The sequence below is a fragment of the Pseudoalteromonas sp. NZS71 genome (assembly GCF_015864715.1).
Classification (GTDB): Bacteria; Pseudomonadota; Gammaproteobacteria; order Enterobacterales; family Alteromonadaceae; genus Pseudoalteromonas; species Pseudoalteromonas arctica.
The window spans coordinates 57,672-173,014 of sequence record NZ_JADYWS010000001.1; the positions used below are offsets into that span (position 1 = coordinate 57,672).

A 115,343-nucleotide genomic window follows, 5' to 3' on the forward strand; every position below is an offset into this window, starting at 1 on the left:
GGCGAACGTGTTATAAATCAAAGTATTTACAGTGGCGATAATGTTGACATAGAAATGACTAATTCATCGGATGATGGTCGTTCAATTATTATTTCAACGGGTATTGCTAAACAATGGGACAATGGCCTGTTTGTATCGGCAAGCTATGCTCACCAAGATGTTACAGAATCATCAGCAGGTTCAGCTTCTCAGGCAGAAGGTAACTATAAGCACAATATTACAGTAAATCGTAATGAAGATATTGCAGCACGTGGCTTTTACGAAGTTGAGCACAGCTTTAAAATTAACTTAGCGTATAACACTGAATTTTTTGAAGGATATGCAACCAAGTTCAATGTTTATTTTGAACGTCGTTCAGGTCGCCCATTTAGTTACACAATGAATATGTATAAAGATGAAGACTTAGGTGATACTAGCTCTTTATTCACTAATGGTGCTTACTTACCTTATATCCCTACAGGTGCTGATGATCCGAATGTAAATTGGGCTGATTCTAAAATGACTTGGGCTGAGTTAGAACCGTTATTAGAGCGTGCTGGTATATCTCAACGTGGTGGGATCTTAGGTAAAAATACAGCAACGCAACCTTGGGTTACTACAATGGACGTTAGCATTAAGCAAGAAATACCTGGCTTTGCTGAAGGTCACACTGGTGAGGTTTATCTAATGATTGATAATTTCGCAAACCTTCTAAACAGCGATTGGGGTGTAGAAAAACGCTTAGGTTACTCTAACCAAACTATTTATGACTTTGGTGGTCTTGATGATCAAGGTAGATATAAAATAGACAACAGCTTTGGCGGTGCAGATGTGCGTAATTACTCACAAATCAGTTCATCGTCATCAGCTTGGCAGGCTAAAGTTGGTATTAGCTACAAGTTTTAAGTCTTAATAGGTAAGTAATAACACATTAAGTTATTTGTTAACAAAACCCATTGCAAAATTGTAATGGGTTTTTTGTTTTTCACACCCCAATTTCACATGTTTGTCATAAAGCCCACGTAATATATACCCCGATATAGAGTTATTGCTCAAAAAAACACTCAAATAGACAAAAATAGTACTATTTATTAAAAATATATTGCAGTTGTATTTTATTTGTAACGAATAAATAAGGTACACTAGTAACGGATTTTGAATAAATGAACTTTAACTGTTTATTTTGAAAAATTTTAAAATAAAAATATAAAAATTTAATTAATAACTACACGGGAAAATTAAATGAAAACTCAATTACGCAAAACAGCTCTTTCACTTGCTATTGCAGCATGTGTTGGTGTAAGTGGCGCTGCAATGGCTAACGAAACGACCTCTGCAATTAAAGGTCAAGTAATGGGGCCTAACGGCAACCCAGCAGCCGGCACTAAAGTAACAATTTTACACGTACCTTCTGGATCAGTAAAAACAACTGAAGTAAATGACGCTGGTTATTTCACAGCTAAAGGCCTGCGAGTTGGCGGTCCTTATAAAGTAATTGTTGATTCAGATGTATATGCAGACCAAGAATTCAATAACATTATTCTTAATATTGGTAACGATTACCCAGTAAACGTTTCTCTTGAGTCACAATCAAGCATGGAACAAATCGTAGTTTCTGGCGCGCCAATTAGCTCTATGTCTGGCGGTACTGGTCCGGCGTCTACTTTCACACTTACAGATCTAGAGAATCAGCCTGCTATTAACCGTGATTTAAAAGATATCATTCGTGTTGATCCACGAGTAGCAATAGATGATAGCCGCGGCACTATTAACTGTGGTGGCGGTAATCCAAAATTTAATAGTTTAACGCTAGACGGCGTTCGTATGAACGATAACTTCGGCTTAAGCTCAAATGGTTACCCTACTATTCGCGCACCTTTTTCTTTTGATTCAATTGAGCAAGTAGCTGTAGAACTTGCACCATTTGATGTTCAGTACGGTGGATTTACAGCGTGTAACATCAATGCTGTAACTAAATCTGGCGGCAACGAAATTCATGGTGGCGTGTTTTTCGATTACACAAATGATTCAATGAAAGGTGATAAAATTGAAGGCGAAGACGTTGATAACGGTAGTTATAATGAAAAACGCTACGGTTTTAATGTTGGCTTACCTCTAATTAAAGATTCATTATTTTTATATACTTCATATGAAAAGCTAGAAGGGGTAGCACAATTCAATTATGACCCTTTAGGTTCAAGTGTTTCTGAAAGCGACTTAGCTCGTATCCAACAAATTTCACAAAATGTGTATGGTTATGATGCAGGTACCACTCCTTCGAGTGCACCTGTAGAAGATGAAAAAATATTAATTAAATTAGATTGGAACATTAACGATTCTCACCGTGCTAACTTAGTTTATAACTATAATGACGGCTTTACATTATCTCAATCAGATACTGGTTCAACTCGCCTATCGTTAGATAGTCACTTTTATGAGCAAGGTGCAGAATTTACTTCAATCATCGGTTCATTATACTCAGACTGGAATGACGATTTTTCAACTGAAGTTCGTTTAGGTAAATCGGAACTAGATGCACGTGTTGAATCACTTGATGCTGCAAGCAGCTTTGGTGAATTCCAAGTAAACACATCGGATGGAGGTCGAGTATATTTAGGTCCAGATGATTCTCGTCAATCAAACGATTTAAATTACGATACAACTACATTTAAACTTGCTGGTACTTACTACCTTGACCAGCACACGATAACAGCTGGTTACGAGTATGAAGAGCTAGAAGTATTTAACCAATTCGTTCAACACACGCAAGGTGAATGGAGTTTTGCAAGTATTGATGATTACGAAGCAGGAATTGCAAGTGCAATTTTCTACAATAATGCCGCAGGTACGAATAATGCTGCAGATGCCGGCGCTAGCTTCTCATATGCTCAACATACTTTTTATATTCAAGATGAATATAGCTTCTCAGACATTGATGCATCACTAACGTTTGGTCTTCGTTACGACAGTTACACTAGCGATGACAAGCCTACTTTAAATGAAAACTATACTGCACGTTATGGTTTCAGTAACCAATCAACATTTGATGGTGTGGATTTAGTTCAACCACGTATTGGCTTTGAATGGTATGCAACTGATGCACTTGAAGTTCGCGCAGGTTTGGGCTTATTTTCAGGTGGTAATCCGAATGTGTGGTTATCTAACTCATATTCAAACGACGGCATCACAAATATTAGCGCAAATCAGTTTGGATCTATTGATTTATTTGCTACACCAAATGTGAATGGTGGAAAACCAGGTTTTGATGTACCACAATCACAGTTTGATAAAGTAGCTAACACAGTAATCGGTTCTGGAGATAGCTTTACGAACGCCGTAGCTTCTGATTTTGAAATCCCATCGGAATGGAAATATTCAGTAGGGGCTACTTATACAACAGAAGACGAATATGTAATCTCATTAGATTATCTCTACACCAAAAAGCGTGATGCAGCAACGTTAATGGACCAAGCCCTTACTGACAGTGGTACTACTACTTTTGATGGTCGTCCAATTTTAACCTCTATTGAAGGACGTGACGGTGATTTACTTTTAACAAATGTTAATGGTGACAGTGGTGAAACTTCAATTATCTCTGCAGCTGTAAGCAAAGCATTCGATAACGGTATTAAAGTACAACTATCATATGCTTATACAGATGCTGATGATGTTAACCCAATGACAAGTTCAACAGCGAGCTCTAACTACGGTAACTTGGCAACGTCTAACCCGTTAGATCCTGGTGTATCTTCATCAGATTATGAAATACCTCATCGCTTTACATTAAACCTTGCTTACACACATGAATTTATCGATGGATATAGCACTCGCTTTAATTTATTTGGTGAAGCATACAAAGGCTTGCCTTACAGCTTCACATTTAATGGTAACGATGAAGATACATTTGGTGATTTTAATTCAAATGATTCTCGCCAACTACTTTATGTACCGTTAGTAAACGATCCTAACGTTGTTTATAACATGTCAGCAGATGAGATTAATGAATTTAATGAGTTCATTGCATCTGAAGGATTAAAACGTGGTGAAATTTCAGGTCGTAACGCGCAAAACTCTGATTGGTTTGTTAAGTTTAACTTTAAGCTAACTCAAGAAGTACCTGGGTTCATGGATGGCCATAAAGGTGAAGCATTCTTCGTAATCGATAACTTAACTAATATGTTAAACGATGATTGGGGTGTACTGAAAAAAGGTCCTTTCGTTGGTGCTCGTATGATTTCAACAGATATTGATGACCAAGGCCGTTACGTTTATTCAAACTTTAACGGGAATAACGCAAGCACCACAACTCAACGTGATGCATCTCTTTGGGAAATGCGTGTAGGTGTTCGTTACACTTTCTAATTTAGAACTGTAGCCTAAAACATCTTTTAAAAGCCTACTTTGGTGGGCTTTTTTATGCCTTTAATTTGTTATTTAACTTTTCAAAAATACCCACTAACACTTCGTATTCTTCGTTGGTTAAAGTATTCAGTAATTGTTTTTCCCAATTCAGTGCATCGGGTGCTATTTGCTCATATAAGTTTTGCCCTGCTTTGCTCAGTACAAGTAAGGCCGCGCGTTTATCTTGTGCATTTAACTCACTTTTCACTAAACCTTTATCTATTAAAACTTTTACCGCACGCGACACTGTCGACTTGTCCATATTTGCTTGCGTGCATAAATCCTTTGCGTTGCTCTGACCATACTGCGCTAAATTAGCAAGTATTCGCCACTGCGGAATATTTAAACCGTATTTAGTTTGATAAACCTCGGCAAAGTCATTACTTACACGTGTTGCTACATTCGTTAATTGATAAGGTAAAAACGTTGCTAAATCAATTTTCATTTTTAGTTATCCCAGCTTTATAAGGCTTACTTTAGTGTTCATTAATATTTACACGGATGCGTAGTTGCACATTTGATATTAGTCTCACTTGAGAGTATCTTAACTGAAATAAAAATAATATTAAACCAACCCCCTCTCACAGGAGTCAGTAATGGCGACACAATTAAGTTATATGACCGGTTTTGGTAATGAATTTGAAACACAAGCGCTACCCGGTGCACTGCCAATAGGACAATTTAGCCCACAAAAAGTTAAATACGATTTATACACAGAGCAATTTAGTTCGACTGCATTTACGGCTCCTCGCGCTTCAAATCGTCGCACTTGGTTTTACCGCCTTCGTCCGTCTGTAGTGCAAGGTGATTACCAAGCAATTGATAACGGCCTAATAAGAACAGCCCCAATCACTGAAGCCGTAACACCACCAACAATGCTACGTTGGAATCCTATTGATATGCCTTCACAGCCTACTGATTTTATTGATGGGTTAGTAACTATGGCAGCTAATGGCAGTGCTAATGGGCAATCTGGTATTGGCATTCATGTATATGTCGCTAATCAGTCAATGCAAGGGCGTTACTTTTGTAATGCCGATGGCGAAATGTTGTTTGTCCCTCAGCAAGGTGAGTTATTAATTCACACCGAGTGCGGTAAGTTAAGCATTAAACCGGGTGAAATTGCTGTAGTTCCCAGAGGAATTAAGTTCTCTGTTGACTTAATTGATAATACAGCCCGTGGTTATATTTGTGAAAATTATGGCCATGCGTTAGAGCTTGCAGAGCGAGGACCTGTTGGTGCAAACGGTTATGCCAACGACAGAGACTTTCAATACCCTGTAGCGGCCTTTGAAGATAAAGAGGGTGACTTTGAGCTTGTTTCTAAATTTAACGGTAATTTATTTAGCTGTGAAATTAAGCACTCTCCTTTTGATGTGGTTGCATGGACGGGTAATAGTGCGCCCTATAAATACGACTTATCGCGTTTCAATGTAATGAATACAGTGAGCTTTGATCACCCCGACCCATCTATATTCACTGTGCTAACCTCTCCTTCGGCTACTGAGGGTATGGCAAATGTCGATTTTGTGATATTTCCACCGCGTTGGATGGTAGCCGAAAATACATTTCGCCCGCCGTATTATCACCGCAATATTATGAGTGAATTTATGGGCTTGATTGAAGGTGTGTATGATGCAAAAGAGCACGGTTTTGTACCTGGTGGCGCAAGTTTACACAATTGTATGTCGCCACATGGACCTGAAGCCGACGTATTTGAAAAAGCCTCAAACGCTGAGCTTACACCACAAAAATACGAAAACACACTGGCCTTTATGTTTGAGTCGCGCTATATAATTTCACCGACAAAATATGCATTAGAAGGTAAAGAGCGCCAACCAAATTACACCGATTGCTGGCGTACTATTAAAAAACAATTTACAGGTTCACAGGATTAATTATGAAATTATACAGCTACTTTCGCTCATCAGCGGCTTATAGAGTGCGTATAGCGCTTAACTTAAAAGCAATCGATCATGAACTTGCTATTGTTAACCTTTTAAAATCGGAGCAGCTTGGGGAAGAATACTTAGCGACTAATCCGCAAGGGTTACTGCCGGCACTTGAAACCGATGATGGTGTTTTAGCACAATCGCTTGCAATACTGGAATGGCTAGATGAAACTTATCCGCAATCGCCATTAATTACTGGGACTGCGTGGCAAAAGTCGCAAATAAGAAACTTAAGCTTTGCCATTGCTTGCGATATTCATCCTGTTAATAATTTACGCGTGCTGAAGTATTTATCAAACGAATTAGGTGTTGATGACGAGACTAAAAATAAATGGTATCGACATTGGATAGAAGTGGGTTTTGAAAAAATAGAATTGATGCTAAACGAAAATAATGACTACTGTTTTGGTGACCAACCAACACTTGCTGACATTTGTTTAGTGCCGCAAGTATTTAATGCAATTCGTTTTAACGTAGATATGAGCGCTTATCCAAAAATTGCAGCCATTTACGAGCATTGTAATAAATTAGCTGCATTTAATGACGCTGCACCGCAAAATCAACCCGATGCAAATTAAGCTAATTTAGATTAACTTTGTAGCGCGCTATGAATAACCGTAACGTGCTCAATTAAATCTAAGCCCAGATCAGTTAAATATCCGCCATCTGGGCTATCTATGATCCCTTTTTCAAATAAACGTTGCGCTGCGCTAAGTAAGCTTGGCTCTGCGTCTGAATGTAATTTAATACCCTGCATTTTACTGTCGCGAGGAAACTTTGCTAATAGTGTGAATTCTTCGATCATTGTTTGATTAAATTGCATTGTGTGCACCTTTTTATTTGAATCCAAGTTGTTCTGTGAGTAACTAAGTTTATAATTAAAATCACTTTGTGTACTTTACACTAGCACGTTTTTTAGCTTAATGTATTATTTTTAACCCTCCCTATTTAAAGGCCTCTAATGCGTAACTTTTTAATTCTATGCTTTTGTTTTAGCAGCTTATCGTATTCAATACTTAGTGAAGCAACAACTCTTAAAACCCATTCAATTATTGATGCAAACCAGTTTGTAAATGAAGAATCTAACTGTTGGTACGACAACAAACGCTATAGCGAAGGCGCATTAATACAAATTCACTCATTTACACTTTTGTGCGGTGCTAAAACACTCCAGCACAGTAACAGCCAACTCATTTGGCTTAAAATAGATAAACAGGGTAATGCTATTTACCCAACAGCTCCTAAAACAATCACTGTGAATTAGCGCTAAAAGCTGATTTGAGCTACAATGCATGCAGTTTAAATAAGTAGTATGGCTATGAATAATCAACCTAAAAACCCTTTACATGGGGTAACATTAGAACAAATACTTGTTGAGTTAGAGCAACGACTTGGCTGGAGAACACTTGGCGAGCAAGTAAAAATTAAATGTTTTACTGATCAACCCAGCATTAAATCGAGTTTAAAGTTTTTGCGTAAAACGCCTTGGGCTCGCGATAAAGTGGAAGCACTTTATATTCACACTATAAATAACAAACCTATTCGTAGACCAAAAAGTGCACCAAGAGAAACATCTTCTCAAGCGCCGGATACAACAGGGTTTGTTTGGCCATCAATTAAAAAATGATGTAAAAAAGGAGCTAATTTAGCTCCTTTTTTGATTATAACTTGCGCGATTTATTGCTCTTTGCAAATCACATTTAATGAAGCCGGCTCAATAGTAATAACTAGTTTTTGAGCGGTTTTAACTTCACCATCTAGTACGTACTTAAGCTCTCCTTCGCCTGTAACCTCTACTCTTTTGGCATTTGTATGATGAGAGTTTATAGCTAAATGTGTTTGCGTTAAGCTACTAAACATCAGCTCTGCAATACTTAGTACTGTGGTTGAATCTTCATTATTTGGTGTTAACCAATTTATATCGAGTAGACCGTCACTATGATCAGGTTGCCCGCCACCTTGAGCCAATAACGTTGTAAAAGGCGCAGCATTGGCTACAATAAAACTATTAGTACATATTTCTTTTGGCTCATTATCATCGAGTTTTACTTTAAGTAACTGCGATTTTTGCTCGCCAAACGCTTCAAAAAAACCATTTAAATAGGCAAGTTGCCCCGACTTATTTTTCGACTCTCTATCTGCTTTTTCTATCATTGATTGCTCAAAACCAATACCCGCGAGCAGTAGTACTAATTCATTATTACAATAAGCAGTATCTATTATGCTTGTTTGACCATCTATAATTAAGTCACAAGCCTGTTCAACAGGAATAAATTTAGAGGTAATACCCATCAATACATGCGCAAGGGCGTTTGCAGTCCCCATAGGGATGATGCCTAGTTTACATTGTGTATTTACAAGTACGCTTGCAACTTCGGCCACCGTACCATCTCCCCCGCATGCGATAATAATATCCGGATTTTGCGCAATTTCCTGTTTAGCCAGCTCAATACCGTTAACTTCTTTTGTAGTAGTGAGTACTTTCAGATCGTAATAGTCCGATAGCCGCGCAACAATTAAGTGCTCTTTTTCTTCCCATAATCGTGTACCAGATACAGGGTTTGCAATTAAAACTGCTTTGTTTTTAATCAGCAGCTCACCTTTTTTATGACGCTTAGCTAAATGACGAAGCTGATGCTTATTTAAGTTTGCGGTTTCGCGGGTTTCTTTTATTTGTGCAAGTACTTCATGTACATCTGCATTTTTGTTTTGACTCAATAAATAAGCCGCCATTACAAAAACAGACCGCCCACGGCCTAAAGCACAATGTACAACTACGCGACGGTTTTCTTTAATATGATGATGTATCCAATTAATAGCCTGATTTAACTGAGAATGGGTAGGAATACTATGATCGAGCACCGGAATGTTTAAGTAATTTATATTCTCTTGTGTTGAACTCCACTCGAGTCCGTCGAATTCACACGTAACGTCTAAAATTGCAGTAATTCCGTTATCTTTTAATGTGTCTATGTCTGAGGGAAATAATCGGCAAGCTAAAAATAGGTTCTCATTTATTTTTTGAATTGGCGGCACTTTATCGTGCTTACGTGACCAGGCATTATAAATTTGCACACCAAATAAAAATGGCACAAACGCCCACCGTATATAAAATGGGATCACCCCATTTTCACGTTTTCTAAATATTTTTGCTGTATTAAAAATATATGCGGTACTCACTAATAAAAGTGACAGCGCAGTCCAATAAAAAACAATAGCAAAGTAAACAGAGTTTACTTCCCAACCAATAAAAATAAGTAGTAATGCTAAAAGTGAATAACCAATTGCAGCCCACATAGTCTCTCCTTTGTGTAAATAATTCCGATTTTCTAATTTTAATTTAAACGGCTTTATGTACTCTTTTGCAAATATCACGCCATATAAATGGCATTTTAAATTCAAATTAAAATCATAAGCTATTGATATATAATGTTAATAATAAAATAAATTTAAGTGCAATCTGCTCTTTGTGCATTTTTTACAAACATGTGAATAAATTATACTTACACGTCTAAATTTCAAACACTGATCGGTTATTGCTTGTACTAACGTATAAAGCAGCTAATCTAAAAAGCAATTAAATTTTTTGCATCCAAATCACACTCTCAACCGTTTACTCAATGATAATAAGAAAAACAGGACCCCTATGGATAACGATGATTTACTCCCTCTTCTGTGCGCAACAGCACAAGGAGACAAAAATGCTTTCTCAAGTTTATATCAACAAACTAGCGGCAAACTTTTTGCTATTAGTTTAAATATGCTCACTAACAGAGCTTATGCGGAAGAAGCACTACAAGACGCTTTTATAAAAATTTGGCATAACGCATCTGAATATAACGCCTCTAAAGGCACCGTTATTAGTTGGATGATAAGTATAGTTAGGTATAGAAGCCTTGACTCACTGCGCTATCACAAAGTACGAAAAGAGCAGTCGTTAGGCGATGACGAATATGAAAATGAAAATGAAAGTATCGACGTTAATTACGATGAAGAAACGAAACTGGTTAATTGTATCGAACAACTTGAACCTCAACAAAAACAAGCTATTCACTTAGCTTATTACAAGGGGCTGAGTCATAGCGAGTTAGTGGATCATATAGAGACGCCATTAGGTACAGTTAAAAGCTGGATCAGGCGTGGGCTTATGCAGCTACAAAGGTGTTTAACATTATGAATTATAATAAACCCGAACTATTAGACGCGCTTGCTGGGCAGTACGTGCTTGGCACACTTAGAGGGCTTGCCCGTAAGCGTTTTCAGCGTCTGTTACTTAGTTCAAATCAAGCACGTGAAGCAACAAGTCTATGGGAGCAAAACCTAAACAACTTAGCGAGTGCTATTACACCGCAAACGCCACGTGACGAGGTATGGGTAAATATACTACAGCGTATTGAAAACAGGCCACAAACAAGTAAAACAGTCATACATACTAAGCCTTCAATTTGGCGTACATGGTCTTTTGTGGCAACTGCTGCGTGTATTGTTTTAGCCTTTTTGGTTATTCAACCTAGTACCAATGTTATGCACACTCAACAAATTGCTTTGGTTCAAAATCAAGATAAACAATCATTATGGTTTATTAATGTTAACGAGCAAGGACTCTCAATTAAAGCCAGTAGCCAATTGGTTGCCCAAACTAATAAAGATTATGAGTTGTGGATGATTTTAAAAGGGCAAGATGCACCTATTTCACTGGGTTTACTTCCCAAGCAAGGCAGTAAAATATTATTTAAAGATAACCTCTTTAACGCAAGTGATATCGCATTGTTAGCAGTGAGCTTAGAACCTATTGGTGGCTCACCAAATGGTTCTCCTACTGAAGTACTTTACACCACAGAGCTAGTACTTTTATAACCCTACTATTATGACTAAAGTTGGCTGTTTACTTAAAGCAGCCAACCTTCTCTAAAACTTTTTTAACAAAAAATAAAAATAATTTAACTTTTTTGCATCCAATTTAAATCCTGCCCCGTTATTAGCTATGACTTCAATCAAAACTAAAGGACAAAGTCATGAAAGCTTTAACTCCATCAATACTCGCAGTAGTAATATGTAGTACGTTTGTAAGTGCACCAAGTGAAGCATCAAGCCACAGAGAAGCGCCAAATATAAGCCGTTTCCCTACTTTAGATTCAACCGATTTTTATGTATTTAATAGTTACGAGCAAGGTCGTGATGATTTTGTAACATTAATTGCTAACTATATCCCGCTGCAAGACGCCTACGGCGGTCCTAATTACTTTGCAATGGACCCAGATGCCACCTACAGCATTCATATAGATAACGACGGCGATGCTGTTGAAGATATTACATTTGCGTTTAACTTTAAAAGCATGCTTCCTAACGATAACCAAGGTGTGCAATTAACTGTTGGACCTGAAGGTAATCAACGCACCGTGTCTGTACCGCTTAAAAATGTAGGCGGTGTATCTGCCGGTGATGACAGTGCTGCAAATTTTAGCGAATCATACACAATAAGCATGATTAGTGGCGCGCAGCGTACTGGCGAAACAAGGGTATTAAACAACACAGCATCAAACTCAAGTACATTTTCTAAACCACTTGATTATGTGGGCAATAAAACATTTGGTTCAATGAGCGATTACCAAACTTACGCTGACCAATTTGTGTATCAGGTTTCAATTCCTAACTGTGAAAGCATGGCACAAGTTTTTGTAGGACAACGTAAAGACCCATTTGTAGTTAACCTAGGTAAAACATTTGATTTAGTTAACTATGTACCTGTAGAGGGTGATAGCGCCCCTGGTGCTGGTGACGGCGGTGGTTTTCCAGGTGGTATAACACAATCAGCTGATAACGACGACCTTGCAGATAAAAACGTAACGTCAATCGCTATCGAAATTCCTAAAAGCTGTGTTGTAGGTGAAGGAAATGGCGTAATAGGTTCGTGGACAACAGCAAGCCTACCTCAAGCTCGCGTATTAAACCCTAATGCTAAATTTGCTAATAACGCCGTTAATGGTGGTGCTTTAACACAAGTTTCACGCTTGGGTAGCCCGCTTGTAAACGAGCTTGTAATTGGCATTAAAGACAAAGACACATTCTCTACTGCTCACCCTAAAGATGATGCACAATTTTTAGATTATGTATCTCATCCAGCACTACCTGAGTTATTAAACATTTTGTTTAAAGATGCTGTTAATACGACCCTTGGCGCAAACTTAGAAACACTGGCACCCACAAACTTCCCGCGTACTGATTTAATCACTGCATTTTTAACAGGTTTTGCAGGCGTTAATCAACAAGCTACGGTAACACCTTCAGAAATGCTACGTTTAAATACAGGCATTGCAGCAACAGCGCAAGCTGATCAATCTGCATTTGGTGTAGCGGGTAATGATTTAGCCGGCTTCCCAAATGGTCGTCGCCCGGGTGATGATGTGGTTGATATTGCACTTCGTGTTGTGATGGGTCGTTTATGTCATCCTATTCCTGTAAATGGTGAAGGCACTGATTTAGGACTTTGTGCACCAGAGGATGCTAATACAGGCACAGTGCCATTTACAGACGGTGCACCTATTGATGCAACAATGATGGATTCATCATTCCCATACCTTGCAACACCGCTTGCTGGCTCTAAATAAGGAGTAAAATAATGCGTAATTTAAAAACTACCCATATTTGTGTTCTCCTCAGTGCATTAACATTGGGAGCATGTAGTAGCGATGATGATAAAAAACAGCCTACACCGGTTGTAAACACAGCGCCTACAGCAAGTGATGCAATGCTAACTACACAAACTGAAGTAAGCATTACCGATATGCTTAGCGCAACCGACAATGATGGCGATTCACTGACTTACTCATTAACAAGTGAGCCAACTCTTGGAACTGTTACCCTTAATAGCGATGGTAACTTTACCTATACACCGAATAAAGAAGTGACAGGTTCAGATAGTTTTATGTTTGGTGTAAGTGATGGCGTTAATTCGCAAGTAACTGCAACAGTGAACATTACAATTGACGCACTACAAGTCGACTTTGCTCAATTTGCAACCGATGCATTTAATCAAGCCCCAAATGCAGAGCCGTTAACTGTTAACGGTCGGGTGTTTACAAACACCGATACCGATGTTGATGGATTGATTTCAACAAACGGTAAATAAATTAGCAACTAAACAAGTAATTAAGCTGACAGGCCATGGATGGCTTTTTTCAAAGGATATTTATAATGCATTTATCAATTTTTAAGTCCGTCGCATTTATTACTTTATGCCTAACACCCCTTGCGTTAAGCGCTGCGCCTTTTACCCCAAAAGATGATGCAGTTATTGCTAAAAGTAATTCAACGCTTAGTGCTTCCCTCTCTGTTGACGAAATAAATACATTAGTCACTAACAGCCAATATGCCGGCCAAACAGAGCGCTTACAGGGGCTACTTAAAACCCGTTTAGCCCAGCTATATAAACAAACACCCTCATCTCAAATTGGTTACTTATATGCTCGCGTTTTACAAAAAGAGCACCTTTTCAACGAAGCCATTGATATTGCTAACAACGTTTTGATTGGAGAGCCAAAACATAGTAATAGCCATTTATTGCTAGCCAATATATTTATGACTCAAGGTAAGTTCGCACAAGCAAAAAAACACTGCGTAGCCTTAATTGGGCAAGTAAGCACTATTACTGCTAGCACCTGTGTACTCGATGTACAAAGCCAACAAGAAAGCGTTTTAGACAGCTACCAAGCATTAGTAAAAATTATAAATAATAATCAAACTAGCCTAGCTACAAACCATGTTTTAAGTGAAATGAGCTACCGTTTAAATAACTACAAACAAGCTATGTCTCACTTACAAAGTGTAGATTTAGTTCAAGCCCCTGTGAGCCTTATTGTTTTATGGGCCGATATTCAAATTGCTCTAAATCAACCACAACAAGTATTAAACACATTAAGCGTACTGCTTCCTGATAAAAGTAATTTAGAGGATGCTATTTTGCTAAGACTTTCAATCGCAGAAAAAAAACTAAATAAACGCGATAAAAAATGGCAAAATACAATAGCGCAAAGAGTTACACTACGAGAGCTTCGCAAAGATTCTTTTCATGCAAGTGACTTAGCTAAATATTACCTTGATGTACAACCAAATCGCGAAAAAGCACTTTACTGGGCTCATATTAATTGGCAGCAGGCTAAAATGAGCACCGATGAGCAATTACTTATTCAAGCAAAAGCGATGCAACGAGATACACTATGAAAACGCCTTATCTATTTATACTCACTTTAATGCTGTGCATTTTTTCAACTTACAGCTTTGCCCATCAACTAAGTACAAGTTATATAACCTTAAATAGCGAGAACAATAACGACACCAACAAAAACCAATACACGGGTACTTGGCAAATTAATATAGCCGACTTAGAGCACGCAGTGCCTCTGGATTTAGATAAAAACGGGCAAATTTCGTGGGCAGAAATAAAAGCAAAACGCAGCTCAATTAATAACTTCATTGAAGAAAATTTAAATATCACGCAAAACGCGCAATCATGCCTTTTAAAAAGTGAAGGTATCTATCAGCTAGATAACCATTTTAACCAGCCTTATTTGGTGATTCCGTTGCTGTTTAGCTGTGATGACAATGAAGCAATCTCCCTTTCCTATTCTGCTTTTTTTAATACCGATGCCAATCATAAATCCATCGTAAATATAAACGGTGTATCTCGTGTATTTAATATCAACGAGGCACAACAAACGTTCAGCTTTGAGCAAACAAGTTATTTAAGTACGTTTAATCAATACGTGTATCAGGGTGTTTTACATATTTGGATTGGTATTGATCATATTTTATTTTTAATCGCCCTGTTACTTACCTGTGTTTTAAAACGCAGCGATAAAGCATGGCAAGGTATTAGCTCTAAAAAACAAATTATTAAACACACAGCATGGATAGTAACCGCGTTTACGCTTGCGCACTCTATTACGCTTACCGCAACAGCTATGAACCTTGTATCACCAAATAGCCGCTGGGTAGAGCTTGGAATTGCTATATCGGTTTTATTTGCAGCATTAAATAATGTGTGGCCGTTGGTACTTCGTTTAGGTTGGCTTACTTTTGCTTTTGGTTTACTACATGGGATGGGATTTGCGAGCGTACTTGGCGAGCTTGGCTTGTCGAGCGACTATCAGCTGCTTAGTATATTGGCGTTTAATTTAGGCGTCGAAATCGGTCAACTTAGTATCTTACTAGTAGCCTTACCAATACTCATTTATGTACGACACTACACTTGGTATAAAAAGTGGTTAATGCCAATGGGCTCCGTTGCTATCGTAATCATTGCACTTCAGTGGTCAATCGAGCGCTTTTAAATAGACTAAAATAAAAAAGCTAGCCAAAGTATTGGCTAGCTTACTTTTGGTTATTTATTTTGAGCGTTACTGGGCTTCATCAAATGGCATCAGTAATGTTTTCATCGCAGGGCGAAGCGCTATTAGTACCGTTTCTTCGGTTAGCTCAGGGTAGAGTAACTTTCTGAGTAATAACCCCGCCATCATCGAAAAAATAACGTTAATTCGGCTTTCAAGTTCAAGCTCATCAATGTCTTTGAGCGCACTTCGCTCGCTTGTTAAAAGCTGTCTCATGCGCCCGCGTGCTTGAGTATCCATATCACGTAGCAATGAAGCTACTTTAACATTTCGACCTGCTTCAGCCATCATATCTAAGTCAACTACACATGCCCCTGTGTCCATGTGCCTTTGAACACCAATGTTTAAGCCATCTAAAAGAGCTCCTAAAACATCACCAGGGTGATCTTCAAACTGTTGGAAGATAGAAAACATTTCTTCCATGTCTTTTTCAATAATGCTTTCTATAATGGCTTCTTTACTTTCAAAGTAATTATAAATATGGCCTGCACTCATCCCTGCCGTTTTAGATATTTCAGCCATACCTGCACCGTGATAACCTTTTCGGCGAAAACACTCTGCAGCAGCTGTTAATATTTGCTCACGCCTAGCAAGTGCTATCGCGGGATCTGTTTGCCTTTTTGCTTTAGGCTTCATGTTCAACTCCACTACCAAGTCATAAACTCAGTAAAGCAAGAGCTATAAATAGTCTCGCTATATAAATATGTAATGCGGCTTTAAAAGCCGCAAATATTATTTCTCTTCCTGAGCTGTTTCACTGGTTACGTTCCATCCGCCACCAAGCGCTTTGTACAGATTAATTTGGCTTGCAAGATACGCTTGCTGACCCGAAATTAATTGTTGCTGAGCGCCGTACCACGTACGCTGAGCATCAAGTACTTGCAAGTAGCTATCTGCGCCTTTTTCGTAACGCATTTTTGATAAATCAAACGTGATTTGTCGGCTACTTATAAGCATATCAAGGGCACTTAATTGCTCTTGGTAACCTTCTCTGTCAGCAAGTGCATCGGCAACTTCGCGAAACGCATTTTGAATTTTTTGCTGATAAGTAGCCACTGCAATTTCTTGATCAGCTTTTGCTACATCAAGATTTGCTTGGTTACGTCCCATATTAAAAATAGGTAAGCTAATTGACGGCACAAAACTCCATGTACCTGAGCCTGAATCAAACAAGCCACTTAAATCACTTGAAGCAGATCCGGCATTGGCTGTTAAGCTAATACTTGGATAAAACGCCGCACGTGCAATACCAATATTGGCATTTGCAGCAAGCATTAAATGCTCAGCGGCTTTAATATCAGGGCGTTGCGATAACAGGTCAGACGGTAAACCAACCGGCACTTCTGGCATGCTGATCAAGTTAGTCAGGTCTTTACTAGGCAGTAAATCAGCTGAAACAGATTTACCCACTAATAAATCTAGGGCACTTTTATCACGCTTTAACAAACGCTTGTACGTTGCTATGTCTACTTTTGCTGTAGCAACTGTACTTCTAAGCTGCTCAAGGGTAATTGAAGAAGTTGCACCTAAATCAAAGCTTTTTTGCGTAAGCGATAATGACTCTTGCTGAGAGGTAAGCGTTTCTTTTGCAAGCTCTAGCAGTTGCAAATCAGTTGCATAATTTAGCCACGCATTTGCCAACTCTGAAATTAAAGACACCTGCGTGCTGTATTGACTAAGCTCTGTAGAGTATAAGTTTTGCAGTGCTTGCGCTGATTGGTTACTTACCTTGCCCCAAATATCTAACTCGTAAGAGGTAATACCCACTGTTGCACTGTATTGCGAGCTAATAGCTGCATCGCCAGTACCTGATAAGTCAGCCGGTAAACGCTGGCGCGTACCTGAGGCATTTAAATCAAGGGATGGATACAAAGCAGAGTCTTCAATTTGATATAAACCACGCACACGCTGCACATTAAGCACTGCAATTTGCATGTCTTTGTTATGCTCAAGGCTTTGACTAATTAACGTTTGTAGTTTTTCGTCATTAAAAAACTGCTGCCAATTTAATTGCTGCGCAGCGCTTTGCCCAGTATCTGATGCATAAGCATCAGATACTGGTAGAGCAAGGTCTTTTTGCTCTGGCGCTAATTGGCAACCACTTAGCACCAATAAAGCAATTGCACTTAGGCTGAATGTTTTAATGCTCATTCTGCGCTCTCCTTCGTTGTCTCTTTAGCTTTGCCAGGAAATACACGGCGTACTAACACAAAGAATAACGGAACAAAAACAACAACTAATATTGATGATGCAAGTGTGCCGCCAATAATCGAAATACCTAACGCATTTTGCGCACCAGAACCCGCGCTTGAGGCAATAGCAAGCGGTAAAACACCACAAATAAAGGCCATCGAAGTCATAAGTATTGGACGCAAACGAAGGCGAACAGCAGCAATAGCCGCATCAACTAAGCCAAGCCCTTCTTCCATTTTATGAATCGCAAACTCTACAATCAGTATCGCATTTTTAGATGCCAAACCAATGGTGGTCAACAAGCCTACCTGCAAGTAAATATCGTTAGATAAGCCACCGCCAAGCGCTGCCATAATTGCACCAAATATACCCAGTGGCACAATCATCATTACCGCAAACGGTACCGACCAACTTTCATAAAGCGCGGCTAAACATAAAAATACAAACAACAGCGATAAGCCATATAGTAGAGGTGCTTGACCGCTACTAGAGCGCTCTTGGAATGAAATACCGGTCCACTCAGACGAAATACCATTTGGTAATTGTTTAACTAAGCGCTCCATTTCATCCATTGCTTGGCCTGTACTGTAACCTGGCGCTGCACTACCTTGAATTTCCATTGCTGAAAAACCATTGTAACGCTCTAAACGCGGCGAACCATACGTCCAGTAGGCACTAGCAAACGCTGAAAACGGCACCATATCGCCATTATCATTGCGTACATACCACTTATTTAGATCCTCAGGCACCATGCGAGATTGTGCATCACCTTGCATATACACTTTTTTCACTCGACCACGGTCAATAAAGTCATTCACATAACTACTACCCCATGCTGTCGAAAGTGTACTGTTAATATCGTTTTGCGACACACCAAGCGCTTCGGCTTTTGCAAGGTCTGTATCAAGTTGTAGCTCTGGCATATCTTCTTGTCCATTTGGACGTACGCCCGCTAAAATTGGACTTTGGCTTGCTAAGCCTAATAACTGATTTCGTGCAGCTAAAAGTGCGTCATGGCCAAGGCCTACACGGTCTTGTAAGAAAATATTGAAGCCATTAGCGGTTCCCAGTTCAACAATTGCAGGTGGCGGAAAGGCAAAAACAAATGCTTCTTTTATCGTTGAAAAGTAGCCCATCGCTTTACCTGCAACACCTTGAACAGATAACTCGTCACGCTGACGCTCATCCCAATGTTTAAGATTTACAAAGGCAATTGCTGAGTTTTGGCCAGAACCTGCAAAACTAAAACCAGTCACGGTAAAAATACCGTTTACTGCTTCAGATTGATCGTTTAAAAAGTGGTTTTCTACCTTTTTAACAACCTCAAGCGTTTGTTGTGTTGTAGAACCCGCTGGTAATGATACTTGGTTAAACAAAATACCTTGGTCTTCGTCAGGCAAAAATGCCGTTGGCAAGCTTGAGAATACATAAACCATACCGCCCACAATCACGCCATAAATAAGTAAGTAGCGTTTAGAGTGAGTAAGCATGCGCCCTACAAAGCTTTGTGCACCTGAATTTGTTTTATCAAAACCACGGTTAAAGCCTGTAAAAAACCGGCCAAACAACGTGTCATTGTTATGTACATGGCTTGGTTTTAAAAGCGTTGCACATAATGCTGGCGTTAAAATAAGAGCCACTAAAACAGATAACCCCATCGCCGATACGAGTGTTATAGAAAACTGACGATAAATTATACCGGTAGAGCCACTAAAGAATGCCATTGGAATAAATACCGCAGAAAGCACCATGGCAATACCTACCAGCGCGCCTTTAATTTCATCCATAGATTTACGTGTAGCTTCAAGTGCCGAGAGTTTTTCCTCGGTCATTAAACGCTCAACATTTTCTACAACAACAATTGCATCATCTACCAATAAGCCTATGGCAAGTACCATCGCAAACATCGTTAGCGTATTTATTGAATAACCAAAGGTGTATAAAATACCAAATGTACCTAGTAAAACCACAGGTACGGCAATAGTTGGAATAAGCGTTGCCCTAAAGTTTTGTAGGAACAAATACATAACCACAAAAACAAGTACAACAGCTTCAATTAATGTATGAATAACTTTTTCAATAGATAACGATACAAACGGTGTTGTATCGTAAGGTATTACGGCATCTAACCCCTCAGGGAAAAACGGTTTTAGCTCTTCAATTGCTTTTTTAACGCCCTCTGCGGTATCAAGTGCGTTAGCGCCACTGGCTAATTTAATACCTAAACCTGATGCAGGTTGCCCATCGTAACGAGCTACAACGCGATAGCTTTCACCGCCAAGCTCTACTTTAGCAACGTCCTCTAGACGTACAAAAGAGCCATCTGGATTGGTTTTAACTAATATTTGTTTAAATTGCTCTGGCGTTTGTAATCGGCTTTGCGCCGTTACTGTTGCATTAAGTTGCTGACCATCAACGGCAGGCATACCGCCAAGTTGACCGGCAGATACTTGTGCATTTTGCGCACTAATTGATGCACTAATATCAGCAGGTGTAAGCTTATAATTTTGTAACTTTGCAGGGTCTAACCAAATACGCATCGCGTACTGAGAACCAAACAGTTGTACTTCACCTACGCCTTCAACACGCGAGACAATATCTTGCACGTTTGATGAAACATAATCGCCAATATCAATATTGGTCATGCTGCCATCTTTAGACACAAATGCATAAACCATTAAAAAGTTACGCGCTGATTTTGCAACTACAACACCCTGCCTTTGTACGGCTTCTGGTAAAAGTGGAGTCGCTGTCGCTAGTTTATTTTGCACTTGAACTTGTGCAATATCAGGGTCTGTTTCGGCGCTAAACGAAAGTGTAAGTGTAGCAGAACCACTCGACTCAGACGTAGATGACATATAAAGCAAGCCATCAAGGCCTTTCATTTTTTGCTCAATAACTTGCGTTACCGTATCTTCAAGTGTACGTGCAGATGCACCAGGGTACGTTGCTGTAATACTTACTGCAGGCGGTGCAATTGAAGGATACTGCGAAATAGGTAAGCTCCTAATCGCCAAAATACCTGCAAGCATCACTACAATAGCGAGTACCCAAGCAAATATCGGTCTATCGATAAAAAATCGTGACATTAAAACTCTCCGTTATTGCGCTTGATCGGCTTTAGTAGACGATTGAATTTCAGAAGGATTCACTGGTGCACCAGGGCGGATTTTTTGTAAGCCTTCAACTATTAATTTATCGCCATCCATTAAGCCATCAGTAACAAGCCAATCAGAACCTATTGTGCGGTCTACTTTTAAAACACGGCTTTCTACTGTGTTGTCTTTGCTCACAACCATTGCTGTTGGTTCGCCTTTTGAATTACGGCTAACACCACGTTGCGGAGCTAAAATAGCACCCGCCTTAACACCTTCCACAATAGAAGCTCGGGCATACATGCCTGGCAGTAATAATTTTTCTGGGTTTGAAAATTTAGCACGTAGTATTACTGAGCCAGTACTTGGATCAACTGTCACTTCAGAAAACTGCAATGTGCCTTTATGAGGATAAACAGAACCATCTTCCATAATAAGTTCAACGTCAGTTTGGCTAGTCGAATCAACACTTAGAGCACCTGATGATATTGCTTTTTTAAGTTTGGTAAGCTCATTACTTGATTGTGTTAAATCGATATAAATTGGATCTAACTGAGTCACTGTAGCAAGTGCAGTACTTTGGTTAGCACTAACTAGTGCACCTACAGTTACGCTTGATTTACTAATTTGACCACTAATTGGTGACGACACATGGCTGTAATCAAGGTTAATTTGCGCCGATTTTAACTGCGCTTTAGCCGTTAATAATTCTGCTTTTGCTTGTTTGTATGCAGCATCTGCTTCATCAAAGTCTTGCTGACTTACCGCTTTTATTTTTAAAAGCTCGCTAAAACGAGATGCTTTAGCTTTACTACTTGAAATACTCGCCTGAGCACGTGCTACGCTTGCTTCACTTGCTGCTAAGTCTGCTTCAAATGTCGCAGGGTCTATTTGATACAGTCCTTGGCCTTGTTTAACCTCTTTACCTTCAACAAATAAACGAGATTGCACAATACCACTTACTTGTGGGCGAATTTCAGCAATTTGAAATGCACTGATACGACCAGGAAGTTCTTTTTTGAGAGTAAGCGCTTGGCTTTTTAATGTAAGTACACCCACTGGTACAGCTTTAGGAGCTGAAGCTTGTGACTGCTCAGCAGCCTGATCGCAACCAGTTAAAGCAACAGAACCGACGAGGGCTGACAATACAAATAAAGCGATGCGGGAACGCTGCATGTTAAATACCTTTTAGTTTAGAGTGAACGATCATTCTAAATTAAAACGCGCTGATAATGAATCTTAATTAGAAGAAATTTACACAAACTTACACTCCTCAGTACAATATACGTCTTAGGTTGCATTTAATGTTAATTAGATGAAAATAGAATCAAGACTGTATGAAAATAAAACAACTTAACATATTGAAATAATATCCCATTTTAGAAACAAAGTTTTTAACAGACACAAAAAAGCCAAGCAAATACAGCTTGGCTATTTATATAAAAACTAAAGCACACACCTTATTTTAAAGGATATTAGCACTCTGCGGGTTAATAACCCTTGAAACTAACAACTGCTCTACCCTAATTCCTTCTACATCAACAACTTCAAACTTAAAACCTGAAAAAGTTAAATGCTCCGCACGTTTAGGTATTCGCTTCATATTGTAAATTAAAAAGCCAGCGACCGTTTCATAGTGCATCTGGTCAGGAAATTCTTCTATATCAAGTACTTTTGCTAAATCGGTAATTGGGGTTAAGCCATCTACAAGCCATGAATTTTTATCGCGTTCTATGATTAATTCGTCGCCTTGATGAGTAATTAAATCACCCATAAACCCTTTCATTAAATCTTTTACCGTTACAATGCCCACCGAAAGCGCATATTCGTTTACGACAACAGCAAATGGTTTTGCTGCACTTTTAAACGCATTTAAAGCTTCAGATAAGCTTAGTGTTTCCGGTAAGTAAAAAACATCTTTATCAATGAGATCATCGTTTATATTGGCAGCTTCGCCCTTTAGTACTTGTCGTAAAATATCTTTAGATTCAACAGAGCCATGCAACTTATCTAAATTTCCTGACACCACTAAAAAGTGGTTATGAGGATGGTCAATAATTTTAGTCGCAATATCATGGCTAGATTCGTTTAAATCAAAATATACAATTTGGTCGCGTGGCGTCATTACGCTTGATAAAAATCGCGCTTCTAGGTCAAACACATTGCCAATGAGTTCATATTCTTGCTTTTGCAAACTACCGTATGCAGCACCTGCTTCCATCATGGCAACAATGTCCTCTGTTGTCACATTGTCTTCTCGCTCAGCGGGCACTTTAAATAAGCGCAGCACAAAGTTAGTGACACCATTAAAAAACATCACCAGCGGGGTTAATGCAAAGGTAACCCAGCGCATTATTGTAACCACTCTAACAGCGACCGCTTCTGGCATGATCATCGCTAAACGCTTTGGCATTAAATCGGCGAACAATATAAACAAGGATGTAATAGTAAAAAACGAGAATAAAAAGCTAATTTTTTCTAAATGCGCACCTTGATAAAACAATACCAACACACTTTCAACATAAGGCGATAAGGCCTGCTCGCCCACAATACCACCCAAAATCGCTATCGCGTTGAGTGCTATTTGGATCATGGCAAAAAAAGCCCCTGGATTTTCTTGTAGCTTTAGTACCGCTGCTGCCTTTATATTCCCTTCATCTGCCATTACTCGCAGTTTTATTTTACGCGACGCTGCAATTGCTATTTCTGACATAGCAAACAACGCACTGATCAAGATCAATAAGCTAATCCCGATTAAATCACCCATTTAACGCTCCAAAAAGTTAGTGCTTTTTTAAACAAAAAGCAGCTGGATTATAATCGGTTTTTAAAATGCGGCAATTTATATTTATAAAATATATTAAAGTAATTTAATTTCATGAGGTTACATTGATTAAACTGTTTTTTTAAACTGTTTAATTGCCTTTAAAGGCGACTTTTAATTGAACAACTAAGGCCGGATCCATATTTATATTACAAGCAAAAAATAATGGAGATTGAGCTGTATTTAGATTTAGTAATGGCTCGAGTAGCTCAAGCCTAGGCTCAGTTTTTATTCGATAGCTAAATTGCTTTTTGCTAAGAACAACAAAATCAAGAATATCGTGCCGAGTGCTTATGAGTTTATCTATTTTATCTAGGCTATCGATGAGTAATAAATGCTTGTTCTCACTAAAGCCCCTCTCAAGCAAATAGTGATGACTAAAGTTATCACGCAGTACTGCTATTTTATATTTTTTAGCATCATTGAGAGTATTTAACTTTATACCTCTGGACTTTAGACCATAAATAGCAGAATCAAAGCTTTCCAGTTCACCTACCCAGTTAAACTTACTTTCTCTATTAGGTAGTCGAACAATTGAAAATATACAGGTATTTTTATCGCGTAGCGCTGCATTGTAAGATATGGCCCAACTATGCGCCAACATAGTGTATTTTATACCAGTGCCTTCTAGCGCTTTATGAACTTTATCGACAGAACGGCCAACGAGTTTATTATCTTCATTGAGATACTGAAAGTCCGGAAATACTTCCGTTACTATTGTGATTTCAGTTGCATCAACTTTAATACAGCTAATGAACAATAAAAAGATCAATAATTTCATTCAGCAAGGCCTCAACTAACTCATTATAAGTATTTAATAAATATAGCTGAGGCTTTATGAACTGCTAGTTTTTAGTCATGTAATGCACACTTATACGCTGATAGTGCTAGTATTTATAGCGCATACAGCTTACTTGTTCATCGCACTAATTAAAAAGGCTGAAATTTTAGCGCCTTCTCTAAGTGTCGTTTCAGAGCTTGATTGGCCCACTAAAGAGCTGTCGGTAAATGGCGCTATTTCCATCATATCCGCACCCGTAATCGGAAACTCATCCGCAATGGCTGATAAAATATCAAGCGCATGCTGTGGTGTTAAACCATTATGTTCTGGCGTACCTGTGGCAGATGCAAACTCTGCATCAAGCGCATCAATATCAAAGCTTACGTATACTTCATCAACGTTATCAGCTTTTAATTGTGCAATAGCGTCGGCAGCAACCGCTGCTGCGCCGCACTCAATGATTTCATGTGCCCAATGTTGCTTAACGCCAAAGGTACTTTCCCAGTGCGCTTTAGGCTTGCCACTTGAGCGTATACCAAATTGTATTAAATGATGTGGTGCCGGTAAAAACTCTAAAATATGCGTACACCACGAGCCAAAACATAAATCTATGCCTAGGCGCTCAACAAGTAAATCGGTATGCGCGTCAAAGTGAATAATAGCGGTACGCTTACCTTGCTCACGTTTTGCTTTTAAGTAGGCTTTGGTAAGTGGGTAACTAATTGAGTGATCGCCACCAATACCAAATATCCCTTTATCTTTAAATGTTGCGTAAAAACTGTCGCATACATCCTCTGTGATTGATAACGGACTTACGTAGTAGTCGTTATCTTCATTACCGTATAGGGCTTTTTGGCAATTAGAAATGGTTGCATCATTTAGGTATTTATCATGAAGTAAATGTGGGATTACACGTACATCGCCTAAATCAAACGAGTGACACTGCGGTTGCTGATCAATTAAAGCTGAGCGCACAAACAGTGGCCCCCAGTTTGCACCGCGTAAAATACCACCGCCACAGTCTGAGCTAATACCTAACATAACGGCTTTATGTGGAGAATTTGGTAATTCATTTAAAGACTCGCGCCACAAATTATCAACGTTTTCAGTTTGTCCATAAAGTTTATTACGCAGTGCGGCTTTGCGCTCCTTTGCAGTATTTACTGTGTATACGCCATCACCCGGTGCGCACAAACAGTGCTCAACTTTGTTTTTAAATGCTTCAAATTGTGTGCTCATAATAAACTCCTTCGATTTTTATTCTGTACGTAGCTAATTACTTTTGATTAGTTATGCAAAATCACCAAAAGTGCCTAAACTTCAAATAAATTCCACTTTGCTAAATAAGTCTGAACCTAATATAAATAAACACGTTATCTTTTACGTGCTTAATAAAAATTTAAGCCATTGAATTAATTTAATATTAATGAACATTTACCATAAACTATTTAATTGTAGTTACGCGCTTGGTTGATACTTATTATGTCTGCTTGAACATGTCAACAGCACAACAAGGCTACTTGTATAAGCACTTGATTGAATATTCATAGTTGATGAATAAATCAAATTAGTTCTTAAAATTATTAAGACTTAATTGGAGGAGTTAAGATAAAACGGACAATCGTCCTGTACTTGATAAACGTTTCTAGCAATGATGCTAGATTGACACAATTTATTATAAAAAGGCTTAGCTATGGAAAAGGTATTTCACTTAGGACTATGTATTGACGATCTTAAAGGTGCAAAACTTGCGATTGTACCGGGCGATCCAGATCGTGCTGCACGCATTTCACAATTCCTAGACAACCCAACCTGCCTTGCTCAAACTCGTGAGTTTCATGTTTACTTAGGTCAACTAAACGGCCATTCGGTGGTTGTTTGTTCTACGGGTATTGGTGGTCCATCTACGTCGATTGCAGTAGAAGAATTAGCACAACTTGGCGTGCGTAAATTTTTACGTATTGGTACAACAGGTGCGATTCAGCCACATATCAACGAAGGTGAAATTTTAATTAGCCAAGCGTCTGTACGTTTAGACGGTGCAAGCCAGCATTTTGCTCCTCTTAGCTACCCTGCTGTGTCTGACTTTTATGCAACACAAGCTATGGTACAAGCATGTAAAAACTTAAATATCGATTTTCATATTGGTATTACTGCATCAAGCGATACATTTTATCCAGGACAAGAGCGTTACGATACGCATTCTGGTTACGTTCCTAAATCACTACAAGGTAGCTGCGAAGAGTGGCAAAAACTGGGCGTGATGAACTACGAAATGGAATCAGCAACATTATTTACTATGTGTGCAGCCCTTGGCTTACAAGCAGCATGTGTAGCAGGCGTACTTGTTAATCGTACTCGCCAAGAAATACCAAATGTTGACCATGGTGAAATTGAGCGTAAATCTGTAGCGGTAGTATTAGAAGCGGCTAAAGTATTACTTGATTAATACCAAGTAAACTCAATAGATAAAATTATAAAGCACAGCTCTGGCTGTGCTTTATTGTTTTTAAGAGGTTATTTTAGCTGAGCGCTAATTACTTCTATTGCCGGTAGATTTTTAAAACTTGCAAGTACAGCACGTGCTACACCCGCTTGGTTTTCATGGCCTGCGGTTTCTAAAAGTGTAATTGATTTTACTGTACTTTCGTTAAAGCTAAGCCCTGCGATAAATAATTGGCTAAGTGCACTTTGTAGTGGCGACAAGCTTGGGCTGTATGCTGCGTTTTCTGCGTAACTTCCGTAAAAATCACCATTTTCAAATGTACTAATTTTTACTGCACTAAAGTTTTTACTATAGGGTACGTATGCGTTTAATGCTGTACTTGCTAGTTTTTCATCTAGTTGATCATTTGCAAATACTTGCTGGTGAGGCTCTGGATTAAACAAGCTAAACGCGTTATCTAAATCAGTCGGCCCAAACGAGTGCGGCAGTAATTCTGCCAATTTAAAGTGTTGCTCTGGCAATAAAATATCAAACTCTTTCGCATCAGCGAGTTCGTTCATAAACTGACGACAATACCCACACGGTGCATCGCTAATCGCTATTTTAACTATTTTTTTGGCGCCGTTTAACCATGCGTTATTTATAGCCGATTGCTCTGCATGAACCACTAAACTCAATGCTTGATGATCAAACTCTACATTTGCACCAAAGTAAAAGTTTACCTCATCGTTTTCATCAAGTGCTTTAACAATTGCGCCTACATGAAAATCTGATATCGGCGCAACAGCATACTCAGAAGCCAAAAGTACTAAACCTTGTAATAATGCATCATCAGACACATTGAGTTGTGCGCATAACGCTTTAATATTATTAGAATTTAATATGCCATGTTGTGATTTTAATTGACTACGTAATGACGCTGTTTGCGCTACGTTTAATGTGATGTGAGAATTTGTAAGTGCTGTATCTTGCTGTACAGTAAAAGTTGCTGAAGCCATAACATTTTTTAATTATTCAATGGCTAAGTAGTTTAAAAGGTTAGGATGTTAAATACCAGCCTATTTAACGCAAAAAAAGGGAGCACATCGCGTGCTCCCTTTTAATACCAATAGGTATACCTAACAAAATAAAGTGTTAGCCGGTATTACGCATACCTGCTGCAATACCTGTCATCGTGATCATTAATGCATTATCAATGTCACCTTCGTTGCGTTTTTCCTCTGAGCGAGCACGGCGTAAAAGCTCAACCTGTAGTAAGTTAAGTGGATCGGTGTACGGGTTACGTAAACTAATCGACTCCTTAATCCAAGGTTGTTCGGCTAGTAGGCTTTTTTGCGGGCTAAGTGATTGTACCAAGCTAATGGCTTCTTGAAGCTCTTTTCGAAGTGTTACACCCAGTGGTTTGTACATATCTTCCACCAGCGCATTATCATAATGCTCACTCAACCAACAATCGGCTTTACTAAATACCATTTCTAGCATTTCTAGGCGCGATCTAAAGAACGGCCACTGTAAGCTCATTTCGTTTAGGGTTTCAGCGCCGTACTTATTAAGCGCAGCTTTTAAGCCTGTTAACGCACCTAGCCATGCAGGAAGCATTAAACGGTTTTGGCTCCACGCAAAAATCCATGGAATAGCACGCAGGCTTTCAACGCCACCATTAGGATTACGTTTTGCAGGGCGAGAGCCAAGCGGTAGCTTAGACAGTTCCAGTTCAGGTGTTGCCATTCTAAAGTAAGGTACAAAGTTTTCATCATGGCGAACTACATTACGGTAATGCTCACACGACTCCTCACTTATTAGCTTCATTACTTCGCGCCACTGCGGTTTTGGCTCTGGTGGCGGTAATAAGTTACTTTGCAGAACTGCGCCTGCGTAAATATTTAAGCTTTGCAGTGCTACATCGGGTAAACCAAATTTAAAGCGAATCATCTCGCCTTGCTCGGTTACACGCAAGCCACCTTTTAATGAGCCAGGCGGTTGTGAATGCAGCGCTTGTGCAGCGGGTGCACCACCACGCCCTACTGTACCACCACGTCCGTGGAATAAAACAAGCTCAATACCGCGTGCATCAGCAAGCTGTACTAGTTTATCCATTGCTTCGTACTGCGCCCAACCTGCTGCCATCATGCCAGCATCTTTAGCTGAATCAGAATAACCAATCATTACGTTTTGGGTGTTTTTAATGTGCCCGCGATACCAAACATTATCAAGCAATGTGGTAATTACATCACTGCCTGCGTTTAAATCGTCGAGTGTTTCAAACAACGGTGCTACTGGTAAATCAAAGCTACAGCCACTTTCTTTTAGCAATAGTTGTACTGCTAAGATGTCTGACGCTGTTCGCGCCATCGAAATAATATACAAACCAAATGTTGCTTCGTCTTGCTTGGCAATTACATCAAAGGTATCAAGTACTTCTTGTACATCTGGGCTTGGTTGCCAATGTTTTGGAATAAGCGGTCTGCGCGAGTTAAGCTCTGCAAGTAAAAATGCTTGTTTGTCTTGCTCTTGCCATTGGTTGTAGTCGCCTAAACCTAAGTAACGAGTCAGTTCTGAAAACACATCGCCGTGGCGAGACGAATCTTGGCGCACATCAAGTTTAGCTAAACGCAAACCAAAGCTATTTATACGGTGCAGTAAATCAAGTAATAAGCCATCCGCAACTACTTTCATATTACACTTTAATAACGAGCGATAGCACACTTCAACTGGGTGCTTAAGCTGATTAATATTAGTAATTAAATCTTGTGAATCGCTGCGCTTATTTTTAATTTTAGCACCTAAGTGCGCCACTGTTTCTGCAACTTGGTTTTTAAGCTTTTTGATTACCGCTCTATATGGTTCAAACTCTTGCCCTGCAAGCTCAACAAGCTCATCACTGGCATCTGACATAGAGAGTTCAGCGCACAACGTTTTTAAATCTTGAATGTATAAGTTAAGTGCCATCCAACGACCATGATCAAGCACTTCTTTTGTTACCTGCGATGTTACAAATGGATTACCATCACGGTCTCCACCCATCCACGATGTAAACTCAATTGGGCTGTAATCTATTGGTAACTCTAAGCTCAACTGGTCTTTAACATTCGCTGAAAATTCACGTAAAAAGCGCGGAACCGCATGCCACAGGCTATTTTCTATTACTGCATAGCCCCATTTGGCTTCATCAACTGGCGTTGGGCGAGAGCGACGAATATCGTCGGTATGCCAAGCTTGGCTAATCAGCTGTTCAATACGATTTAAAATATTGTCCCGCTCTTGCACTAAGTTATCTTTTCGCTCTAATGACGCTAAGCAATCACTTAGTTCAACGTGTTTGTTAATAATAGTACGGCGCGTAACCTCGGTTGGGTGAGCGGTCAATACTAAGTTTATGTGGAGTTTTGAGAGTGTTTCGGCCAAATGATTACTGTCTAACTGGCCTTGTTCTGCTTTTGTAGCTAACGTTTTTAATGTTTGAGTGAGAGGGTTTTGTTGACCAAGGCCAACGTCATTAAAACGCGAAACGGTATGAAATTGCTCTGCTACATTAGCAAGGTTTAAAAAATGATTAAATGAACGGGCAACCGGTAAAAGCTCTTCATCACTAAGCGCATGTAAAACATCTATTAGCGCTTGTCTGTCGTCTTCGTTACCACTGCGAGATGATTTTGATAAAGCACGAATTTCTTCCACTTTATCTAAAATCGCTTGACCTTGGGCATCTTTGATTGTTTGTCCTAGTAGTTGCCCTAGTAAATTTACATTACCTCGCAAGGCGGCGTATTGTTCACTCATTTATCAGTCTCCATTTTTTCGTAGGACACTATTAATATCATCATGAAGAGATATTTAATAGATCCATTTGCAATGTCTTGTCGTAAAAAAGTATATATAAAATAATCACAAAGCATTCACATGATCATTTTTTACGATGGTAACTGCCCTCTTTGTAGCACCGAAATGCAGCAACTAAAACACGCTGATAACAAAAACTTAATTACGCTTGAAGATCTTAACGCGAGCGACTTCAGTGAGCGCTACCCGTATATTGATAAAGACAAAGCAATGAACTACCTGCAAGCTCAAAAGCGATCAGGTGAAATGATTTATGGGCTTGATGTAACTTACGAAGCATGGAAAATAGTGGGTAAACACAGCTGGTTGAAAATTTTTCGCTTGCCAATAATTCGCTTTTTCGCTGACTGCGGATACCTATTATTTGCTAAGTATCGGCACCCCATCAGTCGCTTTTTAATGCCAAATACTCAGTGCAGTAACGGCCAATGTGGACTAAAAGCAAAAGGTGATAAATGAAAACTATTGTTTTATTCGGCGCAAGCAGTGCCATAGCAAATGCATATATAGAACATCTACAAATAAACACGCCTACTCATCAGATCGTTTGTATTAGTTCAAAAAGTATTGAGTCTGGCTCAAGTGTTGTCCACCTGCATACTGACTACACAAAGCAAAGTTTAGTGCGCGTTACTAATTACCTAAAAGAGCAAAATGCCGATATACAACAAGTTATTATATTCAATGGTACACTGCACAACGAAACCCATATGCCCGAAAAAAAGCTGGAGGATTTAGACGCTGAGTATTTTAGCCAACTTCTAAATTCAAACACTCTAACTCCCCTACTTTGCTTACAGAGCGTATTACCGCTATTAACCCACAAAACGCAGTGTACTATTACTGCATTAAGTGCGCGCGTAGGCAGCATAAACGACAATAAATTAGGTGGTTGGTATACTTACCGCGCATCTAAAGCGGCGCTTAACATGCTATTTAAAACCGCTGCTATAGAGCTTGCTCGTCGTGCTAAAAATACCAAACTCATTCTGTTTCACCCTGGCACTACCGATACAGCACTTTCAAAGCCCTTTCAAAAAAATGTACCCGAAGGCAAATTATTTACGCCTGAATTTGTAGCCAAGCAACTATTTGAATTAACAAACAATAACCCTGACTTAAAACTAAACGGTGAGCCTGCTTATTTAGACTGGCAAGGCTCAACCATACCGTGGTAAGGATTTTTAATGCATTTTACTAAAGCGCGTATAGACGCACTTGAAAAACATACCCGCACACATTTAATTAATTCCCTTTCGGGTTTTAAAAGCGCTAATTTAATTGGCACGCAAGACTTACTCGGCAATACCAACTTGTCGATTGTAAGCTCGGTTATTCACCTTGGGGCTAACCCACCGTTAGTCGCCATGATTATGCGCCCTCATAGTGTGCCGCGTCATACGTTTGAAAATATTTTACAAACGGGCACTTACACTATTAATCAAGTAAATAAGTCGATTTATAAGCAAGCTCATCAAACCTCAGCTCGGTACGATAAAGACGAGTCTGAGTTTGATGCTACAGGCTTAACTCCTGAATACTTAAACGACTTTGCAGCGCCTTTTGTAAAAGAAAGCCGCTTAAAGTACTCGGTTAAACTTGTAGAAAACCAACATTTAGCCATCAATGGGACTGAGCTCGTTATTGGCGAAATTATGGATGTTTTTGTTGATAAAGCCGCGCTGCAAAGCGATGGTTTCCTAGATTTACAAGCAATAGAAACAGTGGCAGTAACCGGGCTTGATAGCTACCACACAAGCAATAAACTCACGCGTTTACCTTACGCTAAAAAATAATATGACCATTTAAGAGGCTATAAACTATTAGCCTCTTATCGCATAACATTGAATTTTACCTTGGTATTAATCACACTAGCTAAAAATCCAAGGAGAAAAATATGACTACCATCGGTATTGGTACACAATCGAGCGAGCAAGCGTTGGCAAGCCTAAGTAATATGACGCAAACGCTAACCCCTATTGCTGCTGACGAACATTTAGAGCGCATAGCCAAAGCGCAAGCGTATATGCTAGCAAACAACATAGATGCAATTTATTTAAACGCTGGCACCAACCTTACCTACTTTACAGGCATGAAATGGTACGCGAGCGAGCGCATGGTTGGCGCGATATTACCCGCCCTTGGTGAAGTACAATACATTGCGCCTTATTTCGAAATTGGTTCACTAAACGGGTTTAAAGTAATAGAGGGGCCTATTCATGGGTGGCAAGAGCACGAAAACCCTTATGCACTTTTTGTTGAAGTACTAAAAAAACTAAACATTAATGAAAACGCAACCATTGGCATTGATGAAAGCGCACAATTTTTTATATTCGACGGCATTAATAAAGCGCAAACGGGTTTAACACTCATAAACGCACAACCTGTAACGGCGCATTGCCGTATGCATAAATCAATTCACGAGCTTAGCTTAATGCAGCGCGCAATGGATATGACCTTAGCCGTGCATCAAGCCACAGCAAGCATGCTTTATGAGGGAATAACCACCACCGAAGTAGAAGCCTTTATTAAGCAAGCACATCAAAAAGTAGGCGCACCAGGTAACTATTTTTGTATTGTTTTATTTGGTGTTGCAACGTCTTTTCCGCACGGTGTTAAAGACGCGCAAGTGCTTAAAAAAGGCGATATGGTATTAATAGATACCGGCTGTAAAGTACACGATTACCTATCAGATATAACCCGTACCTATGTATTTGGCGAACCAACAATGCGCCAACGCATGTTTTGGGATCATGAAAAAGCAGCGCAAATGGCTGCGTTTAATGCCGCTAAAATTGGTGCTACCTGCGAAGACGTAGACGCTGGCGCACGTACTTATTTAGCGGCGCAAGGGCTAGGTCCGCATTACCAAACACCGGGTTGCCCGCATCGAACTGGTCACGGCATTGGGCTAGACATTCATGAATGGCCATACCTAGTTGGCGGTGATAAAACCCCACTTGCCCCAGGCATGTGCTTTAGTAACGAGCCAATGTTAGTTATACCTGATGAATTTGGCGTACGTTTAGAAGATCATTTTTACATGACCGACAACGGCCCTCATTGGTTTACACAACCAAGTTATAGTATTGACGACCCATTTGGGCTTAACGCTTAAAACTGAATACCTTCAAGAGCAGCTGTTTAGTTGCTCTTTTTAGTTTGGTATTGATAAAGCTAAATTAATCCCAATATCCTTTTTTATACTTAGTTATAAGCAATCCTCAAAAGGATAAATATGAAAAACTTTAAAATTGATATCGTTTCAGACGTAATGTGCCCTTGGTGTGTAGTGGGTTATAAAAACCTAGAAACTGCACTAGAGCAACTTAAAGACGAAATGAGCGCAGATATTACGTGGCATCCTTTTGAACTAAATCCAGATATGCCAATTGAAGGTCAAGACTTAAACGAACATTTAATGCAAAAGTACAACCTAAGTGAAGAACAAGGCGACGAAAATCGTAAAAACATGTTCGAAGCCGGTCAGCGTGCTGGGTTTACCTTTAATTTTGATGGCAAACGCATCATGATCAACAGCTTTGATTTGCATCGTTTATTAATGTGGGCACGTGAAGAAGGTAAACAAACGAAGCTAAAACTCGCCTTTTTTGAAGCGCACTTCACAGATTTAAAATACTTAAACCAAGAAGAAGCGTTGCTCGACGTTGTTGAAAAAGTGGGTCTTGATAAAGAAACTGCGCGCGGTATTCTACATTCAGACAAATACGTACAAGACGTACGCCAAGAGCAAGACAACTTTAAACAGATGGGTATTACGTCAGTACCTACATTTATCATAAACGATAAATATGCACTTACTGGCGGACAACCAAGCGACTCATTCATTCAAGCACTTAAACAAATTAGTGAAGAAGAAGCTAAGCAAGACGCTTAATACACAAATAAAGTTTAAAATTAAGAAAGGCTGCACATTGCAGCCTTTCTTGTATATTCATCAGTGCAAAAAAATACAAATTTATTATTTACCTTGAATCTCTTTTGGTGTCATTATAGAAACGACATCTAAAAAATCGATAACAATACCTATAAAGGGATTTATAATGAAATATATAATTACAACATTGACGTCACTGTTTCTTTTAACCGCATGTTCGACAACACCTCTACCTGATAGCCCTAACTCTACGCTAATAATGCCCAGCCCTCCGGAGTATCCAATTAAAAGTGTCCGTGAAAAAATTGAAGGTAGTGTGACAATGTCTTTTGATGTAAATACATCTGGTAAGCCCATTAATATTAAAGTGATTAAAGCTGAGCCTGTGAAAATTTTTGATAAAGCAGCGATTCGCTCTCTTTCTAAATGGCGTTACGCACCTAAAGTAGTTAATGGTATTGCGGTAGTTGATGAAGACTTAGAAATGACTATAGATTTTAATTTAGCAAAATAATAACTAACTCATTTTGACTAAAAGGGAACATTCATTTGTGTCTTCATAATTTCCTTTATTTATTAATACTTATCAATAAAATAACCTAATTTATATGCGACTAAAAATGTAACTATCAGTATAGCCAAGGATATACTCAACCTTTTGAAGGCAATTAATTTCATTTCAATAGGATTCATTAAAGCAGCTAATAAATTGCCGAGCACACTTAAAAATGATATTAAGAATAAAAATAAAAGGACAAAACCAATAATTGTTTCAATCATTTAATTACCATGTATAGATCCTTGGTTGTTTAATAGCTGCTTCAATAATTAAAATAGACTGTCACGTTATTTGGACTAACAAAACTGTGCTACTAAATTTACTTTTTAAACTTAGAGTTCATCTTTTTCCTTTCCATTTTTCCCTAAGAAATAGGGGTAGGTGTAAGTGTTATTTAGCATTGGCATTGGCATTGGCATTGGCATTGGCATTGGCATTGGCATTGGCATTGGCATTGGCAGAAAATAAAAAACTAATAAATACTCTAAATAACATTTTATTTAATATCCTTATTAAAAATAAACCTCATCACCTAAAAACAAAAAGACCTGACTCTATTTATTTACTTTTTCTTGAAGCTGTAAATAAAATAAAAGTTATCACTTTTCTTATGTAAGCATAGGCCCTCTTTAGAAATAGGGTTACAAGTGTTTGTGAAGGTATTTTTATCTATATTATCCTTACTCTTGCTTGCTATAGCATAGGTAAACTTAAAGTCTTTAGTATCTTTTCTAATAACCTCTAAACCATAAATCCCATATGAGTTTCTTTTTCCAGATAAAACCCCAATTTCGCTTGCTATCTTAGTGATCTCATATAGCTCCACATCGATTTTTTTTAAATCACTACTGACTAAAGGAAAGTTGCTTCCTGCTATATATTCATTTGGGTTTTCTTTTAAATATTTCAATATTGCAATTAATTCTTTATGATTATTAGAAACTATTTTAGAAGCTATATTTTCACTTTCTAAAATTAAACTCTCACTTATAGCTTCGTAATTTTCATCCGCTCCACACGACACTAATAGAAAAAAACTGAATAATATGTAAAGTCTAAAAATCAACATGACTTACCCCTCCCATTTTTTCATATTCTGCCCATATTGGAATAAATTAAGATGACACCCACCCTAATTCTTAGTTCGTCAAAGTGTAAATTTAGGATAGGTGATGAGAAGGACGCTTGCTAAGACGCGTCAATTGCTAAACAGTTTAGATAAACTAAGTACGATAAAGCACTTTAATAACATGCCAGCCGAATTTTGTTTTAACTAGGTGAGGCTCTAAAATTGCGCCTTTAAACGCAATTTTATCGAACTGTGGAACCATTTGGCCGCGTCCAAATTCACCTAAGTCTCCGCCTTTTTTGCCCGATGGGCATGACGAATACTTTTTAGCTAAGGTTTGAAACTTTGCACCTTTACCCAATTGCTTAATAATATCTTCTGCAATTTCTTTGTGCTTAACCAAAATGTGAAGTGCATGTGCTGTGTTTGCCATTAAAAAAGCCTTTTATACCGTTAGCTAAAATTAAACGCGGCGATTTTAGCACAGCCACCTAAACCTAGCATCTACTTATAGCTAACCAATCTAATAATTGGCAACACTCAATAGTATACTTTAATTCACGAAACCTGATATTTGATCTAAGCAGCTATATTCAGGGTCTGAGAATGGGCTTAACCTAGTTACTTTCCTTATTCGTGGTGCTTTACTTTTTTCATGGTTGGAAATAACGCCCTCCACTAAAAGCATTCTATTGCTACAACGCTTAACAAACCCCTCCGTTACATCACCGTAAAATGGGAATACTAAGTATTGCTTTGACATATTCTCTAAAGCTGCACGATCTTCATAAAAATCAAGGTGTCCATAATATCCAACTAAGCACACTTTAGTTCCAATCAGCTCACTTTGATTCTTAAACAGTTGACCCCATGATACTTTTTTACATTCAATATTTTCCTGTAAAGGAAATGCTTTTACAGAAAAAACAGCTACTATTAAAAATAACAATTTAGACATAGATATAAATTTTTTCATATTTTCCTCCTATGTTTACAATAAGAAAAATTATACATTTGGCTTCTATTAATTTTCGGGGAGGATAGCCCTATAACGCATCCGTACACTCTAACCTGAGAGGCCTAGCCATTTTATAACCTATCAATTTGTATAAATTAATACCTCAAGATTAGCAGTAATCAACCAAAGGCAAGAAGAAAAAACCCTAACAGCTGACCGATGCATAAGCAGCTTATATTGCATCATTGCGGTTATTCCACTGCTTAAAGTATTTGTCTAATGGAGCACTATGATTCAAAACATTAGTAAATTTCTTTACCTGCGTTCAGGTTAAATAATGTTTAGCATCCTCTGGGTTGGGAATTCTGCAATACTGATATTTTCCAAATAACGAATACCTATTTAAAGCAACCCTATCGTATAACCAATTATTAAACCTATTTGGCAAAATACTAAATACGTTTGCTAGTTTATATGGGTAACCTAGCTGCTTAACAACATTAAAAAAAGCATGGCTTTGCGTATACGCTTTACTGTTTTCTAGGTAAACCATTGAGGCATATTCACTTGTTGAAAAACCAAAATGTGTTAACAACAGTTCTCCTTTTGGAGATTGCACGCTGCATAATTTAAAAATGGTATTAGTGTCGTGAGCAATAATAAAGTTACACCACGCGCTGCAAAGCTTACATTGCGCATCAAATAATATAATTTTTTGATTTTGCATTAGTGTAGCTGCATCATCGCTCATAACACTTTCCTTAAATTAAGTACTAAATTACTGCTGCACCGGCTTTTTTTGTAACTTGCGCTGCAAAGTACGTCTATGCATATTAAGTTGCCGCGCGGTAACCGACACATTGCCATTATTACTGTGCAGTACTTGTTGAATATGCTCCCACTCTAAGCGCTCCGGCGACATAACTGCATCATCAATAACATTCGATGCCGATGCCACAGGCTCGGTGTTAAGCGCTTTTAATAATGTTGCCATATCAACCGGTTTAGTAAGGTAATCGTTTGCGCCTAAACGCATTGCCTCTACTGCGGTTGCTATACTTGCAAACCCAGTTAGTAAAACAATATGAGTTTGGGGGAGCAAACTACGCAGCGGCTTTATGAGTGCAAGTCCGTTATCGTCACCTAGTTTCATGTCTAATAAAAAAAAGTCGGGCAATAGTTTACGCGCGGTAAGTAACGCATCACTTTGATTATGCGCCACCTCACAGGTAAAGCCCTGTTTAGTTAAACGCCTTGCCAGTGTGCTGGCTAAATTTATGTCGTCTTCAATTATAAGTAACTTCATGAGGCGTTATTCTCAGTGTTTATAATAGCGAGTTTAACTTTGGCAACAGCGCCGCCATCGGTATGGTTAAACAAGGTAAGTGAGCCATTTAAACGTTCAAAAGTAACATTTGATAAAAGCACAGCAATCCCCATCCCTTGATCGCTTGGCATAAGTTGCCCGCCCAGCTCTGCTAATTGCGATGATGAAAAGCCAGGGCCAAAATCGCGAATTAACAAGTAAACGTATTCACTATGTAAGTTATCTTGCTGCCAACTCAGCTCTAATTGAGCTTGACCTTGTTTTTGATTAGCGAGCGCGGCGTTTTGCAATAAATTTAAAATAGCAGGCAATAACATCGCATCACTCAATAGCGTTGCCGCAATAGGTGGCGTAATCCATTTAATTTGTTGATAAGGGTATTGCAGTAAAAGTGTATCTGTAATTTGTGTTTGCAGTTGCTTTACCGTCACATGTTCTTGTGAATTTTTAAGGCGTAACTGCTCCGAGAGCTTTCTAAAGTCGTTAAGTTGTGTACTGCACTGAGTAAGCGGCGCTTGCATGTGCTTAATAATAGGATTGTTTGGTTGCTCTTCTAATAGCTCTTCAAACAAGAACTGTAAGTTTGCAATTGGGGTCGCTAGTTGATGGGTGATTTGTGCAGCGGCCCCATCAAGGGTAACAAGCTGTTCATTACGCAATTGTTTTTCACGCACGTTTGCAATAATTCGCTCTCGCTCTTTAAGTGCCCTGCTCATTGCGCCAATCACTAATGCGATTACGCTGGCACTTAAAACAAAATTGACCCACATGCCAATAAAGTGACCACTCATATTCATTTGATGCATACTGTGATCGGGCATCTTAATCAGTAGCAAACTGTATGCGGCAATGGCTAATACCGCAATATAAGCTAATCCTTTTTCTCGCAGCGTAACAGCAGCTATCATTATCGGGAGCAATAACAGTGATACAAATGCATTAGTTGCACCACCGCTTAGCGATAGCAAAACCGTTAAAAATAGTACGTCGGCAGTTAGCTGCATCAACATACCCAAAGGTTTAGCACGGCTTACATTACGATAGGCAAACAGGCTAATAAGCTGAAACACAGCCTCAACGGCAATAACAATAAGTAAAGGCAGTAATGCAATTTGATGTTCTAATAAAAAATAAACGCTAAGCACCGCAATTAATTGCACCGCAATTGCGCCGCTTCGCAGCATTAATAATCGACTAATGGTGGGGTCGGTACGCATTAACAAGAGGTTATTGCCCAATCAAATGTTTAATAAGGTTATTTTAACGGTTATATGATTTTTAATCATCATCCATCGAAATTGAAAACGGCGCACAAGGCGTTCCTTGATGAAACACCATTTGCCATTGCTCGCCTTGTTTACGCCAAAGCGACATACGCAATGAATAATTAAATTCACTGCGAGCAGAGCGCCTATAAGCAGCTTGATAACTAAGTTGCACTACATCATCGCTTAGCATTCGGCCCTTAAAATGCTGATTATAAAACTGTGGCACAACCTCGGTAGGTAAACGAGTTAGTACTTGGTATTTATTAAATGTAGTGCCATTGGCAGCAATTTCGATAAATTCATCATCGAGTAAAGCATCTAATGCGCGCTCAGATTGGCGAACTTCTGGGTCGAGTAACTGGCGCTCAGCGTCAATTAAATGATTAAATAACGACACTTTTATTTTGCTGCTCATAACCTTCCCTATTGTTTATAAACTTGCCCGGCTTTCATAACAAATTGCACGTTTTTAAGTACGTCGATATTTTTAAGCGGTGAGCCATTCACACTGATAATATCTGCTTGTTTACCAACACTCAAGTCGCCAATGAGTGCGCTTTGCCCCAGCAGTTTAGCTGCATGTATGGTTGCTGATTTAATAGCTTGGGCTTCGCTCATACCATTGTTTACCATTAAACTAAATTCGTTAGCATTGAGCCCATGACGCGACACCCCAGAGTCTGTTCCAAAAGCTATATTAACCTTGTTTTTCAGTGCAAGTTTAAACGAAGCCTGCATTTTTGGAGTCACTTCACGCACTTTGTCGGCTATTGCCGGTGGCATATTTGGATTTGTAAGCACCTCTTCACTTACCGTTGCACCCGCTAAAAGCGTCGGTACTAAATAAGCCCCCGTTTTTTTAAATAACTTTATTGCCTCTTTATCTAAATAAGAGCCATGCTCAATAGAATCTACACCGGCTTTTAAGGCCGCTTTTATACCTTGTGTACCGTGTGCATGCGCTGTAACTTTACGACCCAAGTGATGAGCAGTATCAACAATTGCAATCAGCTCTGCATCTGTAAGTTGTTGGTTAACACCAGCAGCGGTATTACTTAGTACTCCACCCGTGGCAGTAATTTTAATTACATCAGCGCCACTTTTAATTACCTCGCGTACCGCACGGCTACAATCATCCGCGCCATTACATATACCAATCCCGCCTGTAACCGCATCTGTAATATCTTTTCGATAACCGTGCATATCTGCGTGTCCACCGGTAGGCGATATTGTATTACCCGCTGCAAAAATGCGAGGGCCGTTAATATCATTTCGCTCAATAGCACGTTTTAGCGGAAATATTACTTTGTGATCGCTACCTAAATCTCGCACTGATGTAAAACCCGCATCGAGCGTACGTTGTAAATATTTAATTGAGCGCAAAGCATAATCGGCATCATATTCAGTTGCCCAGCGGTGAGGGTTTGCTTTAGCATCTCGCTCAAACGTAACGTGAACATGCATATCAATAAGACCAGGCATTACAAATTGATTTTTAAGATTTATAATATCGGCATCAGGTAGGTTAAGTTCTGCTTTTGTGAGGTAGCCGTTTTTAATGGCTGTTATTGAATTATCTGTTATGACTAACGTTTGCTCTGTTTTTACTTTTTGATCCTCGGATGCAAGTAAACTGCCCGCATAAATAATTTTATGCTGTTGAGCAAAAGCCCCATTTGCTATTAATGCCAGCGTTATTGCAGTGAATGTTGTTATTAGTGTTGTTTTCATACTTGCTCCTTTTTTGTACTAGCATTACCTTAAATAACCTGTAATTGCGAATATTTACGACACAAAGCATGCTATAAACTAGTCTTGAAAGCCGTTTTTTGGTATAACTCACCCATTAGTAATACATGTCAGACCACCTTAAGAGAACATACTATGCCTTACGCACATATCACTGGTTGGGGTAAATGCATTCCACCAGCAAGCATTAGCAACGATGAAATTAGTGAAATAGTTGATACCACCGACGAGTGGATAACCTCGCGTACAGGCATTAAATCTCGCCGAGTGAGCCATGTAAGTACCGCCGAGCTGGCAACCGTTGCAGCTAAGCATGCTATTGCGTGCGCAGGCGTTGATCCTAAAGATATTGATTTAGTAATATTAGCAACCTGTACACCTTCTACTGTTGTGGCAAATACCGCCTCACAAGTGCAAAAAAACATTGGTGCAACAGGCGCTGCCGCAATGGATACAAACGCGGCATGTTCGGGCTTTTTATATGCATTGCAAGCTGCTACAGCACAAATTCAAGCGGGTATGATCAAAAAAGCAGTGGTCATTGCCGCTGAGCGTATGACCTGGTACGTAAACTGGGCACGTCGCGATAGCGCTGTTTTATTTGGCGATGGCGCAGGTGCAGTAGTACTTGAAGCGACAGATACGCCAGCTGGTTTACTAGCAACCAAAACTGGTTGTGACAGTGAAGACCGCGATATTTTACACATCACTAACTTTGGTAGTGATTTAAATAAATATGAGCCAATTGGACCATCTGATTTATTATTTGAAGGTCGTGAAATTTTCAAACGTGCTGTTAAAGGCATGAGCGAAGCGTGCGACGATGTACTTAAACAAGCCGATTTGAGCCTTGATGACATTAATGTACTCGTTCCACACCAAGCTAACTTACGTATTATTCAAGCTATTCAGCATCGTTTAAAAGTACCTGACGAAAAAGTAATGGTTAACATTGGTGAGTATGGTAATACCTCTGCTGCTACGATTGCTATTGCGTTATGTGAAGCCGTTGAGCAAGGGTTAATTAAACCGCATTCAAACATTATGTCTGCTGCATTTGGTGCAGGCCTTACCTGGGCTGCAAGTTACATAAAATGGGGCGAACGCGTAACGCCTATTAGTGTAAGCGATGCCGCTTTACCGCCATGTGATAAAACCGGTTTAGAACTTGTAGCACCGGCCGTTAAAGCATGTAAAGAAGCGCAGCCAAGCTAACACAACATGTAGTAAGCAACATATAAAACGCACTTATTTAAGTGCGTTTTTGCTTTTTAAGGAATTAAATTTGAAACTTTTAGGTATTCACCACGCTGCGATTATTTGTAGTGACTATGCACGTTCTAAACACTTTTATAGCAATGTACTTAAACTTAACGTTATTAATGAGCACTTTAGAGCTGATCGTAATTCATATAAATTAGATTTAGCCATGCCAGATGGTAGCCAAATAGAGCTATTTTCGTTTGATGGAGCTCCCGCAAGACCAACCTATCCCGAAGCACAAGGCTTAAGACATTTAGCTTTTAAGGTAGCGGATATACAGATTGCAAAAACGTATTTAGAGTCGTGCGAAGTAAACGTTGAGGATATTAGAGTGGATGAAATAACCGGCAAAAAGTTTACCTTTTTTGCCGATCCAGATAACTTGCCACTTGAGCTTTATGAGGTTTAAAACTCATAAGCTCAAGTTCTTACTATTGAATCAAAAACTTATTTATTAAAACGATTTTGTAAGTAGTTAAATACAGCACGAATACCTAATGCTTCACCACCCGTTGGGCGACCTGGTAATGCACGTAAGTTCCACGCCATTACATCAAAATGTACCCACGGTGTTGTTGGTTCAACAAATTCTTTTAAGTAAAGCGCTGCAGTAATAGCACCACCAAACGGTGTACTTGCGCAGTTTGCCATATCGGCTACATCACTTTTTAGTAAGCTTTTATATTGCTCAAACAACGGAAGTTGCCAAACAGGATCATGGACACTTAAACCTGCATCAATAATACCGTTTGCTACATCGCGCTCTGTTGAGAAAAAGCCCGGAAGCTCCGTGCCTAACGCAACACGACATGCACCCGTAAGGGTAGCAAAATCAATAATTAGCTCAGGATTATCGTTTTGTGCTTCGCTTAATGCATCACACAATACTAAGCGCCCTTCTGCGTCTGTATTATCAATTTCGACCATAATGCCTTTGCGTGTTTTAACAACATCGCCAGGGCGAAATGCATTGCGCGATACTGCATTTTCAACAGCAGGTACAAGCACTCGTAATCTAATTGGTAAGTTAGCTGCCATAATAAGCTGTGCTAGTGCAATTACGTGCGCCGCGCCACCCATGTCTTTTTTCATGTTACGCATGCCAGAGCTTGGTTTTAAATCAAGTCCGCCTGAGTCAAAACATACGCCCTTACCTACTAGTGTAATTAATGGAGCATCTGTCGCACCCCATTTTAAATCAAGTAAACGCGGTTTATTTTCGCTTGCACGACCCACCATGTGAATAGTCGGGTAGTTTTGCTCTAGTAACTCATCGCCAATCCACTGTGAAAATTCGCCATTGTAAGTTGCAGCTAAATCTTCCATTACTTGCGATAAATGTTGCGGCATCATGTCTACCGCTGGCGTATTAACTAAATCACGTGCAAGTGTAATGGCATCAGCTTGTTGGCTAATACGCTCAAACAACGCTTTATCGCTAATGGCTAATTGCGCTTTTGCTGTTGGTTTTTCTTTATATTCACTAAATTCGTAACCACCAAGCACAAACCCTAAAGCAACTTGCTCTACAAAAGCGCTCTCACCTTGAATTTGATAAGTACCAGTAGGAAGTGTATTTGCTAAATTACCCGCAGCCCAAAAATCATCGCTACTTTGCATTAAACAAAATACCTGGCTTAACTCGCCCGTTTTAGCATCAGGGATTAAAGCAACACCTTGCTTTTCGAAACCTGTATTAGTTAACCAATTTTGTATAAATGCAGGCTGCTGTGCTTGCCAGTCAGATAATTCGTTTTTAAGAATAAAAGATAAAGGAATACCAGAAGATGTATGACGTAGTAATGCACTCATTAAAAAGCTCATATAATATAAAAATGGTACTTAAGAGCATATCAATAAGCGCACCTAAAAGGTATCGCTAATTTGAAGGGATTTTAGCTACTTTTTTAAGCTATTTTTGGATTCTTGCTTTTGATTTTCTTGATCTATTTTAGCATCAAGTTCTTTAATAGATTTGTTCATATTAAACGAACTTGGCAGTACATCAACTCCCACTAAACTCCCTAATTTAACAACTAAAGGAATTGTAAGCGGGGCAAAAGGTAATACTGCAAACACACCGAGCCCTAACCCTTTTAAAATATCAACAAACTGTTCATTAGCGCGTTTTAACTCCTCTTTACTTGTTTGGCCTTGAGTGTAGCGCCTATAAATAGAGAGCATTTCTTTGGTTTCTTGTTTTTCTTGCGCAAGTGCAATTTTAAGCGCCACCATAGCACGGCGAAAACGCAGCTGTTGGCGTTTTTTACTAATTTTAACTACCCGCCAAGGTGCACGGTGAATAACTTTATATAATCGCATAACTTTTATTTTTACACAGCAGCACGGGTTCACAAAGAATAATTTACTTACAACATCCTTTAACTTATCCTTTGCACCAAATTAGTATTAAATACATACAACAACACTGAATATGACAAACCAACTACCGCAAAAACCTGAAAAACCAAAATCTGATGAATGTTGTGGTGGTGGCAGTTGCTGCCCCTGTGTGTGGGATGAATATAAAGAAAAATTAGTGGCTTGGCGCTGCATACAAAACATTAAAAAACACAAGGAAGAAACAAATAAATAACATTTTAATATTTCCAACGCATTAAAATTCCTCTTAACAACCCTATTTGCACTTATTTAGTTCATTTCCACTTCACTTTGCACCACTGTTGCATTTTTTATTAAATTGAACCTTTTTGTTATCAAACGGTTAATTAACAATTGCTCTCCTCGTTTTTTACCTATAGTCTGTAGATAGGACTTCACAAAAAGTAAGCTTAATTGATTAGGCTTTTGAGGTAAGACCTCAAACTTATGTGAAACAAAAATTAAGTAAAAAATAAATGATGTGAAATTAGCATCAAAAATAAGAATTATTCTAACTGGGGAAAATTAGAATGAAATTAAAAAATAATGCGCTAAACCAAGCAATCAAATTTGCTTTAGCTACAACCACTGCAGGGTTGTTTTTTTCGGGTTCTGCTATTGCAGCAGACGAGCAACAGCAAACTAAAGTAAATAAAAACGTAGAGAAAATTGCCGTAGTAGGTACGCGCTCAGCTCCACGTTCAATCGGTGACTCACCAGTTCCAATCGATATTATTGGCGGCGAAGAATTAGAAAGATCAGGTAATACCGACATGCTTGAGCTTTTAAAAGGTGCCGTGCCATCTTTTAACGTACATCAAAATCCTATTAGTGATGCGGCCTCTCTTGTTCGCCCAGCTAACTTACGTGGTTTACCATCAGACAGCACATTGGTTCTTTTAAACGGCAAACGTCGTCATCGTGCTTCTGTAATTGCATTTTTAGGCGGTGGTATTAACGATGGCGCGCAAGGCGCAGATATTTCAGTTATTCCAAGCATTGCTATTAAACAAGTAGAAGTACTTCGTGATGGCGCAGCTGCACAATATGGTTCTGATGCAATCGCCGGTGTAATGAACTTCCAACTAAAAGACGCTTCTGAAGGTGGTAAATTAGAAATCCGCCATGGTCAATTTTATGAAGGTGATGGCGATACAACACAAGTGTCGGGTAACGTGGGTTTACCGTTTACCGACAATGGCTTTGCTAATTTAAGCTTTCAATATAAAACAGCTGATGCAACAAGCCGCTCAGTTCAACGTGCCGATGCCGCAGCACTTTCAGCTGCCGGTGTTCCTGATGTATCTTCTCTTGCACAAGTATGGGGCGCACCAGAAGTAAACGACGATATTACAATTTTTGGTAACGTAGGTTTAGAGCTAACAAACGATTCTGAATTTTACATGTTTGGTAATTACTCTGAACGTGATGTACGTGGTGGCTTTTACTACCGTAACCCGCAAACACGTTCTGGCGTTTACTCAAATGATGGTGGCGAAACACTACTTGTTGCAGATTTAACACCTGATATGAGCGCTAACTGTCCTACTATTGCAATAACAGATGGCAACGTATTAGATGATCCTGCTTATATAAATGGTGTAGCGAACAACCCAGATTGTTTTGCCTTTAACGAAACGCTTCCAGGTGGCTTTACACCTAACTTTGGCGGCAACATTACTGATACTTCTTTAACTATTGGTACTAAAGGGCGATTCACTGGTGGTTTCTTAAAAGATACTTACTATGACTTAAGCGGTACTGTGGGTTTAAATGAATCACGTTACTTCATCTATGACACGGTTAATGCTTCTTTAGGTGCAGATACACCACGTGACTTCAGTCCGGGTAAATATGAACAGCTAGAGAAAAACTTTAACTTTGATTTATCAAAGGGTGTCGACTTTGGTTTAGCTTATGATGTAAACATTGCCGGTGGTTTTGAATGGCATGAAGAAACATTCACTATCATTTCTGGTGATGAAGAATCTTACACAGCAGGCCCTTTAACAGCACAAGGTTTTGGTATTGGCTCTAACGGCTTCCCTGGTTTTAAACCATCACAAGCAGGTGAGTTTTCTCGTCGTAACTATGCAGCGTATGTTGATGTTGAAGCACCATTTACTGAAGATTTCTTAATGGGCGTAGCGCTTCGCTTTGAAGACTACGACAGCTTTGGTACTACAACTAACTACAAAGTAATGGCTCAATACCATTTAACTGAAGATTTAAATATTCGTGGTTCTGTAAGTAGCGGTTTCCGTGCACCTACAGTTGGTCAAGCTAACGTAAGTAACGTACAAACAAGCTTAGACAGCGGTGTATTACAAGATTCAGCGCTTCTTCCACCAACAAACCCTATTGCAGTGCAATTAGGTGGTACAGAGCTTGAGCCGGAAGAATCACAAAGCTATACACTTGGTGCTGTATACACAATCGGCGAGTTATTTTTAACGCTTGATTACTACAACATACAAGTAGATGACCGTATTAGCCAATCAGATAAAATCAACTTAAGCCAAGCAGATAAAGATACACTTACAGCAGCTGGAGTTCCTAATGTACAAGGTCTTGCTCAGGTAAGCTTTTTTACAAATGACTTTGATACAACAACTCAAGGTATCGATTTAGTTGCAAACTATACTGCTGAACTAATGGGCGGTAGCTCTACATTTAGCCTTGCTTATAACTGGAATGATACTGAAGTAACTCAATTTAGTGAAATTACAGGTGCGTTTAAAGTTAAACGCTTAGAAGAAGATTTACCTAACCATCGTGCAACGTTCACATTGTCTCAACAATGGGAATCAGTTTCTGCATTTGCTCGTGCAAACTACTACGGCGAATACCAAGGTGTTCACGTTGATTATGATGCAACAGCTAAAACAGCAGATGCTGCAGTCACTATTGATGCTGAAGTAACTTACTTCTTAAATGAATCAGTTAGCTTCTCTGTAGGCGCTCAAAACTTATTCGACCAAGATGCTGAAAAACTTGATTTTGCAGATGCAACGGGTATCCCTAATAACAACTGGGGTGGTCAGTTCTACGAAACATCTCCGTTTGGTATTAACGGTGGCTTTTACTACGCTAAAGCAACATATACTTTTTAAACTATTTTCATGAAGAACCAAAGGCGAAATGTTAAAGACATTTCGCCTTTTTAATTTTATAGTTAATAAAAATAATAATGAACAATACCAATTGCATTGAATAAGTGTTCTATTATAGCGCTCAGAAAATAGCGTAATAACAAGGCGAAAACTATGATATGTAGTTGCTCTATATGAATAATTTTTAACGCAGTGAGTTCGCTATTTAATGCGATAGAATGATTATTTTTTTAATAAAATTGGTATAACTATGTTACTTAATAAAGCCAACCAACTACTGCAACAAAATAAACTCAAAGAAGCTGAGTTTCATTTTAAAACGCTATTAAATAGTAACCCTGAAAATGGTGAAGCTTTATTTGGCTTAGGCAGAATTGCCTTACGACTAGAACGTTATGACGCTGGCGTATACCTACTCCAAAAAGCCTGTGAGCGCTTGCCTCATATGCTTGAACCATTACACGCCCTTGCTGATGCATTTAACGGTGTTAATTCGCCAAACGATGCGTTAACGGTGCTCGAATACGCTAAGAAATTAGCAAGTCATAACCCAGAGCCTCATTACTACTTAGCACAGCACTATTTAACACATGGCGAGTTAGATAAAGCCCATACAACCTTTGCTCATGCACTCAGTATTGGGGTATACCCTGTAACAGCTTATATTTTATTTGAACTTGTGCAGTTAGGCCGCTTTGATAAAGAGCATAATTATGTAAGTAATTTGCATCACTTATTAACTCAAACGAGCAATTTACGCTTAAAAATGGTGTGTTACTACGCATTAGCAAACAGTTACGATGCACTTGAAGATACCGAGCAAGCATTTAATTATTTTATATTGGCGAATAAATTACAAAGAAAATTAAGTGAATTTAACACTAAAGATTTAATCCCTTTTTACGATGAAATAATAAAATACAACACCGAGGAATTTATTGCCTCCGCCGATAAAAAATTTACCCGTAATATTACACCTGTATTTATTATTGGTATGCCTCGTAGTGGCTCTACCCTCCTGGAGCAAATATTGGCAAGCCATAGTCAGTTTTCGAGCCTAGGAGAAAGTACGAGTATTAGTAATAACGCGGTTGCTTTTATCGAACAAAAAACGGGAGTTGCTTACCCGCAATGTTTAGCGCATTTAACACCTGACTTAATCAAAAAAGCCCGCGAGCTTTATATCACAACATTAAAAACAGCATCGCCCATCAGACCTTTTATAATAAATAAACTGCCGAGTAATTATCAGTCGCTCGGACTAATATATATCCTATTTCCAAATGCCAAATTTATAAATTTAAGTCGTAATTTTAATGCTACTGCGTTTTCTATTTTCACTAATTACTTTGCCGAAAACGAGCCTTATTTTTGCTCACTACCTGAGTTTAAGCTTTACCATAGTGTGTATGAAAAACTGATGAGCCATTGGCACTCCTTTAAAGGTATGCCAATTTATGATGTCAGTTACGAAGATTTAGTGAGCAACCCAAAAGAGCAGCTAACGCAGTTACTTGGCTTTTTAAACTGTCATTTTGAAGAGCGCTGCTTAGCGTTTTATAAACAAAAAACACCGGTAACCACGTTGAGTAAACATGCTATTCGCCAACCTATTAATAACGCCGCAATCGCTAAGTGGGAGCGTTACAAAACACCTCTTTTAAAGTTACTTGATGAGAATTAATCGGACGTGCTTTAAACCAATTAAGTAAATCTTTAAATTGATCATCACGCGCACTTGGGTTGGTAAGCATATTAATATGATCGTAATCAAAATTATGCCCGTGTTTACGACCGTAAATTCGCATTTGTTGAATGCCAGGCCCTGATTCGTCCATAAACTTTTGAATATCGATTGGTTGCGCTAATGCTTTATCTTTTACCGCAGCAATATGAAGCGTTGGCGGTAAATGCAGGTTGTTTAGCGCTTTTGCATAATCAAAATTATCATCAGAATCTATCCATGGCTTCTTTTTAGCCCATTGCATACTTTGATAATGCGACTTTTGAGTTTCGTTATCGCTTCCCCACTTATAACCTTTAGCATTTAAATAGCCGTGTTTTTTAGCAAGTAAAGGTGCCATAAAATACCAAATTAAATTGGCTTGTAATAATTTTTGAGGATGATTATTAAATAAAGAACGCTTAGAGCCAAAATACACACACGCTTTTACATCATTAATATATTCTGGAAAACGTGCAAACGCGCTGTTCATCAATACCCCGCCCCAAGAGTGAGCGACCCAGTAGTCAGGCTTCTTGCCTTCAATCAACTCTATTTGCTTAATAAAGGCTGGAATATCTTCTAAAATGGCCTCGGTTTGCCCGTACTTAGCGTCACTTGAAATAATCGGCTTACTATCACCTCGGCCACGTAAATCAGCCACATAGCATCGGTACCCATGCTCAGCCAAAAAAGGGGCAAGCCCTTTATTAGAATGGGTGTAAAAAATTTTACCGTTTTCTACAGCTCCATGCATAAAAAATACGACAGGCCCTTGCTGATTATCATCGCTGATTCGACGTAAATGAAGTGTTTGGTGAGCGTCTAAATTGATAATTATTGATTGCTGAGAAATCGCCACAGTTATTCCTTTTTATTATTTTCAACTCATCCTACCAGCAATATTAAATATACCAAAGGAAATGTCTGCACTTTACTCATCAGCATTTGTTACAATCACCACATCATATCTGTTGTTAAAATGAAGCCATGAAAGAAAATAAAGCACGTTCAAAATTACACCCTCGTAACCTACATAAAAATGGGTACGACTTCGATTTATTAACAACAGAGCACCCTGCTCTACTGCCTTTTGTTATAACCACACCTGCAGGTACTAAAAGTATTGATTTTAGTGATAACAAAGCCGTTAAAACACTTAATCAAGGGCTTTTAAAAGCTCACTACAATATTGATTTTTGGGATATTCCTGAGCATAATTTATGCCCACCTATACCTGGGCGTGTTGACTACATTCATTACTTAGCCGACTTATTAAGTGACGATAACCAACAACAAATACCTTTAGGTAAGCAAATTAAAGTGCTTGATATTGGCACTGGCGCTAACTTAGTTTATCCGCTTACTGGTACAAGTGAATATAAATGGCATTTTACAGGGACTGATATTGATGCAGCCTCAGTAAAAATAGCAAAACAAATTGCTCAGTTTAATGGTTTAAAAATAACCCTAAAACAACAAAAAAACGCATCACATATTTTTAAAGGCGTTGTAAATCAAAAAGATCTATATCATTTAACGCTCTGTAACCCTCCGTTTCATGCAAACGAAGAAGAGGCAAGTAAAGGCAGTGAACGTAAATGGAGAAACTTAGGAAAAACACCCAGTAGCACACTTAACTTTGGTGGCCATAATAATGAATTATGGTGTGAAGGCGGTGAAGTACAGTTTATCTCTAATATGATTAAAGAAAGCGAAGACTTTGCAGAGCAAGTACTGTGGTTTACGTCGTTAGTCTCTAAAAAAGATAATATTGCAGCCCTTGAAGAGGTATTAAAAGCCCACCCAATAGCACAATATAAAATAGTTGATATGGCACAAGGTCAAAAAATTAGCCGCTTTATTGCATGGAGCTACTTTGATAAAGAAACCCGTGAACAAATTTGTAGCGAGCTGGCTTAGTACCAATTTTATTAAAAACAATAAAAAGGATAAGGCAATCATGATAGATTTTCGATCTGATACAGTTACAAAACCAACAAAAACAATGCGCGATATTATGTACAACGCACCGGTTGGTGACGATGTATATGGTGATGATGAAAGCGTTAACCAACTAGAAGCCTATGCGTGTAAGCGTTTTAATTTTGAAGCCGCACTTTATTGCAGCTCAGGTACACAAGCCAACTTACTTGCAATAATGGCGCATTGTGAGCGAGGTGACGAATACATTTGTGGCCAAAATGCTCACAACTATAAGTTTGAGGGCGGCGGAGCAGCTGTTTTAGGGTCTGTGCAACCACAGCCTATTGAAAACGATGCTGATGGCAGTATACCTTTTAGTAAAATAACGACCGCTATAAAACCAGACGATTGTCATTTTGCAAAAACGCGATTACTTAGCTTAGAAAATACCATAGGCGGAAAAGTACTCCCGCTTGAGTACTTAGCCCAAGCTCGTGACTTTGTTAATACACATAATTTAGCACTGCACTTAGACGGCGCACGTGCTTTTAATGCCGCTGTTGAGCTAAATATTGATATCACTGAAATTACAAAACACTTTGATTCAGTTTCTATTTGTTTATCTAAAGGATTGGGGGCGCCCGTAGGCTCTTTATTATTAGGCTCACCAGCACTTATTAATAAAGCAAGACGATGGAGAAAAGTACTTGGTGGCGGTATGCGCCAAGCCGGAATGCTTGCAGCCGCCGGGCAGTTTGCACTTGAGCACAATGTAGAGCGCTTAAAAGACGATCATGCAAATGCACGTTATTTGGCTAAACAATTAAGTGAAATCAGTGGTTTTAATGTAGATCTGAGTAACACCACTAATATGGTTTACGCAACATACACTAGCAGTATAAACATTGAAGAGATTGCTGAGGCACTTAAACAACAAGGTATACTATTTAGCCCAAGCAAGCAGCTTAGGCTAGTAACGCATTTAGATATTACGCGCGAAGATATTGATACATTTTTAAATGCTTTGTCGGCCCATATTTAACGCGGCTTTATAATGTTTGCGGCATACCGAAACATATCGGTCATTGCCGCCAATTTCTACTTGGTTACCATCGGCTATTGCTTCACCATTTTCATCGGTACGCAGTACATGGTTTGCTTTACGTCCACAGTGGCATACAGTTTTAAGCTCAACTAACTTATCAGCCCACGCAAGCAAATATTGCGACCCTATAAATAGCTCGCCTCTAAAGTCGTTGCGCAAGCCATAACACAATACCGGTATACCTAATTCATCAACCACATCGGTTAATTGCATTACTTGTTCTTTTGATAAAAATTGGCACTCGTCAACTAACACACAATGGCGTTTTTTTTCATTATTGAGTGATTGAATAAGATCAAAAACATCTTTCCTAGCATCAAATACATGCGCATCTGCTTGCAAGCCAATACGAGACGATACTTTACCCACGCCTTGTCTATCATCAATGGCAGCAGTAAGGATCACAGGTTCCATGCCACGTTCTTTATAATTAAATGCAGATTGTAATAACGTGGTTGATTTACCTGCATTCATTGCAGAGTAGTAAAAGTATAATTGAGCCATTGTGGTGCCATTTTATAAAAAGTGCGCTTATGCTACCTTAATATTAAATTAATACCAATTTACAAACGCGAATTTAATGAGGTTATTTAGGTGTTTGTAAGTATTTAATATACACAGGTGCACTTTCAAATTTTGATAGCCAATGCCATATTTCCCAACTTAGAGTGTTATTTTCTTCGTAGAATTTTTTTGAAAAAACAAGGTAACCATGGCTGGTTTCGTAAGGGGGATAAATAGGTTTGACATTATTACCCTCATACGGATAACTCGACACTTTTAAGCCATCAACTTGGCATAGATCAACGCTCGCCTGCACCACGCCCTTATCTAGCAACTCAAAAGCTTTGCTTTTAGAAAACGTATTATGAATAAAAAATGGCTCTTCTTTTAACGCGCTATTTAGTCCATAGCCATTAGGAATAGCTATCGTAAATGCTTTATTTTGAAATACTTCGCGAGTCTCCCATTCTTTATGAAATTTATAACGCCCTATAAGGCAGCTACTAAATTCACTTACTGCATAGTCATCTTGTAACTTACCTTGCTGATCAACAGGGTAAACAGCAACGTTTTCTCGTCCTTTGCGGTAACTGGCAATAACAGCATTAACTCGATTAAATTCTAAATCGCTTAAGCATCTACGCCATGGTTTTCTAACAAACTTAATCTCAACACCATCAATCGCTTTATCTAATAAACTTAAAACCTCAACTGAGGCATCAGGTTGATCAATAGGTATAGCCTTATCAACACCTAAAAATAGTGGTGCTGCGTTTTTATCTTCATAACAAAAAAGTAATTCTTTGGCCGTAACGCCATCGCAAAAAACAATACACTTCAAAACAAAAATATAAAGCAACGTTCTAATTTTCATAGTGATTTTTATTTATAAACTAAATCTACAGTGTAGTATGTAGAACTAAACATACAAAATATTCGTTACATTAATTTACATTAATCCTTCGTGTTTCAGCAACCAAAGCTTCCTATCAAGCCCACCAGCATAGCCCGTTAACTTTGCATTTGCGCCAATAATTCGGTGGCAAGGCACTATAATACTAATCGGATTTTTACCATTCGCAGCGCCTACTGCCCTCACTGCTTTTGGATTATTGAGTTGGTTTGCAATATAGCCGTATGTTTGCGACTTTCCAAAAGGTACCGTTAATAGTGCTTGCCATACGCTTTGTTGAAATGCTGTACCGTTTGTATCAAGTGGTACATCAAAAGTAGTGCGTTTTTTTGCAAAGTACTCATTTAACTGCGCAGCACAAATAAGCACCGCCTTGTTAGCGACTTGCTCAAATGGCGTATGAGGGTGCTCAACTGGAGGATAAAACCCAACGTAACTCACTCCTTTATCTGTCGCTTGAATAATTATGTCGTCTATAGGGCTCGAAATTGATGTTTGAATGATCATTATAATTGCTGCCAAAGTTGAAAAGTTAAGTAAGAGCGAAAAGGAGCGCTGTTAGCAGGTACGAAAGGGTTTGCCGCCGCTTGAGCTTTTTTAACACCTAAGTCGCCATCAAGTAATATATCGAGCTGGCTTTGCCCTCGCAACTTTGCATAATTTACCGTCCAAGGACCAATTCCCTTTAAATTAAGCCATTCGTCTAAATCGTCATTTTCAGGATTTAGTGCACAAAACTGGGCTAAGTTGTGTAGCGCATTTTTGCGTGCTTGTGGCATTTTAAAAAATGCAAAATCACTATTAGCAACAATTTTAGCTGTAGGAAAATAAACGGCATCGCCCTCTTTTTCGCCTAATTCGTCAACTAACTTTGTTACTAAATTATGCGCCGCAGTAACACTCACTTGTTGTCCGAGTACCGCCCTTATACCGGCTTCAAAACTTGACCAAATCCCTGGAAGCCTGAGCCCTTCACACACTGTAAACGCATTGTTTATATTGGCGCTTAAATGCGTTTCAATTAAATTAATATCGGCATCTAAATCAAGCACACGGCGTATATTATTTATAACAGGTTGTAAGTACACCGTATTGTCTATATTGATAGATACACTAAAGTGGTTTTTACTCGCTATAAATTCAGCGGTAAAGCTTCCTTTATATTCCTCACTTGCAAAAGTACGTCCGTAGCTCGTTTGTGTTATCCACTCCATTGGTTTTATCAAGCGCCTTTGTAAAAAACCCTGCAAAGCAGGCCAATTATAAGGCGGCCTAAATGGCAGGGTTAAAGTGAGTGTTGACGTTGGTTTTTTATCGCCACTGCGCAGCTTCGAGGGAGCTATATTTAACTGCTGTAAAAATGCATCATTAAAGCGCCTAATGCTTTTAAAGCCTGCGGAAAACGCTATTTCGGTAAGGGGTAAATGTGTTTCTTGAATCAGCTTCTTAGCAAAGTGACATTGGTTAAATAATCGATATTGCGTAATCGACACGCCAAAATACTGCTTAAACAACTGTCTTAAATAACGACTACTTACACCTAAACGAGCTGCTAATTTTTCGCAGTCGTGCTCGTCATTTTGATCTATTAACTGTTTTGCTCTAAGTGCAGTCGTTTTTGTACCCTGCCATGCTGCGCTGCCAGGGGCACTATCGGGTCTGCATCGTATACAGGGTCTAAAACCATCTTGCGCCGCGTTATGGGCAAACTGATAATAAGCAACGTTTTTTTCGTGAGCCGTTGGTGCAGGGCAAATAGGTCTGCAATAAATACCGGTACTTTTTACCGCAACATAAAAAAGCCCGTCAAAACGAGGATCGCGACTCTGACGTGCTTTTTGCCAATGTGAAGTGTCCATAAACGGCTCTATAAATTAAACCTTATAGAGCCTAGCTTATACAAAAAAAACTGTATTACTAGCCATATTCGGCACTCAACCAATAGCCAATAAATAACGCCTTTGTACTTCTTGCCAATTAATTACATTGTAAAATGCAGCAATATATTCAGGGCGTTTGTTTTGATACTTCAAATAGTAGGCATGCTCCCATACATCAAGTCCCAAAATAGGGATATTTCCCTGCATTAAAGGGCAATCTTGATTAGCACTATTTTCTACAATCAACTTTTCATCCGGCGTTACACATAACCACGCCCAACCACTACCAAATTGGCTAATTGCCGCGGCTGTAAATTGGTCTTTAAATTTATCAAAACTGCCTAGTTGCTCATTTATAACCTGAGCCACAATACCTTCAGGTTCACCTCCTCCTTGTGGGCTCATTACTTGCCAAAATAAGCTGTGATTAAAATGCCCTCCTACATGCTCTTGTACTGCTTTTTGCAAATTACTAGGCAGGCTGTTTATTCCCTTAAGTAATTTTTCAGCATTTGCGGTTGCATATACAGTATCTGCTAAAGCAGCATTGGCTTTATTGATATACGTTTGATGATGCAATGTGTGGTGAATATGCATAGTTTTGCTGTCTAAATGAGGCTCAAGCGCATTATATTCATAATCAAGTGCTGGCAATGTAAACGCCATAAATTACTCCTTTATTTTAATGTAGCAGGCTGTTTGTTGAGTCTTTAGAGCATAAGCAAAAATTCACTTGCTCTATTAGCTCAGGTAAAAAATGATAACGTCTTGCAAATGATACAAGTTCAGAGGAAGTTTTAATGTAATGATGCTTACTCACTTTTTGTATATCGTAATGAGTATGCTTAATTAATGAAGAGAGTGTTAAGTGTACTTCGCATAGCCATTTGCATGCATTTTCAGGCTGTTGCATAGCTATATAAGTATCAGCTAAATTATGTGACGCAACAACAAGTGCGGGTATACAGTGCTCAATAGCATGAATGACAGTGTTATTAATCTGAGCATATAAAAATTGCTGAAGAAGATGATCTGCAAGTGTTTTAGCTAATAAGTATTTATCGCGGGCTTCGAGAAGTGCACCTTGTTCAAATGCATAATTACCTTGCATTATATTCGACTGCCAAGGGCTTAATGCTTGATCAAGATAAAGTAAATCTGAGTGGGGTTGTTTTTGACTTGAGATCATATAATCATCTGCACGTTTATTTATGAGTGTGTATTTAACTTACACACCCACAAAACTAAATGCAAATGATTTTCATTAACTATTTAGCGAAGTCTAATAATTCCTGCCCTGTTAAGCGATATATAATCCATTCGTTTTGCGGCTTTGCACCAATGTTATTGTAAAAATCGATAGCGGGTTTATTCCAGTCAAGCACTACCCATTCAAAACGCCCACAGTTATTACTGATCGCCTTATTAGCTAAGTGTTTCATAATGGCTTTACCTGCGCCATTGCCACGGCTATCTGGGCTTACGTATAAATCTTCAAGGTATAGGCCATTTTTACCTAACCAGGTAGAGTAATTATAAAAATATACCGCAAAACCAATTGCCTCATCACCTTCTAAACAAATTATGCTGTGCGCAGTTGCACCTTCACTAAACAGAGTATCTAAAATTGCCTGCTCGTCTGTTTTTACTGCATCAGGTTCTTTTTCATATATGGCAAGTTCGGTAATAAAGTGCAAAATTGTTTTTGCGTCACTTGGTTTTGCATCACGTATTATAACGGGTTGGCTCATTGTATTTTTACCTTAAATATACTGCTCTAATTTATCTTTTAAAATATCTAATTGAATAGGTTTACTCAAGTAGTCATCCATTCCAGCTGTTATACAACGCTCTTTATCTGAGTTCATTGCATTTGCGGTGATAGCGATTATTTTAATGTTTTTATGCTGTATGCCCGCCACGCCTTTACGAATAGCAGCGGTTGCAGCAAAACCATCCATAACAGGCATTTGGCAATCCATAAGTACAAGCTTAAAATATCCTGAATCATGCGCTTCTAATATATCAATCGCTAATTGGCCATTCCCAGCAATAGTAACGTCACAATTAAGCTTTTTGAGCATTAATTTAGCCACCTGTTGGTTAATTGGATTATCTTCCACCAGTAGTATTTGGGAAGACTCCTGCATTTTTTCTTTTTTAAGTGACGAAATATAGCCTGACGTAACAAGTGGGAGCGCCTCGCCTGCATCATTACTCGTTATAACCGACAGTGCAGAAATTAAATCGGCAGTGGTTACTGGTTTAGGAAAATATGCCTGAAAGCCAGCATCAGAATAACGCTGCGCGCCTTCCATACCTGCAATACTAGTCATCATTACAAGTGGCATTGATTTATAATGTTCATGTGCTTTTAGTGCTTTACACAGCTCTATGCCATCCATTCCTGGCATTTGCATATCAAGCACTGCAATATCATACATGCAATTTTTATCTTTATATTGCTGCGCGCACATATCAAGTGCTTCGCGTGCATCACATGCGAGTGCAACCTTAGCGCCCCAATGTTCAAGCTGTTGTGAAATTACAATTCGATTTGTCTCATTATCGTCAACAACTAAAACTGTTAGCTCTTCCATATTAATATTAGGAATATAACGCTCTTTTTGATCTCCCGGAGTTAGCATTATAGTGGCGGTAAAGGTACTCCCTTTACCTGCTTCACTTGTAAGAGAAATTGCTCCTCCCATTAACTCACAAAGCTGCTTACAAATAGCCAGCCCTAAGCCACTGCCCCCGTATTCACGCGTTGTTGATGCATCTACCTGAGAAAAAGGGGTAAATAACTGCTGTTGCTTTTCTTCACTTATTCCTATGCCTGAATCTTTTATACTTGCAACAAATTCTAAACCTTGAGCCACTTTATTAATTTTGGCGCTTACCACAACCTCGCCCTTACTCGTAAACTTAACGGCGTTACTCAGCAAATTAGTAAGTACTTGTCGAATCCGCCCAGGATCTCCGCATAACTGCGAAGGCTCTAGCGCTACCAAATCTAAAATTATTTCTATACCTTTTTCTTGAGCAGTCAATGCTTGTGCGGCAGCAACTTCGCCAATTAAATCACGTCCATTAAAGTTAATCTCTTCAAGTTCAATTTTACCCGCTTCGGCTTTAGAGAAATCTAAAATATCGTTAATTACACCCAATAAAGAGTGCGCACTTGTTTTGGCTATACCTACTTTTGTTTCTATTGGTTTAGGGAGTGACTCTAATTGAACAAGTTCTAGCATACCGAGTACACCATTCATTGGCGTTCTTATTTCATGGCTCATGGTTGCTAAAAATTGGCTCTTCGCAATGGCTGCATCTTCTGCTTTTACAAGGGCTACTTTTAACTCCTCACTGATTACTTTTCGTTGCTGAGAAATTAAAGTACTTCCCACTAAAGTAGCCAATGATCGAAGATACGTTTCTTCACTTTGCGTCCAATTGTGATGTTCGCCTACCGTTTCAGCGCACAAAATACCTAAATTACCATCACCAGTTGCTATTACTGCATCAAGCATCGATTTAATATTTAATGGCTTTGTATACGCTTCTATAAAATCAACAGTTGCTGGGTGCGTATAAACATCATCAATGGCTACTAAGTTTTGCTTATAAATGGCGCTATAATATGCAGGGTAGTCTTTAGCAGTTAAAACAGCATCTGTATCTACAAACCCTTGTCCATCTATGTATAAACTATGACATGTCATTACATCTCGTTGATCGTTAAAAATCCATACCGACGCACGTGCAACATTTAGCACTTCGCACATAGATTTAACGGCTAGCTTTTTAACTTGCTCTACATCACTATTTTGCACTTCAGGTGCGACTGTAAGCGCGGCTAAATTTTTGTTATAGCGGTTTGCTTTTTCGCTTTCGAGTTCAAGGCGCTTATGTGCATCAATACTTTGAAATGAGCCAAAAACACGTACGCATTTACCATCTTTAAGCTCTGCTTGGCCCATTGATTTAACCCAACGCTCTTGCCCCGAATAGGTCAAAATAATAAGCTCTACACTCCAGCTTTCACCTAAAGTCACAGCGCATTCAAATAAGGTACTTATAGTGTCTCGGTGTATTCCTGGTTTATAAAAATCAATAGCAGTATCTATCCTCGGCTCAAATCCCTCTGGTACTTCGTGGATAACCTTAACTTCATCAGACCAATAAAGAGTATGCGCATCTAGGTCCATCTCCCATGCACCAATCTGGCCTTGCTTACTCATTGATTCAAGCAGGCTTTGCTGACGGCTTATTTTTAATTGTGTATTGTAACGTTCTGTAATATCTAAAATAAATCCATCTAAATACAATATATTGCCATCATCTGCGTAAATCGCTTGGCCTTTTTCGTTTACCCAATGCAAAGAGCCATCGCGGGCTTTAATTCTATACTCAACAGACCATGACTGCTTAGCGCTAACACAACGGACAATTTCATCTTTTATTTTTTGAGAATCGTCTTCACATATTAAATCAAAGAAGCAAAGGTCTTCATTGTGTATCAACTCATCGGGTGAATAACCGGTTATTTCACTCGCTTGCTCGCTCATGTAAAGCATGCTTAATTTGTCATCAAACTTACACCTATAAATAATGCCAGGGATATTTGATACCAAAGATGCAAATCTGTCTCGGCTTCCTTGTAGCTCAAGCTCTGTAGATTTTCGATCTGATATATCTAAATGCGTACCGATCATGCGTTTTGGAGAACCATCGGTATTCCACTCAACTATTTTTGCAGTATCGAGAACCCAGATCCAATGCCCATTTTTATGTTTCATGCGGGCTTCACTAACATAATAGTCAGTCTCGCCGGAAAAATACGCTTGAAGTTTTTTCTCCGACATAGCTAAATCATCAGGGTGAGCGTAGGTATACCAAGTATCTATAGTACAAGGTTCAATATCACTGAGCTTGTAACCTATAATCTCGGCCCAGCGGTTATTAAATGTCACATTTTTAGTATCAATGTACCAATCCCAAATACCCACTGCTGTTGAGTCAATCACTAGTTGTAGCTGTGTTTTGTGCTGTTCAAGCTCTAGCTCTTGTAACTTAAGCGCTGTAATGTCGGTACGAATAGCAATATAGTTTTGTGGTATACCGTTTTCATCTAAAAATGGTGCAATGGTGGTATCTACCCAATAAAAACCACCATTTTTAGCTTTATTACAGATTTGCCCGTTCCATACATCACCGCGTTTAAGCGTTTTGTACATATTTTTAAAGAATTTTTTTTCGTGTTTACCTGAATTTAATAAGCGATGATTTTCGCCTATTAATTCATGTTCGTCGAAACCACTGATCTCACAAAACTTCTTATTTACAAAAGTAATAGTGCCATGTAAGTCAGTTACCGCAACAATGGCATGTTCATCTAATGCACTTTTTTGTTCTGCTAATTGTTTTAATGCAATTTGAAGTGCCGAACGTTGTTTTTGTAATATACTTTGTTGTTCTTCTTTTACGGCTACTAACTTACGTAAGCCCAATGAAAGCTGATTAAATTCAATGCTATCGTTTATTATTGGAACTTTAACTAAATCGCCTTTTGTAATATTTTCGACAATTTTAGCTAAGTTAATTAAAGGCTGAGACAGCCGGCGACCAAACCACCACGACAACGTTAATATCAGCAGTAAGGCACCTGAATTAGTTAATACAGCGAGCTGCTTATAATAATTAGCACCTTGTAGTGCAACTTCTTTTGGTTTTGATACAAGTAGCTGCCAGCCAGACTCATTTAAAAACTCTAATGAATTAATATACCCATATAAAGTGACTTCATTTTTATCAATATAAGAAAAAACACGTTGTGTTGGTGAGCCATTTGGAGAGAAAAATGATGGTTGGGTATCGTCTGAAATATTACTTTTTTGAATTTTATTATTGTGCATAACATAAAATGTTATGTCTTTATTAGCAGCGTGTATTTTACTTAGATTATTTAATAAGCCATTTAAATTTATAGCTGCAAGCAATATTGCTTGTAGCTTATTTTCATCATTTAATATCGGTAAGCCAATAATATGATATTCACGCCCTGAGGCAGTCATTGACTGGAATTGGATTTTACCTGTATTTATAATCCCAGAACGTATGTTATTAAAGCGCGGCTCTTTAATAACATTTAAAAAAGGTGATGAAGGTAGTGAATTAACGAGGTTTACATCAATAAGCTCTACATGATTAACAAAATCATACTGCTCAATAAATTGATTAATTAATTTTTGCTTTTTATTGGGGCTGATATCAAATTGTGATCTAAGCAAATATAAATCTTTAACATGGTCTGTAAACCAAATATCAGCAAATTGCTTACCTATATTATTAAGCTCGTTAAGTTCAGTGTCTGCATTTTGTTTAAGCGTGCTATTTACATGTTCAAGACTAAACCACGTAAGTATACAAAGTGGCCCTAAGGCTATAATTATAAAGGTTATAATTAACTTACTTCGAACAGACTGTCCTTTACCTGTTAATTCACCAAAGTTTAAACCTTTGTCCATGCTTAATATCCAGCAACTTATAATCATTTAATATTACTTACATTAATGCACTAAATATATAAAGACGCAAGTTTTGAGCGGTAAACTCCTTAAAAACTGGGTATTTAGCGTTACAATCTTAAATTCACATTTTTTAAAAAATACGCCTTTATTACTAACTTATAATTACACTTGCTTACGCTACAACTTCTGTAGCTGTTTTAAACTCCTCGTGATATAAGCAGTATTTAATCAATGCGTTTGAGGGCATTATGGCGCACGATCACTCACATAGTCATGTAGACGAAAACCAAAGCAATAAACAGCTCACCGTCGCTGTGGTTATTAATGTATTGCTAACCGTAGCCCAAGTTATTGGCGGGATATTTTCGGGCAGCTTGTCACTTATAGCCGATGCCCTTCATAATTTAAGTGATGCTGCCGCTATATTTATAGCCTTGGTTGCACGTAAAGTTGGTAATAAGCCTGCTGACGGCACTCATCATTTTGGCTATAAACGCGCTGAAATACTTGCCACACTTTTTAATAGCAGTACATTAATATTAATTGGCGTGTATTTAATTTTTGAAGCCATTTCGAGCTATTTAAACCCTCAACCAATTAATGGCTGGATAGTTGTGTGGGTGGCAGCAATAGCGTTGGTAATTGATTTAGCAACAGCGTATTTAACCTACCGAGCTGGAGCAAATCACAGTATAAATATAAAAGCGGCCTTTATTCATAACGTATCAGATGCAATGGCATCTATTGTTGTTATTATTGCAGGCACCTTAATTATTTTATACCAATGGTATATTGTTGATTTAATTGCCACTGTGCTTATTTCTGTGTATGTAATTTATCATGGCATTTTACTATTAAAGCAAAGCTGCAAAATTTTAATGCAAGCAGCGCCTAGCAACATTGATACACACGCAATATCACATGCTATTAGCAATGAATTTAATATCGAATCGGTAGTTAGCATTAAGCTTTGGCAACTAGATGATAAAGAAAATTATTGTGAGCTTGTTATTAGCACTCAGCACTTAATTAATTTGCCAACAATAAAAAGCTTTTTACACGACAATTTTAATATCGAAAATTGCATAATAGAAATCCGACCAATCGCAAATTAAAGCCCAATTTAATGTTCTTAATAACAAGCTAAACCAAATACATAACTATTTAATTGAAAACAGCTCGTATTATCATTTACAATATTGCCATTAACTCATAATGAGATACCGTTTTTGAAACTTTGGTTACGTAGAATTCATTTAGGCCTTGCCCTTATTAGCGGACTATTTTTATTAATAGTGAGCTTAACCGGTGCTGTTATGATTTATGCAAAAGATATACAGCACTTAATAGAGCCTGCAAAATGGCAAGTAACACCACAAGAAAATTTAATGCCTTACGATGAACTTATACAAAATGTACGAGCTCAAACTAAGCAAAAAATCACTTTTTTTATGCCCGAACAAGCGCCAAACGCCGCATGGCAATTTAGGTTAGCCAATAAATATTACGCCAGTGTTAATCCCTACTCTGGGAGTGTACTAAACGTCTATGAATCAACAGATACTATTTATGGGTTTGCGATGGGATTGCATCGCTGGCTGTTGTTTGAAAACAGTAAGGGTGAAAAAACCTTTCGAAATTGGATGTCGGTGTGTGCATTGCCACTTTTAATAAATGTATTACTCGGCTTTTATTTATGGGTAAAGCCCAAAAACAGAGTTAAACGTTTAGCTATAAAACCAAAAGCCAAATTTAGAGTGCTCATGTATCAATTACATACAGTGCTTGGTGTTTACTTTTTTATACCCCTTATGCTTATTGCCTTTACTGGTATGGCATTTAACTGGAAAACACAAACTCAATCTGTATTAGAATTTGTAACGTTTAATAAAGTAGAACAAAGACCTGAAGCGCCAAAAATAATAGCCGCTTCTCAAGCTGCGTTAAACTACAATGAAGCAATTAAAAATGCAGAGAACGTATTTCCGGATGGTAAAGTATATAGAATTTACTTACCTAAAAATGATGACGAAGTAATTGCACTGAGAATGCAAAACCCTGGCGAAAGCCACGCTTACAGCTGGGTTTGGACTAACCCATTTACTGGTAAAGTATTAAACTCATTTGACGCCAGTAAAACCAACTTCACAACACAAGCATGGAACTTTAAGTATAAGTTTCACATTGGTGATTTTGCAGGTCCTATTGTGCAGTTTTTATGGTTATTAATAGCCCTTTCACTCGCATTTTTTATTGTAAGCGGTGTATATTTTTGGTTAAAACGCCATAAATGGAAATAAATCTCATTAACACTTGCGTCATTAGTTGATAATAATTACCATTACGTAAATTGTTATCAACTAAGACACCCCATGTTAAAAACTTCGCTTTGCCTTATTGCTGTTGCAATAAGTACTAACACGTTAGCAAATGAAAATAATAAAAATGAATACACTTCTGATCAGTTAGAGCATGTCATTGTATCTGGCAGCCGCATATCAGAGAACATTGACGAAGTACCTGCCTCGATTACCGTTATAAATCAGCAACAAATACAACAGCATTTAAAAGTAAGCTCAGAATTGGGGAGCTTACTCGCGCAAATGGTTCCAGGGCTTGCCCCAGATACAGGCAGTTCAAGTAATTCAGGACAAACACTACGCGGTCGTGCGCCATTAATAATGATTGATGGTGTACCGCAATCAACCCCTCTTCGTAATGGTTCTTTAGGCGTAAAAACGTTAGACGCCAGCGCAATAGCGCGCATTGAAGTCATAAAAGGCGCAACGTCTATTTATGGTAATGGTGCCTCAGGTGGCATTATTAACTACATAACAAAACAGGCTCGCAGTGATGGTAAACCTGAAGGTGAAATAAGTATTTCAAGCCGCTTTAGCGCTGTTAAATTAGCAGAAAGTGGCGGCGGTAGAATAGCGGCTGCAGTAAACGGAAAGCTCGATAAACTAAGCTACCTGTTAACGGCAAGCTATGAAGAAAACGGCGTACAACGCGATGCAGAGGGCGATATTTTAGGCTTGCAATATGGTTTATCAGACTCTGAAACTCAAAACTATTTTACCAAACTAACTTATGATTTTGACGACGAAAAGCAACTGCAGTTTAGCTATAACTTTTACAGCTCACAGCAAAAAACTGATTTAGGCGATGTTACTGGCGATGGCAATATAGGGGAAAAAACATACGCTATACACGTCCCCTTAGAGCTTCAAAAACAAGGTAAACCGCAAGGCCCAGAAGGCAACGAAAATATAACCCTAAAATATGTTGATTACGCGTTGTTTGAAAACACACAAATGACCCTCGATCTGTATAAACAAAATATAGAAAACGTATTCTTTTTCTCAACCGCTTTAGCCAATCTTGATGAAGGTTATAGCGGTGGTCAATCGGTTATTAAATCAGACAAGCAAGGTGCCAGAGCTACATTTAATAGTCAGTTTGATTTTGAAAACGTAACAGCCACCCTAATCTACGGTATTGATGCCTTAAACGATAAAACATCGCAACCTTTAGTAGATGGCCGTGTGTGGGTGCCAGAAATGGACATGGAAAGTGTGGCAGGCTTTTTACAAACAAAATGGGTAATAAACGACGACATTATTGTAAAAGCGGGTGTAAGAAACGAAAGCATTGATTTGAGCGTAAGTGACTACCAAACGCTAAAACTTTGCAAAACCGCATCGCAATGTTCAGTACCATTAAATGTGCGTGGCGACACCATTAATTACGATGCAACAACCTATAATGCCGGTATTAAATATAACTTAACCGATGTCTTTAGCCCGTTTTTTAGTTACTCACAGGGCTCTGATATTTCTGATATAGGTCGCTTACTTCGCGCTGCAACCGTTGACGACATTGCACTTATTCAAACACAAGCCTCAATAATCGACAATTACGAAGTTGGTTTTACCTCACAGTTTGAAAACGTACGTTTTGAATTTGCTCTTTACAGAAGTACCTCAGAGCTTGGTACAAGTAATGAGTATAATGAAGTAACAGGAGTTTACGAACCTGTGCGTGCGCCACAAGAAATATGGGGTTACGAAGGGTTAGTTAATTACACTATTACCCAAGACCTTAAGTTAAGCGCCACATACAGTTACGTAGAAGGTAAAAACACCGAAGCTGATGACTATCTAGGCGCAAGTCAAATTAGCCCACCTAAAGCAACAGCGAATGTAACGTGGCAAACAAATGACGAACTATCTCTTGCAATGAGCTTTTTATATGTAGGCGACAGAAAGCGTTTTGATAAAAATGCGCAAGGCCAATACTCTGGCGATCAGGGCCCTGTTAGTAGCTACAACACATTTAACTTAAGTGGCCAATACAATGTTAACGCTCAATGGAGTGGGTATTTTGGAATAGAAAACCTATTCAATAGTGATTACTACCCTGCCCGCGCACAGGCATACACCTACGGTGGATATAACATTAAAGGATTAGGCACAACCGCAACGCTGGGTGCTAAATATCAATTTTAACAAATAAACGCACGTAATAGGCATGCCCTGCATGCCTATATGCTCAACAAATCCCACATAAATAAACATCTCACTTTTTATCTAGGGCGTGTATTAGATGCTAATGCAAATAAAAAACTGTCCATAAACCAAGCAGTAACGCAAACTTAAATAAGAATCAAAACCAATAGTAACGCAATGATTTTTATAGAGAAAACTTGCAATATAGGTTATTTGTACTACACTGCATACAATTGAAATAGTTAAGGCGATTTATCATGAAAGGTAATCAAAAAGTAATCGATGCGTTTAATACATTGTTAGCTAACGAATTAGCAGCAATCGATCAGTATTTTATACACTCGCGCATGTATGACGACTGGGGTTTAAACAAACTATACGAGCGCCTTAACCACGAAATGGAAGAAGAAAAAGATCACGCAGACTGGCTTATTAAGCGCATCTTGTTTTTAGAAGGTGTACCAAATATGACTAAGCGCCGTGATTTACTTATCGGTAACGATGTAAAAAGCATGATGCAAAACGATTTAACACTAGAGCTTGAAGTAGTTGCGTGTGTTAAAGACGTCATCGCAATATGTGAAGAACAACAAGATTATCAATCTCGTAGCATTTTAGAAAAACTGTTATTTGATACCGAAGAAGACCATGTTTACTGGTTAGAGCAACAACTTGGCTTAATTGATAAGATTGGTTCTGAAAATTATCATCAAGCACAAATGGCTTAGTAGGAGCATATTATGAAAGGCGATAAAGACGTTATTGCAGCGCTTAATAAAGTACTCGCTAATGAGCTTGTTGGTATTAACCAATACTTTTTACATGCACGCATGTTTAAAGATTTTGGTTTCACTCAACTAGACAAAGCAGATTACAAAGTATCAATTCAAAAAATGAAAAACGCCGATCGTTTAATCGAACGTATTTTGTTTTTAGAAGGCTTACCAAATCTTCAAGACTTAGGCCGATTACGTATTGGTGAAAACAGCGAAGAAATGATTGCAGCTAATATGGGTTTTGAACTCGATACTATTGATGAGTTACGTAGCGCAGTTAAACTGGCTGAAAACAAAAAAGATTATATTACCCGTGAAGCTCTTGATCACATTTTAAATGAACAAGAAGAGCAAATTGATTGGTTAGAAACCCAACAATTACTTATTAAAAATACGGGTATTAAAAACTACTTGCAGTCTCAACTGTAAATAGTAACAAGCATAAAAAAAGCAGCTAAAAAGCTGCTTTTTTTATATCTAAGTTTTTATATGTAATTAAGCAACTTGATCCGTTACATCAGCAATCTGAATAAGTCTGCGATTAAGGATCTTTTTAGTACAACCACAACACTTACCGCATTGGCTGCCTACTTTAAGCTCTTTAGTTAATTCACGCATGGTCGTTGCACCATCGTCAATTGTTTGCTCAATTTTTTTATCAGTCACACCGTGACATAGACAAATATACATGAATACAAACCACTCTCAATTTCATTTAGTGCGTACATACTAATCTAAACGAAAATGGTTATCAATTGTTATTTAGCTAATATGTATTATTTAAAATTTTTTTTGGCCAGTGCCACTTAAATTGAGAATTCGCGGCAGCTTGAGAATAGTTTGAATTTTAAGCAAGGTGTGGCACTCAGATTGAGATTTATTAATTAAAGTTCACCTTAAATCTAAGTAAGGTTAGGTTTAGGCAAATATTTGAATGGTTGAAAATTAATTACATTAAGGCTTTAAAAACCTTAATGTATAAATACGGAATTTATGGGTAGGTGATTTCCGGTTTGTGCCAGTGTAGGTCGGATAAGCGAAGCGCCATCCGACACAGTAAGATACCTTGCCAATTATTATCAACATTTTATGTTGTCGAGTGGCTGGAGATGGATGGTCGCAACCTTAGACACTTATTAGCAGTATATTAGTCAGTGTTAGTAAATTTTGCATAATTAGTAGTGATTTTCGTTCCTTTTTCAGTTCTTGTTATTATTGCTTTTTCAATAAAAACAACTGAGTTACCCAAATAGATCTTTACACTACCACTGGCTATTTCCGGTGTAGCTGTTTCCCACTTTGAATCAACTAACACTTCATAAGTAAGAGTTTTTGGCAAGAAAATCTCTACATTGTTACTGTAAACTCGATAATCATTATTTTTAGATGTTGTAACTTTATCTGAGTTTATCTTAATATCTGATGCCATTGTAGATGGCACTAGAAATAAAACACTACTGAAAATGGCTGCAATCATTGAAGATAACACTGCTATTTTGGATTTAGAGTGATTTTTCTTTAATGGGATTTCAGGCTGGAATAACTTAGTAACATCTAGCTCAAAACAGGAAGCTAATGCTTTAACAGTTTCCAATGAACCTGAACCATTATTTTCTACTCTTTGAATGGTTCTTAAACTTACAGCACTAACATCAGCTAAATGTTGCTGACTCCAAGCTCTGACTTTACGTTCTTCTATAATTTTTTTAGCGTTTAGTTTCATTTCCATTTGTATTTCTCACATGAATATATTGAAGCTATATCCTGTTCAAAAACTCCTTTTTTGTATACGACACATTTGCGTCACCTTAACGACAGGTCAATGCCATACTGCTAACAGCTTTATCAAAGGACACTTTCCCTATCTTAGAGCGAAAACGTCCTTATTTCATGAGCTTCTATTATTATCAAATAGTGTAAATTATTACCAGCTATAAATATTATGCTTACTGTAGTTTATTTACACATATGAAAAAGGAGATAGTTTCCTTTTATTCTTACTAAGTTAATGACAACTCACCTGAGTGACGGCTTATCGCTCTTTCCTGACTATCAACTAATTGCCAAAAGCTAACTTTATTACTCCCGAATAAATTAACTATATTCGATTCTTAATATTTACCACGCAAAAGTTTTGTGGAATAATGCCCGCCTCTTAGGGGAGTAGCCCGCTCAGTAATGAGTAAACTTATCAACATAATTGCACCTCATGTGCATGGTAAGTTTGTAATGTTGTAGCAAGCGTTATCGGCGAGACCTAGGTAGACACTATCCTCATGGCGGGAGATAGTTGTTTGCCTTGGTTTAGTATTCCCGCCTGTAAGAATCAATAATGGAAGTTTTTTTAACCTCAACCGTCACTGTCACACTTGCCGAAATAGGCGATAAAACCCAGCTTTTATCGCTCCTGTTAGCCGCCCGTTTTCGTAATAAAGGCGCGCTTATTCTTGGTATTTTAGCCGCAACTTTACTCAATCATGGTTTATCAGCATGGTTTGGGCAGTGGTTAACTAATAGTTTTTCTTCTGAATACTTACCTTGGCTTGTAAACATCAGTTTTATTGTCGTTGGCCTTTGGCTATTAATTCCAGACAAAGACGAAACTGTAAGTAGTAAATATGATAGCTACGGGGCTTTTTTAGTCGCTTTTGTATTATTTTTTATTGCAGAAATTGGTGATAAAACACAAATAGCCACCGTACTATTAGGCGCACAATATCAGTCTGTGTTTTGGGTAACAGTAGGAACCACGTTAGGTATGCTAATTGCTAACGTGCCTGTTATATACGCCGGAAATGCATTGCTAAAAAGAATATCACTAAACACTGTACGTGCTATTGCTGCTTGTGTGTTTGTCTCATTAGGTATTTATGGCTTAGTTACAATTTAATCAATATTAAAGCTCGCAACTATTGATTAAAGTGCGAGCTTTAGTTTATCGATACGTTATTTATGCATTATTTACACAGTAACATCCCTTGGTTTGTGTAATTAAGAGATTTGAGTTAAAACCAGCAGCTAAATTAGTGACCACAGTTTCAACAAAACCACTTCCTTGGGCGCAAGCTAGACCTTCGGAGAGCGGCCCTGCATAAACAAATTCACCCGCTTTGTTAATAATAACAGCAGCAGGAGTAGCTGGAATAACGTGTTTAAGAATTGGTGTTAATTCAACTTGCACAATCTTCATGCCTTTATTTGTAGCAAAAGAATTTAACGATGAAATATGTGGTTTAGCTTGTATAGTACACCCACAGTTTTTTTCTGTTATAATCACTAAAGACGGCTCACCAGTATCAACCCAATCTAATTGCTTTTTAAAATTACTAAACCAATGTTTTTGCAATAAAATTTTTGAGCTATCAAACGGTTTAAGCTGCTCTAATTGAAAATAAACTAACCCTGCAACAACACAAATAAGCCATGTAGCTATAAGCGAAAATACGAAAGTGTTAGATTTATTTAAACTTGGCAATGCTTTGCTCTAACAAATCAATACTTACGTCTATTAACTGCACCTTAGCAGTTAACTGCTGCACTATTTGCGTATCTTGGTACTGATTTTGGCGCATAGTATCAGTACTGCTTGCTATTAATTCAGTATTACCTGCCTGCTCAGCTACAACTTGTGCAACTGAATCAGAGCTTGAAGATACTGCAGCTATTTGCTCGCTCATTGCTGAAATATTCTCTTTCATCGCAGCACTAATACTTGTTAAATCCACTACAAAACTTACACACTGACTCATTGATTGCGTTGACGTTTTACTATTATTAACGAGATCTTTTAATGTTAAACTAATTTTATCTGTTGTTGCTTTACTATGATTAGCCAAAGATCTCACCTCATCAGCAACAACAGCAAAACCTCGACCATGCTCGCCTGCACGGGCAGCTTCAATAGCAGCATTTAAAGCAAGTAAGTTAGTTTGCTCGGCAATACCTGATATCTCATTAAGAAGACCTGAAATAACATCACCCGCAGCCACTAAGTGGTTAATTTTTTCTTCGGTATGGTTAAGTAGTGTTAGCAGCTCTCTACTTTTAGCGTCTGTTTGAAGTACTTCTTTTAATGCATCGCTCGCAGCTTGTGTAATATGGTCTACTTGACGCTTAAGCACCTCACTTTCTTCTTCTACAAGTTTAAAACCATTAGCAACTTGAGCGCCAGAATTAGCAATATCATCAGTTTGTTGTGTACGCTGTACTGCGCCACCCGCCAACTGATCATGAACATGAATAAGCTCTTGTGAGTTTTTTTGCAGTGATTCTGATTGAGTTTGTACCTGTTTAATAACATCAGATAAGTAATCTAGTAACGTGTTAAACCCTGCTACAGCCTCACTTTTAGTGTCATCAGCGCGTAGAGAGAGTTTAATGTTTTCGGGGTCTTTCATTATTTGCTCTGTCGCATAACTTAAAGATAAACCCGCACGACGTTCGCGTTGCAACGTTATAGCGATGTAGCCTGCAACTAGCACCTCAACTATTGCGTATCCAGCATGAATAAGCACCGTAGTAAAAGCAAGCCTATCAGGGTCAAATACGTAAAACCCTGTATTTTGAGTTTGTAAATAATAAAAAGATAAATGATGAACAGCTACAAATACAATTGTAGTAATAAACACTCGCCACTGTACAAAAACAATTAACATGGGCATTAAAATAAATATTTCAAAATGGACTTCAATCAACCCAAAAGTTTGTTGAATGTGCAAAAAAGAAAACATCATTATGGCGGCAGCTACCACATGCGGGGTAACAGGACTGTCCCCTTGTGTGTTTAAAAGCCATATAGGTAATAAACACAATGGCAAACCTATCATAAAGGCCTGCGCTAATGTGTCGAAATACAAGCCAATAGCGATAGATTCGACAAACAAAAGACTAAAAATAATTGTAAATAACCGGCCAATACTAGACATAAGAACCTTAAAATTGTTGTTTGCATTGTTGTTTTATAAAGCAGTTTGCAATATACGTATCAAAACGAGTTTCAGTTTACTGAACACAATAATAAACTACCGACACATTAAAAAATAATACATTTAATTTACATTACATACATGCGGTCTACTTAATTATAGGCAGTATTTTTTTAAACGTAGGTGTTGCTGCTTTTTTTGTCCATTGAAAAATAACTATTTCAGCGCATGAAATTACCGAACCAGCTTGGCGTAGCTGTTCAATCGCCAAATTTTTATGTTGCGGATTTCTCGAGCCAACTCCGTCGTGTACGATAATAACTTCAAAACCATTTTCTATTAAATCTAAGCATGTTTGTAAAACACACACATGTGCTTCAGTGCCAACAACAACAACTTGCTTTTTACCATAGCTTTTTAACTTATCAACAAAGCCAGGCTCTGCACACGCACTAAAGTACGTTTTATGAAAATACGTAGCATTAGGTAACGTATTTTTAATTTGCTGATTAGTCTCGCCCAACCCTTTGACATATTGCTCGGTTATTAAGGCCGGGACGCCGTGAATAATACCGGCCTGCACTAACTGCAATGTACTTTTTAAAATATTCGGAAAGTCTTTAATTGCAGGAGCAAGCAACGCTTGTAAGTCTATTATTAATAACACGCTGTTTTTTGCATCAATATTAGATAAAACCACTATACTCTCCTTATGAACATTAGCTGTTATCTATATAGATTAGCTCACTATTTGAAAATAGAGCTTTTAACTTTACGTATATTATTTGTAATTAAAAAATAAAAACTTATGCTATATTTACTATCTAGCTAAGTATCATCCTATCTTCCACTGAGAGTGTTTATAAGTGCGTTTGAGCAAACTTTTTTTTCATATCACCATTGTTTTTTTACTATGCATCCAAAGCACTTTTGCATCACAAAACTATGCTCAACAATTACAACGAATTTCTACTGACGAAGGTCTCTCGCATGGTTATGTTGTCAACATTCAAGAGGATGATATCGGCTTTATATGGGTAGCGACTCAGCAAGGTTTAAACCGTTTTGATGGGTATCAAGTTACCACGTTTGACGGCGGTTTTGGTTTAGATAAACATTACATATATGCATTATTAAAAACAAATGATGGTAAGTTGATAGTTTCCACCGATATTGCAGGTGCATACATTATTGATCCAATAACGCTAAAAACAGAAAAAATTTACTCTGGACAAATAGATAAAGAAAAGCAGCTTTACTCTCCTATTTCAGCAATAGCTGAACAGCATGGTCTTTATTATTTAGCCATAGATGAACAAGTATTCAGATACGATAAAGCAAGTAAGCTTTTTGTATCAATATTAAGCTTACCTAGCAAAGATGATTATATCCGAGCATTAAAAATCGACAAAAATACACTCTATGTGGGCGCTAATAGTGGTTTATTTACTGCAAACTTAGCGACTAACCAATTAGTTGAATTGCCATTTCATTCCCCTGAGAAAACAACCGCAGACAATAAAAATGTAAAGTTTTTAAACGTGGATGACGAGTTAGGTTTACTCGTCGGTACTGTTGAAGGTATGTACCAAATTGCCTTTAATGATAATAAAGAAATAGACAGTTCAAATATAACAACCATAATCCCAGACTATAATATATGGGAATACATCAATAGTATTTACGGCGAATTTGTTGCGACAGAAAAAGGTTTATATAGCTACCATCGAGAAACTGGAGAGTTTGAATTCATATTAAGCTTTGATAAAAGTAAGTTTGATGTAAGTGAAAACTCTATTAATGATATTATGATCGATAAGTCTGGTACACTTTGGCTTACCTCAAGAACCCAAGGCGTATTTACTTGGCCAATTAAATCACGCCGATTTAAACATATACTTTTACCTGGTAACAATACCATCCACAAAATTTATCAAGACAAAGATAATATCATATGGCTTGCTACCGATGATGGCATTGCCCGTTATGATCCACTCACTAAACAAACCGATATTTTTCTCAATACCACCGATCCCAAAGCTGCATTTGGTAATGCTGCTATTTACGATATATTTCCATCATCAATAGGAGACGATTACCTATGGTTATCAACTTTTAATGGTTTTCAATTTTTTGACAAGAGAAGCGGCGAAATTATTGAAAACACAGGTGCTAATAAAGGTTTATTAATACGATATGATATATTTGGTTTCGCTCAAATAAAATCGAATGAATATGCATTTTTAACTGATAAAAACTATTATGTACTCGATGAAAAAACGGGCAAATCTAGAGTTATAAAAGGTCTTAAAGAACTGTTAGACCCCATTAATGCCTACTCGTTTCATACCCCATTAGAAAGCCACCCGAATGAATTTGTTATTGGTACAAATAAAAACCTATATAGGTACAACGAGAAAACACAAAAATTAACACGTATCTTTCAAACTCTAAACCCTAAGAATGGCCTTTTTACAACGATAGAAAACTATTATTTAGATTCAAAAAGAAATATTCTCTGGTTAGCCAGTACCTATGAAGGTTTATTTGGTGTAGACCCAATAACCTACGAAATTAAGCATCACATTGGCTCAAAAAATGCTGTTAATACTGACGAAATATATTCCCTCTTACCTGACGAATATGGTTTTTTATGGATTAGCACTAAAAATGGGTTATATCAGCTAAACCTCGATACGCTTAGTTTGGCAAGTTACTCAACAAAAGACGGCTTAGTTACGAACCAATTTTCAGCTATTGCCGCAATACCACTAAATGATGGTCGGCTTATGTTTGGGACTAACAACACAGGCGCTATTGTATTTGACCCATCGGACTTTTTAAAACAAGAACAGCTTAGCCATCAAAAATTAGCCATTACAGATATTAACCTTTTTACGAGAGAGCTGAATTATATACCTAATAAATATCTCAACATGCCTCTTGAGTTAGATTATGAGGATATGGGCTTAACCGTTAATTTTTCCACCTTTGCATACCCGAATGTCGAAAAAACGTATTATAAAGTAGTTCTTGATGGACCCACTTCGCTTTCCTACGAAGACTTAAGATCTAATCATGTCTTTTTCACTAAACTCCAACCCGGTAATTACTCGCTAACAATATCGGCACATACTAAAGAAGGGCTTAGAACCAGTGATCTGATAAGCATTCGAATAAATGTAGCCTACGCACCATGGAAGTCGCCCTTTGCTATTGCCGCCTATGTAATTTTAATAATTGCCGTGTTGTTTTTCATTTTTTGGCAATACCGCAGCCGCCAAGTTGCAATAGAACAAGCGCATAGAGCCACTATTCATTCGCAAAAGCAAACAGAACTCGCGCTTAAAAATAACAAAAGCGGCGTGTGGGATTATAATTTTAAAGATGCTTCCGTAAGTACGCTCAGAGGAAGTGAATTAGGCTATACAGGCTTACCTGTACGCGTACACATAGAACAATTTTTAGCGCTAATACACAAAGATGATCGACGTCGTTTTGAAAACCAATGGGAAAACTACTTCAAGTACAAAAAACAGCAAAACTGGCAAGCAACTTATCGTTTACAGCATAAAGAAGGGCATTGGTTATGGTATCAAGATACAGGACAAGTTATATACGATCCTCAAACAAATGAGCCGCTATATGTTTCTGGCATATATACCAATATCACTGAGCAACGGGCTAATGAGCAACAAGCAAAAATTTTAGGTGAAGCGTTTAGCCAAATAAACGACTGGTTACTTATACTCGATAAACATTTAATGCCATTTTCTGCGAACAACAGTTTTATTGAAACGTTTTCAAATGAACAAGCAGCCACTAAAATTAGTCCAAAATTATTTATTAGGGCCATTGGTAAAGATAAATGTAGAGAGTTTGCAAATATTCTAAAAAAATTAAAAGCTACAGAAAACTGGCAAAGTGATGCTTATATAAAAACAGCAAAAAGTAACGAACATCCAATACATATAAGCGCCACAGCCGTAACAAAAGATACTGCAAGCTACTACGTAGTTGTTATTACAGATTTAACTGAGCAAAAACGTGCTGAAAACGAATTGCGCTATTTGGCTAATTTTGACCCTCTAACACATCTCCCAAATCGTAGTTTAATGTATCAAAACATTGAAAAAGCGATTAAACATGCCAATGAGAGTAATACACAATGCGCATTATTATTTATTGATTTAGATAAGTTCAAACCTGTTAATGACTCTTTTGGCCACGCAGTTGGCGATAAGCTGCTTTGTAATATTACCCAAAGAGTAAACGGTATGCTTGGCGCAAACGCAAAACTTGGTCGCCAAAGTGGTGATGAATTTTTAGTGCTGATTCAAAATATAAAATCGCTTCAGTCTCTTCGCGATACAGTAAGAAAAATTAGTAATGAGTTAGCTAATAAAGTAATTATTGAAGACTTCTCTATTAATATTTCAGCCAGTATTGGCGTAGCTCTATACCCATTCGATGCTGTAACCACCGATATACTTATCCGTAATGCCGATGTTGCGATGATGCACGCTAAACAAGGCGGGAGAAACGACTTTAAGTTTTTTAGCGATGAAATGAATGAGCTGATAAAACAAAAATTACTGCTCGAAAATGATTTAAAAGATGCAGTGAAAGACAACCGATTTTTTAATCACTATCAACCCATTATCGACATAGAAGAAAAAACAATAAATGGCGTGGAGTTACTCATGCGCTGGAAAAATGAAGGCCAGTTAGTATCCCCAGCACTTTTTATTCCGGTAGCAGAAGAAACCGGTTTAATAGAGCTCCTTACTGAGCAAGCATTGCAACGAGCTCTTATTGAAATTGCACCTATACTAAGCGCAAACCCATTGTTTTATATATCTTTAAACTTATCTCCTAAACACATTTTAAAAACAAACATAACCCAGCGGCTAATGTCCATATTAGCGGACTCTCAAGTTCATCCAAGACAATTAAGACTTGAAATAACAGAGAGTATTTTACTAGAAGATAAACTCAAAGCAGCCAAGCAGCTACAAAACTTAAAAGCTGCTGGGTTTAAATTACTACTTGATGATTTTGGTACTGGTTACTCGTCACTCACCTATTTGAGCCAATTTCCTATTAATGTTATTAAAATAGATCAAAGCTTTGTAAACAGTATTGGTATAGATAAAGGTGATGAGTCGATTATTAAAACCATTCTTTCGTTGGCCGAAAACCTAGATCTTTACTGTATTGCAGAAGGAGTAGAAACGCGCGAACAGATGATCTTTTTAGCCGAGGTTGGGTGTACTGTACTGCAGGGTTATTACTTTGCAAGGCCAATGGATGCTAAAGACTTACGTAAAAGCGATTGTTTTAGCAATATCTTTGATTTGATTTGATTTGAAACATTAAAAGCGTGCTAATCATTATTACACGCTTTTATATTAATTAGATGCTACTAATGGATGTGATGGCATTCGTGGCTTTCTATTTGTAATACACTATTGCGTACATTAAATTTTTCAGCTAACAGTTGTTCTACCTTCATACGACATGCTTCATCGTGTTTTTCAATAGTACAATGCTCTTTAAGTACAACGTGCGCCCCGACTACTACACCCTTATATTTACGCGTTACAGTGACGTTATGGACATTGTGAACATGCTCCATATCTGTAATCTCACTTTCAATATCTGCTACTTTAGGGAGTTTTGCCTTATTTAAGCGTAAACCTTTTATACAACTAATAATAACCTTAATACCGGTAAACAACACGAAAGAGGCGATTAACATGCTCGATAAAATATCGATAACAACCCAGCCCGTAAAATATATAAGAATACCAGCCACAAATGTCGATACGGTAGAAATCAAATCAAAGAATGAATGTAAAAATACCGCGTAAACATTAATACTCGCTTTGCGGCCTTTATATAAAACCCATGCAGCAGCACCATGAAACAAAAAACCAATAGCAGCAATAACCGACATTAAATAACTATTAATAGCCAGCTCATTTCCTTCATGCTGGTGTATATAGCGCTCACCACCTTCATACAAAATAATTAAACTGATTGCTAGGTATAAAAATCCGTTCACCAGACCACCCAAAAGCTCGGCTCTTTGATGACCATCGTTATAGGTTTTAGCAAAATGAATAGCGAGACTTGATGCAATCAGTGCGATGAATAACGAGCTATTGTGAACAAACAAATGCCCCGCATCGGCAAGTACAGCAAGCGAATTAGAATAATAAGCACCTATAACCTGAATTACCATAAACGAACACGTAATTGCTAGCGCAATAAGTAACCGACGACGAGAAGCTTGGTGTGTAGTGATTTCTGTCATGAAATGCTTGAATAACCTATACTTAAAGTGCAAATAAACCAAAGATGGCTTAGAGTAGAAAAGGGTAATGATATACAGTATCAATTATAATACGTACCGCCCTCAAACGCACTAAAAACTTAGTAAATCAAAAAAAATGTGCTAATAATTAGTAGGGCTTGTTGAACTTCGGTGGTTGAATTTGCAGTAGTATTTTTGTTTTTTAGGCAAGGCAGAGTCTATGTAGTGTGGCTATTCCCCATAAATAGGCAATAACGCAGTATAAATACAAAACATGCGCTGCCCTTTGAGCTCGATCTAAGGACGATTAACACGCCCAAGTAAAAACAATAAAAAATACAATAGATAACAATTTAATTGTGGCTTAAACACATGGAGAGTTGAGTGAGTAATAACCTATCAGATGAAATATGGCGAAACTTGGAGTTACTGCCGTTTTGTGTATTACTTTATGATGCCAATGAAAATATATTTAAAGTTAACAGCCAAGCACAGGACTTGTTTGGCTTAAAAGACCAATCACATTTTAATAAAATTGATTTTGCACACATCACTTTGACCAATCATCACAGTAAAAAAGAACTGTTAATCGAAGATCTATTCTTAGACTATTTTACAGCAAATAATCAATGCCTGTTTGCTTTATCAAAACAAACATCTAAATTACTACTCAATGTAAAATTTGCAAAATTACCTAACTCACATTCAATTATTATCATTGATATATTAAATAACAATGTCGAAGAACAATATGATTTTGATAATATCATTTCGAACATATCAACTGACTTAATTGATATTCAAAACGACGACGTTGATAAGCATATCAACTATGCATTAAAAGCTATTGGTACCGTATGCCACGCAGATAGAAGTTATTTATTTAAGTTTGCCGAGGACGGTAAAACAATAAATAACACTCACGAATGGGTAAATAACGATATACAAGCATTTAAAGACGACTTACAGGACCTTCCAAAAAGCGACCTCCCTTATTTTTTTACTTTAATGGCCCGTACTCACTTATTTAGAGTTAACGATGTAACGTTGTTACCTATCCAAGCAACGAGCGAAAAAATAATTTTTCAGCGACAAAAAATAAAATCAGTACTTTGCATCGGGTTACGTTATGACAAAGAGCTCGTTGGCTTTATAGGCTGTGATTGCGTTGTTCAAAAGCGAAACTGGACTGATTTAGACCTTATTCGCCTAAGGTTAGTAGGTGAAATGCTTGCTAATGCTTTCAAAAATTTAAATTATAAGCAAGAGCTACAACAAGCTCAACAGCAACTCATTAATGCCAATCATAAACTTAACAAACAAGTTAATACTGATGGCCTTACAAACATTGCTAACAGACGCTGTTTTGATCAAACTTTAAAATGCGAAATAAAGCGCGGCGCACGTAATAAAGAACCCATTAGTTTAATAATGTGTGATATTGATTTTTTTAAGCGTTATAACGATAACTATGGGCATCAGCTCGGAGACGAAGTGTTAAAACGAGTTGCCAAAGCGCTGCATGATCTTTGTAAACGTGAAGGTGATTTAGCCGCTCGTTTCGGTGGTGAAGAATTTGCGATAATTTTACCTGCAGTCGACACAGATCATTGTCAAAGGTTTGCTGTTCTTATTCAGGAAAAAATCGCAGAACTCGCAATTGAACATAATTTTTCAAGTGCTAGTAATTACCTCTCTTTGAGTATTGGATTTTATAGCCTTATACCCAATCAAAAAACAACACCTAAAGAAGTAATAACTAACGCCGACATAGCCCTTTATAACGCAAAAGAAACAGGCAGAAATAAAATAGCCAGTTTTTAAAAAACCGACTAAGTCGGCGCGCTACAGTGAGTTTTAGTGGTTAAAAGTTCGCTGTAGTGATAATCTATACACGCTGAAATTATAAACAATACAACCACTCAGCGTTTAATTATTATAAGGAATGTTTAAATGGATCCAGTCACACAAATTCTCGATATGGTTTTTACTGTTGAGGCTTTTTTACTTGTTTTTGTTATCGTGCTTTTAAAAAGTAGCGTTAAATTTGTACCACAAAACCGCGCCTGGTTAATCGAACGTTTTGGTAAATACCAATCAACTAAAGAAGCCGGCCTTAACTTTATTATTCCATTTATTGATAGAATCTCGGCTGATCGTAGCTTAAAAGAACAAGCTCAAGATGTACCATCGCAGTCAGCTATCACTAAAGATAACATCTCACTTATAGTTGATGGCGTACTGTACTTTAGAGTACTAGACCCATACAAAGCAACGTATGGCGTTGACGACTATACGTTTGCAGTTGTACAACTTTCACAAACAACAATGCGTTCAGAATTAGGTAAAATGGAGCTTGATAAAACATTTGAAGAGCGTGATTTACTTAATACCAACATTGTTGCAGCTATAAACCAGGCATCTGAGCCTTGGGGTATTCAAGTACTTCGCTACGAAATTAAAGATATTGTGCCGCCTAACTCTATTATGGAAGCGATGGAAGCACAAATGAAAGCTGAGCGTGTTAAACGAGCTCAAATTTTAGAGTCAGAAGGTGATCGCCAAGCAAATATCAACGTTGCTGAAGGTAAAAAACAAGCACAAGTACTTGCTGCTGAAGCCGACAAAGCCGAGCAAATTTTACGCGCTGAAGGTGAAGCAACAGCTATTACTACAGTTGCAGAAGCACAAGCAAATGCACTTATTAAAATAGGTGAAGCTGCAGATACAGAGCAAGGTCAAAAAGCAATTCAGCTAGATTTAGCAACTAAAGCAATCGCGGCTAAAGAAGCTATTGCTCGTGAATCATCAATTGTATTACTACCAGACAACGCGACAGATGCAAGCTCAATGGTTGCCCAAGGTATGGCAATCATTAATAGCTTAAATAAAAAGCATCTGGGTTAATAACTAAATAAAGAGGTTTGTATGGATTTTATTACGCAAAATTTACCGCAAACACTTATGGTACTTGGTATTGTTGCTTTAATAATAGAAGTAGCAGTACTTGGCCTTTCTACATTTATTTTGTTGTTTTTTGGATTATCGTTATTCCTTACAGGATTATTAATGAGTTTTGGTATTTTGCCTGACTCATTAACAACAGCCCTTTGGAGTAATGCAGTTGTAACAGCTGGCTTGGCCGTTGCACTTTGGAAACCATTAAAACAAATGCAAAATCGCGTAGATAAGAAGCAAGTGAATAGTGATTTTGCTGAACTTACTTTTGTACTTACTAGCGATGTAACAGAACAAGGTTTAACTACACATCAATATTCAGGTATTAGCTGGAAACTCAAAAGTGAGCAACCAATTAGCGCCGGTACTGAGGTTTTAGTAACCAAAAAAGAAGTGGGTGTTATGTGGATTAAGCCTAAAAGCTAATCATCACTTTAAAACAAGCACTGTGTATAATAAATTACAGTAAAACGGGCGGCTCAAACTGCCCGTTTTTTATGCCTGAGATTTGAAATACAGCGCCTTGTTCACTAACAGTATTATTAATCGATTCATCAAATGCCGATGTCACAAGTAACAATTCAGCATTTTCACCACCAAATGCGGTGCATGTCGGTTTTATTGCACAAAGCTTTATTGTTTTAATTAGCTCACCGCCTGGGGATAAACATATAACACACCCCATTCCCCAAACAGCTAGCCACAAATTACCTAATTGGTCGGTTACGCAGCCATCGGGGTCAACATCAGTGTTATTAAATTGATAAAAAACACGTGGCTCAGAGCAAGGTTCGCCAGTTTGCTCATCCAAATCTAATACATAAATACAACTCGTTAAAGAGTCGCAGTAATAACCGCGTAAACGTGGCTTATCAAAGCACAATCCATTTGGGATACTCAAACCACTTACAACGGCTTTAAGCTGGTGTTTATAATAACGGTATATTTTACCGTAACCTTTTTTAGCATTTACGTTCATTGTACTTAACCAAAAACCACCCCATGGATCAGCGCGGCCGTCGTTTGAACGCCTATTTAGTTGTGTATTTTCAATATTAAGAATAAGGTGGCGAGTGCTCGAATTAATATGGTATTTATATAAACCAGTGCTTGTACCTAGCAACAAGTGCTGCTCATCAATCCACGCTATTGCACTGAGCGTATCGGGCATATTAACTGTTTTTGGTTGGCTTTCGCTGTGTATTTTTTTGCTTAAAAGTAATTTTTTATTTATGTCGACCCAAAAAAAAGTATTCAGCATAGGGTGCCAAAGAGGACTTTCTGCAAGCTGATTCTGTGTGCTTTCAAAAATGGTTACGCTAGGGTCAAACATAAATACTTATTCTTTATTATTAACAAAGCCTTGTAACCCAAACCTTACCAGAAAACAGTGAATTTCGCGATGTGTACCTGGCTTTAATTTATCAACACGCCCTAGTGACTGCAAAATCAATATCATTGGACCACCGGCTAATTTTAAAGTTGGGCGTACCACTAAAAAGTTTGAAATACTTAATAGTGGTTACAACATGGGAGTTGATACTGCTAAGGCCTTTTTAGCTAAATAACTGCATTATTTAACCTAATAATTGCGGTGCTTTACCCGCAATAACTGCGGTTAGTAAACCAGCTAACATAGCTCCCACAACGGTGCATATTGCACCGCCTAAAATACCGTAAACACTCATAAAACATATCAGCGCTAAACCAAATAGCAGTGCACTTAAAAATGTTTTAGTCGCTAATGTAAGTGTGTTTTTTCGTAGGTTGAGCATCATTAATAATAAACTTACCATCGCAATTGTAATTAGTAGCTCGTTCATGCGGGTTGTACCTCAATTTGTAATTTTTGTGTGTTTTTTATTTTTAAGACAACAAACATACACACGATACCCACCACCATAAAGCTTATATCTACTACCGCGACAAGCGAGCTATTAAGGTTAATAACATTGCTAACGCCAAGTAAAATATTAAGTGGCAGCACCAAAGCAAGCGAAGCGCCGCATAGTAAAAGAGTCAGCTTAAAGTAGTTTTTATAACCTATGGGTAATACACTTAAGAGTAACCATGCCAACCACGTATAAAAGAACACGGGTCCAAAAAAGCTATTTTGCGCCACACCAACAACGCTATAATTAAGTAAAACTTGCACAGGAAATAGCACAAAGCTTGCTAATACCAAACCGCCACAACTGCCAATAATAAAACGATTCCAGCGTGCATATGCCTGCATACTCAGTGAAGGGCTACTGCCACGTGTGCGCTTTGTTAGCCACATCATCATGCCCGAAATAGGTAAAAGCGCAGTACTTAAGCCAAGCAATACCCAAAGTAATTTTACAAACACTCCTGCAAAGTTCCCAAAGTGCAGCGGAAACATCAACTCAATTACTTTTATCGAAACACCTGAAATATCACCAAAACTACTCATCGACTGCACAAACTCACCATTGCCCTGATAATGCAGTAACTGAGAAGCAACAGCCTCGCCACCTAACAAACGCAAATATACCTGCGCATTCGCATCGTTATGCGCCATTATTGTGACATCCCTAATTATTGCTTCAGGGTAACGACTATGAGCATGCTCTAAAATAGTGTCTATTTTTGTAGGTTGCTTAATGTGGCTAACTACAGGCTCAGGAATAGCGGTAAACGTTTCTATTAACTTATCTTGATCGCCACCAAAGCTCACAAACGCAGCTGCTGGTAGTAAAATAATGGTTGCGAGCCCTAAAAATGATCCTGTAAAACCAATCACAATATTAAATACGCTGCCCCAAATACCTATAACCTTATGAGCATCGCTTACTGCAATATCTAACCCTTTATCTCGCCTAAACGTAAAGAGCTCTTTTATCAATTTGCGATGAATAAACAAGCCTGTCACTGCACTTACTAAAAGCGTTAAACCTAAAAACCCAGTGAGTATTAACCCAATTGGTCGCCCTAAATGCAAATCTGCATGAAACTCACCTATATAAGTTGGCGCATCCGTTTTTTTATTGGCGTAAAACTCTTTACTAGGCCCATAGTAAGTATTTTCCAGCGCCAACGTATTGGGATGAAATTGAAATACTCTGGCCACCTCTTGGTCGTAATTTTCATCGCCATGGTGAGATTCAAATACCAACGTTAACAAATGAAAGTTATGCCCACTTGGTAAAAACACATGAATGTTTTCGCCAAATTCACTAGGTACTTTTTTATGGTATTCGTTTACTAGTCGGTTAATTTGCGCGCTGGCAACGTATTGGCTAGATTGTAGTTCTGGATTAGCCCATATTTTTAACTCAGGTCGCGACAGAACTGCTAACGCCCCACTAAATGCAACAATAAATAGCAGTACCGCAGTAATAATTCCTACCCAGCTATGTAATAAAAATAGCTTTTTTAAAGTAATCGACTTCATCCCTGCCCCTGCGTTAACGCCCAAAAACTCAATAAACCATGTAATACACACAATGCAATCATTACTACAAAAGGTTGCCATACTTTTTGCGCCAAATACGCATAAATAAACAACGCAGTCCAAATAATAGGAAAGAGTAAAATAGGCAGTAATATTTGTTCATTCATTTGAAACGGTAAATAGGTTGTCATACCCGGAATCATTATTACCGCTGTAACTAGCGCTAATACACACGCAATTAAGTGCCTTCGCCGTGTAGCTGTAAACGTTTTTTTATTATTCATTATTCGCTCAATAAATTTGCCCAAACATATACAAAACATCACATGCAAATGATAACAATTGTCATTATATTGTGCATTTAATGCTTAATGCAATTTATTAAACAAATTAAGCCTAAAAACACTGTTGGTTTGCCTTAAGAGCTTTTATGCTACGCCTCGCAATTTAGGTACGCAGTAATGCGTCATTTCAGTTAAGCCGAGTTCGGGCTTTTTAATTTTTCAGGAAGCAGTAAACCGTGGATATAATTAACGCAATTATTTTAGGTATTATTGAAGGTATAACAGAATTTTTACCCATATCATCAACTGGGCACTTAATTGTAGCGTCAAAGTGGTTAGGCATTGAATCAACAGACGCTAACCTCGCCTTCGAAGTAATTATCCAGCTTGCCGCCATTTTAGCGGTACTAGCCAACTATAAAGACAAGTTCAGCCCTAAACATTTCAATTTATGGGTGAAAGTTGCCATTGCATTTATTCCTTTGGGTATTATTGGTTTTATATTTAGTGATGTAATAAAAACACTGTTTAGCGTACCGGTAGTAGGTGTTATGTTTATTGTAGGCGGTGTGATTTTTTTACTATTAGAGCGCAGTTATAAAGAGACTCACTGCACAACTACCGATGTAACCAAAGTTACTTATAAACAAGCTCTTTGGATTGGCGTAGCACAAGTATTTGCGTTAATTCCAGGGACTAGTCGTGCTGGAAGCTCTATTGTTGGTGCCATGTTGTGTGGTTTAAACCGAAAAGCCAGCGCTGAATTTTCATTTTTACTTGGTTTACCTGTACTTGCAGCAGCCTCAGGGTACGACTTACTTAAACATTACCAACTGTTTAGCTTAGATGACCTAACTGCCCTTGCTGTGGGTTTTTTAACGTCTTTTATAGTCGCTTACTTTACTATTAAACTATTCATACGCTTTCTAGAAAATTTCACTTTTGTTAGTTTTGGTCTTTACCGAATCGTATTTGGTGTTATTTTATTAACTAACCTGAATTCTGGTTAAGAGATTTAAAAACACTATAAATAATAACGATATTTAAGTCTGTTTCTCTCTAGCTAGAAATTTTTGGTGAAAACAAGGCGAATTTACGCGTCAATAGCTGGTCTATTGCAAGGAAATTCAACGCAGTTAGCGCTAAAAATAGCTGCTTGAGATAGATTTATTATCCAGAACTCAGGTTAGCTATAGCCTACACATAAGAGAATATTATGAGCGAAAAAATAAACGAAGAAGCACTCCACGCCCTAAAAATAGCTTTTACTTACATGCCTAAAGCGATTGAGGTGACAAAGTATGAATATGGCGAGCGCTACCAAAGCGTGCTTGATCACATTGAAGCTGTACGTGAAACACTGCTTATTAACGATGTTGACCCAGAGGAAGTAGGCGGCGATATCAACCCGCAATATACCCCAAATTCAACGTATTAAAAGTATACCGCTGAGTATTATATGCTCGGCGGCATGTTGCGCTATATACAAGGGCCTGTTTATCTTTCGAGGTTAAATTTGCAGCAGACTGTTTGGTATTTAGGCAAGGCAGAGCCTATGTAGTGTGGTTATTCCCCATAAATAGGCGATAACGTAGCATAAATGCCAAACATGCGCTGCCCTTTGGGTTCTGCCTAGGGACAATTTACTCTTTGTTGCTCGGTTTTTACTTAGCCCAACTACTATTAATAAACCACTAACTTAGTTCATAAAAACATAAGGTTATAAAATTTAATACGTATCAATTTTAGTTATTAGTAATTAAAACTGCTAAACTGGATTTTAAACTAATACCAGTGCCCTAATTGGCCTATGTATTATATAAATTGAACAAAAGCTTACGGGGTGTTTTCTTTTGAATTTTTTACGATGTTTTCACGATATAGTTTCTAATCAATCTCTTGATTTTGAAAATAAAATTAATAAGCTCTTAGTGTTTGGGTTAGAAGTATTTGACCTTGAGCTAGGTATTATTAGTAAAGTAGATGAAAACAGCTACACCGTTTTATATGCCAAAACCCCTGACAATTCACTTTTACCCGGTACCGTGTTTGAATTACAAGGCACCTATTGCGTACATACGCTCGCTGCAGGCTCTGCACTTGCCTTTCATAAAGCATCTCAAAGTGCAATTGCAAACCACCCATGTTATATAAACTTTCAGTTAGAGTCTTATATTGGCGCGCCAATAAAAATTGGTGATAAAATATTTGGCACCGTTAACTTTTCATCCGCAAAAGACTCCCTCGCTTTTAACGATGATGCTTACGACTACATCGAATTATTTGCACAATGGCTTGGATCGGAATTTGCTCGCACCCAAGCTAAAGAACAACTAATAAAAAATAGTAATACTTTATTAAAGTTAGAGCACGTTGCAAATATAGGTACGTGGGAGGTTGATCTAGTCTCCGATAAAATTACCTGGAGCGAGCAAACATATCTCATACATGAAGTGGATGAACAATTTCAACCGCAAATGAATTCTGCAATCGAGTTTTATAAAGAAGGCCCAAGTCGTGAAGGCATTACTCGCGCGGTAGAATTAGCCATAGAAAAAGGCAAAAAATGGAATCTAGAACTAGAAATAGTAACCGCTAAAAATAAACACTTATGGGTGGCTACCTTTGGTGAGGCCGAATTTGATGAAGGCCGATGTGTCCGATTATTTGGCACCTGCCAAGATGTAACCGAATCAGTAATGCTACGAGAAGAGCTTAAACAAAAGCAAGCTCAAGCAGAGCGCCTACTTGAAGACAGAAGCATGCTCTTTGCTAAAATCAGCCACGAATTAAGAACCCCACTGAATGGCATTACAGGTATGCTAACCACATTAGTTGATGAACACAGTGAAGAAGTTCGCGCTGAAAAAATTAAAATAGGACTTAGAAGCGCCGATATTTTACTTAGTATTATTAACGAAGTGCTCGATTTTTCTAAAATTAATCATGGTGAGCTAAAGCTTGAACCTACTGACTTTTTACTAAAAACAATTTTTACCGATTTAACTTCTTTATATACACCTCTATTTAAAAACACGCATGTAACGCTACAAGTAAGTAATACAATTGATGACAACTGCTGGGCGTTTAGCGACAACACACGCCTTAGCCAGATTGCTTCTAACTTACTGAGTAATGCACTTAAATTTACTGAAAATGGTTCAGTTACACTAAACACCAGCCTTTCTAAAATAAAAAATAAGCTAAGTTTAAATATTGAAGTGTCTGATACAGGTCGAGGAATGAGTAAAGGCTTTTTAGAATCACTGTTTTCTCCTTTTTCTCAAGAAGTAGATGCTAAAAATTCAAAAGGTGGAACAGGCCTTGGCCTTGCAATAGTAAAAGAGCTTGTTGAATATATGGGCGGAAAAATAAAGGTAAAAAGTACACCTAATAAAGGCACTACGTTTTTAGTAAATATTCCTATTGAGAAAGGGACAGAACAAAAACAAGAAAGCCTTAAATCAACGTTAGATATCAATGGCAGTGAACTATCAGTGCTTGTAGTCGATGATAACGATATTAATAGGTTGGTGCTTCACGCTTCTTTAGGCAAACTTAATATTAAAGCCGACTCTGCAGTTGATGGCCAAGATGCTGTATTAAAATGTCGCCAAAAGCATTATGACCTTATTTTTATGGACTGCATAATGCCCATACTCGATGGATTTGAGGCAACAAAGCAGCTTAGATCAGAAAAAATCTGCTCGCATGAAGAAACCTACATAGTGGCTATAACTGCTAATACTTCATCACAAGATAAACTTGCCTGCAAACAAGCCGGTATGGATATGTTTATATCAAAACCTTTTAAACTACCCATACTTGAAAAAGCAGTTATTAACGCGCTTGAGCATACCGCTAAAGTTAGCTAACGTTTGTAGTCAACTGATTGGTTAAATAAGGATATAAAATTAAAAACATAATTAGAACTATATTACTAACAGTGCTTATTGTTGCGGTATTTAAAGCCGTTTCCACTGGGCAATGGAGCTCATCAATAACAATAGTTATCGTATCTGGCGTATTGCTGTTAGTTACATTTATCAGTGCTAAGTCATCACGTGGATCATCCGCTTATACTGGCGGTGGGTGCGATTAAATCGTGTGCTAATTCTTAAGCATTAAAAAAGCCGCCTTTGGAGAAGGGCGGCTTGGGTTAACAAACAGCTATGGGTGTAGCCTTGCTGTTATATCAAGAGAGTTTTTACTAATTACATTAAGCAGCGCTTTGATCAGCTTCTTCAGAGTGACGAATTAAATAATCAAATGCACCTAAACTTGCTGTTGCACCGCTGCCCATTGCAATAATAATTTGTTTAAACGGAGTATTGGTTGCATCCCCCGCGCCGTAAATTCCTGGTAGTGACGTTGCGCCTTTAGCATCAATCAGTATTTCACCAAATTTACTTAATTCAAGGTCGCTGTCTTTTAACCACTCGGTATTTGGTATTAAGCCTATTTGTACAAATATACCGGCAAGTTCAAGCTCTTTGCTCTCTCCCGACACTCTATCTGTGTACATTAAGCCAGTTACTTTTTTACCATCACCAAGTACTTCGGTTGTTTGTGCACTTTTGATAATAGTAATATTAGCCATGCTTTTAGCTTTACGAATAAGCACTTCATCAGCACGTAGTGTGTCTGCAAATTCAAGTACCGTAACGCTTTGCACAATATTAGCTAAATCGATTGCCGCTTCTATACCTGAATTACCACCGCCAATTACGGCAACAGGTTTACCTTTAAATAAAGGGCCATCACAATGTGGGCAATATGCCACACCATGGCCGCGATATTCTTGCTCCCCTGGTACGTTCATTTCGCGCCAGCGTGCACCAGTGGCAAGTACGAGCGACTTAGCTTTGAGTACTGCGCCATTTTCAAGTGTAATTTCGTAGCCATTGTTATAACCAAGTGCCGCTGCACGCTGATTATGCATTACATCTACATCGTATTCTTTAACGTGCTCTTCAAGCTGGGCAACCAATTTTGGCCCTTCAGTCGCCTTAATCGAAATAAAGTTTTCTATTGCTAATGTATCTGCAACTTGTCCACCAAATCTGTCGGCAACAATACCTGTATTTAACCCTTTTCGTGCTGAGTAAATCGCAGCCGATGCGCCCGCAGGCCCGCCACCAATTACAAGTACATCAAATTTATCTTTTTTACTTAGCGATTCAGCTTGGCGCTGTGCCCCTTTGCTATCTACTTTATTGAGTATGTCGGTAAGGCTTAGTGCACCTTGGCTAAATGGTTCGCCATTTAAATATACAGCCGGTACAGCTAAAATATTTCGCTCTTCTACTTCATCTTGAAATAATGCGCCATCAATCATGGTCGCTTTAATATTGCTGTTTGTCGCTGCCATAGTATTAAGTGCTTGGACTACTTGCGGGCACGTTTGGCAACTTAAACTTATATATACTTCAAAGTTAAGTTCTTGAGTAAACGATTGTATTTGTTCAATGTCTTCGCTTTTAGCTTTACTTGCGTGTCCGCCAGTATGTAAAAGAGCTAACACTAAACTTGTGAATTCGTGGCCCATAGGTACGCCTGCAAACGTAATATGAGTGTTTTTAATAGGTGAATGTACAACCATTGACGGGCGACGCGCGCTTGTATCTGGGTTGTTCATTACCGTAAATTTATCGCTCAGTGAGGCTAAATCGTTCGCTAAGCTTTCTACTTCTGCTGATTTTTTGCTGTCATCCAAGGCAATAAGCAGCTCAACAGGTTGAGTAAGCGATTCAAAATGGCTTTTTAATTGATTTTTTATGTTGTTATCTAACATGGCTTAACCCTTTTAGGAAAATTTAAACAGCAAGCCTCCCATGCCAAATAATGCATGTGCTTAAACAAGTATATTGATATAGGAGGCACCAACAAACGGATGTTCGTTGATTTAAGGGCAGTTACCTGCCCTTATAGTAGGAATAAATCTATACTTAGATTTTACCAACTAGGTCTAGTGAAGGTGCAAGTGTGTCTTCACCTGGCTGCCAAGATGCAGGACAAACTTCACCGTCGTGAGTTGCAATGTATTGTGCAGCTTGTACTTTACGAACAAGTTCTTTAGCGCTTCGACCAATACCTAAATCGTGAGTTTCGATAATTTTAATTTCGCCTTCTGGGTTCATTACAAATGTTCCGCGAAGTGCTAAGCCTTCTTCTTCAATCATTACGCCAAAGCTACGAGTAATACGTCCTGTTGGGTCGCCAATCATTGGGTAAGTAATTTTACCAATTGTGTCTGACGTATCGTGCCATGCTTTATGAGTGAAGTGAGTGTCAGTAGATACTGAGTAAACTTCTACGCCCATTTCTTGAAGTTGTGCGTAATAATCTGCAACATCACCAAGTTCAGTAGGACATACAAATGTAAAGTCTGCTGGGTAAAAGAAGAAGATTGACCATTTACCTAGAACATCTTTTTCAGACAATTCTACAAAGTCACCGTTGTGGTAAGCGGTTGCATTGAATGGTTGTAATTTAGTATTGATTAATGAAGTGCTCATGGTATTTCCTCATCTATATTTAATGTATTTAAAAAGTAATCAACGCTCTCGTTTAAAACGACCTTCTGCGTTGGCTTGGTTAATACAATAAGGCTAATGGATAATTAAATAAAATTGATTGTTTAGATTAAAGCAATCGGTTTTTTGGATTGAACTATATAATCCCTGTTATCGTAAGCATTACTTGGATTGTAAACGCTGGCGAATTATTAAGATCGCTAATCGCAATACTGCTACAATAGCCGCGCTTCAAATAAGTCATTAAATATAAGGCACGCCGTAATGGAAAAATTTTTTAACCACATACAACTAGGTTACTTAGGCTTAATCCCGTTTTTAGGGTGTGTGGGTTGGCCGCTTATGTTTGGCAGTAATAGCCTTAACTTAGAGTTTTTTACTTTTTACAGTATCGCCATTTTAGCATTTATGGCAGGTAGCTTGTGGCGTGCCGGAGAGCAAAGCTATAGCAATGCAATTAAAGCGGTATTACCTGTTATCCCAGTTCCATTTTTATCATTTTTACCTGTAGAGTGGGCACTGGCTTGGCTAGGTGCTAGTTTTTGGTTAGTACTTATATTTGAAAAAGCCACGCCTCAATGGAAAACCTATCATAAAGATTATCAAAAAATGCGTGTAGTACTTACCTCTGTTGTGTTTGTGTGTCATATCCTTACTATTGGTATGAGTATTTACCCTAAATAGTGGCTGCAAACTTAAATATTGCGTGGTAATAAGGTAATATCCGCGCACTGCTATTTGAGGACACACCATGATTGACCAACTACGCCAACAACTCGACGAACTTGGCGAAAACTACGTAGAAAAAAACGCTGCATTTAAAATCAAAGTGATCCCATTTTTTTGTGCTATACGCATTAAAAAAGATCATAAAAGCGAAGGTCGTTTAAGCTTTTATTCAAGTCAATTACTCGAAATATTTTTAGTCGTCTTATTTTTGCTATTTGGTTTAACACTGTACGATACAGATGCAGGATTTACTCACGGCCCTATTCATATTGCCTTTGCCATTTTAATTACCTTTAATCTTATTATTAAACAAATCGCAATTGAAGGGTTAAAAACCAGACTTGCGTTTCATCGTTTACTAGCAAAAGACTCACAAACAAATAGCGATATAAATAATACTTCTACAAACATAAACGCTAAATAAAATATGTATTTAAATCCTCAATGGCGAATACTCACCGTAGGCGATGGCGATTTATCTTTTTCGAACGCTATTTACACTCATCTATCGCCAAAAGCTTTGGTTGCATCCACTTACGATGAACAGGCAACTATTGAGCAAAAGTATCAGCACAATGCACTTAGTAACCTAAAAGCGCATAACGTTGAGATACTTAATAGTTTTGATGTAACAAATCCCGCGTGTTGGCAAACTCTAAGTGAAAACCAGCACAGCTTTGACGTGGTTATTTTTCAGTTTCCGCTTATACCTGCGTTTGTTGGCCGTGAAGCATTTGAAAACAACACGCGCCAAACCAGTATGAACGTATTAAACCGCGCTTTACTGCATCAATTTATTAAATACGCTAACGAATACGCGCTTGATAAAAATGGTCCAATGCTGTGTTATATCACTTCAAAGGATGTAAAACCTTATCGAGAATGGAATATAGAAGGGAGTTTAAATAACGGTTTAAACGCTGATTATTTAGGCCAAATCCCATTTGATATTAGCCATTTTGAAGGTTATAAAATTCGTAATGTTGACCGCGATAAACACGTAAAAGACACCAGCGGCATAACTTACGTTTTCAGCCCAAAAAGTATTGATACACATACTAGCGAATTAAGCTCACGTCTTACCAAGCCTGCATACTTTACATCTAACCATTGCCCCCTTTGCCGCGTTGGACCCTATATGGCAAGCGAGGACGAAACCAAGCATCTAAACGCTAAAAAGCATCAGCAAATGCTGCACCTGGAAAGTGATTGGCAACAATGGCTAAATGAGTTTTATAGCTAATTAATAGCCATACTACAGTTTATTTAATTACACCTTTTCGTGTTTAATTAAATCAGCCGCTTTTTCAGCAATCGCAATTACCGGTGCATTTGTGTTGCCGGTAATAATGGTAGGCATAATCGACGCATCGACTACGCGTAAGTTACTTACCCCGTGTACTCGTAAATTAGTATCCACCACTGCCATTGAGTCTTGCCCCATTTTACATGTCCCTACTGGGTGATATTCGGTATCTGCAGTTTGGCGTATAAACTCAATTAGCTGATCATCATTATTTATATCAAGCGGATAGAGCATTTTACCGCGTATGTTATCAAAAGCTTTGCTTTGCATAATAGCGAGTGTTTTTTTAAGACCAGCAAGCATTACAGTTAAATCATCTGGATGGCTTAAATAATTAGGGTCTATAAGCGGTGCACTACGCGGGTTGTTATCAGCTAATGTAATAGAGCCTCGGCTTTTGGGGCGCATAATACTGCTGTGTATACTGTAACCATGCCCAGTGTGTAATTTACGACTATGATCGTCCACCAGCCCAATTACAAACTCTAGTTGCACATCGGGCGCTGGCGAGCCTTCAAATAATTTAATAAACGCGTGCGACTCTGCAAAGTTACTGGTTAATCGCCCTTCTCGTTTACTAAACCAATTAACGCACCCTTTAAAAATACTGGCAATGCCTAGCGGGCTTATACCAAATGTGCCTTTATTTGTTTTTGATTTATAAAGTGGCACCACCGTTAAGTGATCTTGTAAATTAGCGCCAACACCTTCAAGTACGTGCTGAACCTTAATGTTATGTGCGCTTAACTGCTCTTTAGGGCCAATACCTGAAAGCATTAATATTTGCGGCGAATTAATAGCGCCTGCACTAAGTATTACCTCTTTTTTAGCACGTAAATTAATAGCCTCTTTATTACGCTCTATTTGCACACCTTGCGCTATCTTATTGGTTACATTTATTTTATTAACGTGGCTATGGGTTAATACCGTTAAATTGGGGCGGTTTAAATGCGGGGTTAAATATGCTTTTGCTGCACTACAACGCTCGCCATTGTGCTGAGTTACCTGCGATAGACGTGCGCCGCTTTGCTCTTTGCCATTTATATCGTCGCTTAAATTAACGCCCTGCTCAGCACAGGCATTTAAAAAGTATTGGTTTACATCGCTTGGGTTATTTAGCTCTTGTATATGTAGCGGACCTTTTGTCCCGTGCAGCTCATTATTTGTAAATGCTTTATTGTTCTCAGCTTTAATAAAGTACGGGAGTAAACTCTCAAAATCCCATCCCGTATTGCCATTAGCAGCCCATTGGTTGTAATCGTACTTATTACCTCTTATGTAAACCATTGCATTAGTCGAGCTTGACCCACCCAGTACTTTGCCACGCGGCACAAAACCACATCGGTTATTAAGCTCTTTTTGTGGCACCGTATTGTAATGCCAGCTATTTATGCCATAAGGCACACTCGCTGCTATGCCTGCTGGCATTTGCACAAATACACTGTTATCACTGCCGCCAGCTTCAATTAAGCACACACTTACATTTTTATCCTCAGCCAAGCGCGATGCCATAACGCAGCCGCCACTACCTGCGCCAATCACAATGTAATCAAATGTTGTATTGTTCATGGTGTACCTTCATAAAAGTTTTAAACGGCTTTTGCAGTAATAGTGCATAGAAAAACTCAACAAAACTTGATATTTTTAGACATCGTTTATTTGAGGTTAACCATGAGCAGCCTAATCAGAGCCACGTCATTACAAGGTATAGATACCCTAATTAGCGAATTTGGCGGCGATCCGCATGAAATAATGCAAAACTGTAATATTAATAACGTTGACTTTAAAAATCTCGATAACCAATATTTACCTTATCGAGATTACGCTGAGCTATTAGAGTACTGTGCTTGTAAGTTCAATTGTTCTAGTTTTGGCCTTAGGCTCGCAAGTAGACAAAATTTTGATATTTTAGGGCATATTGCAATAGCAGCTAAAAGTAGTACTAATTTAGGTGATGCACTTAATTGGGTTATTAAATACCTTCACTTGCACAGCCCTGCACTTAGCTTAAACTCGCACCCTTTAGAGAATGATAAAAGCTTGTTTTTATCATTCGAAATTAATTTAAAACCATTACCGAACATCAACCAAGTGATTGAGCTAACTATTGGTTTAGCATTGGCTGTTATTAAAAAGCTGAGTAATAACCGCTGCAAACCAATTAATATATTTTTGCCAAAAAAAATAAGTACTAATACTCGTGCCTATAACACTTACTTTGGTTGTAACGTTATAGAGCATCGCAACAGCGCTGGTATTGTAATCTCAAAAAGTGATTTAACTCTTGAGCTTGATCACCCTGAACTAAATAAAGTACAAGCGGCGCTAAGCTTCTTGGCAAAAAACAAAGAACACACACAACCATTGCCCAACCAAGTTAGTGCACTAATTAGGCCTATGCTTCCTATTTATCAATGTAGTAACCAAACTATTTCAGCTGCGCTGGGTATGCACCCGCGTACTCTGCATCGAGAACTTATCAAACATAATACGAGTTTTGTAAAACTTAAAGATGCCACTCGTCGCGCTTTAGCTGCACACTATTTAGCGCAAAACCAATTTACAATCTCAACCATATCTGAGCTTTTAGGGTATCAGGAGCAAGCAACGCTAAGTGTTAATGTTAAACGCTGGTTTGGATGTTCTCCTCGAGCATATAGGACTAAAAAGATGTTAAACTAAACACTCTTATTATTTTTATTTAAGCTAAGGAGTGAGCATGAACTTTGTTATTGTTGGCACCAATTTTATTAGCGACACACTGTTAGCCGCTGCAAATACATTAAACGATTTTAATTTATATGGGGTGTGCTCGCGCGCAGTATCAAGCGGCGAAGCATTTTTAGCCAAACACCCACAAAATGCACAAGCAAAAATTTTCACCTCAATCGAGCAAGTATGCCAAGATCAAAATGTTGATGCTGTCTACGTAGCCGCCCCTAACAGCTTACATAAGCAATATGCCGTTATGTGCCTAGAAGCAGGTAAACATATCCTTGGCGAAAAACCATCAGCAGCCAATTCTAAAGAGCTTGCAAGCATTATAGCTACAGCAAAAAAACATCAGCGCCTTTACATGGAAGCCATGATGACCACTCACTTGCCTAACTTTGCACGACTGCAACAGGCAATGGTAAAAATTGGCACACCACGTAAATATATTGGCCAGTACAGTCAATATTCATCGCGTTACGATAAATATAAAAATGGCGAACGTCCAAATACGTTTTTGCCCGAGTTTGCTAATGGTGCTTTAGTTGATTTAGGGATTTACCCACTGTATTTATTAATTGCACTTTGGGGAGCACCGCAAAGCGTAAGTGCCAGTGGCGTATTACTTGATACAGGTGTAGATGGTGCGGGTGATGTATTACTAAACTACGCTGATAAACAAGCCGTTATTAGTTACTCTAAAATATCGCAAGGCGACAACATAACCGAAATACAAGGCGAACTTGGACGCATACGTATAGAAGCCGTATCGCAACTTAAAAAGGTGGAGTTTATTGCTAATAATGGTGAGGTAGAGATTATATCCCAGCCATTTGATGAGCACTTTATGAAATACGAAGTTGAACACTTTATGGCATTAGTGAAGCGAAATATCCTTGAGTCACCCGTTAATACGCACATTTTAGCCAGTAACGTAATGAGCGTTCTTGATGAAGCGCGCAAACAGCTTGGGGTTGTGTACCCTAACGACTAATTAAATAAAATATGGGCGTTAACCAACGACAGTTAACGCCCAGAAGAAAGCTTAAATAGCTCTCGTACAACGACACATTTTACAAAACACACTTTAAAAACACATTTAAATAATAGCGATCCCCATCCATGGGCAATCAAATACTTCTACAATAAAAAACTTAACACTGACAACCCAACTCGGTTTATTACCAATATTTATTACTCAATAACCTTAAATCTAACCTAACACATAAAAACATTACCAATCAAGCTGGCCAATTACATTATTTTAAACTAAATTGGTAATACAAGAATACAACCATTAGTGTATAGTAGTTTTTAACCATAACATCGCGTTAGAATTTTGACATAATAGTGAATTTTAAGGTAACCTCTGATATTAACAGTTGGTTTTGACTTTTAGGCCCCAGAGGCCATTATTCCTTAAGGTAATGAAGGTAAAGTATGGGTAATCGTCGCTTATTTTGGCGCATAGTTGATAAAATTGAGTCTTTAATAAATCAAGGCGAATTTTCTGCTGGGAGTCGTTTACCACCTGAACGTGAACTTGCAGAAATGTTTGATGTAAGTCGCCCTACCATTAGAGAAGCTATTATCGCATTAGAAGTACGTGGCCGAGTTGAAGTTAAAACCGGCTCTGGTGTTTACGTAGTAGAACAAAAAAATGCATCTATAAAATCAAAAGAGATCAGTGCATTTGAACTTACTCAAGCTCGCGCATTAATTGAAGGCGAAATTGCCGCTTTAGCTGCTCAAAGCATTACAGAAGAAGAACTAGAGCAACTAAATAAAACATTAATTGCCATGGAAAAAGGCCTTTATGTTGAGCAAGCCGACCGTGAGTTTCATGAAATTATAGCTAGAGCAACGCGCAATAAAGCACTTGAATTCGCAGTGTCTAACTTGTGGGATTTACGTTTAACAAACCCACAAATTGTTGCTGACTATGGCAGTGTGTGTAAAAACAATAACGAGTGCGTTATGGACGAACACACCGCTATTTATACAGCCCTAAAGTCGCATGATGCAAATGCAGCGCGCACCGCAATGCACAAACATTTTAACCGCTTAATTAATGCTTTATTTGACGCTGTAGAATCGCGTGCACTTGAAGAAATTAAACGCAAAAATGATGAAAAACGAGGCCTCTACTCACTTGATGGCTTAGTTAATAAAAGTGCCCACTAAGGCCTTTTAACCAACTGATTAAAGTTAGCAAACGCCTGTTTGCTAACTTTACCTCTTACTTTATTTACCCGCCCTATTTAATATACTTTTAATTGCGCTATTTTTGGTCGCAAACACTTACCTATAAATTTAAAAAAAGATACTATGCCGCCATTAATATCGGGCGGGTTTAGCTTTTATACTCCCTGCATTACAATTTAACTAATTGATAGAGTTACTCAACTCAAGGATAAAAATGCAAGCATCTTCAAAAAGTTATTTACTGGCTATCGTGTGTGTACTGCTTGCAATGATGACCATTCAAACGGGCGCGTCATTTGCAAAACAGCTTTTTCCTATTGTTGGTCCTGAAGGCACGACAGCCCTTAGGCTTGGTTTTTCTGCCTTTATACTTTGCTTAGTGTTTAAACCTTGGAAACACTTACCTACTTCGGGTAATCGTATTCCTATAATTGTGTATGGTTTAAGTTTAGGCGGCATGAACATTTTGTTTTATTACGCCATTGAACGCATTCCACTAGGCATTGGTGTAGCACTTGAATTTACAGGCCCGCTTGCTGTTGCCTTATTTTCATCACGCCGTAAACGTGACTTATTTTGGGTTGCGTGTGCTATTGCCGGTATTTTACTTCTGCTTCCTGATATGAGCGGCCAAGACAGCCTTGATCCATTGGGTGTAGCGCTTGCGCTTGGTGCCGGTGCATGTTGGGCAGGTTATATATTATTTGGTAAAAAAACGGGCACACAAAGCTCTGGTGGAGCCACTGTTGCATTGGGTATGACCGTTGCCGCTATAGTGCTAGTACCTTACGGCGGCATTATGCAAAGCGCCGCGTTTACGTGGGAAATTATCCCACTGGGTATTGGTATTGCTATTTTATCAAGCGCACTGCCTTACACACTTGAAATGGTTGCACTGCGTAACATGCCTTCACAAGGGTTTAGCGTAATGATGAGCTTAGAGCCTGCAATAGCTTCGCTCGCAGGGTTTATTATACTGGGTGAGTTACTTACTTTATGGCAGTGGCTCGCTATTTTACTTGTAATTATTGCATCTGTTGGTAGCTCGTTTTCAAACGCAAAAAAACAGGCTACTTAATTAACTACCAAATAACCTAAATAAAGTCACCAAGTAACATGGTGACTTTATTGTGTTGTATCCGGTAACTTTTTAACTCACAGCCTTACTTTGCTTTTTAGTTGTAACCAAATAGCCAATCAACGAAATAAGCGGCATGCCCGTAGCAACCAGTGCAATACCTGTCCACCCGCCCGCTTCATATAATGGGCTGGCAATAAGCGAGCCTACTGCGCCACCTACAAATATACTCGTCATGTAAATAGCGTTTAAACGCGCACGGCTTTGTGGCTCTAGTGCGTACACAGCACGTTGACCCAATACCATATTGGCCTGCACAGCAAAATCAATAAACACACCGGTTAATGCCAATACTATAATGCCGTAAGGTAGCTCAAATAAGCTTGGTAAAAAGCACACTGCTGCAATTACTTTGGCCAGTAACGATACCTGATGTGTATAGCCTTTATCTGCCAAGCGACCAACAATAGGGGCAGCTACAGCACCTGCCGCACCCACTAATGCAAACAATGCTATTTCTGATTGCGATAAACCATACTCACGGGCAAGCACAACCGGTACGCTCGTCCAAAATAAACTGAACGATGCAAACATTAATGCTTGAAAAAGTGAACGTTGGCGCAGCACTGGTTGGCTAATCATTAACTGTTTAAGCGATTTTAATAACTTAAAATACGTCGTTTTATGGGTAGGTTGCCTGCTTGGAATAGCAAAATAAATTACGCCTGCAATAAACACCATACACCCTGCTGCAAAGTAAAATACAGCGCGCCAACCAAAGTGATCGGCTATTAAGCTCGATATAGGTCTTGCCAGCAAAATACCTAGCAAGAGACCCGCCATAATATTGCCAAGAACCTGTCCGCGCTTCTCGTCAGACGATAAATGCGCAGCAAGCGGAATAAGCACCTGAACAGAAACCGAGCTCATACCTATCATTAAACATAAAATAAGCATTACATTAGGTGAATCAGCAAGTGCCGTCCCCACTAAACTCAAAAACGACACAGCTAAAGTAATAAGCATTAAACGCTTATTTTCAATTAAGTCAGCTAATGGCACTAAAAAAAACAACCCCAAAGCGTAGCCTATTTGTGTAAGCGATACGATAAGGCTAGCACTGTGCGCACTTAATCCAACTTCTGGGGCAAGCAACTCAATAATAGGTTGAGCGTAGTAAATATTGGCAACAATAAGACCGCAACACAAAGCAATAATAGTAACGAGTGTATTGCTAAGTGGTTGCGCTGAAACGCCTGTTTGGGTCATGTGTATCTCTACTTTATAAAAATAATAAAACCCAACCAGCAAACGCGGGTTGGGTTTTTACAAAAAGCTTCGTTTTACTTAATTGGTGATGGCTGCCCATGTGGGCTTGAGCGTAAATACTGTTTAGGTGCAGTTACTGTAGCGCCAAGCTCTGCAGCTGCATGCCACGGCCAATGCGGGTTATATAAAATGCCACGCGCCAGCGCTACACCATCGGCTTGCTGCTCACTAATAATATCCTCGGCTTGTTGCGCCTGTGTAATTAAACCCACCGCTATAACAGGCATATTCACAGCTTCTTTTATGGCTGTTGCAAACGGTACCTGAAAATTAGGTTTTACTGGTATTTGTTGCTCAGGGCTTAAACCCGCAGTACTTACATGAATAAAGTCACAGCCGAGTTCATCAAGCGCTTTACTAAGCACTATCGATTGATCTAAATCCCAGCCGCCTTCAACCCAATCAGTTGCCGAAATACGTACACCTACCGCTTTTTCACTAGGAAATACCGCTCTTACCGCTTTAAACACATCAAGCAATAAACGCATTCTGTTTTCTAGGCTACCACCGTAGTTGTCATCGCGCTTGTTTGAAAGTGGCGACAAAAACTGGTGTAACAGGTAACCGTGCGCACCATGTAGCTCGATTAAATCAAGGCCGAGTTCATCAGCGCGTTTAGCTGCACTTACAAAATCTTTAATTAGTGAGTCAATGTCGTCTTGGCTCATTGCTTTTGGTACTGGGCTGCTATCGTCGTACGCAACTGCCGAAGGTGCCACGGTTTGCCAGCCATTAACGTCATCAGGTGCAATAGCATCGCCACCGTCCCATGGTTTTTCAGTTGATGCTTTGCGCCCAGCATGCGCCAACTGAATACCAATAGGCATAGGGCTATATTGTCTTACTGCTTTTAGGCTTTTGCCCAGGGCTTGCTGGGTTTCGTTATTCCAAAGCCCTAAATCGCCGTAGCTAATACGCCCTTCTGGGTTTACTGCTGTTGCTTCTAAAATTAGCAATCCTGCACCACTTAAACTCAATTGGCCCAAATGAATAGTGTGCCAATCGCTAGCAGCGCCATTGTTTGCTGAGTACTGGCACATGGGTGCAATAATAATACGGTTATCTAACGTTACTTGCCCAAGTGATACAGGCGAAAATAGTTGGCTCATTGTTAATCCTTAAAAACACGCACAAAAAAGTGCGGACAAAACAAAAAAGAGTATACGAAGCGGTAATCAAACACGCTCACTCAATAACTTACACAGTTACTTATAAATACGACTACCACTCTTAATGGGGATAAAAACATACTTTAATAGTGCTGATAAAAGCATAACTAATGACATTATAAACTATCAATTTTAATGTAATAATTTGTTTAACGAGCACGTCATAAAGCCATCTTTAAAAAATGAATGACTATTTACCTTTAAACAAGGGTGTGATTTTTAACCTAACTGTACCTAATAGCACTAAGCTATTGCTTATATTGCCTATTAACTAAATAAAAACCCCATACACAAACCATATTTATTCTGTAAAAGTGAATTAAAATTCAATTTAAATATTCCCAGCTACTTCACTCCCTGATAAACTGCTTAACTTAATTTACTAATGTAAAACATTTGAACTGGGGATCACTTTTTATGTTTAAACCAAGCTTGTTAACCTTGGCTATTTCGAGCGCTGTTTCTAGCGTATTTTTATTGCCTAATGCCGCACTTGCTCAAGAGGAAGTTGCAGCTAAAAACAAATCACTCGAAGTAATCGAAGTTACAGCAACAAGGCGCAGCGGCTCTGTGCAAAATGCACCGCTAAATATTACAGCCCTTGATGCAGATATTATGAAAGATCAAAATATCAATGAGCTTGCGGATGTAGCACGCTGGGTACCTGGTTTAACAATCACCGATCAAGGTGGTCGCTCTGGATCGCCTATTATTGTTCGTGGTTTAAATACTAATTCATCTGGTCCATCATCAGATGGCGGCACAGTATCTACTTACATTAACGAAATTCCAGTTTCGGTAGATATGCGCCTAGTAGATATTGAGCGCGTTGAAGTACTCATTGGGCCACAAGGCACCCTTTATGGTGCAGGCACATTAGGCGGTGCAATTCGCTACATGCTTAAACAGCCTGAGCTTGATTTTACATCGCTTGAAGTATACGGCGACCTATTTCAAACAAAAGAAAGTGACTCTTTAGGTGGCGAAGGCGGCTTTATATTTAACCTTCCTATTATCGAAGATAAATTAGCAGTTCGTGCAAGCTTAAACGTATATGAAGACCCGGGTTTTATCGATTACGGCTACGTAGTACGCGAGCCAGGCGTATCACTGCCAGATCCAGATTGGAGCGATAGCTCAGCAGTTAATAACAACCTTAAAAATGTAAAAGACGCCAACGGCGAAACCACCACAACAGGTCGTATTTCTGTTCGCTTTAAACCAAATGAGTCGTTTGAAGGTACGCTTAACTACTTTTACCAAAACCAAGACAGCGAAGGCCGCTCGATTGTTCATTACAACAGCCTTAATGCAAACAACGGTTTAAGCGACGTAATAGGTAAATACGAATCAGCTTATCGCTTTGAAGAGCCTCGCGAAAAAGAAGATCAATTACTAAGCCTTGAACTAAAAGCCGACCTAGGTTTTGCAGAGCTAGTATCGGCAACCGGTATTTCGAGCTTTGATGCCGACGGTCAACGCGACCAAACAGACTTACTTATTCGTCTTGATTACGGCTATGAAGAATTCCCTTCGTTTTCAACGTTTACCCGTGAAATAGACGAAGAAGATACCTTCACTCAAGAAATTCGCTTAGTGTCGCAAGGCGACAGCGACTTTAACTGGATTGTGGGTGGCTTTTACAACAAAACAGAAACCGAAGCGTCAAGCCGAGAGTTTACGCCTGGGTTTGACCAATTCGCTATCGATAACTTTGGTGGCGAGCAGCTAAGACCTGACTCATTAGAATACTTAGAGCTTACAAAAAGTACCGTCACTGAGTCTGCACTATTTGGTGAAGTTGGCTACCAAGTTACCGACAAATTAGATGTGACCATTGGTGCCCGTTTTTACAAATACGATATAGAGTCGCAAGCGGCTTTTGACTTCCCGCTAGCAAATACATTGTATGGTGGAGTAGATCCTGATGTAACCACCGTTGCATACGAAAAAGACGAAGCAGGCGATAACGGTAACTTATTTAAATTTAATGCTAAATACCAGTTCACTGACTCAGTAATGGGTTACGTAACAGTAAGTGAAGGCTTTAGAATTGGCGGCTCAAACGGTTTAGTGTCTTGTCCTGATCCAATTGTTGAGGATCAACAAACAGGTTGTGGTAAACCTGACGAATTATTATATGAAGCCGACACCACAACAAACTACGAGCTAGGCTTTAAAAGTACATGGTTTAGAAGCCAACTACACTTTAACGCCGCGTTATTTAACGTAGATTGGGATGATGCGCAAATCACTGGCGCTACAGATATAGGTCAATTAACGTACCTTTCAAACGCAGGCAGCGCTAATGCAAAAGGGGTAGAAATTTCGACTCGTGCAATTTTATCTGACTCGTTTTCAGTTTACGCTACGTACGCTTACACAAAAGCAGAACTAACATCAGACGCACCATTTTTGTTTAATGCCGATGGTACCGGTGGCGCAGAAGACGGCGACCGTTTACCTGGTTCACCTGAAAACCAATTTTCGATGGGTGTAAACTATCAAACAGATGTGTTTAACGACAAAACGCTTGATATTAACTACGGTTTAACCGCGCAAAGCGACGTTCTTTCAAGAGTAGGACTTCGTGATAACGGCGAAACACTACCAGGTTACAGCTTAAGTAATATATCAGCTAAATTAACGGCTGATGCATGGTCAACTACGCTATATGTTGATAACCTATTCAACAAATACGCGGTTACATCCGTTCGTCGTTCAGATGCCGATATAACATCCGCTAATGGCGCCGACATACAACGTAACTACGGCCATTACATTAATCGCCCGCTTACGGTAGGTGTTAAATTTAACTACAAATTTGAAATATAATTTATAGTAATTTTTAAACAGTCTCACTTTTTAAACACTGTTTTAAGGCTCAAATTTATTTGAGCCTTTTTATTTTCTTTTACAAAATAATAATTACCAAAACCATGCAGCCAAATTTAAAGCAACTTCATCAAAGCGCAATACACTCCCTAAACCAAGGTAAAATAGAGCAAGCACACAAAGCCCTAGTGGAGTTAGTTACACTCAAACCAGACTTTGCTGATGGGTATTTTTTGTTAGCTATGGTTAATTTAACTGTTGGGCAAATACACAAAGCAATAAAGCTCATCGAAAAAGCCCTTACCCTTGGCCAAAGTATTGAATACACCGCGCAACTTGCTAAATGTTACGCACTTACTGGCGAATTACAAAAAGCAAAAAACACCGCACTATCGGTGCCATTAAAGCAAATAACTAAAGCACTTGATGCCGACACACTCGGCGTTGCACTTACTCAAGCAGGCATTCACGAACACGCACTTAACTACTTTGAGCGCGCTATTAAACTGGCTACAGCAGCTAACAAAGCTCAACCACCGTTTTATTATAACTACGGCGTAAGCGCTAAATTTTTAGGACTATTTGATAAAGCCCAACACGCTTTTGAAAATGCCATAGCGCTTAACCCGCTGCACCATCAAAGTCATTTTGCATTAAGTGATTTAACTAAAGTAAGTAAGCAAAACAACCATATTGAACGCTTAAAAAACGTGTTTGAACAAGTAACGCACCCCGATGCAAAACTGCATATTGGCCATGCTTTAGCAAAAGAGTATCAAGATATTGGTGAATTTTCAGAGGCTTTTAACGCGTTAGAGCAAGGTAAAGTAGCAAAACGTGCTGTGCAGCCGTTTGATCATAAAAGCTCAACTGAGTTATTTGAACATATTAAACGCTTAAGTGAACAACACAAACAAGCGCTAACACAAGGTAACCCAACGGCCGAACCTATTTTTGTATTAGGTATGCCCCGCTCTGGCACCACATTAGTTGAGCGTATTTTATCGAGCCACAGCGACGTGCAATCAGCCGGTGAATTACAAGACTTTGGCCTAAGCGTTAAAAAGCTAAGCCAAACACAAACACCTCACGTGCTCGACACTCAAACGCTCAGTAAAGCCTACGAGCTTGATTTTAATCAGCTTGGGTCAACCTATTTAAACGCAACACGCGTAATAACAGGCAGCCATAAGCACTTTATAGATAAACTCCCGTTTAACTTTTTTTATATCGATTTAATAACCAAAGCACTGCCAAACGCTAAAATTATTTGTATGCTGCGCGACCCAATGGACACCTGCATTGGTAACTACCGCCAATTATTTACCATTAATAACCCCTACTACGCCTACTCGCTGGATTTACTCGACACAGCAAAATTTTACAGTCGTTTTTACAAACTAACGCAGCACTTCAGCATGCAACACAGCAATATAAAATTAGTAAAATACGAAGAGTTAGTCGCACAGCCCGAGCAACAAATTAAAGAGTTAGTCAGCTTTTGTAACCTAGAGTGGCAACCCCAGTGTATAGATTTTCACTTAAACACCGCACCAGTTTCTACTGCAAGTAAAATGCAAGTACGCCAACCACTTAACAATAAAGCAATTGGCCGTTGGAAAGCGTTTAGGCCCCATACTGATGAAATTGAAGATTACTTTTTAAAGCAAAATATCAGTTTTGAGTAAGCGTTTTATAGCTGGGAGTTAAATGGATGGACTTAGGGATAGTCCGCTTTGTGCCAATAAGCGAAGCGCCATCCGACACAGTAAAATACCTTGCCAATTATTTTCAACATTTTATGTTGTCGAGTGGTTGGAGAGTGGCCATAAGCTGACCTTCATTATTCAGTCAATTCAAGAGGAAAAGACCAGGTTATACATACAGGTACTGCCCCAGTATAAAACGTTCACTTTCGGGCAATTAAACCGTGTATTGATGTTTACACAACTCACATTTTTACCCAACGTGCTGGCCACTTTGTCCCGTCTAAGACCGCAGCGGGACAAGAGATACGCGCCAATTTTATTTAACTATTAACACTGGGCAATCAGCTTTATTGGCGATCGTTTCTGCAACGTTAATATTCAAAAAATGAGAAAGTCCGGTTCTCCCATGACTGGCAATTACCACCATGCCTATATCACCGCTATTAGTCTCATCTAAAATCTCATTAATGGCATCACCATGTCGAATAACCGTTTCAATCTTTAAATCAGTATTCAACTGACCTAATAACTCATGCATTTTACTCGCCGCAGCGTCTTCCATATTTTTAGCTAACTCTTGGGGAGTTATCGCAAGGATCATATAATTCTCATTATCTGAAGGCTGATCAACAATGTGTAAAATACGAATGCCTACTTGATATAAATTCGCCATTTCAATGGCATATTGCAAAGCATGTGATGCAGTATCAGAAAAATCTGTAGGCCATAAAATATTACCTGTTCGCATATTATTCTCCTTCACAATCTAAAATCATATTTTTCAATGATATTACCAACTCCATAAGAATAGACTCGGCTCCATCTCAGCAAGTTAAGTGTAGTGAGTATTAAAGGGTTATCTATTGATTACGATCAATAAGGCACTAAACATCAATTTATGCTTATTGATTAGGCTGTGATTGCTGGGTTTATTATTCTGGTTGTCGTTGTTGTTTCTTTTATAAAATAATCAATATTTAGAATAATTGGGGCTGACAGTCAGTTTTTCGCTCACAGTTGAACTTCACAAAAGTGCCATTTCCGGACGTTCGTAACGCCGCACTAAGCGGACTAAAACAGTGGGTTATAATGTGTAGCAAATCGAAACCTAACCCACTGTTTTAGTTGCATTTAAGTGCCTTATTAGCAGGCTTTTGCTTAGCCAACTTTAGACATAACCGATAATACAAAGATAAAGAATTAGAGGCATCAGTAGTAGATGGCGAAAAACAAGATATCGACGCTCTTAATGCCGAGATAAAGCATAGAAAGTCAATTGCACCAATTGCTTTATAAAAATTTATAGCCTCTCCATAGTCACTATCTGTAAATGCACCATGCAAAATCCCATGTCGATTAGTATTGTCACTGAATGGGTATTTTTTGGAATTTATATATAAGTTGCTATCAGTGAAATTGATAAATGCATCAAGCATAGAGATAATCCCATTAACAGCACCAATCTGCTTATCAGTTACTTCCTTTCTGCAGTCTTCCGCTAAATTGACAAAAACACTTCTAATACTGCCTACTTCTACATTTCGGCTTTTCGCAAGTTTTTTACCTGCACCTTCAATGACAGGCATAAGACCGGAAACGGCGATATGATCAAGGCCGAGAAAATGAGCCTCCACTGATTCAGATATAATTTCCTGATACTCATTTACGAAAGGGACAGTATGATAACGCTCCGAAACCATTGCGGCTAAATTTTCGGGTGAATATATCTGCGCCAAGTATGGCTCGAGAGTTTTCTCACAAACAACGTCATCATCTATCTGCTTTGCCACGCGTTCCAAAAAACCGACTTGAACGTATGCAGGCAAAAACCACCCTACTTTATTAAACGCATTTTTTAGATAATCCACTGAGCCTCCTTTGCCTGCTAACATCTACATAAGGGGCAGTAACACGTGGGCTAAAATCCGAGCGAAGCGACAGAGCCCACGTGTTACTGTCCCAGCGAGCGGCTTAATGTTTTTGTTAGCTCATGATGTTTGATATTACAGTCAGACCGGCTAATAAGGCTGTGATAACTCCTAGCAACTTCACGACCTGTTTTTTCTTTGGAATATCTTTTGTTACAAAGATTAGTAAATCAACTGTGATTATGTAAAAGAAAACCGTAAGAACAAATAATACATAAGTCGATAAGTCGCTAAAATTAAACCAAGGAATACTTTCAATCGATACTTTGGCTTTTATTGTAAAGCCCGCCAGGTACACAACCATTAGTCCAAAAGAAAAGTCAAAACTAGAATTCGATGCCCAATGAAAAAACACCTTGAGTGGGTTGAATAGCTTTGATTTTCTGGTTAACCAACTAGATAAAACAAACAAGAAAGCGAAAAACGTAAATGTTAATATTGAGAAGAAAAACAGGCTTTCATCGAAAAGTACTCTAATAATTTTGTCACTATCATATTCTTTGTAGAAAATGGTTTTAAAGTGAGCAAATCCCAACGTAAAATAACTGAGGAAAAAGAACATTTTGAGTAAATGGTATCCCCTCTTTTTTAACTCTAAGGCCATAACGTCATATTTCTTTGACCATTCTTTATATCTTTGAAACATAGCTACTTCCATTGATTATCCATATTAGTGAGCTAACGATCCTGTAGATTAACTCGTTTTTAATTTATTTTTATTGATGGTTTAACCATAGCTGAGTTCCTATTTTGGTTCAATCGATTACAGTGTTTTATGCAGAATATAAAGTGGGAGTTTGGTGTTGTTTTAATTAGTGTTTTGAAAGGGGTTATCGATATTTGAGTAATTAGAGAAGAGGATTACCATTCGAGGTGATAAGGGCTTACCACCATTATTTACTAACAGTTGTCATCGTTCTATTGGTTATGTACAACAATTACTGTTTAAGTATAAATTAATATGGGTGTCATCCTAATTTTGGCACTAGTGGTGTTTTTAGAAGTAAACCAGCACTCCCGAAAATCTCTCGATAAGATGTTTTTTTTCATAAAGTTGAGTATGATGGATTCTATAATATTCTGACATTTAAAGAATATAGGGCACAGGTACACATTTTTGATAAGCGCTTAGGGAAAGGCAATGAGTAAAAAATACGTTGATTTAACTCCTGTAAATACCGCTGATAGTGAGGGGCATTATGCTGAAGCAATAAAAATAGCATTAGATAATAATAATGTGACAAATATTGCATTGACAGGATCGTACGGTTCGGGGAAAAGCAGTATTATTAATTCCTTTGAAAAAAAATTCTCATTTCCTCTACCAAGCTTCAAAGAGAAATTAAAAACATTCCTTAGATTCAGTTCTTCCGATAACAAGGGGGATAAAAAAAGCGTATATAATTTCATGAACATTTCACTGGCGTCATTTTCTGAGAAGAAAGAAGATACTTCAGACATTCTTATTGAAAGAAGTATTTTACAACAAATGACATATGGAATATCAAGCCGAAAAATACCTTTATCTCGTTTTAAAACAATAACAAAAGATAAACTCGAAGACTGTAAAAGTTATTTTTTCATTACTTGGTTATTGACTACGATAATATTCGTGAGCACGCTATCTATTGGTCTCTTTTCAAAATTTATAGCAATCGCTTCTTTGGCTGGCTGGGGTATCACAACTTTTAGTTTATCTGGTCTTATACTTTACTCTATCAATGTTTACCGGCATATTAACCGCAAGTCTTTTAAGAAAGTCAATGTAAAAAGCGGTGAAATTGAGCTTGGAGAACAAAGCAAAAACTCCATTTTAAATCGCTATCTAGATGAAATTTTATACTTTTTCCAATGTAATACTTTTGATGTTGTCGTTTTTGAGGACTTAGATCGATTTGGCTCATCTGAAATATTTGTAAAATTAAGAGAGATAAATACATTAATAAATAAGTCGGAAGATATTAATCGACGTGTTGTATTTTTATATGCGATCAAAGATGAAATGTTTGCTCACAAAGAAAGAGCTAAGTTCTTTGATTTCATTATTCCCGTTATCCCCATAATCAATTGCTCTAACTCCTACGAGAAATTACAAGAAAGACTACCAGATACAAAATATTCAAATATGAATATTGGAAGGTTAGACCAAGACTTCTTGAAAGAAGTTTCTATCTATATTGATGATATGCGTTTGCTTAACAATATAGTCAATGAAATGAACTTGTATTATAGCGTCTTGTTTAGTGACCACATCAAGCCTAGCAAATTACTGGCTCTCATTATATATAAAAATGTTTATCCTGAAGATTTTTCTAAATTACATGAAAATAGAGGTCTGGTTTATGAGTGCTGTAATAACAGAAATAAATTAATTGAGTTTCACACTGCATCTTTGCTCAGCAATATTGAGATTGTTAATGGCAAATTACAGTTTATATACAATCAAATTCAGCAACAGAAATCTATGTCTATATTGGATTTAAATAGCATTTATATACATAAGATTATTGAGCAAGATTATGGTCATGACTACTCCGTTAATATTAACGGTAGCTTTGTCGAGTTGGAAAAATTAAAAGTGGAAGATAACTTTAATGCATTATTAGATATTGACGACATAACAGTTAAGTTTATAAGAAACAACCATTGGGTAAATCGATCCTTAAACATGTCTTTTAATGATATTGAAAATAAAGTTAACTCTGAGTTTAGTTACCTTGAACGGAAAAATTTGATACTAGGTAATAAAACAGCTCAACAGGAAAAATTAGAAGAAGAAAAAGCTAACTTAATCAAGCAAAAGTCAGAACTAGTTAAATTATCGCAATATAAATTATTACAAAAGGGTAGTGATTTCTCATTATTTTCAAAAGATGGGTATGCTGATGATAGCTCTTATAATTTACTCCGATATTTACTGCGTAATGGACATATAGATGAGTATTACCAAGATCATATATCGCACTTTTATGATGGGCGTTTATCTCATAATGATATGAATTTTATTAAAGCCGTAAGGGACTTCAGACCCTCAAGTTTAACTCTCCAACTTACTTATATTGAAGAGATAATTAAGAATAGATTAAGAGAAAATGACTTCAAAGAAAAGTATATTTTCAATATTTCATTACTAGACTATTTGGTAAAATATAAGAAAGCTCATAAGCATAAACTAACCCTCTTACTTGAAAATATTAGTAATAACATTGAAAGCTTGTGGGACTTTTTACTTGTCTTCATTGATGCTACGCGGTCTGTTGAGCGGTTTATACAACTGCTATCGCAGCAATGGCCTAATTATGCATCGACGATTACTGAATCAAATGAAATTAATGCCTCACAAAAAAGCTACCTATTGAAATTAATACTGCTACATGTTGAATCAGAATTCATTTATAAATATATGAATAGCGAGGAAACCTTCACTAACTACTTAGCGGTTAACCCTGAAAGTATTTTAGATCTCCAGCCTGCAGAGCAAATGCAGGTGTATTACAAACTCACTGATTTAAATATTAAATTTAAAGAGCTTGAAGAGTGCGCTGGTGATGACAAATTATTAAGTCATATTTTTGACCAATCTCTTTACGAAATCACTTCTGAAAATATATGTTTGATACTGAAAAAATTAAACAAACAACAAGATGAGATAGAGAAAAGTAATCTGAGCGTTATCTATAATAGCAATATTGAAAACTTCATTTGTTACATTGAAGATAATATTGAAACCTATATTAACAAAGTATTTTTAGCTCTTCCTGTCAATAGAGAGGAAAGTGAAGAAACCATTATTAAATTACTTAACAATCCAGCCATAAGTAGTGAAACTAAAGAAAAAATAATTAAGAAGCAAAACCATGTATTTGAGTCACTTTCAAATATACCAAGTGTTTTTTGGAAACTATTATTGGTTGAATCAAAATTAGAAATAAATTGGGGCAATTTAGCTGAATTTAATAATGAGTTTCCTGATGATAAAAGTCAATTATTTGAAGTGCTTAATCAAAAAGCTCAGTGTCTCTCTATTTTGAAAATAAACAAAGATTCAAAGTTTGAAGAAAGTATTTCTGAAATAATTCAAATGATATTAGTGGATGACTTAATAAATAACGCGGCTTTTGCATTGCTTATTAAAGGGCTTCCTTACAAATATAAAACGTTAAATCGTTACGATATTCCCAAAGAAAAAATGGAAGCTTTACTAACAGAAAACCTATTATCTTTATCTGAGACTAACTATAGCAGCCTTACTGAGCACCATCCTGAATTAGTAGGCCTGTTTATATTTAATAATCTTTCTGACTATTGGAATAAGTCCAATGAATATGAACTTTCACCTGATACATCATTATTTTTATTAAATGCAATTACTTCGTTGGTAGACCAAGTTGCCTTAGTAAAACTATTGAATGAGGGTAATTTGGAAGATAATCATAACTTAGCTAATAATATTTTACATATATTGTCTAAAGTCACTGATCTAAAGCAATTTGAAGAAAGTTTGTTATATATTGCAATTAAACATTCAACTGGAAAAAATCAAGCTATCACTCTATTTCTTAAACTTATTAATACTTTTAATAAAGAAGAGATAACAGATTTACTTAAGTCAATGGGGCAACCATATTCTCAAATAGCTTCTTTTAAAAATAACCCTAACTTGGTAAATAATCGCCTTCATAAAGATTTAGCAATAGCATTAGAGGACTGTGGATATATCTCTAGTCAAAAAATCAAGGACAATAAAATTGCAATATATACTAGACGATCTTAAATGAATGTTGAATTAGCTTTTCCAGTAAACATTATTAGAGGCATAGTAACCAAATGAGGGCTGTTTGCCTTTTGCTTCTAACCCGCAATAGGGGCGAAAGCGGGCTAGCCTTTATAAGTGTAAGTAAGTAGAAATTACAAATTTACGCGCACATCCTAATATTTTTGCTCATAGCTTATATATTTTTAACGTAAATAAAGCCAAGGGTATAAAGAAGGGTGTTTCGAGCTTTAAATTTAAAATACACATTGATATCAACCACTTATTTACCACTGTGCAGCATGATGTATATCGCAATAGTCTGTGGCGTGGTGTAGTGAAATAGTTAATTTTGCCACGAACTAAAAGATTAAAACAACAGTGGGTTACGCATGTGATGCCCAACGGAGTGAGGGCATATGTGAGATTCCTTCACTACCCCAACAAACCTTAATGAGTATCACTATTGACTAGTACAATAACTCTAAGAAGCTTTTGTTCAAAAACGGGTTTATCGACCGTCTGGTTATCGCTCTAATCCGACTAATAGCTACATGCAATTTGCAGATACTCAATACTTTAACAAGCCTTTGCTGTATACCAAGCTGAAGGGTAACTCCAACTGCATACTATTTTGCGATTATAAGAGCTTGTTATTCTGTTTTTAAAACTATACCTTTCGATTGGGCAAATATTACTAGCGCAAATACTATTTCGGTTATCCCGCCAATAAAGGCGCCGATTACAAAATTGGCATTTAATACAATACATGCCAGAAAACATAAGCGAAACACCTAAAATCCAG

The 115,343-nt window shown here is 38.1% G+C and carries 100 protein-coding genes and 1 pseudogene (2 of these 101 cut by a window edge); 50 read left to right on the forward strand and 51 right to left on the reverse strand.

From position 1 onward, the window contains the following. Window positions 1-885, forward strand: the 3' portion of a protein-coding gene (locus I6E85_RS00240; RefSeq protein WP_024607515.1) for a TonB-dependent receptor. The gene continues 2,289 nt to the left of window position 1, outside the view; only the last 885 of its 3,174 coding nucleotides appear in the window; the start codon falls outside the window, past its left edge; its stop codon occupies window positions 883-885. Window positions 886-1,221: 336 nt separating this feature from the next. Beyond that, complete coding sequence (locus I6E85_RS00245) at window positions 1,222-4,341, forward strand: TonB-dependent receptor (protein WP_024591816.1); 3,120 nt, start codon at window positions 1,222-1,224, stop codon at window positions 4,339-4,341. 52 nt (window positions 4,342-4,393) lie between these two features. On the opposite strand, the gene I6E85_RS00250 is transcribed toward I6E85_RS00245, so the two are convergent. Further along, window positions 4,394-4,825 carry a MarR family winged helix-turn-helix transcriptional regulator gene (locus I6E85_RS00250; RefSeq protein WP_024591817.1) on the reverse strand — a complete coding sequence of 144 codons (432 nt, stop codon included), beginning with the start codon at window positions 4,823-4,825 and terminating at the stop codon, window positions 4,394-4,396. A 151-nt stretch (window positions 4,826-4,976) separates the two neighbouring features. Here I6E85_RS00250 and hmgA point away from each other — a divergent pair, with 151 nt between their 5' ends. Continuing rightward, window positions 4,977-6,278: a homogentisate 1,2-dioxygenase gene (gene hmgA / locus I6E85_RS00255; RefSeq protein ID WP_024591818.1), complete on the forward strand. Its 1,302-nt coding sequence runs from the start codon at window positions 4,977-4,979 to the stop codon at window positions 6,276-6,278. A gap of 2 nt (window positions 6,279-6,280) precedes the next feature. After that, entirely contained in the window at window positions 6,281-6,910 is a 630-nt protein-coding gene (maiA, locus tag I6E85_RS00260; RefSeq protein WP_197236443.1) for a maleylacetoacetate isomerase, read from the forward strand. Window positions 6,911-6,921: 11 nt separating this feature from the next. On the opposite strand, the gene I6E85_RS00265 is transcribed toward maiA, so the two are convergent. Further along, complete coding sequence (locus tag I6E85_RS00265; RefSeq protein ID WP_007375551.1) at window positions 6,922-7,155, reverse strand: TIGR02647 family protein; 234 nt, start codon at window positions 7,153-7,155, stop codon at window positions 6,922-6,924. Window positions 7,156-7,293: 138 nt separating this feature from the next. On the opposite strand from I6E85_RS00265, the gene I6E85_RS00270 reads away from it, so the two are divergent. Both I6E85_RS00270 and I6E85_RS00275 read left to right on the forward strand, forming a co-directional pair. After that, complete coding sequence (locus I6E85_RS00270; RefSeq protein WP_101217044.1) at window positions 7,294-7,596, forward strand: DUF1496 domain-containing protein; 303 nt, start codon at window positions 7,294-7,296, stop codon at window positions 7,594-7,596. 54 nt (window positions 7,597-7,650) lie between these two features. Then, window positions 7,651-7,959, forward strand: coding sequence for a VF530 family DNA-binding protein (locus I6E85_RS00275; protein ID WP_024591820.1), 309 nt, complete (start codon window positions 7,651-7,653; stop codon window positions 7,957-7,959). Window positions 7,960-8,009: 50 nt separating this feature from the next. Here I6E85_RS00275 and I6E85_RS00280 read toward each other — a convergent pair whose 3' ends face one another. Further along, window positions 8,010-9,629, reverse strand: coding sequence for a diacylglycerol kinase family protein (locus tag I6E85_RS00280; protein WP_197236444.1), 1,620 nt, complete (start codon window positions 9,627-9,629; stop codon window positions 8,010-8,012). Window positions 9,630-9,978: 349 nt separating this feature from the next. Between I6E85_RS00280 and I6E85_RS00285 the strand changes: the two genes are divergently transcribed. From I6E85_RS00285 to I6E85_RS00310, 6 genes are all read left to right on the forward strand, one after another. Beyond that, window positions 9,979-10,509: a sigma-70 family RNA polymerase sigma factor gene (locus tag I6E85_RS00285; protein ID WP_197173712.1), complete on the forward strand. Its 531-nt coding sequence runs from the start codon at window positions 9,979-9,981 to the stop codon at window positions 10,507-10,509. Beyond that, a complete protein-coding gene (locus I6E85_RS00290; RefSeq protein WP_197236445.1) occupies window positions 10,506-11,189 on the forward strand; it encodes an anti-sigma factor in 684 nt (227 codons plus the stop codon). Before I6E85_RS00285 ends, I6E85_RS00290 begins: the two co-directional genes overlap by 4 nt. 158 nt (window positions 11,190-11,347) lie before the next feature. Next, window positions 11,348-12,940, forward strand: coding sequence for a DUF4331 domain-containing protein (locus I6E85_RS00295; RefSeq protein ID WP_197236446.1), 1,593 nt, complete (start codon window positions 11,348-11,350; stop codon window positions 12,938-12,940). Window positions 12,941-12,951: 11 nt separating this feature from the next. After that, window positions 12,952-13,461: an Ig-like domain-containing protein gene (locus tag I6E85_RS00300; protein ID WP_024591825.1), complete on the forward strand. Its 510-nt coding sequence runs from the start codon at window positions 12,952-12,954 to the stop codon at window positions 13,459-13,461. Between the two features lie 65 nt (window positions 13,462-13,526). Continuing rightward, the gene (locus tag I6E85_RS00305) at window positions 13,527-14,552 is read left to right on the forward strand and encodes a hypothetical protein (RefSeq protein WP_197236447.1); all 1,026 of its coding nucleotides are present in this window, start codon (window positions 13,527-13,529) and stop codon (window positions 14,550-14,552) included. Beyond that, window positions 14,549-15,661: a HupE/UreJ family protein gene (locus tag I6E85_RS00310; protein WP_024591827.1), complete on the forward strand. Its 1,113-nt coding sequence runs from the start codon at window positions 14,549-14,551 to the stop codon at window positions 15,659-15,661. The genes I6E85_RS00305 and I6E85_RS00310 overlap by 4 nt, the downstream gene beginning before the upstream one ends. A gap of 66 nt (window positions 15,662-15,727) precedes the next feature. Here the strand turns inward: I6E85_RS00310 and I6E85_RS00315 are convergent, their stop codons facing one another. The 7 genes from I6E85_RS00315 to I6E85_RS00345 form a co-directional block, all read right to left on the reverse strand. After that, complete coding sequence (locus I6E85_RS00315) at window positions 15,728-16,354, reverse strand: TetR/AcrR family transcriptional regulator (protein WP_197236448.1); 627 nt, start codon at window positions 16,352-16,354, stop codon at window positions 15,728-15,730. Window positions 16,355-16,450: 96 nt separating this feature from the next. Then, entirely contained in the window at window positions 16,451-17,869 is a 1,419-nt protein-coding gene (locus tag I6E85_RS00320; protein WP_024591829.1) for an efflux transporter outer membrane subunit, read from the reverse strand. Continuing rightward, a complete protein-coding gene (locus tag I6E85_RS00325; RefSeq protein WP_024591830.1) occupies window positions 17,866-21,000 on the reverse strand; it encodes an efflux RND transporter permease subunit in 3,135 nt (1,044 codons plus the stop codon). Before I6E85_RS00325 ends, I6E85_RS00320 begins: the two co-directional genes overlap by 4 nt. Before the next feature lie 12 nt (window positions 21,001-21,012). Further along, window positions 21,013-22,182, reverse strand: coding sequence for an efflux RND transporter periplasmic adaptor subunit (locus tag I6E85_RS00330; RefSeq protein ID WP_024591831.1), 1,170 nt, complete (start codon window positions 22,180-22,182; stop codon window positions 21,013-21,015). Between the two features lie 289 nt (window positions 22,183-22,471). Then, window positions 22,472-23,773, reverse strand: coding sequence for a hemolysin family protein (locus I6E85_RS00335; protein WP_007582388.1), 1,302 nt, complete (start codon window positions 23,771-23,773; stop codon window positions 22,472-22,474). Window positions 23,774-23,921: 148 nt separating this feature from the next. After that, complete coding sequence (locus I6E85_RS00340; protein WP_024591832.1) at window positions 23,922-24,611, reverse strand: transporter substrate-binding domain-containing protein; 690 nt, start codon at window positions 24,609-24,611, stop codon at window positions 23,922-23,924. A 129-nt stretch (window positions 24,612-24,740) separates the two neighbouring features. Further along, window positions 24,741-25,850 (reverse strand): arginase family protein, encoded by a 1,110-nt coding sequence (locus I6E85_RS00345; protein WP_024591833.1) that lies wholly within the window; start codon window positions 25,848-25,850, stop codon window positions 24,741-24,743. 454 nt (window positions 25,851-26,304) lie between these two features. Here I6E85_RS00345 and udp point away from each other — a divergent pair, with 454 nt between their 5' ends. Further along, window positions 26,305-27,060, forward strand: coding sequence for a uridine phosphorylase (udp, locus tag I6E85_RS00350; RefSeq protein ID WP_007582384.1), 756 nt, complete (start codon window positions 26,305-26,307; stop codon window positions 27,058-27,060). 68 nt (window positions 27,061-27,128) lie between these two features. Here the strand turns inward: udp and cdd are convergent, their stop codons facing one another. Both cdd and ppc read right to left on the reverse strand, forming a co-directional pair. Continuing rightward, the gene (cdd, locus tag I6E85_RS00355; RefSeq protein ID WP_024591834.1) at window positions 27,129-28,055 is read right to left on the reverse strand and encodes a cytidine deaminase; all 927 of its coding nucleotides are present in this window, start codon (window positions 28,053-28,055) and stop codon (window positions 27,129-27,131) included. 136 nt (window positions 28,056-28,191) lie between these two features. Beyond that, the gene (gene ppc / locus I6E85_RS00360; protein ID WP_007582382.1) at window positions 28,192-30,837 is read right to left on the reverse strand and encodes a phosphoenolpyruvate carboxylase; all 2,646 of its coding nucleotides are present in this window, start codon (window positions 30,835-30,837) and stop codon (window positions 28,192-28,194) included. 120 nt (window positions 30,838-30,957) lie between these two features. On the opposite strand from ppc, the gene I6E85_RS00365 reads away from it, so the two are divergent. The 6 genes from I6E85_RS00365 to I6E85_RS00390 all read left to right on the forward strand — a co-directional run bounded on the left by I6E85_RS00365 (window position 30,958) and on the right by I6E85_RS00390 (window position 35,309). Beyond that, complete coding sequence (locus I6E85_RS00365; protein ID WP_024591835.1) at window positions 30,958-31,356, forward strand: thiol-disulfide oxidoreductase DCC family protein; 399 nt, start codon at window positions 30,958-30,960, stop codon at window positions 31,354-31,356. Continuing rightward, window positions 31,353-32,075, forward strand: coding sequence for an SDR family NAD(P)-dependent oxidoreductase (locus I6E85_RS00370; protein WP_024591836.1), 723 nt, complete (start codon window positions 31,353-31,355; stop codon window positions 32,073-32,075). Before I6E85_RS00365 ends, I6E85_RS00370 begins: the two co-directional genes overlap by 4 nt. A gap of 9 nt (window positions 32,076-32,084) precedes the next feature. Beyond that, on the forward strand, window positions 32,085-32,693 hold the full coding sequence (locus I6E85_RS00375; RefSeq protein ID WP_024591837.1) for a flavin reductase family protein: 609 nt from the start codon (window positions 32,085-32,087) through the stop codon (window positions 32,691-32,693). A 101-nt stretch (window positions 32,694-32,794) separates the two neighbouring features. Continuing rightward, complete coding sequence (locus I6E85_RS00380) at window positions 32,795-34,015, forward strand: Xaa-Pro peptidase family protein (protein WP_024591838.1); 1,221 nt, start codon at window positions 32,795-32,797, stop codon at window positions 34,013-34,015. Window positions 34,016-34,135: 120 nt separating this feature from the next. After that, the gene (locus I6E85_RS00385) at window positions 34,136-34,795 is read left to right on the forward strand and encodes a DsbA family oxidoreductase (protein WP_024591839.1); all 660 of its coding nucleotides are present in this window, start codon (window positions 34,136-34,138) and stop codon (window positions 34,793-34,795) included. Window positions 34,796-34,961: 166 nt separating this feature from the next. Next, the gene (locus I6E85_RS00390; protein WP_024591840.1) at window positions 34,962-35,309 is read left to right on the forward strand and encodes an energy transducer TonB; all 348 of its coding nucleotides are present in this window, start codon (window positions 34,962-34,964) and stop codon (window positions 35,307-35,309) included. Window positions 35,310-35,371: 62 nt separating this feature from the next. Here I6E85_RS00390 and I6E85_RS00395 read toward each other — a convergent pair whose 3' ends face one another. The 9 genes from I6E85_RS00395 to I6E85_RS00435 form a co-directional block, all read right to left on the reverse strand. Then, window positions 35,372-35,575, reverse strand: a complete 204-nt coding sequence (locus I6E85_RS00395) for a hypothetical protein (RefSeq protein ID WP_024591841.1) — start codon at window positions 35,573-35,575, stop codon at window positions 35,372-35,374. Window positions 35,576-35,916: 341 nt separating this feature from the next. Then, a complete protein-coding gene (locus I6E85_RS00400; RefSeq protein ID WP_024591842.1) occupies window positions 35,917-36,423 on the reverse strand; it encodes a hypothetical protein in 507 nt (168 codons plus the stop codon). Window positions 36,424-36,577: 154 nt separating this feature from the next. Then, window positions 36,578-36,856 carry a peptidylprolyl isomerase gene (locus tag I6E85_RS00405; RefSeq protein WP_008171402.1) on the reverse strand — a complete coding sequence of 93 codons (279 nt, stop codon included), beginning with the start codon at window positions 36,854-36,856 and terminating at the stop codon, window positions 36,578-36,580. Window positions 36,857-36,976: 120 nt separating this feature from the next. After that, complete coding sequence (locus I6E85_RS00410; protein ID WP_197236449.1) at window positions 36,977-37,399, reverse strand: hypothetical protein; 423 nt, start codon at window positions 37,397-37,399, stop codon at window positions 36,977-36,979. Between the two features lie 307 nt (window positions 37,400-37,706). Then, on the reverse strand, window positions 37,707-38,132 hold the full coding sequence (locus I6E85_RS00415) for a thiol-disulfide oxidoreductase DCC family protein (protein ID WP_024591844.1): 426 nt from the start codon (window positions 38,130-38,132) through the stop codon (window positions 37,707-37,709). A gap of 27 nt (window positions 38,133-38,159) precedes the next feature. Next, window positions 38,160-38,687 (reverse strand): response regulator transcription factor, encoded by a 528-nt coding sequence (locus tag I6E85_RS00420; RefSeq protein WP_024591845.1) that lies wholly within the window; start codon window positions 38,685-38,687, stop codon window positions 38,160-38,162. Next, window positions 38,684-39,925 (reverse strand): HAMP domain-containing sensor histidine kinase, encoded by a 1,242-nt coding sequence (locus tag I6E85_RS00425; RefSeq protein WP_029769958.1) that lies wholly within the window; start codon window positions 39,923-39,925, stop codon window positions 38,684-38,686. The genes I6E85_RS00420 and I6E85_RS00425 overlap by 4 nt, the downstream gene beginning before the upstream one ends. A gap of 61 nt (window positions 39,926-39,986) precedes the next feature. Next, the gene (locus I6E85_RS00430; protein ID WP_008171412.1) at window positions 39,987-40,391 is read right to left on the reverse strand and encodes a DUF4440 domain-containing protein; all 405 of its coding nucleotides are present in this window, start codon (window positions 40,389-40,391) and stop codon (window positions 39,987-39,989) included. 8 nt (window positions 40,392-40,399) lie between these two features. Further along, window positions 40,400-41,707 carry an amidohydrolase family protein gene (locus I6E85_RS00435; RefSeq protein WP_024591847.1) on the reverse strand — a complete coding sequence of 436 codons (1,308 nt, stop codon included), beginning with the start codon at window positions 41,705-41,707 and terminating at the stop codon, window positions 40,400-40,402. Between the two features lie 153 nt (window positions 41,708-41,860). Here I6E85_RS00435 and I6E85_RS00440 point away from each other — a divergent pair, with 153 nt between their 5' ends. Together I6E85_RS00440 and I6E85_RS00445 are read left to right on the forward strand one after the other, a co-directional pair. Then, entirely contained in the window at window positions 41,861-42,940 is a 1,080-nt protein-coding gene (locus I6E85_RS00440) for a ketoacyl-ACP synthase III (protein WP_024591848.1), read from the forward strand. Window positions 42,941-43,010: 70 nt separating this feature from the next. After that, a complete protein-coding gene (locus I6E85_RS00445; RefSeq protein WP_024591849.1) occupies window positions 43,011-43,397 on the forward strand; it encodes a VOC family protein in 387 nt (128 codons plus the stop codon). A gap of 38 nt (window positions 43,398-43,435) precedes the next feature. Here I6E85_RS00445 and I6E85_RS00450 read toward each other — a convergent pair whose 3' ends face one another. Together I6E85_RS00450 and I6E85_RS00455 are read right to left on the reverse strand one after the other, a co-directional pair. After that, window positions 43,436-44,800, reverse strand: a complete 1,365-nt coding sequence (locus I6E85_RS00450; protein ID WP_010553989.1) for a M17 family metallopeptidase — start codon at window positions 44,798-44,800, stop codon at window positions 43,436-43,438. A gap of 87 nt (window positions 44,801-44,887) precedes the next feature. Beyond that, on the reverse strand, window positions 44,888-45,310 hold the full coding sequence (locus tag I6E85_RS00455) for a hypothetical protein (RefSeq protein WP_007582356.1): 423 nt from the start codon (window positions 45,308-45,310) through the stop codon (window positions 44,888-44,890). A gap of 112 nt (window positions 45,311-45,422) precedes the next feature. Between I6E85_RS00455 and I6E85_RS00460 the strand changes: the two genes are divergently transcribed. The 3 genes from I6E85_RS00460 (at window position 45,423) to I6E85_RS00470 (ending at window position 50,167) form a co-directional block, all read left to right on the forward strand. Beyond that, entirely contained in the window at window positions 45,423-45,584 is a 162-nt protein-coding gene (locus I6E85_RS00460; RefSeq protein ID WP_081709178.1) for an oxidoreductase-like domain-containing protein, read from the forward strand. A 316-nt stretch (window positions 45,585-45,900) separates the two neighbouring features. Then, window positions 45,901-48,483 carry a TonB-dependent siderophore receptor gene (locus tag I6E85_RS00465; RefSeq protein WP_010553992.1) on the forward strand — a complete coding sequence of 861 codons (2,583 nt, stop codon included), beginning with the start codon at window positions 45,901-45,903 and terminating at the stop codon, window positions 48,481-48,483. A gap of 250 nt (window positions 48,484-48,733) precedes the next feature. After that, window positions 48,734-50,167, forward strand: a complete 1,434-nt coding sequence (locus tag I6E85_RS00470) for a sulfotransferase (RefSeq protein WP_024591850.1) — start codon at window positions 48,734-48,736, stop codon at window positions 50,165-50,167. Here the strand turns inward: I6E85_RS00470 and I6E85_RS00475 are convergent. Continuing rightward, window positions 50,115-51,068: an alpha/beta fold hydrolase gene (locus tag I6E85_RS00475; RefSeq protein ID WP_024591851.1), complete on the reverse strand. Its 954-nt coding sequence runs from the start codon at window positions 51,066-51,068 to the stop codon at window positions 50,115-50,117. The two genes, I6E85_RS00470 and I6E85_RS00475, sit on opposite strands and share 53 nt — an antisense overlap. A 128-nt stretch (window positions 51,069-51,196) precedes the next feature. On the opposite strand from I6E85_RS00475, the gene rlmF reads away from it, so the two are divergent. Beyond that, entirely contained in the window at window positions 51,197-52,129 is a 933-nt protein-coding gene (rlmF, locus tag I6E85_RS00480) for a 23S rRNA (adenine(1618)-N(6))-methyltransferase RlmF (protein WP_024591852.1), read from the forward strand. A gap of 40 nt (window positions 52,130-52,169) precedes the next feature. Further along, window positions 52,170-53,174 (forward strand): low-specificity L-threonine aldolase, encoded by a 1,005-nt coding sequence (gene ltaE, locus I6E85_RS00485; RefSeq protein ID WP_024591853.1) that lies wholly within the window; start codon window positions 52,170-52,172, stop codon window positions 53,172-53,174. On the opposite strand, the gene I6E85_RS00490 is transcribed toward ltaE, so the two are convergent. The 8 genes from I6E85_RS00490 to I6E85_RS00525 form a co-directional block, all read right to left on the reverse strand. Next, entirely contained in the window at window positions 53,148-53,741 is a 594-nt protein-coding gene (locus tag I6E85_RS00490) for a thymidine kinase (protein ID WP_024591854.1), read from the reverse strand. The two genes, ltaE and I6E85_RS00490, sit on opposite strands and share 27 nt — an antisense overlap. An 82-nt stretch (window positions 53,742-53,823) precedes the next feature. After that, complete coding sequence (locus tag I6E85_RS00495; RefSeq protein WP_024591855.1) at window positions 53,824-54,615, reverse strand: amino acid ABC transporter substrate-binding protein; 792 nt, start codon at window positions 54,613-54,615, stop codon at window positions 53,824-53,826. Window positions 54,616-54,690: 75 nt separating this feature from the next. Further along, the gene (locus I6E85_RS00500; protein ID WP_024591856.1) at window positions 54,691-55,161 is read right to left on the reverse strand and encodes a methylated-DNA--[protein]-cysteine S-methyltransferase; all 471 of its coding nucleotides are present in this window, start codon (window positions 55,159-55,161) and stop codon (window positions 54,691-54,693) included. Beyond that, window positions 55,161-56,513, reverse strand: a complete 1,353-nt coding sequence (locus tag I6E85_RS00505; protein ID WP_197236450.1) for an AlkA N-terminal domain-containing protein — start codon at window positions 56,511-56,513, stop codon at window positions 55,161-55,163. Before I6E85_RS00505 ends, I6E85_RS00500 begins: the two co-directional genes overlap by 1 nt. A gap of 75 nt (window positions 56,514-56,588) precedes the next feature. Continuing rightward, window positions 56,589-57,200, reverse strand: coding sequence for a superoxide dismutase (locus I6E85_RS00510; protein ID WP_024591858.1), 612 nt, complete (start codon window positions 57,198-57,200; stop codon window positions 56,589-56,591). Window positions 57,201-57,216: 16 nt separating this feature from the next. Further along, a complete protein-coding gene (locus I6E85_RS00515) occupies window positions 57,217-57,723 on the reverse strand; it encodes a hypothetical protein (protein WP_007582333.1) in 507 nt (168 codons plus the stop codon). A gap of 79 nt (window positions 57,724-57,802) precedes the next feature. Beyond that, window positions 57,803-58,285 (reverse strand): GNAT family N-acetyltransferase, encoded by a 483-nt coding sequence (locus tag I6E85_RS00520; RefSeq protein WP_024591859.1) that lies wholly within the window; start codon window positions 58,283-58,285, stop codon window positions 57,803-57,805. Between the two features lie 12 nt (window positions 58,286-58,297). After that, entirely contained in the window at window positions 58,298-63,061 is a 4,764-nt protein-coding gene (locus I6E85_RS00525) for a PAS domain-containing protein (RefSeq protein WP_197236451.1), read from the reverse strand. Window positions 63,062-63,312: 251 nt separating this feature from the next. On the opposite strand from I6E85_RS00525, the gene I6E85_RS00530 reads away from it, so the two are divergent. From I6E85_RS00530 to bfr (I6E85_RS00550), 5 genes are all read left to right on the forward strand, one after another. Continuing rightward, window positions 63,313-64,179, forward strand: a complete 867-nt coding sequence (locus I6E85_RS00530) for a cation diffusion facilitator family transporter (protein WP_024591861.1) — start codon at window positions 63,313-63,315, stop codon at window positions 64,177-64,179. A 114-nt stretch (window positions 64,180-64,293) separates the two neighbouring features. Continuing rightward, entirely contained in the window at window positions 64,294-65,364 is a 1,071-nt protein-coding gene (locus I6E85_RS00535; RefSeq protein ID WP_024591862.1) for a PepSY domain-containing protein, read from the forward strand. A gap of 72 nt (window positions 65,365-65,436) precedes the next feature. After that, window positions 65,437-67,572: a TonB-dependent receptor gene (locus I6E85_RS00540; RefSeq protein WP_024591863.1), complete on the forward strand. Its 2,136-nt coding sequence runs from the start codon at window positions 65,437-65,439 to the stop codon at window positions 67,570-67,572. Between the two features lie 257 nt (window positions 67,573-67,829). Next, window positions 67,830-68,300, forward strand: coding sequence for a bacterioferritin (gene bfr / locus I6E85_RS00545; protein ID WP_002958985.1), 471 nt, complete (start codon window positions 67,830-67,832; stop codon window positions 68,298-68,300). A 12-nt stretch (window positions 68,301-68,312) separates the two neighbouring features. Beyond that, complete coding sequence (bfr, locus tag I6E85_RS00550) at window positions 68,313-68,777, forward strand: bacterioferritin (RefSeq protein ID WP_010554007.1); 465 nt, start codon at window positions 68,313-68,315, stop codon at window positions 68,775-68,777. A gap of 66 nt (window positions 68,778-68,843) precedes the next feature. Here the strand turns inward: bfr (I6E85_RS00550) and I6E85_RS00555 are convergent, their stop codons facing one another. After that, window positions 68,844-69,038, reverse strand: coding sequence for a (2Fe-2S)-binding protein (locus I6E85_RS00555; RefSeq protein ID WP_002960627.1), 195 nt, complete (start codon window positions 69,036-69,038; stop codon window positions 68,844-68,846). Between the two features lie 457 nt (window positions 69,039-69,495). Further along, entirely contained in the window at window positions 69,496-70,077 is a 582-nt protein-coding gene (locus I6E85_RS00560; RefSeq protein ID WP_024591864.1) for a helix-turn-helix transcriptional regulator, read from the reverse strand. Between the two features lie 603 nt (window positions 70,078-70,680). Between I6E85_RS00560 and I6E85_RS00565 the strand changes: the two genes are divergently transcribed. Then, a complete protein-coding gene (locus tag I6E85_RS00565) occupies window positions 70,681-71,238 on the forward strand; it encodes a TMEM165/GDT1 family protein (protein WP_024591865.1) in 558 nt (185 codons plus the stop codon). A gap of 60 nt (window positions 71,239-71,298) precedes the next feature. On the opposite strand, the gene I6E85_RS00570 is transcribed toward I6E85_RS00565, so the two are convergent. From I6E85_RS00570 to I6E85_RS00580, 3 genes are all read right to left on the reverse strand, one after another. Next, the gene (locus tag I6E85_RS00570; protein WP_024591866.1) at window positions 71,299-71,823 is read right to left on the reverse strand and encodes a DUF6436 domain-containing protein; all 525 of its coding nucleotides are present in this window, start codon (window positions 71,821-71,823) and stop codon (window positions 71,299-71,301) included. Next, a complete protein-coding gene (locus I6E85_RS00575) occupies window positions 71,807-73,273 on the reverse strand; it encodes a methyl-accepting chemotaxis protein (protein WP_024591867.1) in 1,467 nt (488 codons plus the stop codon). The genes I6E85_RS00570 and I6E85_RS00575 overlap by 17 nt, the downstream gene beginning before the upstream one ends. Before the next feature lie 148 nt (window positions 73,274-73,421). Next, window positions 73,422-73,973, reverse strand: a complete 552-nt coding sequence (locus tag I6E85_RS00580; protein ID WP_024591868.1) for an isochorismatase family protein — start codon at window positions 73,971-73,973, stop codon at window positions 73,422-73,424. A 166-nt stretch (window positions 73,974-74,139) separates the two neighbouring features. On the opposite strand from I6E85_RS00580, the gene I6E85_RS00585 reads away from it, so the two are divergent. After that, the gene (locus I6E85_RS00585; RefSeq protein ID WP_024591869.1) at window positions 74,140-78,639 is read left to right on the forward strand and encodes an EAL domain-containing protein; all 4,500 of its coding nucleotides are present in this window, start codon (window positions 74,140-74,142) and stop codon (window positions 78,637-78,639) included. A gap of 59 nt (window positions 78,640-78,698) precedes the next feature. Here I6E85_RS00585 and I6E85_RS00590 read toward each other — a convergent pair whose 3' ends face one another. Then, the gene (locus tag I6E85_RS00590) at window positions 78,699-79,592 is read right to left on the reverse strand and encodes a cation diffusion facilitator family transporter (protein ID WP_024591870.1); all 894 of its coding nucleotides are present in this window, start codon (window positions 79,590-79,592) and stop codon (window positions 78,699-78,701) included. Between the two features lie 384 nt (window positions 79,593-79,976). Here I6E85_RS00590 and I6E85_RS00595 point away from each other — a divergent pair, with 384 nt between their 5' ends. The 3 genes from I6E85_RS00595 to I6E85_RS00605 all read left to right on the forward strand — a co-directional run bounded on the left by I6E85_RS00595 (window position 79,977) and on the right by I6E85_RS00605 (window position 82,976). Then, window positions 79,977-81,416 carry a diguanylate cyclase gene (locus tag I6E85_RS00595; protein ID WP_197236452.1) on the forward strand — a complete coding sequence of 480 codons (1,440 nt, stop codon included), beginning with the start codon at window positions 79,977-79,979 and terminating at the stop codon, window positions 81,414-81,416. A 129-nt stretch (window positions 81,417-81,545) separates the two neighbouring features. Then, a complete protein-coding gene (locus I6E85_RS00600; RefSeq protein WP_007581832.1) occupies window positions 81,546-82,499 on the forward strand; it encodes a slipin family protein in 954 nt (317 codons plus the stop codon). Between the two features lie 21 nt (window positions 82,500-82,520). After that, window positions 82,521-82,976, forward strand: coding sequence for an NfeD family protein (locus tag I6E85_RS00605; RefSeq protein ID WP_024591871.1), 456 nt, complete (start codon window positions 82,521-82,523; stop codon window positions 82,974-82,976). Window positions 82,977-83,010: 34 nt separating this feature from the next. On the opposite strand, the gene I6E85_RS00610 is transcribed toward I6E85_RS00605, so the two are convergent. Continuing rightward, on the reverse strand, window positions 83,011-83,883 hold the full coding sequence (locus I6E85_RS00610; RefSeq protein WP_024591872.1) for an SMP-30/gluconolactonase/LRE family protein: 873 nt from the start codon (window positions 83,881-83,883) through the stop codon (window positions 83,011-83,013). Between the two features lie 100 nt (window positions 83,884-83,983). Here I6E85_RS00610 and I6E85_RS20870 point away from each other — a divergent pair. Further along, window positions 83,984-84,118, forward strand: a pseudogene (locus I6E85_RS20870) (DUF6363 domain-containing protein); the annotation flags it as partial. A gap of 9 nt (window positions 84,119-84,127) precedes the next feature. Here the strand turns inward: I6E85_RS20870 and I6E85_RS00615 are convergent. Genes I6E85_RS00615 through I6E85_RS00625 form a run of 3 tightly spaced genes read right to left on the reverse strand, consistent with a single transcriptional unit; the run spans window position 84,128 to window position 86,249 of the window. Continuing rightward, window positions 84,128-84,373, reverse strand: coding sequence for a hypothetical protein (locus I6E85_RS00615; RefSeq protein ID WP_007581829.1), 246 nt, complete (start codon window positions 84,371-84,373; stop codon window positions 84,128-84,130). Further along, on the reverse strand, window positions 84,370-85,965 hold the full coding sequence (locus I6E85_RS00620; protein ID WP_024591873.1) for a PepSY domain-containing protein: 1,596 nt from the start codon (window positions 85,963-85,965) through the stop codon (window positions 84,370-84,372). The genes I6E85_RS00615 and I6E85_RS00620 overlap by 4 nt, the downstream gene beginning before the upstream one ends. Further along, a complete protein-coding gene (locus I6E85_RS00625) occupies window positions 85,962-86,249 on the reverse strand; it encodes a hypothetical protein (protein ID WP_024591874.1) in 288 nt (95 codons plus the stop codon). The genes I6E85_RS00620 and I6E85_RS00625 overlap by 4 nt, the downstream gene beginning before the upstream one ends. A 236-nt stretch (window positions 86,250-86,485) precedes the next feature. On the opposite strand from I6E85_RS00625, the gene I6E85_RS00630 reads away from it, so the two are divergent. From I6E85_RS00630 to I6E85_RS00640, 3 genes are all read left to right on the forward strand, one after another. Then, complete coding sequence (locus I6E85_RS00630; RefSeq protein ID WP_024591875.1) at window positions 86,486-87,259, forward strand: undecaprenyl-diphosphate phosphatase; 774 nt, start codon at window positions 86,486-86,488, stop codon at window positions 87,257-87,259. A 206-nt stretch (window positions 87,260-87,465) separates the two neighbouring features. Next, the gene (locus tag I6E85_RS00635) at window positions 87,466-87,687 is read left to right on the forward strand and encodes a hypothetical protein (protein WP_007581825.1); all 222 of its coding nucleotides are present in this window, start codon (window positions 87,466-87,468) and stop codon (window positions 87,685-87,687) included. A gap of 415 nt (window positions 87,688-88,102) precedes the next feature. Next, window positions 88,103-90,124, forward strand: a complete 2,022-nt coding sequence (locus tag I6E85_RS00640) for a GAF domain-containing hybrid sensor histidine kinase/response regulator (RefSeq protein WP_024591876.1) — start codon at window positions 88,103-88,105, stop codon at window positions 90,122-90,124. Window positions 90,125-90,468: 344 nt separating this feature from the next. Here I6E85_RS00640 and ahpF read toward each other — a convergent pair whose 3' ends face one another. Beyond that, window positions 90,469-92,043: an alkyl hydroperoxide reductase subunit F gene (gene ahpF, locus I6E85_RS00645; protein WP_024591877.1), complete on the reverse strand. Its 1,575-nt coding sequence runs from the start codon at window positions 92,041-92,043 to the stop codon at window positions 90,469-90,471. A gap of 154 nt (window positions 92,044-92,197) precedes the next feature. Then, complete coding sequence (gene ahpC / locus I6E85_RS00650) at window positions 92,198-92,767, reverse strand: alkyl hydroperoxide reductase subunit C (RefSeq protein ID WP_007581822.1); 570 nt, start codon at window positions 92,765-92,767, stop codon at window positions 92,198-92,200. A 282-nt stretch (window positions 92,768-93,049) separates the two neighbouring features. On the opposite strand from ahpC, the gene I6E85_RS00655 reads away from it, so the two are divergent. The 3 genes from I6E85_RS00655 to I6E85_RS00665 all read left to right on the forward strand — a co-directional run bounded on the left by I6E85_RS00655 (window position 93,050) and on the right by I6E85_RS00665 (window position 94,757). After that, window positions 93,050-93,469: a DUF3429 domain-containing protein gene (locus I6E85_RS00655; RefSeq protein ID WP_024591878.1), complete on the forward strand. Its 420-nt coding sequence runs from the start codon at window positions 93,050-93,052 to the stop codon at window positions 93,467-93,469. Between the two features lie 67 nt (window positions 93,470-93,536). Beyond that, complete coding sequence (locus I6E85_RS00660) at window positions 93,537-93,938, forward strand: hypothetical protein (protein WP_024591879.1); 402 nt, start codon at window positions 93,537-93,539, stop codon at window positions 93,936-93,938. A 3-nt stretch (window positions 93,939-93,941) separates the two neighbouring features. Next, window positions 93,942-94,757 carry a class I SAM-dependent methyltransferase gene (locus tag I6E85_RS00665; protein WP_024591880.1) on the forward strand — a complete coding sequence of 272 codons (816 nt, stop codon included), beginning with the start codon at window positions 93,942-93,944 and terminating at the stop codon, window positions 94,755-94,757. Between the two features lie 27 nt (window positions 94,758-94,784). Here I6E85_RS00665 and I6E85_RS00670 read toward each other — a convergent pair whose 3' ends face one another. Further along, on the reverse strand, window positions 94,785-96,389 hold the full coding sequence (locus I6E85_RS00670) for a GMC family oxidoreductase (RefSeq protein ID WP_024591881.1): 1,605 nt from the start codon (window positions 96,387-96,389) through the stop codon (window positions 94,785-94,787). Window positions 96,390-96,491: 102 nt separating this feature from the next. Here I6E85_RS00670 and I6E85_RS00675 point away from each other — a divergent pair, with 102 nt between their 5' ends. From I6E85_RS00675 to I6E85_RS00690, 4 genes are all read left to right on the forward strand, one after another. After that, on the forward strand, window positions 96,492-97,502 hold the full coding sequence (locus I6E85_RS00675) for an AraC family transcriptional regulator (RefSeq protein ID WP_024591882.1): 1,011 nt from the start codon (window positions 96,492-96,494) through the stop codon (window positions 97,500-97,502). Window positions 97,503-97,539: 37 nt separating this feature from the next. Beyond that, window positions 97,540-98,526, forward strand: coding sequence for a Gfo/Idh/MocA family protein (locus I6E85_RS00680; protein ID WP_024591883.1), 987 nt, complete (start codon window positions 97,540-97,542; stop codon window positions 98,524-98,526). Between the two features lie 446 nt (window positions 98,527-98,972). After that, entirely contained in the window at window positions 98,973-99,716 is a 744-nt protein-coding gene (locus tag I6E85_RS00685; protein ID WP_024591884.1) for a FadR/GntR family transcriptional regulator, read from the forward strand. A gap of 235 nt (window positions 99,717-99,951) precedes the next feature. Next, on the forward strand, window positions 99,952-100,815 hold the full coding sequence (locus tag I6E85_RS00690) for a DMT family transporter (RefSeq protein WP_024591885.1): 864 nt from the start codon (window positions 99,952-99,954) through the stop codon (window positions 100,813-100,815). Window positions 100,816-100,887: 72 nt separating this feature from the next. Here the strand turns inward: I6E85_RS00690 and I6E85_RS00695 are convergent, their stop codons facing one another. After that, window positions 100,888-102,084 (reverse strand): MFS transporter, encoded by a 1,197-nt coding sequence (locus I6E85_RS00695; protein WP_007581814.1) that lies wholly within the window; start codon window positions 102,082-102,084, stop codon window positions 100,888-100,890. A gap of 74 nt (window positions 102,085-102,158) precedes the next feature. Further along, window positions 102,159-103,253 (reverse strand): NADH:flavin oxidoreductase/NADH oxidase, encoded by a 1,095-nt coding sequence (locus tag I6E85_RS00700; protein WP_024591886.1) that lies wholly within the window; start codon window positions 103,251-103,253, stop codon window positions 102,159-102,161. Between the two features lie 477 nt (window positions 103,254-103,730). On the opposite strand from I6E85_RS00700, the gene I6E85_RS00705 reads away from it, so the two are divergent. Beyond that, window positions 103,731-106,148 carry a TonB-dependent receptor gene (locus I6E85_RS00705; protein ID WP_024591887.1) on the forward strand — a complete coding sequence of 806 codons (2,418 nt, stop codon included), beginning with the start codon at window positions 103,731-103,733 and terminating at the stop codon, window positions 106,146-106,148. 104 nt (window positions 106,149-106,252) lie between these two features. After that, window positions 106,253-107,836, forward strand: a complete 1,584-nt coding sequence (locus tag I6E85_RS00710) for a sulfotransferase (protein WP_197236453.1) — start codon at window positions 106,253-106,255, stop codon at window positions 107,834-107,836. Window positions 107,837-108,173: 337 nt separating this feature from the next. Here the strand turns inward: I6E85_RS00710 and I6E85_RS00715 are convergent, their stop codons facing one another. The 3 genes from I6E85_RS00715 to I6E85_RS00725 form a co-directional block, all read right to left on the reverse strand. Further along, window positions 108,174-108,605 (reverse strand): universal stress protein, encoded by a 432-nt coding sequence (locus I6E85_RS00715; RefSeq protein ID WP_024591890.1) that lies wholly within the window; start codon window positions 108,603-108,605, stop codon window positions 108,174-108,176. Between the two features lie 373 nt (window positions 108,606-108,978). Further along, a complete protein-coding gene (locus I6E85_RS00720) occupies window positions 108,979-109,725 on the reverse strand; it encodes a hypothetical protein (protein WP_024591891.1) in 747 nt (248 codons plus the stop codon). Between the two features lie 115 nt (window positions 109,726-109,840). Continuing rightward, a complete protein-coding gene (locus I6E85_RS00725; RefSeq protein WP_197236454.1) occupies window positions 109,841-110,443 on the reverse strand; it encodes a hypothetical protein in 603 nt (200 codons plus the stop codon). A gap of 483 nt (window positions 110,444-110,926) precedes the next feature. Here I6E85_RS00725 and I6E85_RS00730 point away from each other — a divergent pair, with 483 nt between their 5' ends. After that, window positions 110,927-114,559: a hypothetical protein gene (locus tag I6E85_RS00730; protein WP_024591893.1), complete on the forward strand. Its 3,633-nt coding sequence runs from the start codon at window positions 110,927-110,929 to the stop codon at window positions 114,557-114,559. Between the two features lie 558 nt (window positions 114,560-115,117). Here the strand turns inward: I6E85_RS00730 and I6E85_RS00735 are convergent. Further along, on the reverse strand, window positions 115,118-115,343 hold the 3' portion of the coding sequence (locus I6E85_RS00735) for a hypothetical protein (protein ID WP_231388463.1). 389 nt of this gene lie beyond the right edge of the window; 226 of the gene's 615 nt are visible here — the last part of the coding sequence; its start codon lies off the right edge, out of view; it ends in the stop codon at window positions 115,118-115,120.

Bases quoted from the DNA above. Each gene is read 5' to 3' on its own strand.
- I6E85_RS00245 (WP_024591816.1), top strand. From the start codon at position 1,222: ATGAAAACTCAATTACGCAAAACAGCTCTTTCACTTGCTATTGCAGCA.
- I6E85_RS00250 (WP_024591817.1), bottom strand. From the start codon at position 4,825: ATGAAAATTGATTTAGCAACGTTTTTACCTTATCAATTAACGAATGTA.
- hmgA (WP_024591818.1), top strand. From the start codon at position 4,977: ATGGCGACACAATTAAGTTATATGACCGGTTTTGGTAATGAATTTGAA.
- maiA (WP_197236443.1), top strand. From the start codon at position 6,281: ATGAAATTATACAGCTACTTTCGCTCATCAGCGGCTTATAGAGTGCGT.
- I6E85_RS00265 (WP_007375551.1), bottom strand. From the start codon at position 7,155: ATGCAATTTAATCAAACAATGATCGAAGAATTCACACTATTAGCAAAG.
- I6E85_RS00270 (WP_101217044.1), top strand. From the start codon at position 7,294: ATGCGTAACTTTTTAATTCTATGCTTTTGTTTTAGCAGCTTATCGTAT.
- I6E85_RS00275 (WP_024591820.1), top strand. From the start codon at position 7,651: ATGAATAATCAACCTAAAAACCCTTTACATGGGGTAACATTAGAACAA.
- I6E85_RS00280 (WP_197236444.1), bottom strand. From the start codon at position 9,629: ATGTGGGCTGCAATTGGTTATTCACTTTTAGCATTACTACTTATTTTT.
- I6E85_RS00285 (WP_197173712.1), top strand. From the start codon at position 9,979: ATGGATAACGATGATTTACTCCCTCTTCTGTGCGCAACAGCACAAGGA.
- I6E85_RS00290 (WP_197236445.1), top strand. From the start codon at position 10,506: ATGAATTATAATAAACCCGAACTATTAGACGCGCTTGCTGGGCAGTAC.
- I6E85_RS00295 (WP_197236446.1), top strand. From the start codon at position 11,348: ATGAAAGCTTTAACTCCATCAATACTCGCAGTAGTAATATGTAGTACG.
- I6E85_RS00300 (WP_024591825.1), top strand. From the start codon at position 12,952: ATGCGTAATTTAAAAACTACCCATATTTGTGTTCTCCTCAGTGCATTA.
- I6E85_RS00305 (WP_197236447.1), top strand. From the start codon at position 13,527: ATGCATTTATCAATTTTTAAGTCCGTCGCATTTATTACTTTATGCCTA.
- I6E85_RS00310 (WP_024591827.1), top strand. From the start codon at position 14,549: ATGAAAACGCCTTATCTATTTATACTCACTTTAATGCTGTGCATTTTT.
- I6E85_RS00315 (WP_197236448.1), bottom strand. From the start codon at position 16,354: ATGAAGCCTAAAGCAAAAAGGCAAACAGATCCCGCGATAGCACTTGCT.
- I6E85_RS00320 (WP_024591829.1), bottom strand. From the start codon at position 17,869: ATGAGCATTAAAACATTCAGCCTAAGTGCAATTGCTTTATTGGTGCTA.
- I6E85_RS00325 (WP_024591830.1), bottom strand. From the start codon at position 21,000: ATGTCACGATTTTTTATCGATAGACCGATATTTGCTTGGGTACTCGCT.
- I6E85_RS00330 (WP_024591831.1), bottom strand. From the start codon at position 22,182: ATGCAGCGTTCCCGCATCGCTTTATTTGTATTGTCAGCCCTCGTCGGT.
- I6E85_RS00335 (WP_007582388.1), bottom strand. From the start codon at position 23,773: ATGGGTGATTTAATCGGGATTAGCTTATTGATCTTGATCAGTGCGTTG.
- I6E85_RS00340 (WP_024591832.1), bottom strand. From the start codon at position 24,611: ATGAAATTATTGATCTTTTTATTGTTCATTAGCTGTATTAAAGTTGAT.
- I6E85_RS00345 (WP_024591833.1), bottom strand. From the start codon at position 25,850: ATGAGCACACAATTTGAAGCATTTAAAAACAAAGTTGAGCACTGTTTG.
- udp (WP_007582384.1), top strand. From the start codon at position 26,305: ATGGAAAAGGTATTTCACTTAGGACTATGTATTGACGATCTTAAAGGT.
- cdd (WP_024591834.1), bottom strand. From the start codon at position 28,055: ATGGCTTCAGCAACTTTTACTGTACAGCAAGATACAGCACTTACAAAT.
- ppc (WP_007582382.1), bottom strand. From the start codon at position 30,837: ATGAGTGAACAATACGCCGCCTTGCGAGGTAATGTAAATTTACTAGGG.
- I6E85_RS00365 (WP_024591835.1), top strand. From the start codon at position 30,958: ATGATCATTTTTTACGATGGTAACTGCCCTCTTTGTAGCACCGAAATG.
- I6E85_RS00370 (WP_024591836.1), top strand. From the start codon at position 31,353: ATGAAAACTATTGTTTTATTCGGCGCAAGCAGTGCCATAGCAAATGCA.
- I6E85_RS00375 (WP_024591837.1), top strand. From the start codon at position 32,085: ATGCATTTTACTAAAGCGCGTATAGACGCACTTGAAAAACATACCCGC.
- I6E85_RS00380 (WP_024591838.1), top strand. From the start codon at position 32,795: ATGACTACCATCGGTATTGGTACACAATCGAGCGAGCAAGCGTTGGCA.
- I6E85_RS00385 (WP_024591839.1), top strand. From the start codon at position 34,136: ATGAAAAACTTTAAAATTGATATCGTTTCAGACGTAATGTGCCCTTGG.
- I6E85_RS00390 (WP_024591840.1), top strand. From the start codon at position 34,962: ATGAAATATATAATTACAACATTGACGTCACTGTTTCTTTTAACCGCA.
- I6E85_RS00395 (WP_024591841.1), bottom strand. From the start codon at position 35,575: ATGATTGAAACAATTATTGGTTTTGTCCTTTTATTTTTATTCTTAATA.
- I6E85_RS00400 (WP_024591842.1), bottom strand. From the start codon at position 36,423: ATGTTGATTTTTAGACTTTACATATTATTCAGTTTTTTTCTATTAGTG.
- I6E85_RS00405 (WP_008171402.1), bottom strand. From the start codon at position 36,856: ATGGCAAACACAGCACATGCACTTCACATTTTGGTTAAGCACAAAGAA.
- I6E85_RS00410 (WP_197236449.1), bottom strand. From the start codon at position 37,399: ATGAAAAAATTTATATCTATGTCTAAATTGTTATTTTTAATAGTAGCT.
- I6E85_RS00415 (WP_024591844.1), bottom strand. From the start codon at position 38,132: ATGAGCGATGATGCAGCTACACTAATGCAAAATCAAAAAATTATATTA.
- I6E85_RS00420 (WP_024591845.1), bottom strand. From the start codon at position 38,687: ATGAAGTTACTTATAATTGAAGACGACATAAATTTAGCCAGCACACTG.
- I6E85_RS00425 (WP_029769958.1), bottom strand. From the start codon at position 39,925: ATGCGTACCGACCCCACCATTAGTCGATTATTAATGCTGCGAAGCGGC.
- I6E85_RS00430 (WP_008171412.1), bottom strand. From the start codon at position 40,391: ATGAGCAGCAAAATAAAAGTGTCGTTATTTAATCATTTAATTGACGCT.
- I6E85_RS00435 (WP_024591847.1), bottom strand. From the start codon at position 41,707: ATGAAAACAACACTAATAACAACATTCACTGCAATAACGCTGGCATTA.
- I6E85_RS00440 (WP_024591848.1), top strand. From the start codon at position 41,861: ATGCCTTACGCACATATCACTGGTTGGGGTAAATGCATTCCACCAGCA.
- I6E85_RS00450 (WP_010553989.1), bottom strand. From the start codon at position 44,800: ATGAGTGCATTACTACGTCATACATCTTCTGGTATTCCTTTATCTTTT.
- I6E85_RS00455 (WP_007582356.1), bottom strand. From the start codon at position 45,310: ATGCGATTATATAAAGTTATTCACCGTGCACCTTGGCGGGTAGTTAAA.
- I6E85_RS00460 (WP_081709178.1), top strand. From the start codon at position 45,423: ATGACAAACCAACTACCGCAAAAACCTGAAAAACCAAAATCTGATGAA.
- I6E85_RS00465 (WP_010553992.1), top strand. From the start codon at position 45,901: ATGAAATTAAAAAATAATGCGCTAAACCAAGCAATCAAATTTGCTTTA.
- I6E85_RS00470 (WP_024591850.1), top strand. From the start codon at position 48,734: ATGTTACTTAATAAAGCCAACCAACTACTGCAACAAAATAAACTCAAA.
- rlmF (WP_024591852.1), top strand. From the start codon at position 51,197: ATGAAAGAAAATAAAGCACGTTCAAAATTACACCCTCGTAACCTACAT.
- ltaE (WP_024591853.1), top strand. From the start codon at position 52,170: ATGATAGATTTTCGATCTGATACAGTTACAAAACCAACAAAAACAATG.
- I6E85_RS00490 (WP_024591854.1), bottom strand. From the start codon at position 53,741: ATGGCTCAATTATACTTTTACTACTCTGCAATGAATGCAGGTAAATCA.
- I6E85_RS00495 (WP_024591855.1), bottom strand. From the start codon at position 54,615: ATGAAAATTAGAACGTTGCTTTATATTTTTGTTTTGAAGTGTATTGTT.
- I6E85_RS00500 (WP_024591856.1), bottom strand. From the start codon at position 55,161: ATGATCATTCAAACATCAATTTCGAGCCCTATAGACGACATAATTATT.
- I6E85_RS00505 (WP_197236450.1), bottom strand. From the start codon at position 56,513: ATGGACACTTCACATTGGCAAAAAGCACGTCAGAGTCGCGATCCTCGT.
- I6E85_RS00510 (WP_024591858.1), bottom strand. From the start codon at position 57,200: ATGGCGTTTACATTGCCAGCACTTGATTATGAATATAATGCGCTTGAG.
- I6E85_RS00515 (WP_007582333.1), bottom strand. From the start codon at position 57,723: ATGATCTCAAGTCAAAAACAACCCCACTCAGATTTACTTTATCTTGAT.
- I6E85_RS00520 (WP_024591859.1), bottom strand. From the start codon at position 58,285: ATGAGCCAACCCGTTATAATACGTGATGCAAAACCAAGTGACGCAAAA.
- I6E85_RS00525 (WP_197236451.1), bottom strand. From the start codon at position 63,061: ATGGACAAAGGTTTAAACTTTGGTGAATTAACAGGTAAAGGACAGTCT.
- I6E85_RS00530 (WP_024591861.1), top strand. From the start codon at position 63,313: ATGGCGCACGATCACTCACATAGTCATGTAGACGAAAACCAAAGCAAT.
- I6E85_RS00540 (WP_024591863.1), top strand. From the start codon at position 65,437: ATGTTAAAAACTTCGCTTTGCCTTATTGCTGTTGCAATAAGTACTAAC.
- bfr (WP_002958985.1), top strand. From the start codon at position 67,830: ATGAAAGGTAATCAAAAAGTAATCGATGCGTTTAATACATTGTTAGCT.
- bfr (WP_010554007.1), top strand. From the start codon at position 68,313: ATGAAAGGCGATAAAGACGTTATTGCAGCGCTTAATAAAGTACTCGCT.
- I6E85_RS00555 (WP_002960627.1), bottom strand. From the start codon at position 69,038: ATGTATATTTGTCTATGTCACGGTGTGACTGATAAAAAAATTGAGCAA.
- I6E85_RS00560 (WP_024591864.1), bottom strand. From the start codon at position 70,077: ATGGAAATGAAACTAAACGCTAAAAAAATTATAGAAGAACGTAAAGTC.
- I6E85_RS00565 (WP_024591865.1), top strand. From the start codon at position 70,681: ATGGAAGTTTTTTTAACCTCAACCGTCACTGTCACACTTGCCGAAATA.
- I6E85_RS00575 (WP_024591867.1), bottom strand. From the start codon at position 73,273: ATGTCTAGTATTGGCCGGTTATTTACAATTATTTTTAGTCTTTTGTTT.
- I6E85_RS00590 (WP_024591870.1), bottom strand. From the start codon at position 79,592: ATGACAGAAATCACTACACACCAAGCTTCTCGTCGTCGGTTACTTATT.
- I6E85_RS00600 (WP_007581832.1), top strand. From the start codon at position 81,546: ATGGATCCAGTCACACAAATTCTCGATATGGTTTTTACTGTTGAGGCT.
- I6E85_RS00605 (WP_024591871.1), top strand. From the start codon at position 82,521: ATGGATTTTATTACGCAAAATTTACCGCAAACACTTATGGTACTTGGT.
- I6E85_RS00610 (WP_024591872.1), bottom strand. From the start codon at position 83,883: ATGTTTGACCCTAGCGTAACCATTTTTGAAAGCACACAGAATCAGCTT.
- I6E85_RS00615 (WP_007581829.1), bottom strand. From the start codon at position 84,373: ATGAACGAGCTACTAATTACAATTGCGATGGTAAGTTTATTATTAATG.
- I6E85_RS00620 (WP_024591873.1), bottom strand. From the start codon at position 85,965: ATGAAGTCGATTACTTTAAAAAAGCTATTTTTATTACATAGCTGGGTA.
- I6E85_RS00625 (WP_024591874.1), bottom strand. From the start codon at position 86,249: ATGAATAATAAAAAAACGTTTACAGCTACACGGCGAAGGCACTTAATT.
- I6E85_RS00635 (WP_007581825.1), top strand. From the start codon at position 87,466: ATGAGCGAAAAAATAAACGAAGAAGCACTCCACGCCCTAAAAATAGCT.
- ahpF (WP_024591877.1), bottom strand. From the start codon at position 92,043: ATGTTAGATAACAACATAAAAAATCAATTAAAAAGCCATTTTGAATCG.
- ahpC (WP_007581822.1), bottom strand. From the start codon at position 92,767: ATGAGCACTTCATTAATCAATACTAAATTACAACCATTCAATGCAACC.
- I6E85_RS00655 (WP_024591878.1), top strand. From the start codon at position 93,050: ATGGAAAAATTTTTTAACCACATACAACTAGGTTACTTAGGCTTAATC.
- I6E85_RS00660 (WP_024591879.1), top strand. From the start codon at position 93,537: ATGATTGACCAACTACGCCAACAACTCGACGAACTTGGCGAAAACTAC.
- I6E85_RS00665 (WP_024591880.1), top strand. From the start codon at position 93,942: ATGTATTTAAATCCTCAATGGCGAATACTCACCGTAGGCGATGGCGAT.
- I6E85_RS00670 (WP_024591881.1), bottom strand. From the start codon at position 96,389: ATGAACAATACAACATTTGATTACATTGTGATTGGCGCAGGTAGTGGC.
- I6E85_RS00675 (WP_024591882.1), top strand. From the start codon at position 96,492: ATGAGCAGCCTAATCAGAGCCACGTCATTACAAGGTATAGATACCCTA.
- I6E85_RS00680 (WP_024591883.1), top strand. From the start codon at position 97,540: ATGAACTTTGTTATTGTTGGCACCAATTTTATTAGCGACACACTGTTA.
- I6E85_RS00685 (WP_024591884.1), top strand. From the start codon at position 98,973: ATGGGTAATCGTCGCTTATTTTGGCGCATAGTTGATAAAATTGAGTCT.
- I6E85_RS00690 (WP_024591885.1), top strand. From the start codon at position 99,952: ATGCAAGCATCTTCAAAAAGTTATTTACTGGCTATCGTGTGTGTACTG.
- I6E85_RS00695 (WP_007581814.1), bottom strand. From the start codon at position 102,084: ATGACCCAAACAGGCGTTTCAGCGCAACCACTTAGCAATACACTCGTT.
- I6E85_RS00700 (WP_024591886.1), bottom strand. From the start codon at position 103,253: ATGAGCCAACTATTTTCGCCTGTATCACTTGGGCAAGTAACGTTAGAT.
- I6E85_RS00705 (WP_024591887.1), top strand. From the start codon at position 103,731: ATGTTTAAACCAAGCTTGTTAACCTTGGCTATTTCGAGCGCTGTTTCT.
- I6E85_RS00710 (WP_197236453.1), top strand. From the start codon at position 106,253: ATGCAGCCAAATTTAAAGCAACTTCATCAAAGCGCAATACACTCCCTA.
- I6E85_RS00715 (WP_024591890.1), bottom strand. From the start codon at position 108,605: ATGCGAACAGGTAATATTTTATGGCCTACAGATTTTTCTGATACTGCA.
- I6E85_RS00725 (WP_197236454.1), bottom strand. From the start codon at position 110,443: ATGGAAGTAGCTATGTTTCAAAGATATAAAGAATGGTCAAAGAAATAT.
- I6E85_RS00730 (WP_024591893.1), top strand. From the start codon at position 110,927: ATGAGTAAAAAATACGTTGATTTAACTCCTGTAAATACCGCTGATAGT.